This window comes from Luteibacter rhizovicinus, from assembly GCF_004342265.1.
Taxonomy (GTDB): domain Bacteria; phylum Pseudomonadota; class Gammaproteobacteria; order Xanthomonadales; family Rhodanobacteraceae; genus Luteibacter; species Luteibacter rhizovicinus_B.
Genome location: NZ_SMCS01000005.1, coordinates 113,047 through 228,389, shown reverse-complemented (window position 1 = coordinate 228,389; position 115,343 = coordinate 113,047). Strand labels below are relative to the sequence as shown.

General features: G+C 62.9%; 102 protein-coding genes (2 of these 102 only partly in view). 46 read left to right on the top strand and 56 right to left on the bottom strand.

Features of this window, described 5'->3' with window-relative positions; genetic code table 11:
• On the top strand, positions 1-7,852 hold the 3' end of the coding sequence (locus EC912_RS13970) for an Ig-like domain-containing protein (RefSeq protein WP_132145087.1). It extends 28,394 nt beyond the left edge of the window; the window shows 7,852 of its 36,246 coding nt (coding positions 28,395-36,246); the start codon falls outside the window, past its left edge; the stop codon is at positions 7,850-7,852.
• 93 nt (positions 7,853-7,945) lie between these two features.
• Positions 7,946-8,482 carry a hypothetical protein gene (locus EC912_RS13965; protein WP_132145085.1) on the top strand — a complete coding sequence of 179 codons (537 nt, stop codon included), beginning with the start codon at positions 7,946-7,948 and terminating at the stop codon, positions 8,480-8,482.
• 190 nt (positions 8,483-8,672) lie between these two features.
• Here EC912_RS13965 and EC912_RS13960 read toward each other — a convergent pair whose 3' ends face one another.
• Entirely contained in the window at positions 8,673-8,867 is a 195-nt protein-coding gene (locus EC912_RS13960; protein WP_132145084.1) for a hypothetical protein, read from the bottom strand.
• Here EC912_RS13960 and EC912_RS19415 point away from each other — a divergent pair.
• On the top strand, positions 8,866-9,009 hold the full coding sequence (locus tag EC912_RS19415; protein ID WP_165973604.1) for a hypothetical protein: 144 nt from the start codon (positions 8,866-8,868) through the stop codon (positions 9,007-9,009). The two genes, EC912_RS13960 and EC912_RS19415, sit on opposite strands and share 2 nt — an antisense overlap.
• A gap of 6 nt (positions 9,010-9,015) precedes the next feature.
• On the opposite strand, the gene bamE is transcribed toward EC912_RS19415, so the two are convergent.
• Entirely contained in the window at positions 9,016-9,330 is a 315-nt protein-coding gene (gene bamE / locus EC912_RS13955) for an outer membrane protein assembly factor BamE domain-containing protein (RefSeq protein ID WP_165973603.1), read from the bottom strand.
• Positions 9,331-9,563: 233 nt separating this feature from the next.
• On the opposite strand from bamE, the gene EC912_RS13950 reads away from it, so the two are divergent.
• Genes EC912_RS13950 through EC912_RS13935 form a run of 4 tightly spaced genes read left to right on the top strand, consistent with a single transcriptional unit; the run spans position 9,564 to position 16,937 of the window.
• Positions 9,564-10,958: a TolC family protein gene (locus tag EC912_RS13950; protein ID WP_165973602.1), complete on the top strand. Its 1,395-nt coding sequence runs from the start codon at positions 9,564-9,566 to the stop codon at positions 10,956-10,958.
• Positions 10,955-12,805, top strand: coding sequence for an HlyD family efflux transporter periplasmic adaptor subunit (locus tag EC912_RS13945; RefSeq protein ID WP_132145078.1), 1,851 nt, complete (start codon positions 10,955-10,957; stop codon positions 12,803-12,805). The genes EC912_RS13950 and EC912_RS13945 overlap by 4 nt, the downstream gene beginning before the upstream one ends.
• Before the next feature lie 6 nt (positions 12,806-12,811).
• Positions 12,812-14,956 (top strand): peptidase M50, encoded by a 2,145-nt coding sequence (locus EC912_RS13940; protein ID WP_132145076.1) that lies wholly within the window; start codon positions 12,812-12,814, stop codon positions 14,954-14,956.
• Positions 14,949-16,937 (top strand): preprotein translocase subunit SecA, encoded by a 1,989-nt coding sequence (locus EC912_RS13935; RefSeq protein ID WP_132145074.1) that lies wholly within the window; start codon positions 14,949-14,951, stop codon positions 16,935-16,937. The genes EC912_RS13940 and EC912_RS13935 overlap by 8 nt, the downstream gene beginning before the upstream one ends.
• A gap of 17 nt (positions 16,938-16,954) precedes the next feature.
• On the opposite strand, the gene EC912_RS13930 is transcribed toward EC912_RS13935, so the two are convergent.
• Positions 16,955-18,016: an NAD(P)H-dependent flavin oxidoreductase gene (locus tag EC912_RS13930; RefSeq protein ID WP_132145072.1), complete on the bottom strand. Its 1,062-nt coding sequence runs from the start codon at positions 18,014-18,016 to the stop codon at positions 16,955-16,957.
• Positions 18,017-18,447: 431 nt separating this feature from the next.
• Here EC912_RS13930 and EC912_RS13925 point away from each other — a divergent pair, with 431 nt between their 5' ends.
• Complete coding sequence (locus tag EC912_RS13925; RefSeq protein ID WP_243649282.1) at positions 18,448-19,821, top strand: sugar porter family MFS transporter; 1,374 nt, start codon at positions 18,448-18,450, stop codon at positions 19,819-19,821.
• Here the strand turns inward: EC912_RS13925 and EC912_RS13920 are convergent.
• The gene (locus EC912_RS13920) at positions 19,818-21,422 is read right to left on the bottom strand and encodes a glycoside hydrolase family 32 protein (RefSeq protein WP_132145068.1); all 1,605 of its coding nucleotides are present in this window, start codon (positions 21,420-21,422) and stop codon (positions 19,818-19,820) included. The two genes, EC912_RS13925 and EC912_RS13920, sit on opposite strands and share 4 nt — an antisense overlap.
• Before the next feature lie 343 nt (positions 21,423-21,765).
• Between EC912_RS13920 and EC912_RS13915 the strand changes: the two genes are divergently transcribed.
• The 7 genes from EC912_RS13915 (at position 21,766) to yjjX (ending at position 31,085) form a co-directional block, all read left to right on the top strand.
• Positions 21,766-23,418 (top strand): glycoside hydrolase family 68 protein, encoded by a 1,653-nt coding sequence (locus tag EC912_RS13915; protein ID WP_132145066.1) that lies wholly within the window; start codon positions 21,766-21,768, stop codon positions 23,416-23,418.
• A 122-nt stretch (positions 23,419-23,540) separates the two neighbouring features.
• On the top strand, positions 23,541-24,932 hold the full coding sequence (locus tag EC912_RS13910; RefSeq protein WP_132145064.1) for a serine hydrolase domain-containing protein: 1,392 nt from the start codon (positions 23,541-23,543) through the stop codon (positions 24,930-24,932).
• Positions 24,933-25,676: 744 nt separating this feature from the next.
• Entirely contained in the window at positions 25,677-27,560 is a 1,884-nt protein-coding gene (locus EC912_RS13905; RefSeq protein WP_132145062.1) for an LTA synthase family protein, read from the top strand.
• A gap of 37 nt (positions 27,561-27,597) precedes the next feature.
• On the top strand, positions 27,598-28,626 hold the full coding sequence (locus tag EC912_RS13900) for a TraB/GumN family protein (RefSeq protein WP_132145060.1): 1,029 nt from the start codon (positions 27,598-27,600) through the stop codon (positions 28,624-28,626).
• A gap of 89 nt (positions 28,627-28,715) precedes the next feature.
• Positions 28,716-29,540, top strand: a complete 825-nt coding sequence (locus tag EC912_RS13895; protein WP_132145058.1) for a TIGR04325 family methyltransferase — start codon at positions 28,716-28,718, stop codon at positions 29,538-29,540.
• Between the two features lie 74 nt (positions 29,541-29,614).
• Positions 29,615-30,445 (top strand): DODA-type extradiol aromatic ring-opening family dioxygenase, encoded by an 831-nt coding sequence (locus EC912_RS13890; protein ID WP_132145056.1) that lies wholly within the window; start codon positions 29,615-29,617, stop codon positions 30,443-30,445.
• A gap of 61 nt (positions 30,446-30,506) precedes the next feature.
• A complete protein-coding gene (yjjX, locus tag EC912_RS13885) occupies positions 30,507-31,085 on the top strand; it encodes an inosine/xanthosine triphosphatase (protein WP_132145054.1) in 579 nt (192 codons plus the stop codon).
• On the opposite strand, the gene EC912_RS13880 is transcribed toward yjjX, so the two are convergent.
• Positions 31,037-31,705, bottom strand: coding sequence for a response regulator transcription factor (locus tag EC912_RS13880; protein ID WP_132145052.1), 669 nt, complete (start codon positions 31,703-31,705; stop codon positions 31,037-31,039). The two genes, yjjX and EC912_RS13880, sit on opposite strands and share 49 nt — an antisense overlap.
• A 64-nt stretch (positions 31,706-31,769) precedes the next feature.
• On the opposite strand from EC912_RS13880, the gene EC912_RS13875 reads away from it, so the two are divergent.
• Complete coding sequence (locus EC912_RS13875; protein ID WP_165973601.1) at positions 31,770-32,459, top strand: response regulator transcription factor; 690 nt, start codon at positions 31,770-31,772, stop codon at positions 32,457-32,459.
• A 17-nt stretch (positions 32,460-32,476) separates the two neighbouring features.
• On the opposite strand, the gene EC912_RS13870 is transcribed toward EC912_RS13875, so the two are convergent.
• The 7 genes from EC912_RS13870 to pgaA all read right to left on the bottom strand — a co-directional run bounded on the left by EC912_RS13870 (position 32,477) and on the right by pgaA (position 44,237).
• Positions 32,477-35,899 carry a hybrid sensor histidine kinase/response regulator gene (locus EC912_RS13870; RefSeq protein ID WP_132145048.1) on the bottom strand — a complete coding sequence of 1,141 codons (3,423 nt, stop codon included), beginning with the start codon at positions 35,897-35,899 and terminating at the stop codon, positions 32,477-32,479.
• A gap of 532 nt (positions 35,900-36,431) precedes the next feature.
• A complete protein-coding gene (locus EC912_RS13865; RefSeq protein WP_132145046.1) occupies positions 36,432-36,749 on the bottom strand; it encodes an EF-hand domain-containing protein in 318 nt (105 codons plus the stop codon).
• 101 nt (positions 36,750-36,850) lie between these two features.
• On the bottom strand, positions 36,851-38,503 hold the full coding sequence (pgm, locus tag EC912_RS13860; RefSeq protein WP_132145044.1) for a phosphoglucomutase (alpha-D-glucose-1,6-bisphosphate-dependent): 1,653 nt from the start codon (positions 38,501-38,503) through the stop codon (positions 36,851-36,853).
• Between the two features lie 89 nt (positions 38,504-38,592).
• The gene (gene pgaD / locus EC912_RS13855) at positions 38,593-39,042 is read right to left on the bottom strand and encodes a poly-beta-1,6-N-acetyl-D-glucosamine biosynthesis protein PgaD (protein WP_132145042.1); all 450 of its coding nucleotides are present in this window, start codon (positions 39,040-39,042) and stop codon (positions 38,593-38,595) included.
• Positions 39,039-40,289, bottom strand: a complete 1,251-nt coding sequence (pgaC, locus tag EC912_RS13850; protein WP_132145040.1) for a poly-beta-1,6-N-acetyl-D-glucosamine synthase — start codon at positions 40,287-40,289, stop codon at positions 39,039-39,041. Before pgaC ends, pgaD begins: the two co-directional genes overlap by 4 nt.
• A 2-nt stretch (positions 40,290-40,291) precedes the next feature.
• Positions 40,292-42,172: a poly-beta-1,6-N-acetyl-D-glucosamine N-deacetylase PgaB gene (pgaB, locus tag EC912_RS13845; protein WP_132145038.1), complete on the bottom strand. Its 1,881-nt coding sequence runs from the start codon at positions 42,170-42,172 to the stop codon at positions 40,292-40,294.
• A 1-nt stretch (position 42,173) separates the two neighbouring features.
• Entirely contained in the window at positions 42,174-44,237 is a 2,064-nt protein-coding gene (pgaA, locus tag EC912_RS13840; RefSeq protein WP_165973600.1) for a poly-beta-1,6 N-acetyl-D-glucosamine export porin PgaA, read from the bottom strand.
• A gap of 286 nt (positions 44,238-44,523) precedes the next feature.
• On the opposite strand from pgaA, the gene EC912_RS13835 reads away from it, so the two are divergent.
• Positions 44,524-45,348, top strand: coding sequence for an NAD-dependent protein deacetylase (locus tag EC912_RS13835; RefSeq protein ID WP_243649292.1), 825 nt, complete (start codon positions 44,524-44,526; stop codon positions 45,346-45,348).
• Positions 45,349-45,380: 32 nt separating this feature from the next.
• On the opposite strand, the gene tadA is transcribed toward EC912_RS13835, so the two are convergent.
• The 7 genes from tadA to folD form a co-directional block, all read right to left on the bottom strand.
• Entirely contained in the window at positions 45,381-45,878 is a 498-nt protein-coding gene (gene tadA, locus EC912_RS13830) for a tRNA adenosine(34) deaminase TadA (protein ID WP_132145032.1), read from the bottom strand.
• A 3-nt stretch (positions 45,879-45,881) separates the two neighbouring features.
• Complete coding sequence (locus tag EC912_RS13825) at positions 45,882-46,397, bottom strand: DUF1697 domain-containing protein (RefSeq protein ID WP_132145030.1); 516 nt, start codon at positions 46,395-46,397, stop codon at positions 45,882-45,884.
• Positions 46,394-47,359, bottom strand: a complete 966-nt coding sequence (locus EC912_RS13820; protein ID WP_207906848.1) for a LysR family transcriptional regulator — start codon at positions 47,357-47,359, stop codon at positions 46,394-46,396. The genes EC912_RS13825 and EC912_RS13820 overlap by 4 nt, the downstream gene beginning before the upstream one ends.
• Positions 47,360-47,521: 162 nt before the next feature.
• The gene (locus EC912_RS13815) at positions 47,522-47,782 is read right to left on the bottom strand and encodes a GNAT family N-acetyltransferase (protein WP_132145026.1); all 261 of its coding nucleotides are present in this window, start codon (positions 47,780-47,782) and stop codon (positions 47,522-47,524) included.
• Between the two features lie 32 nt (positions 47,783-47,814).
• Entirely contained in the window at positions 47,815-49,371 is a 1,557-nt protein-coding gene (gene guaA / locus EC912_RS13810; RefSeq protein WP_132145024.1) for a glutamine-hydrolyzing GMP synthase, read from the bottom strand.
• 120 nt (positions 49,372-49,491) lie between these two features.
• Entirely contained in the window at positions 49,492-50,946 is a 1,455-nt protein-coding gene (guaB, locus tag EC912_RS13805) for an IMP dehydrogenase (RefSeq protein WP_132145022.1), read from the bottom strand.
• 64 nt (positions 50,947-51,010) lie between these two features.
• Complete coding sequence (gene folD / locus EC912_RS13800) at positions 51,011-51,871, bottom strand: bifunctional methylenetetrahydrofolate dehydrogenase/methenyltetrahydrofolate cyclohydrolase FolD (RefSeq protein WP_132145020.1); 861 nt, start codon at positions 51,869-51,871, stop codon at positions 51,011-51,013.
• A 73-nt stretch (positions 51,872-51,944) separates the two neighbouring features.
• Between folD and EC912_RS13795 the strand changes: the two genes are divergently transcribed.
• Positions 51,945-52,526, top strand: coding sequence for a GNAT family N-acetyltransferase (locus EC912_RS13795; RefSeq protein ID WP_132145018.1), 582 nt, complete (start codon positions 51,945-51,947; stop codon positions 52,524-52,526).
• 6 nt (positions 52,527-52,532) lie between these two features.
• On the opposite strand, the gene moeB is transcribed toward EC912_RS13795, so the two are convergent.
• The 8 genes from moeB to ndk form a co-directional block, all read right to left on the bottom strand.
• On the bottom strand, positions 52,533-53,702 hold the full coding sequence (gene moeB / locus EC912_RS13790) for a molybdopterin-synthase adenylyltransferase MoeB (RefSeq protein WP_132145016.1): 1,170 nt from the start codon (positions 53,700-53,702) through the stop codon (positions 52,533-52,535).
• 27 nt (positions 53,703-53,729) lie between these two features.
• Positions 53,730-55,127 carry a ribosome biogenesis GTPase Der gene (der, locus tag EC912_RS13785; RefSeq protein ID WP_132145014.1) on the bottom strand — a complete coding sequence of 466 codons (1,398 nt, stop codon included), beginning with the start codon at positions 55,125-55,127 and terminating at the stop codon, positions 53,730-53,732.
• A gap of 22 nt (positions 55,128-55,149) precedes the next feature.
• A complete protein-coding gene (bamB, locus tag EC912_RS13780; RefSeq protein ID WP_132145012.1) occupies positions 55,150-56,346 on the bottom strand; it encodes an outer membrane protein assembly factor BamB in 1,197 nt (398 codons plus the stop codon).
• Positions 56,343-56,993 (bottom strand): YfgM family protein, encoded by a 651-nt coding sequence (locus tag EC912_RS13775; protein WP_132145010.1) that lies wholly within the window; start codon positions 56,991-56,993, stop codon positions 56,343-56,345. Before EC912_RS13775 ends, bamB begins: the two co-directional genes overlap by 4 nt.
• A 162-nt stretch (positions 56,994-57,155) precedes the next feature.
• Positions 57,156-58,190, bottom strand: a complete 1,035-nt coding sequence (locus EC912_RS13770) for a helix-turn-helix domain-containing protein (protein ID WP_243649280.1) — start codon at positions 58,188-58,190, stop codon at positions 57,156-57,158.
• Entirely contained in the window at positions 58,191-58,937 is a 747-nt protein-coding gene (pilW, locus tag EC912_RS13765) for a type IV pilus biogenesis/stability protein PilW (RefSeq protein ID WP_243649291.1), read from the bottom strand.
• A gap of 10 nt (positions 58,938-58,947) precedes the next feature.
• Entirely contained in the window at positions 58,948-60,072 is a 1,125-nt protein-coding gene (gene rlmN / locus EC912_RS13760) for a 23S rRNA (adenine(2503)-C(2))-methyltransferase RlmN (protein ID WP_243649279.1), read from the bottom strand.
• 8 nt (positions 60,073-60,080) lie between these two features.
• A complete protein-coding gene (ndk, locus tag EC912_RS13755; protein WP_132145004.1) occupies positions 60,081-60,506 on the bottom strand; it encodes a nucleoside-diphosphate kinase in 426 nt (141 codons plus the stop codon).
• 232 nt (positions 60,507-60,738) lie between these two features.
• On the opposite strand from ndk, the gene EC912_RS13750 reads away from it, so the two are divergent.
• From EC912_RS13750 to EC912_RS13740, 3 genes are read left to right on the top strand one after another with little or no spacing between them, the layout of a single operon-like run.
• Entirely contained in the window at positions 60,739-61,401 is a 663-nt protein-coding gene (locus EC912_RS13750; RefSeq protein WP_132145002.1) for a TetR/AcrR family transcriptional regulator, read from the top strand.
• 45 nt (positions 61,402-61,446) lie between these two features.
• On the top strand, positions 61,447-63,816 hold the full coding sequence (locus EC912_RS13745; protein WP_132145000.1) for a 3-hydroxyacyl-CoA dehydrogenase/enoyl-CoA hydratase family protein: 2,370 nt from the start codon (positions 61,447-61,449) through the stop codon (positions 63,814-63,816).
• Between the two features lie 53 nt (positions 63,817-63,869).
• Positions 63,870-65,078, top strand: coding sequence for an acetyl-CoA C-acyltransferase (locus EC912_RS13740; RefSeq protein WP_132144998.1), 1,209 nt, complete (start codon positions 63,870-63,872; stop codon positions 65,076-65,078).
• 459 nt (positions 65,079-65,537) lie between these two features.
• Here the strand turns inward: EC912_RS13740 and EC912_RS13735 are convergent, their stop codons facing one another.
• Both EC912_RS13735 and EC912_RS13730 read right to left on the bottom strand, forming a co-directional pair.
• Positions 65,538-65,873 (bottom strand): tRNA-binding protein, encoded by a 336-nt coding sequence (locus EC912_RS13735; RefSeq protein WP_132144996.1) that lies wholly within the window; start codon positions 65,871-65,873, stop codon positions 65,538-65,540.
• A 2-nt stretch (positions 65,874-65,875) separates the two neighbouring features.
• Entirely contained in the window at positions 65,876-67,114 is a 1,239-nt protein-coding gene (locus EC912_RS13730) for an NAD(P)/FAD-dependent oxidoreductase (RefSeq protein ID WP_243649278.1), read from the bottom strand.
• Between the two features lie 179 nt (positions 67,115-67,293).
• Between EC912_RS13730 and EC912_RS13725 the strand changes: the two genes are divergently transcribed.
• On the top strand, positions 67,294-67,827 hold the full coding sequence (locus EC912_RS13725) for a 3-hydroxyanthranilate 3,4-dioxygenase (protein WP_132144994.1): 534 nt from the start codon (positions 67,294-67,296) through the stop codon (positions 67,825-67,827).
• Here EC912_RS13725 and EC912_RS13720 read toward each other — a convergent pair.
• Positions 67,824-68,369 carry an NUDIX hydrolase gene (locus EC912_RS13720; RefSeq protein ID WP_132144992.1) on the bottom strand — a complete coding sequence of 182 codons (546 nt, stop codon included), beginning with the start codon at positions 68,367-68,369 and terminating at the stop codon, positions 67,824-67,826. The two genes, EC912_RS13725 and EC912_RS13720, sit on opposite strands and share 4 nt — an antisense overlap.
• 157 nt (positions 68,370-68,526) lie before the next feature.
• Here EC912_RS13720 and EC912_RS13715 point away from each other — a divergent pair, with 157 nt between their 5' ends.
• The 3 genes from EC912_RS13715 to EC912_RS13705 all read left to right on the top strand — a co-directional run bounded on the left by EC912_RS13715 (position 68,527) and on the right by EC912_RS13705 (position 72,749).
• Positions 68,527-69,489: a transporter gene (locus EC912_RS13715; RefSeq protein WP_132144990.1), complete on the top strand. Its 963-nt coding sequence runs from the start codon at positions 68,527-68,529 to the stop codon at positions 69,487-69,489.
• A gap of 217 nt (positions 69,490-69,706) precedes the next feature.
• A complete protein-coding gene (locus EC912_RS13710) occupies positions 69,707-71,200 on the top strand; it encodes an APC family permease (protein ID WP_132144988.1) in 1,494 nt (497 codons plus the stop codon).
• A 100-nt stretch (positions 71,201-71,300) separates the two neighbouring features.
• Positions 71,301-72,749: an amino acid permease gene (locus EC912_RS13705; RefSeq protein ID WP_132144986.1), complete on the top strand. Its 1,449-nt coding sequence runs from the start codon at positions 71,301-71,303 to the stop codon at positions 72,747-72,749.
• 272 nt (positions 72,750-73,021) lie between these two features.
• Here the strand turns inward: EC912_RS13705 and EC912_RS13700 are convergent, their stop codons facing one another.
• Positions 73,022-73,360 carry a high-potential iron-sulfur protein gene (locus EC912_RS13700; protein ID WP_132144984.1) on the bottom strand — a complete coding sequence of 113 codons (339 nt, stop codon included), beginning with the start codon at positions 73,358-73,360 and terminating at the stop codon, positions 73,022-73,024.
• Between the two features lie 171 nt (positions 73,361-73,531).
• On the opposite strand from EC912_RS13700, the gene EC912_RS13695 reads away from it, so the two are divergent.
• The 4 genes from EC912_RS13695 to EC912_RS13680 are packed head-to-tail and all read left to right on the top strand — an operon-like array spanning position 73,532 to position 76,495.
• On the top strand, positions 73,532-74,176 hold the full coding sequence (locus tag EC912_RS13695; RefSeq protein WP_132144982.1) for a methylthioribulose 1-phosphate dehydratase: 645 nt from the start codon (positions 73,532-73,534) through the stop codon (positions 74,174-74,176).
• A complete protein-coding gene (locus tag EC912_RS13690) occupies positions 74,173-74,745 on the top strand; it encodes a 1,2-dihydroxy-3-keto-5-methylthiopentene dioxygenase (RefSeq protein ID WP_132144980.1) in 573 nt (190 codons plus the stop codon). Before EC912_RS13695 ends, EC912_RS13690 begins: the two co-directional genes overlap by 4 nt.
• A gap of 51 nt (positions 74,746-74,796) precedes the next feature.
• Positions 74,797-75,483 (top strand): acireductone synthase, encoded by a 687-nt coding sequence (gene mtnC / locus EC912_RS13685; protein ID WP_132144978.1) that lies wholly within the window; start codon positions 74,797-74,799, stop codon positions 75,481-75,483.
• The gene (locus tag EC912_RS13680; protein ID WP_243649277.1) at positions 75,467-76,495 is read left to right on the top strand and encodes a C13 family peptidase; all 1,029 of its coding nucleotides are present in this window, start codon (positions 75,467-75,469) and stop codon (positions 76,493-76,495) included. The genes mtnC and EC912_RS13680 overlap by 17 nt, the downstream gene beginning before the upstream one ends.
• A 201-nt stretch (positions 76,496-76,696) precedes the next feature.
• Here EC912_RS13680 and EC912_RS13675 read toward each other — a convergent pair whose 3' ends face one another.
• From EC912_RS13675 to EC912_RS13665, 3 genes are all read right to left on the bottom strand, one after another.
• The gene (locus EC912_RS13675) at positions 76,697-77,491 is read right to left on the bottom strand and encodes an amidohydrolase (protein WP_132144976.1); all 795 of its coding nucleotides are present in this window, start codon (positions 77,489-77,491) and stop codon (positions 76,697-76,699) included.
• Positions 77,479-78,624, bottom strand: coding sequence for a pyridoxal phosphate-dependent aminotransferase (locus EC912_RS13670; protein WP_132144974.1), 1,146 nt, complete (start codon positions 78,622-78,624; stop codon positions 77,479-77,481). Before EC912_RS13670 ends, EC912_RS13675 begins: the two co-directional genes overlap by 13 nt.
• Positions 78,625-78,702: 78 nt before the next feature.
• Positions 78,703-79,665, bottom strand: coding sequence for a LysR substrate-binding domain-containing protein (locus EC912_RS13665; protein ID WP_132144972.1), 963 nt, complete (start codon positions 79,663-79,665; stop codon positions 78,703-78,705).
• 124 nt (positions 79,666-79,789) lie between these two features.
• Between EC912_RS13665 and EC912_RS13660 the strand changes: the two genes are divergently transcribed.
• The gene (locus EC912_RS13660; protein ID WP_132144970.1) at positions 79,790-80,374 is read left to right on the top strand and encodes an FMN-dependent NADH-azoreductase; all 585 of its coding nucleotides are present in this window, start codon (positions 79,790-79,792) and stop codon (positions 80,372-80,374) included.
• A 139-nt stretch (positions 80,375-80,513) separates the two neighbouring features.
• Here the strand turns inward: EC912_RS13660 and EC912_RS19410 are convergent, their stop codons facing one another.
• The 11 genes from EC912_RS19410 to EC912_RS13610 all read right to left on the bottom strand — a co-directional run bounded on the left by EC912_RS19410 (position 80,514) and on the right by EC912_RS13610 (position 88,678).
• On the bottom strand, positions 80,514-80,663 hold the full coding sequence (locus EC912_RS19410) for a hypothetical protein (RefSeq protein ID WP_165973599.1): 150 nt from the start codon (positions 80,661-80,663) through the stop codon (positions 80,514-80,516).
• A gap of 240 nt (positions 80,664-80,903) precedes the next feature.
• Entirely contained in the window at positions 80,904-81,737 is an 834-nt protein-coding gene (locus EC912_RS13655; protein ID WP_132144968.1) for a ribonuclease H-like domain-containing protein, read from the bottom strand.
• Complete coding sequence (locus tag EC912_RS13650) at positions 81,734-84,205, bottom strand: DEAD/DEAH box helicase (protein ID WP_132144966.1); 2,472 nt, start codon at positions 84,203-84,205, stop codon at positions 81,734-81,736. Before EC912_RS13650 ends, EC912_RS13655 begins: the two co-directional genes overlap by 4 nt.
• A 683-nt stretch (positions 84,206-84,888) precedes the next feature.
• Positions 84,889-85,155, bottom strand: a complete 267-nt coding sequence (locus EC912_RS13645; RefSeq protein WP_132144964.1) for a DUF2845 domain-containing protein — start codon at positions 85,153-85,155, stop codon at positions 84,889-84,891.
• Between the two features lie 23 nt (positions 85,156-85,178).
• Positions 85,179-85,373, bottom strand: a complete 195-nt coding sequence (locus tag EC912_RS13640) for a hypothetical protein (protein WP_207906847.1) — start codon at positions 85,371-85,373, stop codon at positions 85,179-85,181.
• Between the two features lie 102 nt (positions 85,374-85,475).
• On the bottom strand, positions 85,476-85,886 hold the full coding sequence (locus EC912_RS13635; protein WP_132144960.1) for a hypothetical protein: 411 nt from the start codon (positions 85,884-85,886) through the stop codon (positions 85,476-85,478).
• A 75-nt stretch (positions 85,887-85,961) separates the two neighbouring features.
• Positions 85,962-86,177, bottom strand: a complete 216-nt coding sequence (locus EC912_RS13630) for a hypothetical protein (RefSeq protein WP_132144958.1) — start codon at positions 86,175-86,177, stop codon at positions 85,962-85,964.
• Positions 86,178-86,263: 86 nt separating this feature from the next.
• Positions 86,264-86,587 (bottom strand): hypothetical protein, encoded by a 324-nt coding sequence (locus EC912_RS13625; RefSeq protein ID WP_132144956.1) that lies wholly within the window; start codon positions 86,585-86,587, stop codon positions 86,264-86,266.
• Positions 86,588-86,655: 68 nt separating this feature from the next.
• The gene (locus EC912_RS13620) at positions 86,656-87,486 is read right to left on the bottom strand and encodes a hypothetical protein (RefSeq protein ID WP_132144954.1); all 831 of its coding nucleotides are present in this window, start codon (positions 87,484-87,486) and stop codon (positions 86,656-86,658) included.
• A gap of 83 nt (positions 87,487-87,569) precedes the next feature.
• Positions 87,570-87,911 (bottom strand): hypothetical protein, encoded by a 342-nt coding sequence (locus EC912_RS13615; protein ID WP_132144952.1) that lies wholly within the window; start codon positions 87,909-87,911, stop codon positions 87,570-87,572.
• Positions 87,912-87,952: 41 nt separating this feature from the next.
• A complete protein-coding gene (locus tag EC912_RS13610) occupies positions 87,953-88,678 on the bottom strand; it encodes a murein L,D-transpeptidase catalytic domain family protein (RefSeq protein ID WP_132144950.1) in 726 nt (241 codons plus the stop codon).
• Between the two features lie 134 nt (positions 88,679-88,812).
• On the opposite strand from EC912_RS13610, the gene EC912_RS13605 reads away from it, so the two are divergent.
• From EC912_RS13605 to EC912_RS13595, 3 genes are all read left to right on the top strand, one after another.
• The gene (locus EC912_RS13605; RefSeq protein ID WP_132144948.1) at positions 88,813-90,546 is read left to right on the top strand and encodes a L,D-transpeptidase family protein; all 1,734 of its coding nucleotides are present in this window, start codon (positions 88,813-88,815) and stop codon (positions 90,544-90,546) included.
• A gap of 43 nt (positions 90,547-90,589) precedes the next feature.
• Positions 90,590-91,345 carry a 2OG-Fe dioxygenase family protein gene (locus EC912_RS13600; RefSeq protein WP_132144946.1) on the top strand — a complete coding sequence of 252 codons (756 nt, stop codon included), beginning with the start codon at positions 90,590-90,592 and terminating at the stop codon, positions 91,343-91,345.
• A 189-nt stretch (positions 91,346-91,534) separates the two neighbouring features.
• Positions 91,535-91,771: a hypothetical protein gene (locus EC912_RS13595; RefSeq protein WP_132144944.1), complete on the top strand. Its 237-nt coding sequence runs from the start codon at positions 91,535-91,537 to the stop codon at positions 91,769-91,771.
• Here the strand turns inward: EC912_RS13595 and EC912_RS13590 are convergent.
• From EC912_RS13590 to EC912_RS13575, 4 genes are all read right to left on the bottom strand, one after another.
• On the bottom strand, positions 91,758-92,063 hold the full coding sequence (locus EC912_RS13590) for a hypothetical protein (RefSeq protein ID WP_132144942.1): 306 nt from the start codon (positions 92,061-92,063) through the stop codon (positions 91,758-91,760). The two genes, EC912_RS13595 and EC912_RS13590, sit on opposite strands and share 14 nt — an antisense overlap.
• Before the next feature lie 81 nt (positions 92,064-92,144).
• Positions 92,145-93,974, bottom strand: coding sequence for an FAD-binding oxidoreductase (locus tag EC912_RS13585; protein WP_132144940.1), 1,830 nt, complete (start codon positions 93,972-93,974; stop codon positions 92,145-92,147).
• Between the two features lie 117 nt (positions 93,975-94,091).
• Complete coding sequence (locus EC912_RS13580; RefSeq protein WP_132144938.1) at positions 94,092-94,853, bottom strand: LytR/AlgR family response regulator transcription factor; 762 nt, start codon at positions 94,851-94,853, stop codon at positions 94,092-94,094.
• Positions 94,850-95,977, bottom strand: coding sequence for a sensor histidine kinase (locus tag EC912_RS13575; protein WP_132144936.1), 1,128 nt, complete (start codon positions 95,975-95,977; stop codon positions 94,850-94,852). The genes EC912_RS13580 and EC912_RS13575 overlap by 4 nt, the downstream gene beginning before the upstream one ends.
• Positions 95,978-96,093: 116 nt before the next feature.
• On the opposite strand from EC912_RS13575, the gene EC912_RS13570 reads away from it, so the two are divergent.
• The 9 genes from EC912_RS13570 to EC912_RS13530 all read left to right on the top strand — a co-directional run bounded on the left by EC912_RS13570 (position 96,094) and on the right by EC912_RS13530 (position 103,702).
• On the top strand, positions 96,094-96,816 hold the full coding sequence (locus tag EC912_RS13570; RefSeq protein WP_132144934.1) for an HAD family hydrolase: 723 nt from the start codon (positions 96,094-96,096) through the stop codon (positions 96,814-96,816).
• 50 nt (positions 96,817-96,866) lie between these two features.
• Positions 96,867-98,024 carry a GGDEF domain-containing protein gene (locus tag EC912_RS13565; protein WP_132144932.1) on the top strand — a complete coding sequence of 386 codons (1,158 nt, stop codon included), beginning with the start codon at positions 96,867-96,869 and terminating at the stop codon, positions 98,022-98,024.
• Between the two features lie 73 nt (positions 98,025-98,097).
• Positions 98,098-98,598 (top strand): RidA family protein, encoded by a 501-nt coding sequence (locus tag EC912_RS13560; protein WP_207906846.1) that lies wholly within the window; start codon positions 98,098-98,100, stop codon positions 98,596-98,598.
• 303 nt (positions 98,599-98,901) lie between these two features.
• Positions 98,902-99,681, top strand: a complete 780-nt coding sequence (locus EC912_RS13555) for an alpha/beta fold hydrolase (RefSeq protein WP_132144930.1) — start codon at positions 98,902-98,904, stop codon at positions 99,679-99,681.
• Between the two features lie 35 nt (positions 99,682-99,716).
• Positions 99,717-100,532 (top strand): creatininase family protein, encoded by an 816-nt coding sequence (locus tag EC912_RS13550; protein ID WP_132144928.1) that lies wholly within the window; start codon positions 99,717-99,719, stop codon positions 100,530-100,532.
• 61 nt (positions 100,533-100,593) lie between these two features.
• Entirely contained in the window at positions 100,594-101,802 is a 1,209-nt protein-coding gene (locus tag EC912_RS13545) for a YncE family protein (protein ID WP_132144926.1), read from the top strand.
• A 121-nt stretch (positions 101,803-101,923) separates the two neighbouring features.
• A complete protein-coding gene (locus EC912_RS13540) occupies positions 101,924-102,160 on the top strand; it encodes a hypothetical protein (RefSeq protein ID WP_132144923.1) in 237 nt (78 codons plus the stop codon).
• A 66-nt stretch (positions 102,161-102,226) separates the two neighbouring features.
• Positions 102,227-102,646 (top strand): hypothetical protein, encoded by a 420-nt coding sequence (locus tag EC912_RS13535; RefSeq protein WP_132144921.1) that lies wholly within the window; start codon positions 102,227-102,229, stop codon positions 102,644-102,646.
• Between the two features lie 132 nt (positions 102,647-102,778).
• Entirely contained in the window at positions 102,779-103,702 is a 924-nt protein-coding gene (locus EC912_RS13530; protein WP_132144919.1) for an alpha/beta fold hydrolase, read from the top strand.
• Between the two features lie 60 nt (positions 103,703-103,762).
• On the opposite strand, the gene pssA is transcribed toward EC912_RS13530, so the two are convergent.
• The 3 genes from pssA to EC912_RS13515 all read right to left on the bottom strand — a co-directional run bounded on the left by pssA (position 103,763) and on the right by EC912_RS13515 (position 106,268).
• Positions 103,763-104,380, bottom strand: a complete 618-nt coding sequence (pssA, locus tag EC912_RS13525) for a CDP-diacylglycerol--serine O-phosphatidyltransferase (protein WP_243649275.1) — start codon at positions 104,378-104,380, stop codon at positions 103,763-103,765.
• Between the two features lie 73 nt (positions 104,381-104,453).
• The gene (locus EC912_RS13520; RefSeq protein WP_132144917.1) at positions 104,454-105,014 is read right to left on the bottom strand and encodes a GNAT family N-acetyltransferase; all 561 of its coding nucleotides are present in this window, start codon (positions 105,012-105,014) and stop codon (positions 104,454-104,456) included.
• Positions 105,015-105,080: 66 nt separating this feature from the next.
• Complete coding sequence (locus EC912_RS13515) at positions 105,081-106,268, bottom strand: threonine aldolase family protein (protein ID WP_165973598.1); 1,188 nt, start codon at positions 106,266-106,268, stop codon at positions 105,081-105,083.
• A 246-nt stretch (positions 106,269-106,514) separates the two neighbouring features.
• Here EC912_RS13515 and EC912_RS13510 point away from each other — a divergent pair, with 246 nt between their 5' ends.
• Together EC912_RS13510 and EC912_RS13505 are read left to right on the top strand one after the other, a co-directional pair.
• Positions 106,515-108,479, top strand: coding sequence for a S1 family peptidase (locus tag EC912_RS13510; protein ID WP_243649274.1), 1,965 nt, complete (start codon positions 106,515-106,517; stop codon positions 108,477-108,479).
• 131 nt (positions 108,480-108,610) lie between these two features.
• Positions 108,611-108,979: a peptidase C13 gene (locus tag EC912_RS13505; protein WP_132144911.1), complete on the top strand. Its 369-nt coding sequence runs from the start codon at positions 108,611-108,613 to the stop codon at positions 108,977-108,979.
• Between the two features lie 5 nt (positions 108,980-108,984).
• Here EC912_RS13505 and EC912_RS13500 read toward each other — a convergent pair whose 3' ends face one another.
• Positions 108,985-109,560 (bottom strand): hydrolase, encoded by a 576-nt coding sequence (locus EC912_RS13500; protein WP_132144909.1) that lies wholly within the window; start codon positions 109,558-109,560, stop codon positions 108,985-108,987.
• Positions 109,561-109,628: 68 nt separating this feature from the next.
• Between EC912_RS13500 and EC912_RS13495 the strand changes: the two genes are divergently transcribed.
• Positions 109,629-110,243, top strand: a complete 615-nt coding sequence (locus EC912_RS13495; protein WP_165973597.1) for a TetR/AcrR family transcriptional regulator — start codon at positions 109,629-109,631, stop codon at positions 110,241-110,243.
• 38 nt (positions 110,244-110,281) lie between these two features.
• On the opposite strand, the gene EC912_RS13490 is transcribed toward EC912_RS13495, so the two are convergent.
• The 3 genes from EC912_RS13490 to EC912_RS13480 all read right to left on the bottom strand — a co-directional run bounded on the left by EC912_RS13490 (position 110,282) and on the right by EC912_RS13480 (position 115,125).
• On the bottom strand, positions 110,282-111,112 hold the full coding sequence (locus EC912_RS13490; RefSeq protein ID WP_132144905.1) for an aldo/keto reductase: 831 nt from the start codon (positions 111,110-111,112) through the stop codon (positions 110,282-110,284).
• 731 nt (positions 111,113-111,843) lie between these two features.
• Positions 111,844-113,103 (bottom strand): flavodoxin-dependent (E)-4-hydroxy-3-methylbut-2-enyl-diphosphate synthase, encoded by a 1,260-nt coding sequence (gene ispG / locus EC912_RS13485; RefSeq protein WP_132144903.1) that lies wholly within the window; start codon positions 113,101-113,103, stop codon positions 111,844-111,846.
• Between the two features lie 84 nt (positions 113,104-113,187).
• The gene (locus tag EC912_RS13480; protein ID WP_243649273.1) at positions 113,188-115,125 is read right to left on the bottom strand and encodes an acetyl-CoA hydrolase/transferase C-terminal domain-containing protein; all 1,938 of its coding nucleotides are present in this window, start codon (positions 115,123-115,125) and stop codon (positions 113,188-113,190) included.
• Between the two features lie 72 nt (positions 115,126-115,197).
• On the opposite strand from EC912_RS13480, the gene EC912_RS13475 reads away from it, so the two are divergent.
• Positions 115,198-115,343, top strand: partial view of a phospholipase D-like domain-containing protein gene (locus EC912_RS13475; protein ID WP_132144899.1) — the 5' portion only. It continues 1,315 nt past the right edge of the window; only the first 146 of its 1,461 coding nucleotides appear in the window; it begins with the start codon at positions 115,198-115,200; its stop codon lies off the right edge, out of view.

Here is a 115,343-nt window from a genome sequence, read left to right as displayed (position 1 = left end):
TCTTGCGTCGGCCGGCGACGAAGTGCTGTTCCTGCGCAAAGGACAGGTACCGGGTCCCGATGGAAACATGATCGATACGTGGTGGATCGTGGACAACGGTTTCGTCGGAGCCGACGGTGTCGCCAGGACGGCCAGTCCGCCCTTCGACGGTGTGGACAGTTCTGGCGAGTACTACGTCATGCGCGGCATCCCCGGCGTAATTTCCGGGCAGTACGAACTGGCCATCAATGCGGGAACCTGGCTGACGTTCGCTGGCCTCGGTCTCACCATGGGCGGCGGATTGGCCGGTACGTTGATGTATTCCGGCCTGATCGATTCGCTGGCCCAGGCCGCGACGTCGCTCTTCGCCGGCTCGTATCACTTCGGCATTCCGCAGTCCGCCAACATTCCGCTGCCCCAGGTACCACCGGGCCAGATCGGCAAGATCAACACCGGCGCCGCCCTGCCTGTTGTCCAGACGCCAGACGGCAGCGTCGCGTTGCCGAACATTACGGCGATCGCGCCGGTTGCCGGCACCGACCAGATCACGATCACGATTACCAGCAATAACCCGGGAGCTTTCGCGGGCACGCTGGTCTTGAGAGCGATCCTGGCCGACGGCACGCCCATCGACGTCAAGACGGGCATTCCGGGTACGACGACCGGCAATATCACCGTGCAGGTGCCCCCGGGCATCGCGATCGGTTCCGTACGCTGGCAGCTGGTGCGGCAGATTCCGACGAGCGCGTTCACGGCGTCCGGCACACTTACCTCTGGATCGCCTCGCGAATTCAAGGGCAATCTGTTCGGCGTGTCGCCGCTGCCGAACATCGTCGCCGTCATGACCCGGACCGGTATCGACTTCCTCCGCGAGAACACTGTCCTGGGCCAGGTCAATCTGCTCGAGCGACTCGGTTCGACCGTCCTCGCCGGATACGTTACCGGCACCAAGGTGCAGCCCATTGCATTTTCCGACGACTACACGCGTTGCTACATCGGAGGCAATGGCGTCGTCTACGTGATCGACACGATCACGTTCCGGATTTTCGACACAATAGCGATCGCGGGCGGCAAGAACATCACGAGCCTGCTCGTCGCCGGGAATCGCCTGCTCATCGGCGAAGGCAGCAACTACGGCTCGGGTGCTGGCAACTTCCAGCTGCGCGCCATGGATATCGACCCGGCAAGCAAGACGTATCGCAACGTGGTCTCGATCCAGGGCACCGGCATCGAAACGACGGTCTACGGCGTTTCGTCGATGACGGTCGGCCCGGACGGGCGCACGCTGATCGTCGCGACACCTAAGAACGCGAACTCGACGATGCTCGGCGACAGGACGAAGATCGGCAACGTGCTTATATTCGATCTGTCCACGCTCAAGATGGCGACCGGCCGGATCGATACGCCGATCCCCGCATCGCTTCCCGGCGATGGCTTCAGCGGAAAATCGCCGCAGAGCATCGTTGCAACGACCGACGCCGATCACTATCTCGTCACGAATATCGAGGATTACAACCGAGGCCTGTCGACTCTTGTCCTCACTCGCGACAAGTCCGGGCATGTCATATCCGCCGTCATGAATTCGATCGACCTGTCGCAACCGACGAACGCCATTATTTCCGACCGCCTCGACATACAGCGGGCGCAAAGCGTGGTGCTCGTCGTTCGGGACGGCGTCGAATACGCCATCGTTTCGGACGATAACTACAACTTCAACGATCCGTACTACCGGGCGATGTTCGAGGCCCCGGACTTCATCTACATGCCATTCGGTCCCCCCATCGCGGTAGGTGGCAGTGCCAGTGCGAAGAAAGTCTCGGTGGGCGGCAAGCTGGGTATCATTCGCGACCCGTTCGGCAAGAGCGGTGCGCCCCAGTATCTGGGCGCCACGTTGCCGCTGGACGGTTACGGCATCATCAACCTCAGTCTTTCCGCCGACGGAAAGGTCCTTGTCGGCCAGCTGAAGGGAGGCTTCGGCACGGTCAATCCGAACCAGCAGAATCCGAACCTCGATCATTCGTGGAGTATCGACGCGCTGCTGGATGCGACGCTGGCAATGAGCGACAAGGATCGCCTGTCTCATCACATCAAGATCGGCGAAAACGGAGAGCAGAACATTCCGTCGCCGACAGGTGGACCGATCGGCGTACCCGCCGGTACCGAAACCAGTAGCGGTTCTACCACTACCACCACTACGAAGTTCATCACGGGCACGGGCAGCCAGAACGGAACGACGCAGGACCAGGCGTTCTCCCTGACGATTCCCGGATCGGCACACCAGCCGACTTACGTCACCATCGAAGTGGACAGCGAGATCGGCTCGTTCCTGAAGGCCGGCGCGGGCAGTCTCGGCCTGACCACCCAGAACATAACGATTGCCGCCGGTTCCAGCGCCTTTATCGCGGCCGATGCAATGACCCTTGCCGAGATGTATCCGGCCAACAAGTTCTCATTGCTGACCGGCGACGAACTCTACGGCGGCCAGATCAAGATCACGATCGTCGTCAACGGTGTGAAGACCGTGAAGATCTACCAGATCGTCCGCTGGGTCGATGCAACCGATGCGGTCGCAGCGCTCAAGATGATCGATCCGACCAACCCGGCATTCCAGCCGGGAGGGATGCTGGCGTCCGAAGTCGTCAACACAGCCAGCGCGGTGTTCGAAAACACGCTGGCGGACGGTGCGGGCAATGTCGTCCGGATCAAGGAAGTCACCATGCATCTGTCCAGCTCGATGCATCTGGATATCGGCGATGACGGAATCAACTCGGAGTTCACGTTCGGTGCCGCACAGAACGGTGCGGTGCAATGGAAGTTCGATCCGCTGGCAACCGGAAGTGGGTTCGACGATATGCATGCGTCGTATTCCTACGACACGCTGAAGATCAGGAACGCAGACGGTACCCTCATCGGCGCCCTCGACGTCCGGGGACGGAAAACCAAGCCGGTTGAAGTCAACCTTAATCTGGACGGCCTGCGCGCCGAACTCCTGCGTATTTTCAGTACAGCGGGAGTCATTACCGGCACGCCGGCAACCGGTTATACCTACCACGCCGCCGCTCCGGCTACGGGGTCCAGCACAGGTGTATGGGCAGCAGGCCCCATTCCACTCAGCGCGACGTTCGTCAGCACATTCGGTGCGTTCCTTGGCGGCTATACGCCATATACGGGCACGGGCCCCAAGACCGCCATTCAGATCGCCTTCGAGCAGATGGTCGCGGGGATCGTCGGCGATGTCGCCGCGGCGATGCGTCAGGTGTACGCAGGCGTGCCCGGGATTACTTTTGTCAACAATGGCGGTGCGACCGGTTGGACGAAAGGTCCGACGATGCTCTGGGGCGACGCAGGTAAAAGCGTCTATGGCTACATGGACCCGAACGTCAATCCTTTCTATTCATACGACTCGAAACGGCACTTCCCGCCCGATCCGGGCTGGATCGATACGATACTTATGACCAACCGGCCCGGCACGACCGGAATCCCCGTCGTTGCCAAGGAGTGGGCACTAAGCGACGCACTGAATATGACGGTGCCCGATATCGTGTACGTCGCCGTGGGTCGAAGCATGTCGTGGACAGGGGGTACCACCTTCGGCGCTTTCCTTGTCAACACGATGGCACATGAAATGGCGCATACCTTCGGCGTAGGCGAGGACTATTTCGTTGGGACTCCGGCTTCGCCGGGAGTTCCGGCAGTGTATGGACAGCAGTTCGTCTATCCAGGCGTATCCGGCGGGATACCGAACGTTATGGGTTCCGGTGGCGACGGCGATGGTTTCCTGCAATTCCTGTCCGAACAGAAAACCATCCTGAAGGTAGCTGTCGGATCCCAGTCGAGCACCGTCAATTCGTTGCAGGCAGCGATTGCCTTCTACAAGGCGACGATGAATCTTCTGACATCTCTTAATGGCACTCCACGTGCCAGCGAAGGTGCTATAGCGGTCGGCGGTACCGCGTCGACCACCCTGCCGGCCCAGGTCATTCCGTACGATGCGGTAACGGTGACGCAGGCCCAGACCTCGTCGGCATCCCACGCTAACGTGACCATCAATCGCGATGCATCGACCGCCGATGCGTCGAGCGCGGCGGTTCCCAAGCTGACGAACGGCGAAGTGCTTTCGTTGACCGAGGCCGGAGATCGGCAGACGGCGGTAACCAGGGCACTGGTGGTCGGAGAGAACGATCGGTTCCTTCGTTTCACGATCTCCGATCTCGCGCTGGGTGCAACGGGCGGTTCTCCGCTGGATGCCTTCGAGGCGCTTCTTCTCGATGCGGTCACCGGTCGTTCGCTCGGCGGCGCCATGGCGCTGTCCCGCACGGACGATATGTTGAACGTGCAAGGCAATGGGCAGCAATTCCTTGCCAGCGGGATCGCTTACGTGACCCACCCCGATGGCAGCCGGACCTATGTGGTCGATCTGCGCGGCATCCCCGCCGGCACGGCCCTCTTGCTGTCGTTCGATATTCTCGGGTTCGGGCCGCAGGATAGCCACGTGACCATCCGCGATATCGGATTGATGGGCGACCCGAAGGCTACCGACGACGCCGTGACGCTGAACGAGGATACGTCTGCCCGCATCGATGTCGTTGGCAACGATGTCAATGCGGATGGAACGACGGCGGTTATCGTGAACGGTCCGGCGCACGGCACGCTGACCCTGAATGCGGACGGCAGCTTCGGCTACACGCCCGACGCGCTCTGGTACGGCACCGACACATTCACCTATGTTCTCGACAACGGTAAAATCCAGTCGAACGTAGCCACCGTGAACCTGACGGTGCAGAAGGTGAACCATGCACCGGTGACTGGCGATTTCGCCGTGTCCCTGAAGGAAGACGGCAGCGCGATCGTCGACCTGGTGAGCCATGCGTCCGATATCGACGGCGACATGCTCGTCGCCCGGGTCGTCGATGGCCCGCTGCATGGAACACTGGTGCACAACGCCGATGGCACGTTCTCGTATACGCCAGCGGCCGGCTTCCACGGCGCCGACTCGTTCACCTACGTGGTGAACGACGGCAGCACGGACTCGGCGCCTTCCACGGTTTCGTTGAACGTCGAACACGTGAACCATGCACCGTCGGCGCACGACGCTACGTTGCAATCGCTCGAGGAACAGACGGCCACGGGCAATGTCCTGACCTACGCGACGGATGCGGACGGCGATTCGCTGGTGGCGGAACTTGTCGGCGGTCCTTTGCACGGTACGCTGCTACTCAATGCCGACGGCAGCTTCACCTATCGCCCGAACGACCTATATCGCGGCAACGATACCTTCAGCTACCGCGTCAGCGACGGCTCGATGACCTCGGCGGTAGCTACGGTGACGATCGTAATGGTGCCGGTGAACCACTTGCCGGTAGCGCACGATATCGCCGCCACGGTGGCGGAGGACGGTTCGCTGTCGATCGATCCACGGACGGCGGCCACGGACGCCGATGGCGATACCCTGGCGGCTTCGATCGTCGACGGTCCGCTGCATGGCACGTTGGTTCGTGGGTCCGACGGTCTGTATACCTACCGGCCGGACACCTACTACGCAGGTGAGGATCGCTTTACGTTCTCCGTGAACGATGGCTCCGGAAACTCGAACGTCGCCACCGTCACGCTGACAGTGACGGCGGTGAATCACGCCGCCGTGGCGATCAACGATACGGCTTCGACCGATCAGGACAAGGCTGTCACGATCGACGTTCTCGCCAACGATACGGATATCGACAACAGCACCGGTCTCAACGCCGGCTCGCCGCTTCCGGCCAACGCCGGCCTTACCGCACGCATCGTGGGCCAGCCGGCCAACGGTTCGGTGACGGTGAACGCCAATGGCACGCTGACCTATACGCCGAAGCCCGGCTTCAGCGGCACGGACAGCTTCACCTACGTCGCCAACGACGGCCAGGTGGACTCGGCGGTCGGCTCGGTGACCATTACGGTGCGCCAGACGAATCACGCACCGGTGGCGAACGACGACGAGTTCAGCGGCGTACAGGGCAAGACCATCGTGTTGAACCCGCTCGCCAACGACGTGGATGTCGACGGCGACGCGCTCTCCGTGGTGCTGGTATCGGGTCCGGCGCATGGTGTGTTGACGCGCAATGCGGACGGCTCGCTGAACTACGTTTCCGACGGAACCTGGAGCGGTACGGACACCCTTACCTACCAGGCCAGCGATGGCAAATCGCTGTCCAACGTGGCGACCGTGCGTCTCGTGATCTCGGCTGCAAACCATGCCCCGACCGCCGCGAACGACAGCGTTCGCGTCCATAACAACCAGACGGCAGTGGTGAATGTACTGGCGAACGATCGCGACGCGGATGGCGATGCGCTCAAGGCACGTGTCGTCAGCGGTCCCAAACACGGTACGTTGACGGCCAATGCCGATGGCACCTTCAGCTATTCGGCGGACTGCTGGTATACGGGCACGGATACGTTCACTTATGTAGCCAACGACGGCAAGGCCGATTCGAATGTCGCGACGGTTACCGTCACGGTGCTGGGCCCCAATCTGCCACCTCTGGCCTTCGACGATGTCGCGGGCGTCAACGAGAATGGCTCGGTACGTATCGATCCGACCGCCAACGACTGGGATATCGACGGCGACCCGCTTACGGCGCTGCCCCTGTGCGGTCCCAGCCACGGCACGTTGGCGCTGAATACGGACGGCACGTTCACATACACACCGGACGCCAACTGGTACGGCCTGGATGGATTCACCTATCAGGCATTCGACGGTCAGTACCGATCGAATCCGGCCATGGTGTGGATACATGTGGCCCATGTGAATCAGACGCCGGTAGCGAACGACGACGCATTCACCGCCCGTGCCGGCGTAGCCACCGTACTGAACGTACTTGCCAACGACACGGATGCCGACAACGACAGCCTGACGACGAAGCTCGTGAGCTCGCCGAAGAACGGTGTGCTGACGCGCAATCGCGATGGCAGCTTCAGCTACACGGCAAAGACGGGATTCGTGGGTACGGATACGTTCACGTATACGGCGACCGACGGTTCGCTGACATCGAAGCCGGCGACGGTGACGATTACCGTGCTTGCGCCGAATCACGCACCGGTCGCGCGCGACGACAAGGCAACGACCAACGCGGGTACGCCTGTACGGATCGACGTGCTGGCGAACGACACGGATGCGGATGGCGATCGCCTTGCCACGCTGCTCGTCTGTGCCCCGAGCCACGGCAAGCTGGTTCTGAACGGTGACGGCAGCTACACATACACGCCGGACAAGGGATGGTATGGCACCGATGGCTTCAGCTATCGGGCAACCGATGGCGATGCGCGATCGGACGTGGCCATGGTCAACATCACCGTGCAACCCGTAAACCATGCACCCACGGCACAGAGCGCGACGTTCCAGGTGCAGAAGGATGGCAGCGTACGTATCGACTTCGACTGCCTGGTCAACGATCCGGATGGCGACTGCCTGACGCTCAGCCTGACCAACCCGTCGAAGGGCACGCTCAGCCGCAATCGCGACGGTAGTTACACCTATCGTCCGAAGAGCGGTTTCACCGGCACCGATGTATTCACTTACTCCGTAACCGACGGCAAGCTGTCGGCAAGCGGCACGGTGACGCTGGTCGTGTCGAAGAATCCGCCCTGCGGCAACGCGATGAGCCTTGTCTTCGACGCGACGTCGGGTGACTCTGGCAACAGTTCACAGACCGGTGGCTACATCATCCTCAATCAAGGCTCACGATCGTCGGATGTCCCGGTCATCGACTGGAATGCGCCCGCAGTCGCCTCGGGCACGACGGTATCGGGCATCGACTGGTGGCAGGACGTTTTCGAAGGAGGACGTCCCCGCGTGGACGAACTCGCGAAACAGAGTGGATTGATCGTAAAACGCGTCTGACAAACGCGTGTAGCGGCGGCAAACCTGGCGGCGGACGACCGACGCCAGGTTCCCATAAGATGGGCCAGTGACAGCAACGACCAGGACAGGAATATGACAGCCAGCTCGAACGAAGGCAGCGGCCGCAAACCGGGAAGAAGCGCTACGGTGCTCACCGGCGCCTATCTGCTCGCGGCAAGTTTGCCCTTGTCGGCGGCAGGTGCGCCGCCACCGCCATCCGCCCGCCCGCACATCCCTACGTTTTACTACCAGGGGATCACGCCGAACGAAGTGATCGAAGCCTATGAACAGGCCTTCGTCCATGCGGGATTCATCGTCAAGACACGGACGACACAGCACATCAGTCGGGTAAGCGAGTCGAAAAACCGGACCTTCGCGCTAGCGTCGGTCAAGCCTCCTTATTACGCCGAATTGATGTTTACCTTCTCGTACGATCCCACGGCAGGAAAGTCCGGACGTACCGGAGTTGCACAGCAAAGCAGCGCCTTTTCATTCGGGGGCGCGCTCGACCCACAGCGGGAAATAGAAGTGCAGCATGCTCTTGGCCAGGCGGGCAGCGATGCCCAGCACAAAGCCGAAGAAGCAATCGGTGCCTATCACCTGCACGAATTCGACATAGTGGATCACTGAGCGTTCCCGGTATGAGGAAGGCGGTGAAAGCTCGCAACGACAATCGCGGTATAGACCCCAGGCACTTCGTCGGTGTTGCCTGCTTTCTTCTGACGCTTGGATCCGTCCTTAGCGATACGAGCGTCGCGACAACCCCCGCCGTCCCCATGACGGAGTACTCGGGCATAACGGCGACCAAGCTGCTTTCGACTTACGAAAGCGCATACGCGGCGGCAGGCTTCCACGTCGCCGAACGCTCGACGTATCCGGAAAGGGACGGCAGCACAGTGACTACCGTGAAGTTCGAGTCGGGCCGGGCGATCCCGCCAGGACGACGGAATGGATGGGTGTCGCTGCTCTTCATAACAACCGAGCGATGCGCGCCCTGCCGGGTCCAACGCGACATGTTTGTACCTGGTGACGTGTCGGAGTACACCCCGAAGGAGTGGGTCGAAGCCCAACAGACCTTCGGTGCCGCCGATGCCGTCGCGTTGACTGAAGTAAAACGCAAACCCGGCGCCAGCGTCACACCGGTATTCCCTCCCTGAACGCCGTTACCGCAACGCCGGATCGATAACCACCGAATGCAGCCCGTCGCGCCGTACTTGTCCCGGCCCGAACTGCACCACCTTGCCATCCTTCAGCACCACCGAATAATCGGTATGCGCGACGGACATGCGGGTGCGATGACGGTCCAGGTAACTGAGTACTTCGAAGTCGGTTACCGTGCGGACCGAGTCCGGACGGCCGAGCGTTTCCACGACCTGATCGCGCGAGGAGCCGACGTCGATCTGCGTGATTCTGCCGCCGGTGGTCTGGCAGCCCGTTGCCACGATCGCGAGGGCGACCGTTCCGATGATGCGTTTCATGTTTTCCCCCTTGGAAACCGCCCGGCGATTGTACCCGGACACCGCCTCCACGGGTTTGTGAAGATGGCCCGCTTTGCACTTGGCACCGGACCGGGGCGGGTGCGAAAATGCCCGCGTACAGGGGGAAATCGCAAAACGTCCGATCGCATGCCCGGCCATCAGCCGGGGCGTGCGTCGTGCCGTCTCAGGGCCATGACGGTCCGCCTCTCCCTGCGCGTGCGAAGGGACTTGAGGTGTACGTCGTCAACCGTTACCGCTTACCGATTTTCGCCATCGCCTGCCTATTCGCTTCGTGCACCGCCGTCGCACAGACGGTGACGCTGGGCGAACTGTTCTCGCTTGCCCACGACAGCGAACCGGGCTATCGCGCGGCACAATCCAACGTCGACGCGGCGCGTGCGCGCGAACGGCAGGCGCTGGGCGCCATGCTTCCGCAGATCACCGCCACCGCCAACACCAACGGCAATGGCCGTCGTTACAACACGCTCGACACCCATACGGCGACGCTACGGGACCACTACCACAGCAACGGCAATCAGCTGAGCCTGAACCAGCCCCTGTGGCGGCGGGCGAATACGGTCGCGTTGCAGCAGGCGGGCAAGGCCACCGAACAGGCGGGCTATCAACTGGCCGACACCGAGCAGCAGCTTTATCTGAAGCTGGCGACCAGTTGGTTCGACCTGATGGAGGCAAGGGACGCCGTCGACTTCTCCACCGCCCAGCGGGACGCGCTGCGCGCCCAATGGGATATCGCGCGCCGAGGGGCCGAACTCGGTGCGGAGTCCGAACCCAAGGCCGACGATGCCCGGGCGAAGTACGAGGAAGCCGCGGCCGACGAACTCTCCGCCGAGATGGACCTCGCCGCCAAGGCCGCCGCGATCGAACAGTGGATCGGCTCCAGCGAAGGGCTCGTCCAGCCCTGGCTGCGCGAGGACGCCAGCATTCCGGATCTGCTCGGCGACGACGCGGATGCGTGGCTCGCGCAGATCGACAGCCACTGCCCCGCCCTGCGCGCCGCGGCGACGGCCGTCGCCGCGGCGGAAGACGAAATTTCGAAACAGCGTGCGGGCTACCAACCGACGCTGGACATGGTCGCGACATTCGGCAACACGGATCAGAACGTCGGCAACTTCCCCGGACAACCGGGTTATCGCATCCGTCAGCTGGCCATCGGCCTTCAGCTCAATGTGCCGCTCTACTCCGGTGGCGCGCAGTCGGCCAAGGTCGCGGAGGCCATCGCCATGCGCGAAAAGGCCCGCGACGACCAGGAGTCCGCACGCCGGCAAGCGGTACTCAACGTGAAGACGGCGTTTCTCGGCTGGCGCGCGGGTCGCGCGAAGACCAACGCGGCGCGCACTGCCATCCATTCGGCACAGCGCGCCCTTGCGCTGGCGGAACGCGGCACGCTGCATGGCGTGAAAACCGACGCCGACGTGCTCACCGCGCGACAGCAGCTGGCTGGCGCGCGCCGCGACGTGCGCAAGGGCGCGTATCAGCAGCTCACCTCATTCATCAAGCTCAAGGCGACGCTTGGCGACCTGAGCGGTACCGACATCGACGAACTGGACAGCCTGTTCGTCGCGGTTCGCGCGGATCGCGACCGCATCGCCGCGGAGGCCGGTCCATGAACGTCGTTACCGAACAACCGGATCAGGACGTCGTCGCGGCTCTTCCGGCGATACCCGCGTGGGAGCGCTTCGTTGCCGCGCGCACATCGGACGTTTTCTGCGATGCCTGGCTGACGCTGATCTGCGAAAAGTTTCCCAGCGTGCGCAAAGCCGCCGTACTGATCGAAGCCAGCGACGGCCAGAACTACGTACCCATCGCGGTCTGGCCCGCCGTCGATGCCGATATGGCCCGCATGGGACCTGCCGTCAGCCAGGCATTGAGCGACCGCCGTATCGCCGTCCTCCCCGTCGCCGATGCACCGGGCGTGCTGCATGCCGCGATACCCGTTATGTCGGGCGAACGCATAGCCGGCGCAGCGGTGTTCGAGCTGCCGACCGATCCCATCGTGCTGTCTGCGCTGCTGCGCGAAGTGCATTGGGCCAGTGCGTGGTTGACCAATCTGCTGGGCAAACGCGAACTGGACGACGCGGTGGAAGCAAGCCAGCGCGCTTCGGGCATCGTGCACACGCTGGCTACGGCGCTGCGTCATGTGCGCTTCCAGCAGGCGATGTTCGATCTGGTGAACGAACTGCGCCGCCGTTTCGACTGCACGCGTGTCGCGATCGGACTGGTTCGCGATGCGCAGGTGCGGCTTGCCGCCCTGTCCGAAGCGGCGACATTCGAGAAGTCCTCGCCACTGGTGCAGGCCTATCGCGACGCGATGGCCGAAGCCACGGACCTCGCACAGGCCGTGGAAGCCAGCGATGGGCGCGACGGGCGTCCCGCGTCCGGCTACCGCGCGCATACCGAACTTCTGCAGCGCACGGGCGCGCATGTCGTGCTGTCCGTTCCGATCGTGCAACACGCCAGAACCATCGCCGTCGTGACCTTCGAGCGCGAAGGCCAGCCACTGGACGAAACGGAGCGGCGCTGGATCGATGCATTCGCCGCCCTGGTGGCACCGGTCGTCGAACAGCGCATGCTCGCCGAGCGCACGTCGTTCGGCAGGATGCGCGACGAAGCCGTACGGTTCTGGCGCAACCTTGTCGGACCACGCTTCCTCGTGTGGAAAGCCGTGGGGCTGCTCGTCCTCCTTGTCGCCGTCGCGCTGGTCTGCATACCGGTCGACTATCGCGTATCGGCCAAAACCGTCACCGAAGGCGAAATCCAGCGCGTCGCCGCCGCGCCGTTCGAAGGTTTCCTTGCCGAAGGTTTTGTCCGCGCGGGCGACACCGTTCGCAAGGGGCAGCAGGTGGCGCGCCTGGACGATCACGAATTGCGCGTCGAACGCATCCGCTGGGCCAGCGAGCGCGATCAGTACGACAACAAGCTGCGCGAAGCGATGGCCGGACACGACCTGACCGCCATCGGCGTAACGAGCGCCCAGCTTTCCGAAGCGCAGGCGCAGCTGGACCTGCTGGACGACAAACTCGACCGGGCGACGGTACGCGCGCCCTACGATGGCGTCGTCGTCAGCGGCGACTTGTCCCACGACATCGGCACGCCCGTGGAAGCCGGCAAGAAGCTGTTCGAGATCGCGCCACTGGACAGCTACCGGATCATCCTGGAGGTGGACGAGCGCGACATCGCACCCATCCGCGACGGACAGCACGGCGAGCTGGTCATGAACGGTTTCGCCGGTCATGCGATGACAATCGACGTACTTCGCGTCATGCCTGTGGCAACAGCCGAAGACGGGAAGAATTTCTACCGCGTCGAGGCCCGGCTGACGAAGCCGTCGAACCTGCTGTTGCCGGGCATGGAAGGCGTGGCCAAGGTCGACGTCGGCCGCCGCCAGCTCGGCTGGGTGTTGTTGCACGGGGCGCTGGACTGGCTGCGCCTGCAACTCTGGACGTGGGGTCTCTGACCGGTCATGGCGCGCAGCCCTTTCAGTCCCTCATGGCACAGCGTCGCCTCGCTTCGACCGCGTCTTACGCCTTATGCGCGCATCCAGCGCGTCGTGTTCCGCGGGCGTCCGTGGTACGTCGTGCAGGACCAGACCGGCGGGCGCGTTTACCGGCTTTCCGCCGCCGCGTATGCCTTTCTCGCAGGGATGGACGGCAACGCCACCGTGCAGTCGCTGTGGGAACAGGCGAATACATCCGAGCTGCGCGACGCATGCACGCAGCCGGAAATCGTCGATCTGCTTTCACAGCTGCACGGCGCCGATCTGTTGCAGACCGATGCGGTACCCGACTCGGCCGCATCGCTGGAACGGCACAACAAGAAGCGTTCCGAAATGATCCGTCAGTGGCTCATGAATCCGATGAGCCTGAAGTTTCCGCTCGTCAATCCAGATCGCTTCCTGACGGTGCTGTCGCCGTACTTCGCGTGGTGTTTCGGTCCCATCGGTGCCGTGCTCTGGGCACTGGCGGTGATCCCCGCGCTGTTCCTGGCCGGCGTGCACTGGACCGATCTAACGCATAACCTGTCGGATCGGGTGCTCTCGTCGAGCAACCTGCTCGTCATGGCCTGTGTCTATCCGGTCGTGAAACTGCTGCACGAACTCGGCCATGGCTTCGCGGCAAAGCGCTGGGGCGGCGCGGTGCGCGAACTCGGCCTGATGTTTCTTATTTTCGCGCCGGTTCCCTACGTCGAAGCGTCATCGTCGGCGGCGTTTCCTTCGAAGTACCGGCGAGCCACGGTCGCGGCGGCAGGTATGCTCGTCGAACTGTTTCTCGCGGCCATCGCACTGCATGTCTGGCTGCTCGCCGAGCCGGGCGTCATGCGTGGCGTCGCCTTCAACGTCATGGTGATCTGCGGCGTCTCCACGCTGGTGGTCAACGGCAACCCCCTGCTCCGTTACGACGGTTACTACATCCTTTCGGATCTGATCGAGATCCCCAATCTCGCCCAGCGCGGGCAGGCCTGGTGGACTTATCTGATCGATCGCTACGCCTTCGGCTCCATGGATGCCACGCGCCCGGACGAAACGCCGTCGGAACAACGCTGGCTGACGGTCTATACGCCGCTCGCCTGGTGCTATCGCACGTTCGTCACCGTTTCCGTGATCTTCGTGGTGGCGGGCAAGTTCTTTTTCGTTGGCACGATGATGGCGTTGTGGAGCGCGTATGGCCTGATCGGCGCGCCGATCCGCAAGGGCTGGAAACATCTGTCCACCGCTGGCGCGCTGCATCGGGTAAGGACGCGTGCGATGCGCCGCACGTTCGCATTCATCGGCGGCTTGCTCGTGTTGCTGTTGTTCGTGCCCGTGCCGCTGCATACCCGCGCGCTGGGGGTTGTCTGGCTCCCCGAGCAGGCGATGCTACATGCGGGCGGCAATGGTTTCTTCGTGCGCTGGCTGGCCACCCCGGGCGCGCACGTCAATGCGGGCCAGCCGTTGTACGTGCTGGACAACGCACAGCTTCGCGCCGAGCACGAGGTCGATCGCGCGAAGGTCGCGCAGGCCCAGGCGCGTTATGACGCCGAGCAGTTCATCGATCCGACGAAGGCCGCGATCTCGGGACGTCAGCTCGACGAGGCACGCGAAACGCTCGCACGCATCGAAACCCGGATGGCGAATCTGACCGGCTTCGCCGGCGAGGATGGCCGTCTTGTCGTCGCGACGGCGCAGGATATGCCGGGACGCTACTACAAGAAGGGCGAGCTGCTTGGCTACGTGTTGCAGGATCGCCAGTTGATCGTGCGCGCCGTGGTGCAACAGGACGATATCGATCTGGTCCATGCGCGCCTGTCCGGTGTTGGTCTTCGGCTGGCGGACTCATTGGGCGTCGCATGGACGACCCGGGTCATCCGTGCGTTTCCCGGCGGCGTCGACGAGTTGCCGACGGCGGCCCTGGGTCTCAATGCCGGCGGAACGATCGCGACGCACCCGAACGATTCCAAGGGTGTGAAGACAATCCAGCGGGTCTTTATCGTCGACCTGGCGCTGCCGCGGGATTCGCAGCCGGTGTTCGGCGAGCGCGTGCAGATCCGTTTCGACCACGGCTACGAACCCATGGCGCTGCAGGCGATCCGGCGCCTCCGCCAGGTCTTCCTGAGCCACTTCGGTGTCTGACGTACGCGCACTGCTGGCCGGGCGCGAGGTCGAGCTCGGCGACGGTCCTTACCTCGAACGCGTGGATGCGAAGCGCGCACCGTGGGAAGCACGCCTTCGCACGTGGCTCGCGAAACTGCCCCGCTTCGACGGCCGTCGCGCGCAACGTTTCCTCGATGCGACCAATGCACTCGAAGAAGCCACACGAGTCTTCGACGACGACACCCTGCGCACGAACCTGGCCGCGGAAGCACGGCGCATGCATCGGGAGGGCTTTACGGATGTGTGCCTTGCGGCTTCGTTCGCACTGATCCGCGAGGCGTCGCGGCGTACGCTGGGCATGCGTCATCACGATGTCCAGCTGCTCGCCGGTCGCACGCTGTTGCAGGGTCGTCTTGCCGAAATGTCCACAGGCGAAGGCAAGACGCTGGCGGCCACGCTCGCGGCGTGCTCGGCGGCCATGACCGGTGCCGCGACGCACGTCGTCACGGTCAACGACTATCTCGCCGAGCGCGACGCCGAACACAATACCCCGCTATTCGATTTCCTCGGGCTGAAAATCGGCGTGGTCTTACAGGACATGAGCGTCGCGGACCGTCGCACAGCCTATGCCTGCGACATTACCTACGTATCCAATAAGGAACTGACGTTCGATTACCTGAAGGACGCCATCGCCATGGGCGAATCGTCGCGCACGCAGCAGCGCCTGGCCGAATTCGCCGGCGGCCGTGCGGGCGAACCGCCCATCCTTCGTGGCCTGCACATCGCCATCATCGACGAAGCCGACAGCGTACTGATCGACGAAGCCAGTACGCCATTGATCATCAGCGAAACATTGCCCGACGATCTCGATCCGACGATCTATACGCGCGCGATCGAACTGGCCACGTCGCTCGAACGCGATGTGCATTACGCGGCGAACCACCATCGGGACATCTGGCTCACACCGGGCGGCAAGGTACACGTGCGCGAGGTCACAGCGGAGTTCGGCGGCATGTGGCGTTCGGCCATGTGGCGCGAAGAGTTCGTACAGAAAGCGCTTTCGGCAGTCCACGGCTTTCAGCGCGATCAGCACTACATCCTGGCCGACGACAAGGTTCAGATCGTCGACGAATCGACCGGTCGCGTCATGCCCGATCGTACCTGGGAGCGCGGCCTGCACCAGATGATCGAATGCAAGGAAGGCTGCGAGATCACGGGCCAGCGGCGCACGCTTGCGCAGATAACCTATCAGCGCTTCTTCGGCCGTTATCTTTTGCTGTGCGGCATGACCGGCACGGCGCAGGAAGTCGCCGCCGAAGTGAAAGGCAGCTACGACTTGTCGGTGACCCGCATTCCGACGCATAAGCCGACGCGGCGGCGAAACCTGGGCGATATCGTCTGCGCCAGTTCGGACCTGCGCTGGGAGGCGGTCGCACGACGCGCGGTCGAAGTCGCGAGTACCGGACGCCCGGTGCTTGTCGGGACACGATCGGTCGAAGCATCCGAACGCCTCGCCGCCCTGTTCGGTGCCAATGGGATCGAACACGCGGTGCTCAACGCGCGGCAGGACAAGAGCGAAGCGGAAGCCGTGGCGCAGGCCGGCGGCGCGGGAAGAATCACCGTGGCCACCAACATGGCCGGACGCGGCACGGACATCAAGCTTGCGCCGGAGATCGAGCAGGCCGGTGGCCTGCATGTGATCCTGACCGAATTCCACGAGTCCGCGCGCGTCGACCGTCAGCTGTTCGGCCGCTGCGCACGGCAAGGCGATCCGGGCACGACCGAAGCGGTGGTCAGCATCGACGACGATCTGTTCACGCGTTTCGCACCGGCACCGCTCCGCGCCATCCTCGCATCGCTGGTGCGTGGTGAGCACGCCAGCGAAAAACTGCTGCGCCGCTACGTCACCTGGCTACAGGACCGCGCGGAACGCCACTATCGCCGCCAGCGTACCGACACGCAGCGCAGGGATGCCGAATGGGCGCGCGCACTGGGCTTCGTGGGCAAGAGCCGCCGCTGAACGCGTCGCCGGTGCAGTCAGGACAACGCAGCCTTTATCAGGTCTTCCGTCAGTCGTAATGCGGGAATCTCACGCGCATAAGTCGCGGCCTGCCCCGCCCATAACGGCTGGAAGTCGCCGATGTCTTTCGGTTCGGTGGCGGCACGCAACGGCGCAAGTGGCTGCCCGGCGAGAGGAAAGGATGGCGCGAGATCGCTCATCGGCCCCACCTCGGTCATAAGCCGGTTGTAGACGCCGCGAGCCGGGCGCCCGGTGAATACGTTGGTCACGGCGGTACTGTTATCGCCCGCGCTACGCAGCGCGGCGCGATGCACGGCTACGGTGAGTGCCTCCGGCGTCAGCAGATACACCGTGCCCAACTGCACCGCGGAAGCACCCAGCGCAAGCGCCGCCCGTATGCCTCGGCCATCGCCGATGCCACCCGCGGCGATCACCGGAATACTCACCGCATCCGCGACCTGGGGCACGAGGGCCATCGTGCCAGGCTGTGCACTCATGTCGTCGGTGAGAAAACTGCCGCGATGACCGCCTGCCTCGTAACCTTGCGCGATGACGGCATCGCAACCCTGCCGCTCCAGCCAGCGCGCTTCGGCAACCGTCGTCGCCGACGACAGGATGCACGCACCGGTAGCTTTCACCCGTGCCAGCAGATCCGCGGCTGGCAGGCCAAAGTGAAAACTGACGACTTCCGGGCGGAGCTCCTCCACGAGCGAGCACATGGCATCGTCGAAAGGCGCCCGGCCACCGGGGGCCGCATTTTCGGAGACCTGCACACCAAACTCTTCCATGTACGGGCGCAGACGTTCCCGCCATGTCGCCATACGCACGGGATCGGCAACCGGGGCGGTATGCGCGAAGAAGTTGAGATTGATGGGCGCACTCACCACCGATCTGAATGCGCCGACTTCCTTCCTGACCGCGTCGACGGAGATCGATGCGCACGGAATGGCACCCAGTCCGCCACCCAGTGCAACGGCGGCGGCCAGTGCCGATCCGCCCGAACCCGCCATGGGTGCGAGAAGAATCGGTTGTTCGATTTGCAGGAGATCCAGAATTCTCCGGTCGGTCCACAGGCTCATGTTGTCCCTTCGCGTCGATAGCTATCCGCAACGCTGAATTATGCCGTATCCACACCTTTGGGCGCGGTTAATTGTCGCACCGCAACATGAACATATACGACGTCTCATCGACAAATCTTCATATTAAATATCAATTACTTGAAGGACATATCTCAGCAAGATTACATACACGATCCGGCGGGCGACCGAAACAAACAAGGGTGGACATAAGAACTCAGCCCCGTATGGTTAAGACCATCCAGACGAAGCGGGGGTTAGCGTCGGATCGCTGCTTGTGCGTGTCGATTCCATCGACGTATTTGCCAGTTCCTCGTGGTTGCCCGATGCGATCGTCGCCGATCGTCTGGACATCTTTGTTCCACTCCCACGACGAGATAATGCATAGCACCGATAAACAAACTACCGCCTCCCTACCTTCCCCCAATCGTCAGATGACGATCATCGCCATCGTCGCCGCCATCGCCGGCGGCCTCTATGGCTACGACACCGGCATCATCTCCGGTGCCCTGCTCCAGATATCCAGCGAGTTCTCCCTCGGCCATCGAGCGCAGGAACTGGTCGCCGCTTCGATTCTTGCCGGCGCCGTCGTCGGCGCGATCTACAGTACGCGACTGTCCGCACGGATCGGCCGCCGCGCGACGATCATGGTCGTCGCCGCCATCTATACCATCGGCGTTCTCGCCGCCGCATTGGCACCCAATGCCTGGTACCTCGCTGTTTCCCGGCTTGTCCTCGGCTTCGCCGTGGGCGGTTCGACGCAGATCGTTCCGACCTATATCGCCGAGCTGGCACCGGCCGACAAGCGAGGCAGGCTTGTCACGTATTTCAATGTTTCCATCGGCATCGGCATTCTGCTGGCGGCGATTGTCGGTGTCGTTCTCCAGAACAGCTGGACCTGGCGCTGGATGATCGGCGTGGCGGCCGTGCCGTCGCTCGTGCTGCTGTTTGGCATGACGCGCCTGCCATGCAGTCCACGCTGGCTGGTCGAGCAGAGCCGGCACGAAGAAGCGCGCGAGACCCTGATGCAGGTACGCACCTCGGAAAAACAGGTGCATCGCGAAGTTGCCGAGATCCAGCGCGTGTTCGCGCAGGGTAAGGCTCGCGGCCGCGGCCGCTGGCGCGATCTTGGCGCCCGCTGGGTGAGGCCGGCTGTCGTGGCCGGACTGGGCGTCGCCGCGTTCACGCAGCTGTCGGGCATCGAGATGATGATTTACTACACGCCCACGTTTCTCACCCAGGCCGGATTCGGGCATTCGTCCGCCCTGCTCGCCGCATTGGGTGTCGCGATCACGTATCTGACGATGACCTTTATCGGAAAACTGATTGTCGATCACGTGGGCCGCCGCCGTCTGACGCTATGGATGATGCCGTTCGCCGCCGCATCGCTCGTCGTACTCGGTGCGCTGTTCCACTACGACATCGGCGGCGAGCATCGCGGCGCGCTGGTGGTCGCGTGTCTTATCGCGTTCATGATCTTCAACTCCGGAGGCATCCAGGTGATCGGCTGGCTGATCGGCTCGGAAATCTATCCTTTGCGTATTCGCGATCGCGCAACGGGCGCGCATGCGGCGATGCTCTGGGGTTCCAATCTGTTGCTGACCGGCACGGCGCTGTCGATGACGCACTGGCTGGGCGTGGGCGGAGCAATGTGGGTTTACGCCGCACTGAACGCGCTCGGCTTCGCCTTCGTCTTTCTGTTCCTTCCCGAGACGGCGGGACGCACGCTTGAAGAGGTGGAAACCTCGCTACGCGACGGTACGTTCCTGCCGTTCGCGCGGGAGCCCGGGATACCGGAACACTCCTAACGCACGGGTCGCACGGCGATATCGCTGAATCGTGCTTCGCCATCTTCGGCGAAAAGCGATATCCGGTCATCGCCGGCCTTGGGGAAAACAAGGTCGGTGATGACGGTGCGACCATCGGCTGCGAATACTTCCAGCGAACTCTTGTCGAGTACGACTTTGAGATGGATCTTTCCCTGGTTCAGCGGCAGATACACGATATGCCGACCGCTTAACTTCGGTGAGAAATCCGTATCGCCGGACCGGGTCCGGTCGACCGTTAACGTACCCGCCTTTGTGTCGTAGTAGACGCGGGTCTGCCTGGAACCGTCGGCTGCCGCCGCGACGACGATACCTGCGCGTTTCGCCGTATACGGTTCAACGACGAGATCGATGTCCTGGGGCGCGGTGCGGTTCGCCAGATCCAGCGGTTTCGTCGTGGAACGAACGGTCAAAGCTTTCCAGCGCGATGCCGCTACGCCATTCACCAGCGCCAGATATTCCCTGGCCGGCGTGCTGACAAGCCGAGGTACGCCATCGATCGTTCGTAACGCGAGGTCTCGCGGCAAGGCCATCGCGCCTCGCCACGGAGACGTGGGCACGCGGTCCGCGTAGTCCCAGTTGCTCATCCATGCGATGGTCACCCTTCGTCCATCGGGCGCATCGGCGAATGTGCCGGCGGCGTAATAGTCCGCGCCGTGATCGAGCCAGCGATGCTCCGACAGATCGGCACCTTGCACAGGCAGGTTCTCGGCATTGAACGTCTTGCCATCGAAGGTTCCGACGAAATACTGCACTCCGGAACCTCCGGCGATCGAGCCCGGGTTAATGTTGACCAGCATGACCCACATCGGACGATTCGCATCGCCATCCAGCGGCAACGGAAACAGATCGGGCATCTCCCAAAGTACGCCGTTGCCAGCAACGCCCGCGGGGCCAAAATCGCTCAGGAATTCCCAGTCGATCAGATTGCTGGATTTATAGATCTTTACGACATGGGCATCGGCGACCACCGTGGTCATGAGCCAATACCCGCCCGGGGCGTACCAACTTACTTTCGGGTCCCTGAAATTTTTCGACTCCGGGCGAAGGGTGAGTACGGGATTTTTCGCATACGCCTTCCACGTGCGTCCGTTGTCCGTGCTGTACGCCAGTGACTGGGCCTGGACGCCGCTCTCGTGCCCGGATCCCTCCTTGAACACACTCGTATACACCGCGACGAGAGCTGGCTTGCCGTTGACAGCCAGGCCGGATGTATTGCGTTTGTCGAACACGATCGAGCCGGAGAATATTTCTTCCCTCGTATTGTTCGCCATCGCGACTGGCTGTTCCTTCCAGTGCACGAGATCGGAACTCGTCGCATGTCCCCATGACATGTTTCCCCAATGGGAAGCAGAGGGATTGTATTGATAGAAAAGATGGTAAACGCCGTCGTGCCAGATCAATCCGTTCGGATCGTTCATCCAGTTGCGCGCAGGCGTGTAGTGAATGGCGGGACGCCACTGCTCCGTCGCGGGTCCGTCGTTGTCCGCGCGAACACTGGCGATCGACGCACACAACAATGCGCCAATAAGCGCGGAACGAAGGATGGATGGCCTGAAATCGATACCGTGGATGATGCTCATCGCCAATCTCCGCCGAGCGTATGCGTTCCGCTTCATGAAGCGAAAAATAATGTTTCGTCGATGTGACGAATGCATCCATGACGAATCACCACAACTTCAATAAATCCTGCACCTGCCACGATTGAAATACCTGCGGCACATCGTCGCAGTTGCCTGTGTTTTCGCAATTTCACAGCGATTGCGCGACGTGCATCACATCCGAATTTTCGTCGGTGAACTATTTCTTGTGTCGACTGCGCGCATGCAGTCACCTGCCAGCGGCGCCGCCGCTCAGGGGAAAACGGGCAATAACGCACGAGGCAGGGTTACAGGGGGCGTGCGATCCACCACATGGGAGAGCGACATGAATCGATCGCAATACGTCGTCGCGCGCCGTCGCGCGTCGGTGCTCGCCATAACGGTGTGCGCCTCGACAGTTCTGAGCATCGCTATCGCCCAGACAACGCCAGCGGTAATTTTTCCAAAGCCAACCCCGCACACGCAGCAGGCATATAACCCGGCCGACGCATTCACTTCGCGCTGGACGCGCGCGGATTCCCGTCAGATCGCGGCCATGTCGGATTCCACCGTCCCGGCCGGCCGGAATTCAATGCCGTCCTGGCTCACCATGCCGGACATTCCCGCCGATTTCCCGGACACCGATCCGAATGTGTGGGTGTGGGACACCTGGCCGCTGGCCGATCTCTACGCGGACCAGTTGAGCTACAAGGGGTGGGAGGTAATCTTTGCGCTCACCGCGGATCGCCATGCCGGTTACAGCTTCGACGACCGGCATACGCATGCGCGTCTCGGGTACTTCTATCGCAAGGCGCTGCCACCCGGGAGCCCTCATCTTCCCAACGGGGGATGGATATACGGCGGTCACGTATTTCCCGACGGTGCCAGCGATGTCGTCTTCGGCAATACGCCGCATACGGCGAATGCGGAGTGGTCAGGCTCCACCCGTATGATGAACGACAACGGCAGCGTAAGCGTCTACTACACGGCACTCGCCTTCAATCGCAACGTCAGCGGCCAGGACATCACGCCAGCGACGGCAATCATCACCCGCGCGGACGGCAAGCTTCACGCGAATCGCAACGGCGTCTGGTTTACGGGCTTCAAGAAACATAAGCCCCTGCTGCGGCCGGATGGCGTCATGTATCAGAACGGCGCGCAGAATCCGTTCTATAACTTCCGCGACCCGTATGTCTTCATCGATCCGGCGCATCCGGACCAGACATACATGGTGTTCGAGGGAAATACCGCGGGCGACCGTGGCGCACGCACCTGTACCGATGCGGACCTCGGCTACGCCGCCAACGATCCCGCGAAAGAGGATCTGCAAACGGTGATGAATTCGGGAGCCACCTTCCAGAAGGCCAACATCGGTCTCGCCGTCGCCAGGAACAGGAAGCTCACCAAGTGGGAATTCCTGCCGCCTATCCTGCAGGCCAATTGCGTGACCGACCAGACGGAACGTCCACAGATCTACCTCAAGGATGGAAAATACTATCTGTTCACCATCACGCACCGGTCGACATATGCGGCCGGTATCGACGGTCCGGACGGCGTACTTGGTTTCGTGGGCGATGGCATTCGCAGCGATTTCCTGCCTATGAACGGCGGCAGTGGCCTGGTCCTGGGCAATCCGACCGATCTGAACGAACCGGTAGGCGCTCCCTTCGCGCTCGACCCCAACCAGAATCCCCGGACCTTCCAGTCGTATTCGCATTATGTGATGCCCGGCGGGCTGGTCACCTCGTTCATCGATGCCATAGGCACGCGTCGCGGCGGATCCGAAGCGCCAACGGTCAGGATCAAAATCGCCGACGACACGTCGACACTCGATACGACCTATGGCGTGATGGGGCTGGGTCAGTATGGCGATATTCCGGCGAATCGCCGGACGCTCCCGCCCTACTTCAGGCAGTCGGCTCCCACGGATGACGACGGCGAGCCGGTGGTATCGGGCAAGACACAGGACGATGGGAACGATTCGTCGTCCGACCGGTAGCAAACCGTAGGGAACGACGGGTGGCCGATCATGTCGGCCACCCGTACGTTCGTGTAAGCGGCCCTTGCCGGCCAGGTGAGCCGTCGCTACCCTCCGGACGGGGCAACTTGGGGGAAATCGGCATGGCTCGTCGTACATTCGCAATCGTCGGTGCAACGGCGGTTATCGTCGTGCTTGCGCTCGCTGCCTTCGTGGTATCGAAGAAAGACGCGCTCAGGGTCGCCACGAATTCCGTCAGTCGCTCGCTGTGCACGGCGACCTTCGTCTCGAACGTCGATCCGGACAAAATGTTCCAAGAGGAACAATTGCCCAACATGCGATCCATCGCCTGGGCGATCCACTACCACGTGGATCGCGACGCGCGCCAGGTACGGACGCACATTCTTGGAGGATTCGGGGCGCGAGCCATATTCCGGCCGGGCCTGGGCTGCCTTCTGGTCCATGGCAAGCACGACGTGCCGGATCTCGCGGGCTTCGTGGATACCTCCACGATCGAACACTCTTTCGCCGACACCAGCGTCGTGGAACCGACCGATCCTGCCATTCGCACCGCTCTGGACCATGCCTTCGCCGAACCCGATCCACAGCATCTTCGCCAGACCAAAGCGCTTGTCGTTCTTCACGACGGCAAACTCATAGCCGAGCGATATGCACCCGGCTATGGCCCGGATACGCCGATCTGGGGTCACTCGCTATCGAAGTCGCTAACCAGTGCCCTGATCGGTATCCTGGTGCGACAGGGCAAACTCAAGCTCGACCAGCCCGCTCCGATCGCCGCGTGGGCTTCTCCGGACAACCCGCATCACGCCATCACCATCGAACAGCTCCTGCGAATGGACAGCGGACTGGGTTTCGATGAGACCAACGGTCCCGAAAGTCCGACGACGCGTATGTGGTTCCTCGAACGCGACATGACGGCATTCGCGGCGAAACTGCCCATGGAACATCCTCCCGGGACGGTCTGGGGATATAGCAACGCGAGCTATGTACTGCTATCGCGGATCGCGGTGGATGCAGCTGGCGGCGGTGGCGCGGTGAATGCCGAGCGACTCTTTCGACGCGAATTATTCGCGCCACTGGGCATGAGCACGGCAGTCATCGAAACCGACATCCGTGGCACGCCGATCGGCTCCAGCCATGTTTACGCCTCGGCACGCGACTTCGCGCGGTTCGGACAGCTCTACCTCGACGACGGCATGCTGGGCGAACAGCGGATCCTGCCGGAAGGCTGGGTATCCTTCAGCCGCTCGCAGACCCTGAAGACAGGTTACGGCGCGGGCTTCTGGACCAATCTGGTCAACGAAGGCACCGTGCCGGTCTGGGATGCGCCGTGGGGTATGCCCAAGCTGCCGAAAGACATGTTCTACGCGCGCGGTGCGTTCGGACAGTACGTCGTCATCGTGCCATCCGAACACCTCGTGGTTGCACGGCTTGGTATCAGCGTCGAGGGAGGCACGGGTATAGGCGATGTCATTGCCGAGATTATTGCAGCACTGCATAAGACCTCTGGCTGATTCACTCGTTTTAATTTGGTTCTTCACGGAGGGCTCGGCTTTGCCATCGCTTTCGCGCTGGGACGTTACGGGGAGAGCCGTCGGCCACCACCCTCGACGCTCCGGCTTCACCGTCGCTCGGGAAGGGAGAGCCGCTGCGCGGCTTTTGTTCTATGGCTGCGCCCCGTCGCGCCCGCGCTGCGGGCGGGGGTTTTTGATTCGGCCTCCTTGCCTCAGCAAAAACGGCGGACCGTCCAGGTCCGCCCCCTGCGGGCCTGATCCGCCCGCCGCGCTCGGTTGCGCAAGTCGCGTCGAGGGTGGTGGCCGACGGCTCTTCCGGATGCTGCGGTCACGTGGGGGAAAGCATGGCGTCGATGCATGGACAGAGCTGACCGCATGCTGGTCACTCCCGCCACGTGCTCGGCTCGTGCTCTGCCCACAGCCAACCGCAACCGACGGTGCCGTGGCCGGGTTGGCCCTTGGGGCCGCCTTAGCCGAGGGCCGCGATGACCCGTTGGAGCGAAAGCGGGACTACGGCCCGCTCCCGAAGGGACGGCGCCGAAGGCCCCAAGGGCCAACCCGGTCGCGGCTTCCCCGAGGCACGAGCGTGAGCCGACGAAGCCGAGAGCGGCACGAGCCGCCCAGTGGCTGTCCTAACCCAAAGCGCAACCAAAAGCGCGAGATCGCCCCGTAGTACACGAAGAGCCTTTAATTTGCAGCGGTCATATAGACTTCACGAATACTTCATCTTCCTGAAGGCCTCCCATGCGCCGCCTTACCTTGCGTTTCCTTGCGGCGACGCTGCTGTTGCTTACCCTCTCGCGACTGGGTCTTGCCCTCTGGCAACACTCGCGCGTTTCGGATGCCGGCGGGCTTTGGCCTGTGATCTTCGGCGGATGGCGCATCGACCTGAGCCTGTTGGCCATGATGGTCGCGTTTCCCGCGATCCTCTCCCCGTGGCTGGGACACCGTCCGCTGGCGGTCCGGGTTACCGCATGGTGGTATCGGCTGTGCTGGTTGCTACTGGTACTGCTGGAAGTCGCCACGCCGCAGTTCATCGTCGAATACGACACGCGGCCCAACCGTTTGTTCGTCGAGTACCTTTCCAGCCCGGTCGAAGTCGCTTCCATGCTCTGGCATGGTTACAAACTTCCGATTGCCCTGGGCCTCGTTGCCTGGGCGATTATCGGATGGCTGGGCTGGCGGATGCTGTCGCCGCAACTGCGCGACGCACGAACGGGCTGGATCGCGCGCGTACCGATTTCCGCGGTTATCTTCGTCGCATGTCTGCTGGCGGCGCGCGGCACACTGCAACACCGGCCGATCAACGAAGCCACGGTTGCCTTCAGCAGCGACAGCATGGTTAACACGCTGCCTCTGAACTCGTTTTACAACGTCGCCAATGCCATCGACGACATGCGCAGCGAGCGCTCCTCGGCGGACGTCTATCCGCCCATGGATGCCGACACGATGAATGCCGAGTTGCGGCGTAGTGCGGGCCTTGACGGCCCGGCGTTAGACGCGCGCTATCCGAGCATGCATCGTCAGGAGGCCAGCACGAGCCATCCGCGTCCGCTCAATCTGGTCATCATCGTGCAGGAGAGCCTGGGTGCGCAGTTCGTCGGCAATCTTGGCGGACGGGACCTGACGCCGAACATCGATGCATTGAGCAAGGAAGGCTGGGCATTCAACCGTGCCTATGCCACGGGAACGCGCTCGGCGCGCGGACTGGAAGCGATCACGACGGGGTTCCTGCCGACCACGGCGGAAGCCGTACTAAAGCTCCCCCGCTCGCAACGGGATTTCTTCACCGTCGCCGCGCTGCTTGGCAGGCAGGGATTCCATTCGCGCTTCATCTACGGCGGCGAAGCGCACTTCGACAATATGCGCGGCTTCTTCTTCGGCAACGGTTTCAACGAGGTGGTGGATCGCAGTTCGTTCGTCGATCCGGTTTTCGTCGGTTCATGGGGCGCATCCGACGAAGACATGTTCAACGAACTGCACAAGCGCCTGCTGAGCGATGGCGACAAGCCGAATTTCACGGTGGCCTTCAGCGTGTCCAATCACACGCCATGGCAATATCCCGCCGGGCGTATCTCGCCGATCGGCAATCCGGCCAGTGTGGAGAACACCGTACGTTATGCCGATTACGCCATCGGCAAGTTCTTCAACGAAGCGAAGAAATCGCCTTACTGGCAGAACACCGTATTCCTGCTCATTGCCGACCACGACGCACGCGTGCACGGTGCGAGTCTGGTGCCCGTGGAGCATTTCCATATCCCCGCCCTGATCCTCGGCGGCCAGGTACCGGTACGCAGCGACGACCGTATCGTCAGCCAGATCGACATGGCGCCGACGCTGCTCTCGCTGATAGGCATTTCCAGCACCCATCCCATGCCCGGCGCCGACCTGACGGTGCGCGATCCGCATCGTGCGATCATGCAGTACGGCGATAACTTCGGCTATCTCAAGGACGACCAGCTCGTGGTCTACGAACCGTTTAAACCGGCTTCGCAGTTCACTTACGACGGAAAATCGACGCTGACGCCGGCAACCGTGGATCCGATCCTGGCGAAGGAAGCGCTCGCCAATGCATTGTGGCCAAGTTGGGCGTACAAAGAGCAGCGCTACCGCATGCCCGACCGGTAAGATCACGCCATTCCCCCGAGGCATCCCCGAGCCGACCATGCGAATTCACGTTGCCGCCCTGCTCCTGTTCCTGCTGCCGACGGTCGCTTTGGCGCAGGACGCGCCCGCACCCGCGACCTCGGCGGTCATGCTCGACGCGGTAACCGTCAGCGGCGAACAACCCGGTCCCGGTCTGTGGAAGGTGTCGCGCGGCGAGCATGTGATGTACGTACTGGGCATACTTTCGCCGTTGCCGGCGCGCATGCAATGGCGATCGACCGAGGTCGAGTCAGTCATCGCGAGTTCGCAGGTCGTGTTGCGTGCGCCCTCGTTGACGATCAAACCGAAAACGAACTTCTTTGGCAGGCTATTCCTGCTGCCGTCGCTGATCAGCGTGCGCAACCTGCCCGACGACGGGACATTGCAGAGCACAGTACCGGCTGGCGACTATGCCCTGTGGTCGACGCTGAAGCAGCGCTACATCGGCAAGGATCGCGGCATCGAACGTTACCGGCCGATCTTCGCCGCACTGGAGCTGTATAAAAAGGCGGTCGAAGCGATTGGCCTTAAGCAGTCGACAGGCGTTGCCGGTACCGTCGTCAGTATCGCGAAAACCCGTGGCGTACCCTTGCAGTCCGTGCGGTATACCGTCGAGATCGACGAACCGAGGAAAGCCATCAAGACGTTCAAGGCGGCGGAACTCGACGATGTCCGCTGTTTTCACCAGACGCTGGAAAACATCGACAAACGGCTCGACACTTTGACCGATCGCGCCAACGCGTGGGCGACGGGAGATATCGGCGCGCTTCGCGGCATGCTTGCCCAGGATCGCTGGGATACCTGCCTGAATGCCGTCACGGAAGCGGGGATCGCAAAACGCCTCGGGCTGGACGATGTGGTCGGACACATGGAAGGCCTGTGGCTTACCGCAGCGGAGCAGGCGCTGGCAACCAATTCGCAAAGTTTCGCGGTACTTCCCATGGAACTGATCGTTGCGAAGGATGGCCCTCTTTCGAAGCTGAAGGCACGCGGATACACCGTCGTCGCGCCGGATGACGAGGACGTGCCAGGCCCGGCCCAGAAGTGATCGTCCGGATGGCATAGGCCATCTATCGGACGGACCGGGCAGACCCGAAGTGATAAAAAGCAAGGGTCTTACAACGAGGTAAAGCGGCCATGGCCGTCCATTCCACGCTGCATACGGTTCGCGAACGCGCCGCATCCCTGCCTGCGATCCGACACTGGCTGGAAGCGCGCTACGCGCGCGAATTCTTCGCTCATTCCGCACTGACGCACAATATGTATCGCGGCGTCTTCGAGACGTTCGCGCAGGCGCAGGCAAGCATCGCGCAGACCCGGCCCTCGGGCTACGACAACACACCGTCCGCCGAGCTCTATCGCGAGCGCACGCGGCGGGTCTATATCAACGATTATCCCGCGATGCTCTGGTTCTCGAAGCTGTTCGAGGCCGGCTGCACATCGGTGTTCGATCTCGGCGGGCACATCGGCATCGCCTACTATGCCTACCAGCGCTACGTAACGTTTCCCGAAGAGATTGCCTGGCGGGTGCTGGACGTTCCCGCCGTCAACGTCGCCGGAGCCGCCTGGGCATCGCAACACGATAACCTGGGACGACTGACATTCACGGCACATCGCGACGACGCCGATGGCGTGGATATCTTCTTCGCCGCCGGATCGTTGCAATATCTCGACTACACGCTGGCCGACCTGCTTGGCGGGCTGCAGACGCTTCCGCGCTATCTGCTGCTCAACTCCGTGCCGATCCATCCGTCCGCCTCGTATTTCACTGTCCAGAACATGGGTACGGCCTGCTGTCCGTACCGCATCACGAGCGAGCGCGATTTTCTGCACGGCCTCAAGGCACTTGGATACGTACTTCGCGATCGCTGGGAAAATCCGCACCGGAGTTGCGTCATACCGTTCCACGACGACCGTTCGCTGGATCGCTATTTCGGATTCTGTTTCGAACGCGAGACCTGAACGTCCCTTGCGGGAAACGATCCGTTCCAGCCGGACCTCCTGTAATCGCCGTGTCGAGCCCATACACTGGTGGCATGAACGATCATGTCCCGACTCCCCGCCAGCCCGTGCTCTTCATTTCCCACGGATCTCCCACCTTCGCCGTCGAACCGGGCGAGCTGGGTCCGCGACTGCGTGAGACCGGCGCTTCGCTGGAGAACGTACGGGCCGTGTTGGTGGTATCGCCACACTGGCAAACGGACGGCGTTCGCGTAACGACCAGCGAGCGGCCGCCGACCATCCATGACTTCGGTGGTTTCCCCGAGGCGCTCTATCGCCTGCGCTACGACGTGGCAGGCGCGCCGGATGTCGCCGCCGAAGCAGCGAGCCTGTTGACCGATGCCGGCTTCCGGGTAACGCCCGATGCCGTGCGCGGTCTCGACCATGGCGCGTGGGTACCGATGTCGCACCTGCTACCCGACGCCACGATTCCCGTTATCCAGGTGTCGATGCCGCATGATCTGGACACCGCCAGCGCGCTTGCCTTCGGGCGTGCACTTGCGCCATTGCGGGATCGCGGCGTGCTGATCGTAGGATCGGGCAGTCTTACGCACAATCTGTACGAAGTTCGCCGGACGACCGACGAGGCGCCTTACGCACAGCGGTTCGCCACGTGGAATCGCGATGCGATCGGCGCCCGCGACATCGAAGCGCTGGTCGATTACCGTCGTCGGGCACCCGAGGCTTCGCGCGCGCATCCCACGGAAGAACACTACCTGCCGTTGCTTGTCGCGCTTGGCGCGAGCGATGCATCGGACCCGGCCTTCCTCATCGAAGGCGGCATGACCTACGGTGTCCTTTCGATGGACTCCTATGCCTGGGGATTCGGCGATGCGCAGGCCGGGCATATGACGCGACTGGCCTGACGCATCCGGAACGGCTGTTAGACTTGCTGCCGTCCCAATCACAGCATGTATCGGCCCGCCCATGTCCCATACCAAGCTACGGGTCCTCGTCGGCTCGCATAACCCCGTGAAGATCAACGCCGTCCGCGGCGCGATCGCACCGCTCTATCCCAACCGTATCGTCGAATGCGAAGGCATCCATGCGCCATCGGGCGTGCGCGATCAACCGATGACGCAGGCTGAAACGCGCGAAGGCGCGCTGAACCGTCTGGCATATCTCAGGGATCGCGGCGGCGCGGATCTGTATGTGTCGATGGAAGGCGGCATCGACGTACTCGAGGATGGGCCGGCCACGTTCGCCTATGTCGCCGTAGCGGATGCCATGAGGCTATCGGTCGGACGCACCGCGGCGCTCTCCCTGCCCGCGCACGTATACGCGGCGCTGGAAAGCGGCGACGAGCTCGGTATCGTCATGGACCGGCTGTTCGGCACCGACAACATCAAACAGAAAGGCGGCACGGTGGCGTTGGTCACCAACGGAAACGAGACGCGCGAAAGTGTGTATACGCAGGCGTTGGTACTGGCGATGGCGCCCTTCCTGCACCCCGAGTTCTACGACGCTCGGGGAACGTCGCCGGGCGCCGTCGTTTCTTCCGAATAGCGAATCAGCTCCGCTGTGTTCGTCACGTGGAGTTTCAGAAACGCGTTGGCCTTGTGAGTGCTTGCCGTCGACGTCGAAATGCCAAGCCGCGCGGCAATCTCCTTCATGGACATCCCTTGCCTGATCAGTGCGATAACTTCGTCTTCGCGTGCGCTCAATTTCACGCGCTGCCCGCTCGATCGATCCGGCACATGGGCGTCCAGTGCCGTCTTCATGATGGGAGACAGATACGCTCGTTTGTCGTAAGCGGAACGAATCGCGTAACGAAGGTGTCGAGGCCCGTCGCGCTTGCTGACGATGCAACGCACGCCATATGCTGCGATATCGCGCAGGATCGGCGCTTCTTCGATCGAGGTAAGTACGACGACCGCAAGCGCGGGATACTCCGCGCGCAGGGAACGTAGCAGATTCAGTCCATCGGCGCCTTCGCCTACCGGCATGGCGTAGTCGCACACAAGTACGTCGCCCGTAACACTGGAAAGCATGTGGTGAAGCTCCGCGGGACTGCCCACCATGCCGACCACACTCATGCGCGGGTCTTCCTGGATAGCCATGCGCACCCCGTCCCGCGCGATCGCATGATCGTCCGCGATCACGACGTGGATGCGTTCCATGCTCATCGATTGCGTCCTCCGTTCATTGCGTTACGATTACGATGGACGTCCGGACACAGCGAGCCCTTCCATGACTATCCGAATCGTAGTCGCCGACGACCACCCGCTCGTTCATGCCGCCATTTCGCGACGACTTCGGGCGCTCGAAGGCGTCGAGATCGTGGGTACCGCTCAGAATGCGGGCGATCTGATCGCGTTGCTTGAAACGACACCATGCGATGTCGTGGTAACCGACTACGCCATGCCCAACGAGGATAAACAGGCCGATGGCTTGCCGCTGCTCGGAGAAATAGCAAAACGCTTTCCGCAAGCACGTATCGTGCTGCTCACGGGCATCGACAATGCCGAACTGCTGCGCACTATCGAAGCCAGGGGCATCGTTCGTATCGTTTCCAAAGCCGACGACGCCAGCGACATCGACATGGCCATCAAAGCGGCGCTCGAGGGAGCGCCGTATCGATCCGCGTCCATCGCCCGTCTGATCGCGAGCGGCATGCTTGCCAGCGCCGATCGTCCGTCGGCGCACCTCACTCCCCGCGAAGTGGAAGTCGTCCGGCTGCTTGCCGAAGGGCTTACCGCGACGGAAATCGCGAAACTTACCGGCCGCAGTCACAAAACCACCAGTGCGCAGAAGGTGTCCGCGAAACGCAAACTGGGATTCGAACAGGATGCCGACCTCTTCCTTTATGCCGTAACCAGCGGCATGGTCGCCGCATCCGGCGCGGCCAGAACGCGTAGTCATGACGACGAGAACGAGTGATCGTGGCCGATCGCGATTCATAGGAATGACGGCGGCACGCGGCTGCCGGTGTCGGTACGGTTGAGTCGCGCCCGATACCCATCCAGCCGTTCGTCGATGCGTAGCTGCAGTCCCTGCAGAACGGGCCCTATATCGTCCAGACCGTGCGTTTCGATCCATCGCTCCAACTCGGCGCTGTGTTCCGCGAGCATCTGTTCGTTGGCCATCAGAAAAGCGCCCTTCAGCGAATGCAGGCGGTCGAGGACGCCGCTTTCCTCATTCGCGCTTACCGCCTGCACCAGCCGCTCCCAGTCGTGGATAACCGAGCCCATGAGTATCTCGATCAGCTCGGCCGAACCATCCTGGGTATCCGGATGGAAAGGCCATGCCTCATCGGGCAGGTTTCTGCGCAGGGCGTCCTCGAGCTGGGCCAGTGTCACCGGCTTCAAGAGCAGTTCCGCCACGCCCTGCGCCTCGCAACGACCGCGTTCCTGCACATGTGCATCGGCCGTAACGGCGACCACGGCAATGTCCGAACCCCGCCTGCGAAGCGCGTACGCCAACTCGCAACCATCCATGCCGGGCATCTCGATATCCGTGAGCACTGCCGTGTACGGATAGTTGTCGCACATATCCAACGCCGTCTTGCCGCTATCGGCTTCGTCCGTCGTGTAGCCCAGCGTCGAGAGCTGCTGTCGAAGCAGTTCGCGCCCGAACGGATTGTCGTCGACGACGAGTACCCGTCCCGCCGCCGGTGTATGCGCCACACGCTTCATCGCATCGCGCATCGCTCCCGGCCCGCGTCTGGTCAGGAGAATATCGAGCAATGCGTCGCTCGCGTAGCAGGAGACGAAAACCACGCCGCGGTCATATCGGGGGTGCAGCGGTCCGTCACGCGATGCGCGTACGACGCGGGTACCCTTCGCCACCATGTCGCGCGCCTCTGTCGCGCCAAGCACCCACTGGTCGCCCACGACGACGACATCGCCGGTATCGCTGGATCGCAGGTTCATTCCGGCGACACTGGCGAACGCCTCCACGACAGCGCCCCGGGCGACGAGAAAGGACGTGCAGGCGGAGCGCCAGACGGCATCGGACGAAACGAGGCGGATCGACTTGCCGTCGAGCCGGGGAAAGCCATTGTCTACGGTGGAGACCTTTAGCGGGAGCGTGAACGAAAATGTAGAGCCTTCGCCAGCAACGCTTTCGACGCCGATCTCGCCTCCCATCAGTGTCACGAGTTGCCGGCAGAGCGCGAGCCCCAGTCCGGTACCGCCGTAACGACGCGAGGCAACGCCTTCGGCCTGGGCGAATGGTTCGAACAGGCCCTCGATCTGCGTGCTGGCAAGACCGATCCCCGTATCGTCGATCTCGAAACGCAATGCCGTCATGCCGGCGCCGGGCGAGCGCGGGCCCCGCGAAGGACGGACTCTGACCGTAACGGCGCCCTCGGTCGTGAATCTGATCGCGTTGCCCAGCAAATTGTTCAGTACCTGTCCGATACGTTGGGCATCGCCGACATAGGACATGTCGATCGACACATCGATGTCATGGAAGAGACCCAGACCTTTTCGCCTGGCAAGGGGGGCGAACAGATGCAGGCTGTTTTCTACCAGCGTCCGCAGGACGAACGGCACCGGCTCGATGTCGAACTGCCCGGCTTCGATTTTTGAAAAATCGAGTACGTCGCCGACAATTTTCAGAAGCGAATCGGATGCAACCCGCACGCGCGCGATATGCACGGCCTGTTCGCGGTCCATACCGCCATTGGCGAGCAGTTCCAGGTGCCCGATGATTCCACTGAGCGGCGTTCGTATTTCGTGACTTATCGTTGCGACGAAGGCCGATTTAGCCGCGCTCGCCGACTCGGCCACGATGCGGGCGTTTTCCTCCGCCGTGCGTGCGTCGCGGAGTTTTTCCTCGAGCTCTGCGATGCCAGTCACGTCTCGCGCCACGCATAGCAGCGCGCGATGGCGACGATAGGCCGTCGGCCTGGCGGCGATCAGCAGCGTACGTGTCGTGGCAAGCGTCGGACGATACTCGACGCGGAACTCGCTGCCATGTTTGTCCGCGGGGCGAACATCGCGCTCGCCAAGACGACGATCCATATCGACGATACGCGCATACAGACTCACGCCGGCCACGCTCGCCTCTTTCGCGAATCCATCCATCACCGCGTTGCCGAGCAGTGGATGGAGCGTATCCAGATCGATCAAACACAAGCCGACGGGTGAGGTCGATACGATGGTGCGACTCAGCTCCTCGCTATCGAACACGTGTTCGGCATCGCGCAGCGCAGGCGCAAAAATCCGTCGATCGATATGTCGAAGCCAGAACCACAGCACGACGAGACAGACAAGCGCGGCACCTCCGAGACAAGCCAGCCACACGCCCGTCGCACGCAGGAGAGCCTCCAGCGAGAAGACCTGTACGACAGACCAGTCGATACCGTGCAGATTGTCCGCGGCAGCAAAGCGAGTGCCGGATCGTACGAATACAGGTTCCCCGTCCGTCGCGACGGTGAGCCTCCCTCGCTTTGCGCGCGCGACCTGCTCGCCGATATCTTCGGGGCTCATGCCGAGGCCCGCGACGACGTTACCGGAGTTCGTCACCACCAGCGACGCACCACGGAGATACGGCTCGACGCGTCGCTGTATATCGGAGAAAGCTTCGAAAGCGACGACGCGCCACGCCGGTTCGCCGTTGGCCACCAGCGTCAGCACGCCGACGATCGAGCGCTCGCCACTGAGCGGGTTGATCCCCGAAAAGGAAATCACGGGATCGCGCGCCGATCGCGCCGGCAGATGCTCGTCGTTCAACCGGAGACGAGCGAACAGATCGCGCCGCGTCGCCAGTCCGAGCCGCGCGGAAAGCTGCTGCTCGGAGGCGACACGGGTAAAGGTCATCAGCGAGCCCGACGGGTCGTATCCGTACACGGACAACGAGCCCGGAGACTCGACTTCCGTGACCGTAGCCGCCGCCAGCGAGGACGTTTCGTGGATCAGTCCGAGATACGCCATGATGTCTTCCGGCGGAAGATGTCGCGCGTTCACGCCCAGCACGAGCATGGGCACACCCGAGTCGCCCGCCCGGATGACGGCTTGTTCGCCGTGGTCGAAGAACGGTTCGACGTACGCCGCACCGGCGCGGGTAAGCAGTTCCCGGCGTTCGCGCCAGACCAGCTCCATGCCGTACAGGCTTCGCGCGTAACCCCGCTCGCGCTGGATCAGGTAGGTATCGACCGCAGCCTTATTGTCCTCGAGGATCTGGCGCTGTTGGGCGACGTAACCGTGTATCCGCTGCCACCCGCTTCCAGCCATCATGACCACGATCAGCAACGACAGCAGGAAGCCGCCTCCATAAAGCAGGCGCCGGTGATATGCGCGCAACCCAGCCAGCATCTCATCCGTAGCAACACGACTTCCATCGCCTACACCGTTGCCCTGTTCGACTTCCACCATCCGTTTGCCCCTCGCCTGCCGATTACTTCCGCTGCCGGAAGTCCCTCCCTGTCTTTCGATGCGTCGGGGCCTTAGAACGCGGTCCGCACGAGGCAAGCGCAAAGCCGCCCCGTATTGGAGCAGTGCGCGATCGATACATGAATCGAAAAAGTCTTAAGTCAACAACGCCAGCGGCCCTGCCTTACATGGACGCTGACCACCGCCCGGGTGCGCCAGGGAAGTCGTATGGACGAAATCGCGGGCAAGCCATCCCGGTCGGGCTCGGCGAACTCATCGCAGGGGTTCGGTCGCGTCACACCAGGTTCTGCGGCGTCACCCGATAACCGGCGACGGCGCATACGTTTGAGCAGGAGCAACGCCACAATGCCTCCCACGCGGGGTTCATGACCGAAATCAGCCTGAACAGCGGTCGGTTGCGAGCATCGACCCTTGAGGTGCGCCTGACAATATAACTTTCGTTGTAGGCGCACTCGTTCATACACCGCTGGCGGCGTGAGAGAACGGGTCGGGATTCGCCCCTCGAGGCGAGGAGTCAGTGTGTAGGCGGCTTCTGGGCGTCGCGCCGCTTCTCAGCCTGGGTCTTGAGGTACTGGCCGATATCCTTCTCGGAAACCTTGCCCGTCTTCTGGGTGTCGATTTCGTCGAAATGCTTCGAGACGAACGGCATGGCCTTTGCCTCGTCGCGGGTCAGGAAGCCGTCCTTGTCCTTGTCCGCGGCGGTGAAGTTCTTTTGCATGGCCGCTACTTTGTCAGCGATGTAGCCCGCGCCGTTCTGCGCCGCGGCGGGTACCACGACAGCCGAGACAAGAAAACATCCGACGAGCAGCGATGCAATCCGGATACGCGACATGACAGTCTCACACGTGACGGGAAGGCCTCACGCTGCCACGTGACGACGGTTGGAAGCAAGCGGTGGCGCGTGAAGACATGTCCATCGTCACGCGCGCCGCATCAACTCCCGGCCAGGGCGGCATCCACCATGGCCTGGGCTTCTTCCAGGATACGGTCGAGGTGATCGCGCCCCTTGAACGATTCGCCGTAGACCTTGTAGATATCCTCGGTGCCCGATGGGCGGGCGGCAAACCAGCCATTGGCGGAAATCACTTTGATGCCGCCGATAGGCTGATTGTTCGCCGGCGCACGATTCTGGACCTGGATGACCGGTTCGCCAGCGAGCGTCTTAGACGTTACCTGCTCTGGCGTCAACTTCGACAGTTTTGCTTTCTGGGCGTGCGTCGCCGCGGCATCGATACGCGCACTGGCCGGTTCCCCGAGATCGTGGGTAATGCCTTTGTATATCTCGCCCGGGTCGCGACCGAGCTTTGCCGTCATCTCGCCTGCGAGGAGCGCGGCCACGATGCCGTCCTTGTCGGTGGACCAGGCAGAGCCGTCTTTCGCCAGGAACGAGGCCCCCGCACTCTCTTCGCATCCGAACCCCAGACTGCCGTCGTAGAGCCCCGGGACGAACCATTTGAAGCCGACGGGCACTTCGAGCAATGGCCTTCCGAGCCGTTTCGCGATGCGATCGATCAAGGCGGTGCTGACTACCGTCTTGCCGACCGCGGCATCGCTACGCCAGCCACGGCGATGCCGGAACAGGTACTCCGCGGCGGTCGCGAGATAGTGATTGGCTGGCATCAATCCGGCGCTGCGGGTGACGACGCCATGGCGATCGTGATCGGTATCGCAGGCGAATGCCACGTCGAAACCATCCTTCAGACCGATCAACCGCTGCATCGCATAGGACGACGACGGATCCATGCGGATACGGCCGTCCCAGTCCAGCGACATGAAGGAAAAGGTCGGATCGACGGTATCACTGACCACCGTAAGGTCGAGCCGGTAGCGTTCCACGATCGCCGCCCAGTAGTGCACACCGGCACCGCCGAGGGGGTCTACCGCCATATGGACGGAGGCACCGCGGATGGCGTCGAGATCGAGCGCGTGTTCGAGGTCCGCGACGTACTCCTGCAGGAAATCGTGTTCGCGCGTGGTATCCGCCCTGCGCGCGACATCGATGGTGACGCGCTTCACCTCGCGCAGTCCTCCTTCGATCAGTGCGTTCGCGCGGGCCGCTATCCAGGATGTCGCATCGGTGTCGGCGGGACCGCCATGAGGCGGGTTGTATTTGATGCCGCCGCTTTCCGGCGGATTGTGCGAGGGCGTAATAACGATACCGTCGGCGCGACCATGCTCGCGGCCGCTGTTGTACCGAAGAATCGCATGCGACACAGCCGGCGTCGGCGTGAATTCGCCGCCTTTGGAAATCAAGGTACCGACACCGTTGGCGGCAAGGACTTCCAGCGTGCTCTCGAACGCCGGCTCCGAGAGCGCGTGCGTATCGATACCGACGAAGAGCGGGCCGTCCACGCCGTCGTTTTTCCGGTACTCGCAGATGGCCTGGACGATGGCCCATACGTGGGCTTCGTTGAACGAGCGATCGAACGACGAGCCCCGATGACCCGACGTACCGAAAGCGACGCGCTGCTCCGGAACCGCCGGATCGGGGACCAGGTCGCGATAGGCGGCGAGAAGTCGCGCCACGTCGACGAGCGGCGCCGAAGTCGCCGGTTTACCTGCAAGCGGACTGATGCTGGAACTCAAGTGTTTCTCCTGCTGACCGCCGATGCGGTATCCGGACATTGTAGGTTGCCGCCAGCCCGGCGGTTGTCAAGTTTGCGTGCAGGTCCGGCCTAACGGTCCCGGATCTCTCCGACGTGCAGCGCGCCGTCATCGGCGAACTCGATCGTACTGATGCGGGCATCGCGCATGGCAAGCACGGCCGATTCCGTCGTTCCCATCGCGTGGGCCGTCTCGTCGGGTTGGATCGAACGGAACGCGCGACGCCTTACCCTGCCACCGTAGCGGAAGCGGTTGTACAGCGACCAGGCGATAACGATCAGCGCACACACCGCCGCCAGCAATAGCAGTTCGACCAGGTCCGTACCGCCCTTCCCCCTGGACTGTACGAACATTTCCACATACGTCGTGCGGAAACCGAAGCCCCAGGCCACCAGCGTTATCAGCGGCAGCCAGAGGAAGACCCAGAAGGCCCATGCCACGAGGGTAGCCAGACCGAAAAACACACGCTGCGCCGGACTCTGGTGATCCGGCCGCTGGATAATGATCGCTTCGGCTTTCATCGGATGCCCCTGTCCGGACTGACCCAGACGGCCTTGGTACCCTTGCGCTTCAGCAGCGCCTTGGGAAAGGCGACGATCGAGGTGGCGGTATTGAGTACCCAGTAAATAAGCGGATACCAGATCATCCAGTAATAGTTGCGTCCCACCCGAGTTTCGTAGCGCCGGTCGACGATCAGACTCACCAGAAACTGGATAAGGCAGGTAGCGCCGAGTACGACGCCGTGCCAGTGCGGGAGCAACGTTTCGACGTATAGCGCCGGCGGTAGCTCGATGAATTTACCGACTATCCACAGCGTGAAGATAGCCGCCATGTCGTAAGCCCACAGCAGACTGAGCAGATACTCCAGCGCCACCGGCCACATGCGCCGCTGTCGCCAGCGCATCAGCAAACGGGAGTAGCGAAGAAGCACTTCCGATCCCCCCTGCGCCCAGCGCAACCGCTGTTTCCAGAGGCCACGCACGGTCTCGGGCATCAGGATCCAGCACAGGGCATTCGGTTCGTAGCGGATATCCCAGTGGCGCATCTGCAGCCGCCAGCTGATATCGATGTCCTCGGTCACCATGTCGGTGTTCCAGTAGCCGACATCGTGCAGGGCGCTCTTGCGGAACGCGGCGATCACGCCCGAGACCGTGAAGATGCGGCCATAAACCCGTTGCGCGCGCTTGATCAGGCCGATGATCGACGAGAACTCGCCGACCTGCAGCTTGCCCAGCAAGGTGGAACGATTGCGGATGCGCGGGTTACCGGTCACGGCGGCCACGCGCGATCCGTCGTTCATGTGGTACATGAGCCAGTGCGTGGCGTATTCGTCGAGCAGCGCGTCGCCGTCGATGCAGACGAAGTAGTCGCCACGGGAAGCGAGCGCGGCCATGCGCAGTCCCATCGCCTTGCCCTGGTTGCTGGCCAGGTGGATGACGCGCAGGTTCGATACTTCGCGTGTCAGCTGGTCGAGCTGCGCCCCGGTATCGTCCGTCGAACCGTCGTTGACCGCGATGATCTCGAACGCGGGATAGCGCTGACCGGAAAGATGCGCGATCGTTTCGCGAACGTGCGCGCCCTCGTTATGGCACGGAACGATCAGCGTGACGAAGGGATAATCGGGAAGCTCGGGTGGCGTCACGCGCAAGGGTTCGTTCCGCTCCCAGCGGAAGAAATAAATGAGCCCGCCGCTCATCCATATCAACGACATCGATAGTGGATAGAAAAAAGCGAATTCAAGTAACCAGTGAATGATGGTTCCGCCCATGGCTATCGATCCGGCAAGGGATAGGGATAATCCGCGGCGGAAATCGCGGGCCGGATGGTCTTGAGCTTCGGATGGTCCTTCAGGAAATCGTCGGGGTAATAGCCGAGATGAAGCGCTCCACCCGTTTGCAGCAAGCGCAGTCGATGGGCGATCGTCGCGGAAGGAATGGGCTGCTTACGAGTCCAGTCCTCGGTGGCCACTTCGAACAACGTGCGATCGAGCGCGCCCGGCTGGGCTTTTACCGACGCCAGCAGACGCCGGAACCAGGCATCCGAAGGCGATTCGTTGTCCAGTTGCGGCATCGCCATCACAGCGGTGACGTCATAAGCCGCGACGAACGCCTGAAGACTCTGCGCAAACCACCCTTCGGCTTTTGGGTCGACGATCGGCCGGGCATAGATATTACGCGCGGTCAGTACCAGCGGACGCCAGCGCCGTACACGCTCGGCCAGTTCCTTGGTGAAGTCCACAAGACGCTGGGTACGCTGCGTGGCGCTGTCGCCTGCCCATGGCCCGAGTTTGTCGGTATCGCGCAGGTAGGCATCGTCGGAAAAAAGGATGCCTGCCGAGTCCGCGTGTCGTGCGAGATCTTCGTAGACGTCGCCAATCATCGCGCGCACTTTGGGGTCCCACGGAGCAAGACGGAAGTGGTCTTTGTCCTTCGCATCGCCGGCACCGAGCGCGGGAAGCTTCGCGCCGTCAGGGAAACGGAACGCCATGACCGGCAACCACGCGAATACCTGCACGCCGGCGCGTGTGCGCAATTGCCATTCGACGCGCGAATAGAGATCGGCCCGCATCGGCAGATGGCGATTCGGGAAGTACACCGCATCGGCTACGCCATCGCCGTCCGGATCGGCATAAGCCTGCAGCCATACCTGCGTGGGATGCATGCGTTTGATGCGATCCAGAAGCTTCGACAGGTTCGCATCCTGCTGCACGGGGTCGGGATCGTAGATGTAGTCCAGGTCGACCTGCACCGCGCGAATAGGATCGACGCGCGGCGGATGGCGCATCAGCCACGCCAGATGAATAGCGTCGATGTTGTCGCTGATCAGGAGGCGGGGAATCGTGTGCGAAGGATCGAGAGTCGGCAGCGCGTCGTCGAGACTCATCGATACGCTCATGCCCTCTTCCGCTGCGATTTTCGTCGCCACGAGGTTATACGCGCCGTAAGGCCAGACAATGGCACGCGGCCGATGGCCTGTCTGGGCTTCGATCTCGTCCGCGCTCTTCTTCATGTCGGCGCGGATACGTGCGCCGTAGGCAGCTTCGTCCTCGTAGTTTTTGCTATCGGCGAAGTAACGCGCGGTCACCGCGGCAGGCGGCTGGCTACCCTGAGGATTGCCGTCGATGCCGTGATGCAGGTCGTAACTGTGCGAAGCGAACTCGACCAGACCGCTGGACTGGATTTCCTTGACCTGATCCCAGGTGATAAAGCACGACCGGTCGCATGTGCTTCCGTTGTACGGCATGGTCTTTCCGTCGGGCATGTCGATCCAGGCACCGACGAGCGCGGCTACCGCCGGGTAGCGATAGGCGCGCAGCAAGGGATAGACCCGCGTATAAAAACTACGCAAGCCATCGTCGAAGGTCAGCAATACCGGATGATCCGGCAATGCGGCACCGCCATGACTGGCCGCGACGACCTGTTCGAGACTGACGATGTGATAGCCGTTCGCGCGCAGCCAGTCGAAGTGCGAGACCAGACGGTCCGAACTGATCGCATCGGGATCGCGGTCGGCATCGCCACGCACGTCGTCGCGAACATCGTGATACGCGAGCACGATGAGCGTGTTCTTGCCGGGCGCCGCCGGTTCGGCCGCCGCGCCAGAGGCAAGCACCACCAGGAGAAGGAAAACAACAAACTTGCGTAACGTCATGTCATTCGCCCCAGTGCATCGTCAGGTCCAGCACGACGCGGGACTCGCGTTTGCCGTCGTATGGCTGATTGTGCCAACCCACGCCCCAGCCGAAACTGAGGCCTGCGCGCGGCTCGAAGGTCTGCCCGTAGCGCGCGCTGGCCTGCCAGCCTGTCGCATAACCGCGTTGCGCGTATTGCCCCACGGCAACGTCGATACGTTGCCGCCATGTGCGGTCATAGAACTGGTGGAGCAGGTTTTCCAGCCGACCGGTAACCGCCCATGACGTGTCGTGCCTGGGATTGAAGTAAGGGCGGTCGGGTAGGGTGTTACGCGAGCCGCCCAGTTCCAGGCCACCGTCGAGCGTGAGATACGGTGCCGTGTAAACGCGCTGGACGAGTGCCGCCTGCCACGCATTGCGTTTATTGTTGTCACTGAAGCGACCGCGCGAAGCGGTGAACTTCACTTGGGTAAGTTCGCTGGCGCGCCAGATGACCGAGGTATCCAGCGTTTTGGCCGATATACCGTAATACTGCGCGCGCAATGGCACGTCCGAACCCGCGGAGCTCCAGTCGGCGGCCACGGTCCAGTGATCGCTGATCGCGTACTTCGCGCCGGCTTCGATGGCCGTGCGGCCGACGAAACGATCGGTGGACGGCAGCGCTTGCACATAGGCTTCAAGACCACGCGCGTAGCCGCGCAGGCCCAGACCGACGCGCTCGCGCCGCACATCGCCCTCGGGCAACGCCGCGGAGGCATAACGCGCGATGCCGAGTACGCGCCAATGATCGTCGATGAGCGGACTGGCGATGGTCGCCTCCGTCTCCGCGTCACGGTCGCCGTAGTCGGGACTGCTACCGCTGCCGTTCGCATGTGTGATGTCGAACTGCCAGCCGCGCTCGCGCTCCCAGGATAATCGCTCTTCCTTTACGCGATTGCTGCGTGGCGCCAGGGTTTCGGTATTGCGCAACGACGGCTCGACGCTCGCGTAATCGTTGAGCGTGCGGTTGGCGTTTATGAGACCGAGGTCGACGCCGGTGTCGTTGGTATCCAGCGTTCCCGCGATCGCAAGTGTGTCCGAGGCTTGTCGCGGCCACCCGCGCGAAAGTTCGGACAGGCCCAGTTCGCGCCGGATGGCGGCGTTCGCAGGCGCTTCGTCGCTCATGAGCACGAGACGTCGATGGGCTTCGTCGAGCAGGCCGACATATTCGCGCAGCAGTGCCGCATTCAGATCGGCATCGACCTTGCGTGAATTCTGTATCGGGGTGGGCGTTACGGGGCTGCGTATCCAAAGCGGCTCGCGTTCGGCGAGCGTATCGATCGTCTCGAAGGCCTTCGATGTGCGGTTCGATTCCATGTACGCATACATCAGGGGGATATGCGGATCGGTTTCGACCGGATCGTATGGACCGGGGTCCTGACGGATGCTGTCCTCGAGCAGCGAAACGGCTTCCTGGGGGCGATGCCGCTGGAGTAACGCATCGGCCACCGGTCGCTGCGCATACGCGGGAACCGTGACATGGTTCGCGCGCATCTCGTCGTACACGGACACCGCTTCGTCCGCCCTGCCCGCCTTATCCAGCGCAACGAGGCGGTCGATGCGGGCGCGGGCGGCGATGTCCTGCATATCGGGACGTTTATCGGCAATCAGACGATCCAGGTCGGCGACCGCCGCGTCGGGCTCGGCGTAAGGCACGCGCGGATTGACCGGCTCGGCATCGGCCCAACGGATTTCGTGCGCCACCACGTCGGCACGCAAGCGTTGCATCGTGACGGCTTCGCGAGGCGATCGTTCGTTACGCGCCAGTTCCTCCGCGCGAACGGAGCCGCCCAGTTCGGCGAGCAGGCTAGCCTCGAGCGTGCGCGCATCGCGATCGTCCGGCCAACGGGCCAGCACGTCTTCACAGATCTTCAGGGCATCGAAACGGCGGCCCGCCGCACGCTCGTCCGCGACGCGTCGCAGAAGCTCATCGCGTGACACGGGCTCTCTGACCTGCGTTGCCCGAACCGCACCGGCCGTCGACAACAGGGCAACAGAGATGGCAACAGCCAGTCCTGTGGCATGCATCCCGGAACGTACACTCACCACTATCCCCTTACCATGACATCGCCAGGTGCCCTTCCTGGTGCCATTACAAACCCTAACCAGTTTAACGTGAACGCACACGGAGCGCGTCACGAGGCCGATCGCCTGTTTGCACATTCCTGCGCTACCCATCGATCGAATGCTCCGTGCGAAATGCCACGGAAGACGAGCAAGTTCCAGGCCACGCCCTTTATTCGACCTCGCATTTTGCCAGATATGCGCCATCGTTCCGTGAATAGGCTGCGATATAGTTTCCACTCTCCCGCCTCCCGGCCTTCCCGTGAACCTGCCTGCCGAACGCGACTCCCACCGCACGCCACTCGAAGACTTCGTTTTCGCGCACAAGCGTCTTTTCGTCGTGACGGGCGCGGGTATCAGTACCGATTCGGGCATTCCGGACTATCGCGACGGGGCCGGCGCGTGGAAACGCAGCCCGCCGATGACCCTCCAAGCATTCATGGGGACGGCGCTGGCCCGGGCCCGCTATTGGGCTCGCAGCATGATCGGATGGCAATCCTTCGGCTCCGCGCGACCGAATGTCGCGCATCGCGCACTCGCCGCGATGGAACATGCCGGCCGCATTGAGTTATTACTGACGCAAAACGTCGACGGGCTTCACGAAGCCGCCGGCAGTCTGAATGTGGTCGATCTTCACGGACGACTCGATCGCGTGCGCTGCATGAACTGCGGCGATATTCGCCCGCGCGACGCGCTCCAGCAGCGACTGATCGCAGCGAATCCCGACTGGCTGGAGGTCAGCGCCACCATCGCCCCGGATGGCGACGCGGATCTGGACGGTGTCGATTTTTCGCGGTTCAATGTGCCGCCGTGCCTGGTCTGCGACGGCATTCTGAAACCGGACGTCGTGTTCTTCGGAGAGAACGTCCCGCGTGCACGCGTAGATACTGCCTGGGCGCACCTCGACCGCGCCGACGCCATGCTCGTCGCCGGTTCGTCGTTGATGGTCTATTCGGGATATCGCTTCGTACTGGAAGCATCGCGTCGCGGCCTGCCCATCGCGTCGCTCAACCTGGGCGTGACCCGTGCCGACGATTTGCTGACGATGAAGATCGAACGGCCCGTAGCAGAAGCATTGGCCGCTTTTTTGTAGGAGCCCGCAAGCGGCCTCCTACAAAAAAGCGGTTAGCGGCGGGCGCGGAAGAACTCGCGGAGCATCGTCGACGCCTCGTCCGCGCAAAGGCCGCCCTGCACCGAAACACGGTGGTTGTGGCGGTCCGATACCAACGTATCGAACACACTGCCCGCGGCACCGGTCTTCGGATCGGCGGCCCCGTATACGACACGCCCCACCCGTGCATGCACCATCGCCATCGCACACATCGAGCATGGTTCCAGCGTGACGTACAGCGTCGATCCCGGGTAACGATAATTAGCCAGTGCCTGACCGGCCGCGCGCAGCGCCTGAATCTCCGCGTGCGCGGTCGGATCGTTGAGGGAGATGTTCCGGTTCCAGCCTTCTCCGACGATCGCCCCATCGAGGACCAGCACAGCACCCACCGGCACTTCGCCCTCGGCATCGCGCGCGTGCGCCGCCAGTTCGAGCGCGCGCGTCATGAATACGCGGTCGTCGTCGGAGAACGAGGAAGCGGCGGACGCTTCGAATGGCAAGGTATCGGACATGCCCTATTGTAAGGCAGCCGCCATACCGGCGAGCCTGGCAATCGTATTGAGGTTTCGTGCCGTGCCTTTCGCCGCGGCGGGAATCTTCAGTTTCGACGTTCCCATGCCACTTCCGTAACTGACATAGATCTCCCGGAGACCGAGGCACATGCGCTCGTCGCGCACGCCGGTGGCGCGATCGAGCGCGTCCGCAGGCGGCGCTTTGTCCATGAAAATCGCGACAGTGCTATTGGGCGGATCCTTTGGAAACGGATTCGCGGCGAGTACCGCCGCCATTTCGCCTGCGCTACGGACGACGACGTCTACCGCCTTGCCAGCATAGGCCGCCAGTTGCTCCTCCAGCGCGGCTTTGACGCGCGCCTCGGCCATGCGCGTCTTGAAAACCACATTGCCGCTGGCGATGTACGTGCTTACCGTGCCGAAACCCGCGCGCTCGCACATGGCTTTCAATTCGCTCATCGGCAGCTTTCCGGTCCCGCCGACGTTGACGGCGCGCAACAGGGCGACATAGGCGGTCATGGCGTCTCTCCCGGCGATTTCGAATCCGCTGACGGGCCGAGCAACCGGTCCCAGGGGGCCGGTTCCGTCCATAGTTCGGCCAGGAAATCGATAAAGACGGCAAGACGTGCTGGCACGGGATCGCGGCGTGCACGCACCGCGCTGATGGGTGTCCCGGGCTCTTCCCATTCCGGAAGCACGCGCAGCAACGTCCCCTGGCACAGATCTCCGGCGGCATTCCACGTCTCGCGCAACGCGATGCCCATGCCTGCCGCGGACCACACGCGCAACGCATCGCCGTTGTCGCTGCTGAGATCGCTGTTTACGTCGACCTGCTCCACCAGGTTGCGACCACCGATCTTGCGCAACGACCAGCGATTATCGCGCAGACCCGGATACGCGAAGAGCAAACACCGGTGCTGCCGAAGATCGCGTGGATGTATCGGTTGGCCATGGCGTCGAATGTAGTCGGGCGACGCAACAAGAATGCGCCGGCTGGTTGCCAGTCCGCGCGCCAGAAGTCGCGAATCGGCGAGGCGGCCGAACCGGATCGCCAGATCCAGGTCGCTGGCGTAGAGATCGACCACCCGATCGGTCAGGTGCAGCTCGAAGCCTACCTGGGGGTGACGTTCGCGAAATGCGGCAATGGCCGCTGCCACGTAGCGGCTTCCAAACAAGACGGGCGCCGTGACGCGCAGCATGCCGAAGAGTCCATCGTTGCCCTGACGCGCAACGTCGCCCGCCTCGTCCAGCAAAGCCACCGCCGCACGTACGCGTTGGGCGACGGCCCTTCCTTCGTCGGTGACTTTCAATCGCCGCGTATTGCGTTCGAAGAGGCTGGTTCCCAGCGCCGCTTCAAGCCGGGCCACCTGCTTGCTGACGGTGGCCGGCGCGAGGTCGAGCGCACGCGCGGCCGCGGAAAAGCTCTGACAGTCCAGCACCTTGAGGAAGACCGTCAGGTCGTCGAGGTTGCGCAGAGCCATTTGTGCCATTCCGCCATAGGTGTCATGCGAGTTTACACGCCGTGGCAAATGCGACTGTTGGGCAGGATGCCGTCCATCAAGGAACCCGGCTCCGCCCGGGGCAATGTCTGCCGGGTTATCCGTGCGTCAGCATGGCCGGGGGGATTCGAACAGACCGCTCCGTCAACCGGGAACGATCTTCGTGAGGTTAAGCATCACCGTAAGCGGTTCGATGGGTGATTCCGAGAAACCGCGACGCAGGTAGAACGCCTTTGCTTCCTCGCTCAGCGCGTGACACAGCATGGCCTTCATGCCGATCTCCCAGGAGAGGCGAACGCTTCGAAGAACCGCATCCTTGAGCAGCCCCGAACCGATGCCCTGCCCCGACCAATCCTGGTGAACGGCCAGCCGCCCAAGAACACTTACCGGAATAGGATCGGGCATGCCCGGCGCAGAGATCCGGGCGCTTCGGTAAGTCACTCCCACTCGATCGTCGCGGGCGGCTTGCCGCTGATGTCATAAACAACACGAGATATGCCACGCAACTCATTGATAATTCGCGTGGATACACGATCAAGGAAGTCGTATGGCAGATGCGCCCAGTGCGCCGTCATGAAGTCGATGGTTTCGACGGCGCGCAGCGCAATGACCCACTCGTAAGCGCGGCCGTCACCGACCACACCTACCGAACGGACGGGCAGGAAGACAGCGAACGCCTGGCTGACGCGATCGTAGAGATCGTGCTTGCGCAGCTCTTCGATGAAGATCGCATCGGCGCGCTGAAGCAGGTCGACGAACTCCGGCTTGACCTCGCCAAGGACGCGCACGCCGAGGCCAGGACCCGGGAACGGATGACGATAGACCATGTCGCGCGGCAGGCCGAGTTCGACGCCGATGCGACGGACTTCGTCCTTGAAGAGTTCGCGCAACGGCTCGACGAGCTTGAGCTTCATCGTCTCCGGCAGGCCGCCCACGTTGTGGTGGCTCTTGATGACGTGCGCCTTGCCCGTCTTGCCGGCGGCCGACTCGATGACGTCGGGATAGATCGTGCCCTGCGCGAGCCACTTCACGCCTTCGAGCTTGTGCGACTCCTCGTCGAAGACTTCGACGAACATACGGCCGATGACCTTGCGCTTGGCCTCCGGATCTTCGACGCCCGCGAGCGCGTCGAAGAAACGCTGCTTCGCATCGACGCGAATAACGCGCACGCCCATGTGTTCGGCCATGGTCGCCATGACCTGGTCGCCTTCCTGGAAGCGCAGCAGGCCGGTGTCGACGAAGACACAGGTGAGCTGGTCGCCGATCGCTTTCTCAAGCAGCGCGGCGACGACGGACGAATCGACGCCGCCCGAAAGACCTAGCAACACTTTGTCGCTACCGACCTGTTCGCGCACGCGCGCGACGGCGTCTTCGATGATGTGCTTCGCATCCCACAGCGTGGCCGTCCCGCAGAGGTCGACCACGAAGCGACGCAGCAGCTCCAGACCACGCTGGGAATGGGTGACTTCGGGATGGTATTGCAGGCCGTAGAAACGACGCGCCTCGTCGGCCATGCCGGCAAGCGGCAGGCTGGGCGTAGCGGCGATCGCGGCGAAACCGGGCGGAATCGCCGTCACGCGATCGCCATGCGACATCCACACACCGAGCGTCTCGCCCTCGGCCACCACGCCTTCGAACAGCGCACTACTGCCGAAGCGCAGGTCGGCCGGGCCGAACTCGCGGTGATGACCGGCCTCGACCTTGCCACCGAGCTGCTCGGCCATGGTCTGCATGCCATAACAGATACCCAGCACCGGCACGCCAAGCTCGAACACGCACTGCGGGGCGCGCGGCGAGTTTTCTTCGGTGACCGACTCGGGACTGCCGGAAAGAATGACGCCGCGCGGTGCGAAAGCCGCGATTTCGCCGGAAGCGTGGTCCCACGCCCAGACTTCGCAATAGACGCCGATCTCGCGGATCCGACGGGCGATCAGCTGCGTGTACTGCGAGCCGAAATCGAGAATGAGGATCTTGTCGCTATGGATGTCGGTCATCGTAAATTCCAGCGAATGAAAATCTGCGGGCTCCGCGCGCCACTGCGCAGCGTTGCCCGGAAAGCAAGACGCCCGGCGAGTGTCGGGCGTCCTGTAAGCCTGGAAGACGCGCTAAGCGCGTCAGTCCAGACGGTAGTTAGGTGCTTCCTTCGTGATCTGGATATCGTGCGGATGCGCTTCGTGCACGCCCGCGCCGGTGACCTTCACGAAGGTGCCCTTCTGGTGGATTTCTTCCACCGAAGCCGCGCCCATGTAGCCCATCGAGGCACGCAGGCCACCGATCAGCTGGTGGACGATGTTGCTCAGCGAACCACGATACGGCACGCGACCTTCGATACCTTCGGGCACGAGCTTGTCGGCGTCGGCTTCGTCCTGGAAGTAACGGTCCTTGGAGCCGAGCTGCATCGCACCGATGGAACCCATGCCGCGATAGCTCTTGTACTGACGGCCCTGGAACAGCTCGACCTCACCCGGCGCCTCTTCGGTGCCGGCGAACATGGAGCCCAGCATCACCGACGACGCGCCGGCCGCGAGGGCCTTCGGAATGTCGCCGGAATAGCGGATGCCGCCGTCGGCGATAAGCGGGATTTCACCCTTCAGCGCCGTGGCGACGAGATCGATCGAGGTGATCTGCGGCACGCCCACGCCAGTGACGATGCGCGTGGTGCAGATGGAGCCGGGACCGACGCCGACCTTGACGGCGTCGACACCCGCGTCGAGCAACGCGCGCGCCGCTTCGCCGGTAACGATATTGCCGGCGATGACCTGGACCTGCGGATAGCGCTTCTTTACCCAGCCGGCGCGATCGATGACCGCCTGCGAGTGACCGTGGGCGGTATCGACCACGATAACGTCGACGCCCGCTTCGACCAGCGCTTCGACGCGCTGCTCGGTATCGCCCGCGACACCGACCGCGGCACCGACGACGAGACGCTCGTGGGTGTCCTTGGCGGCGTTGGGATTGTCGCGCGCTTTCTGGATGTCCTTGACCGTGATCAGGCCACGCAACTGGAACGCATCGTTGACGACGAGGACTTTCTCGATGCGGTTACGGTGCAGCAGTTCCAGCACGGCATCGTGATCCGCACCTTCCTTGACCGTGATCAGCCGGTCTTCCCGGGTCATGATGTTGCGGACCGGATCGTCGAGCTTGCGCTCGAAACGCAGGTCGCGGCTGGTGACGATGCCGACGAGCTTTTCGCCGTCGACCACCGGCACGCCGGAAATGTTGTGCGCCCGGGTCAGACGGAGGACTTCGCTGATGGAGGTGTCCGGACGGACCGTGATCGGGCTGCGGATAACGCCCGCTTCGAACTTCTTCACCAGGCGCACTTCGGCGGCCTGCTGATCGAACGTCATGTTCTTGTGGATGATGCCCATGCCGCCGTTCTGCGCCATCGTAATGGCCAGTCGTGCTTCGGTGACCGTGTCCATGGCCGCCGAAACGATGGGGATATTCAGTCGCAGGCCACGGGTGAAGCGCGTGGAGGTATCCACATCGCGCGGCATAACCGTGGAGTGGCCGGGAACCAGAAACACATCGTCGTAAGTGAGTGCCTCGGCAAGGATGCGCATAAGCATTAGTCCCGCGAGTAAATCGCGGCATTATACCTTGCAAGTGCACATTTTTACAGGACGCCTATGACAGGGCGTCGATGGCTTCGGCCGCTTCCAGCGTGTTTTCCATCAGCGTCGCTACCGTCATCGGGCCGACGCCGCCCGGTACTGGCGTAATCCACGAGGCGCGTTCGGCGGCGGGCGCGAATTCGACGTCACCGACGAGACGGCCGTCGTCCAGGCGATTGATACCCACATCGATAACCACCGCGCCCGGCTTCACCCATTCGCCCTTCACCAGACCCGGCTTGCCGGCAGCCACCACGAGGATGTCGGCCTGGGCGACGAAACCTTCCAGATTCTGCGTGAACTTATGACAGCAAGTTGTTGTACATCCAGCAATTAATAGCTCAAGCGCAAGGGGGCGACCCACGTGATTCGATACACCGACAATCACGGCGTGCCGGCCGCGCACCGGACGATCGGTATGACCCAGCAAGGTCATCACACCCTTGGGCGTGCACGGTCGCAGGCCGAAGCGCCGCAGCGCGAGACGGCCGACATTGACGGCCTGGAAGCCATCGACGTCCTTACCCGGGTCGATACGGTCGACCAGGGCGTCTTCGTCGATATGGCGAGGCAACGGCGACTGTACGAGGATGCCGTGAACGGCCGGGTCCGCGTTGAGATTGTCGATAAGCGCGATGAGCTCTTCCTGCGACGTCGACGCAGGAAGGTCATAACCGAACGACGTGAAGCCAATCTGATCGCAGGCCTTGCGCTTGTTCTTCACGTACACCGCCGATGCGGGATCCTCGCCCACCAGCACCACGGCCAGCCCGGGACGACGCTTGCCTTCGGCGACACGCTTGGCCACGCGACGACCGATGCGATCGAGTAATTCCTGCGCGATGCGCTTGCCGTCGAGAATACGTGCGGTCATTGTGTTCGTTTCGGGGGCGGATCGCGCATTATCGCCTCTTGGGCACCGAACCGACAGTAAGAATTAAACACTCATGGATACGACGACCCCACCGGCAGGCGTTCTTCCCTACCCGCGCGACCTTACGGGCGACGGCATATCGCTTCGCCCTTACCGGCAGGCCGACGCGGACGCGCTGGCCGCCGCCGTTCGCGAATCCGTCGATACCGTGGGGTACTGGCAGGACTGGTGCCATGCGGACTATGGCCTCGAGACGGCTCGCGCGTGGATCGAGCATTGCCTCGAGGGGTGGTTTGTCGGCGATCACTACGCATTCCTGATCGTCGACGCGACGACGGACGAATTCCTGGGCGGCATGGGCATAAACCAGATCAATCGCGAACACCGGTTCGCGAACCTCGGTTACTGGGTGCGCCAGAGTCGCCAGGGGCAGCGCATCGCCACGCGCGCCGGACGCCTTGCGACCCGCTTTGCTTTCGACTCGGTGAAAGTCACGCGACTTGAGATCGTCGCCGCTGCCGCGAACGTACCCAGCCGCCGAACCGCGGAATCCATCGGAGCCTGCTTCGAAGGCATCGAGCGCCATCGTCTCGTGTTGCGCGGCGTGGCAATGGACGCGGCGATGTATTCGCTGATTCCGTCCGATCTTGGCTGAAAGCCCTTAACCGGCGGCGGCGCACATCCGCTCAAGGTCGACATAGCCCTCGAAGTGTGCCGATGCGCCACACCCCGGGCAGTCCGGATCGCGCCGCAACCGCAGTTCGCGAAAACGCATGTCGAGCGCGTCATAGGTCAGCAACCGCCCGACCAGCGGTTCGCCTATGGACAACAACAGCTTGAGCGTTTCGGTGGCCTGCAATAGTCCAACGACGCCGGGCAATACGCCGAGAACGCCCGCTTCGCTGCAATTGGGTGCATCGGCGGCGGCCGGCGGCTCGGGAAACAGGCAGCGATAACACGGCGAATCGTCGCGACGCGGATCGAAGACGCTGAGCTGGCCGGTGAAACGCTCCACCGCCGCGTAAACCATGGGAATACCGAGTCGGCGCGTGGCGGCCGCGAGCAGATAACGCGTCGCGAAATTGTCCGCTCCGTCGATGACGACGTCATGGTCGCGAATCAGTGCTTCGACGTTTTCGGCGCGAAGGCGCTCCTCGCGCGTGTCGATCCGGATGCGCGGGTTGAGCCCCTGCAGCGTCATGCGCGCCGATTCCGCCTTCGAAAGCCCCACGCGCGCATCGGCGTGCACGACCTGCCGATGGAGATTGGAACGTTCGACCCGATCGTCGTCGACGAGCGTGATGCGGCCTACTCCGGCAGCGGCGAGATACAGCATCGCCGGCGCCCCGAGACCACCCGCACCGATCAACACCACGCGCGATGCAGCGAGCTTCGCTTGCCCCGCCTCACCGACCTGCGGCAGAAGCATCTGCCGTGCGTAACGCTCGCTGGCATCGGCATCGAGCGCGCCCGTTGCGACAGGCAGACCCGCCGCCTTCCACGCCGCGAATCCACCGGCGACAGAGGCGGCCCGGCCGTAACCCATGCGTTGCAATGCCTCAGCCGCAAGCAGCGAGCGCTGGCCACTGCCGCACAGGAGAAGTATGTCGCGGGAACGATCGGGCACGGCTTGCTCGATGCGCAATTCGAGGAAACCACGCGATAACCCGAGAGCGCCCGCCGGAGACCCAGAGGCACGCTCGCCGTCTTCGCGCACGTCGACGATCAGCGCGCCGGCCTGTTGACGCGCCATGGCTTCCACGACGGGAACCTCGACGATTCGCTCGCGCAATGCCGCGAGCCATTGGTCACGGTCGAACGCGTCGGTCACGAGAGTCTCCCATCAATGGGCGCGCGATTACTTCTCGCGGCGCTTGGCGTTTCGGATCATGCGCTGGCGGCGAGCCGCCTGGCTGTCCGTCAGTACGTTCTTCTTGCCGGCGAACGGATTCTCGCCATCGCGGAAGTCGACGCGGACCGGCGTACCTTCCAGCTTGAAGCGCTTCCGGAAGAAACCTTCCAGATAGCGACGGTAAGCCGGCGCGATATGTTTCGTGCGGCTGCCGTGGATGACGATGGTCGGCGGATTGGAGCCGCCCGGATGCGCATAACGCAGCTTGGGTGCGTGGCCGCGCACCAACGGCGGCTGGTAGGCCTCGTAGGCTTTTTCCAGCGTCCGCGTCAGTTCCGACGAACTCATGACGCGCGTGGCCGCGGAATGCGCACGCACCACGGCCTTCATCAGTTCGCGCAGACCCGAACCATGCAGCGCTGAGATGAAGACGGTTTTTGCCCATTCGACGAACTGCAGGCGACGCTCCAGTGCCCGCTGGCACTGCTCGCGCGCATAGGTGTCCATGCCGTCCCACTTGTTGACGGCGATGACCAGTGCGCGGCCTTCTTCGATGGCATGACCGATCAGCGTGAGGTCCTGATCCGCCAGATTCTCGCGGGCATCGATCAGAACGATCGTAACCTGCGACGCAGCAATAGACTGCAATGTCTTGATAACACTGAACTTCTCTACAGCCTCTTCGACACGGGCACGGCGACGGACGCCAGCGGTATCGATCAGGGTGTACTTCTTGCCGTCGCGCTCCAGCGGCACGCGGATCGGATCGCGCGTGGTACCCGCCACATCGGAAACGATCAGGCGATCTTCGCCGAGCAGACGATTGATCAGGGTGGACTTGCCCGCGTTCGGCCGACCGACGATGGCGACACGGATGCCGCTGTCTTCCAGACCCGGGTCGTCGTCGCGATCGTCCGGCAATTGCGGCAACGCGGTTTCGACGAGAAGATCGATGCCGCGATTGTGCGCGGCCGACATGGGCAACGTGGACGCGATGCCGAACGAGGCGAACTCGCCCAGCGAGGACTGCTCGTCCGTGCCGTCGACCTTGTTGACCACCACGATGACGGGCTTGCCGCTGCGACGCAGCTCACCGAGGATCGCGGCATCGAGCGGCAGGACACCGTCGCGTGCGTCGACGACGAACACCAGCAGGTTGGCTTCGGAAATAGCGAGGCGAACCTGCTGGGCCGTAAGGCCCTCGATGCCTTCCTCTTTACCGGACAGACCGCCGGTATCGACGACGACGAAGGGCCGATGCGCCAGGCGGCAAACGCCATAATGGCGATCGCGCGTGACGCCGGGCATATCCGCGACAAGAGCGTCCCGGCTACGCGTCAGCGCGTTGAAGAGGGTCGATTTACCGACATTGGGACGACCGACCAGAGCGACGACGGGCAACATGGGAACGCATTAATCCTGTTAATCAGGGTGTCGCGATGCGATAGGCGCCAATATGACCCTCGACATCTTCGACATAAACGGTATCGCCAACCACGAGAGGCTGGGCGCGGATGGCTTTCTTCGACAGGCGTTCGCGAGCGGAGATCTTGCCATCGGTGGTGCTGATCCAGTGGACGTACCCTTCGGCATCGCCAACGACAGCATAGTTACCCTGCACGGCCGGACCGGTGACCCAACGGTACTTCAGGGCATCCTGTTTCCAGATGTTCGCGCCGCCGGACTTGTCGAATGCATAAAGGACGGACTGGTCGTCGGCACCGAGCACGGAGTTCTCATGAACGTCGAGCGAGGTGAACGTGGAGAACGCGTGATTCCACAGCGGGCGGCCGCTGGGACCGTCGACCGCGACCATCTGGCCGTGATAGGCGGCACCGTAAAGCGTGCTGCCATCGAGCACGATGGCGCCGTCGGCATCGCTCAGACGATCGATTTCGGTACGGCCTTCGCCGCTGGAGAGCGTCTGCTCCCAGAGCTTCTCACCGTTGTCCAGACGCAGCGCCACCAGCTTGCCGCCGTCGGTACCCAGGAACACGACGCCGTTGGCGACCAGCAGGCGACCGTTGCCGCGCAGGCTGAGCAACGGCACCGAAGACTGATCGTAGGCCCAGCGACGTTCGCCGCTGGCCGCGTCGACACCGTAGATACGGCCGTCGTTGGTGCGGACCACCACGAGGTCGCCGACGATCACCGGAGCGGTGATGACTTCGGAGGACAGTTCAGCGTCCCAACGACGGGAACCGTCTTTCGCGCTCATGCCATAGAGGTGGCCGTCGAGCGTACCGACGACGAGAAGATCGCCGGAGGCCGCGGGACCGCCCGAGAACAGCGCGTCGGGGCGCTTCTTGTCGCCCCAGCCGAACCAGCCGTGGATACGCGTGCTCTTGTCCCACAATTTCTTGCCGCTGGCGGCATCGAACGCGCCGATCTTGCCATCGGTGCTGGCGGCGTAGATCACGCCGTCGGAGAACGCGGGACGCATGCGCACGCCGGTGGCGGCTGCGCCGTCACCCAGGCTGGATTTCCACAAACGGGTGACATTGATCGTTGGCTTGAAGTCTTTCGCCAACGGTGTCGGTGGCTCGACGTTTTCCTTCTTGAAAGAATGGCAGCCGGACAGTACGACCAGCGAGGTCAACGCAATAGCCCAAAAACGTTTCATGCACCCTGCTTCCCGGCCGCAGCCAGATCATCGAGTTTCGTTTGAACGACGCCGCGTTGCGGCGCACTTTCGCCCATTGACGAGAGCGCAGCCTGGTAGGCCTTGCGCGCATCGTCGGAGCGTCCAAGCTTGACCATCGCGTCGCCGCGTAGTTCCTGCTTCAGTGAAGCAAATGCATTACCGGCGATCGAATCGAGGGTGGCGATAGCGTCGTTCGGCTTGTTCTGGGCGACCTGAACCTGTGCGATGCGCAGGTCGACCAGCCCCTTGAGCGTGTCGTCCTTCGCATGCGTCTTCGCCCATTCCAGGTCGCCCCGGGCGGCGTCGGCCTTGCCTGCGATGACGTTGCGCTGGGCCCGTTCGCCGACCGCGAAGACCGCATAGGACGTGTCGCTGAAGTCCTTGGTCAGCATATCGGTGCGCAGTTCGATCTCGTTCGCCTTGTTAAGCGAGACGGCCAGCTGCAATGCCTCGTATTCGGCTGCCGCGGTCTGGTCGTGTTCGGCGCGATGGCTCTTCCACTTCTGCCAGCCGAAGATCAGCACGAGGCCGAGCACGATACCGACGAGGATGGATACACCGTTTTTACGCAGCCATTGCTGGACGCGTTCGCCCTGTTCGTAGTCGTCGTAAACGTCGAATGCCATGCAATCACCCACTGCGCTCCGCGCAGTAAAAATCTATTGAGAGCCGTGAAGCCGGCCAGCGGAACCCGCGGACCGGAATAATAGGCAAGCATAACCGAAAAGCGCCTCCGAACGGCGTCGGAGGCGAGTACCGGGCCGCGTAAAGCGGCCCGGGAACGGGCGTCAGAGCGTAACCGGCGTGGCCTTGCCGTCGCTGATATCGACGCGGAAGCGCGCGACGTTGGCGCGGCGGAACGTTTCCAGCTGAATCGGCTGGCCGTCGATGGCGACCTGGGCGCCGGCGGCGTTTCCGATGCGCACGTCGAGAGCCGACTCGCTGGAATACGATTTCTGCGTACCGGCAGGCAGCAGACCGTATTCCAGGCGGGAACCATCGGCCGCCGTGACTTCCACCCAACTTGCCGAAGGCAGGCTCAGCGTAAGGCTATGACCGGCCCCGACGGGAGCGCTGGCCGCGGGAACGGCTAGCGGACGGTTGGTATGGTCGAGCGACGGGAACATCGCCATGGACGCAAGCAGAGGCTGTTCTTCCGAGTGCATCTCGGGAGCGACGGGAACCGGCTTGGTATCCGTCGCGGCCACCGCGGCCGAAGAGCTCGCCCCGGCCGGAGCATCCTGCTGCGCTACCGGCGCGGCATCCAGCGGCGACAGACGGGCCATATCCCGGTCCAGCGTGCCGCGCACGCCGAGCCAGACCATCGGAACGACGATCACGGCCGTCAGCACCACATAGGTAGCAGCGGTGAGATAGCGCTCGAAAAGGAAGCGCGAATGCGATACGCCACCCGTGACGACGAGATCGGGCTGACGCGGCGTCAGGCGTGCAAGCTCGGCCTGGATGGCATCCTCGTCCAGTCCGACATGACGTCCGTACTTGCCGAGATAACCGGCCAGATAGACCTGGTAGTCGATACCGCCGTACTCGCCGGCTTCCAACTGGCGTAGCAGTCGGCTCGGCAGGCGCAATGCCTGTCCGCATGCCTCGATCGTGAAGCCCCGCGCTTCGCGAGCGGCACGCAGGCGCGCCCCGAATGCCATGGCGTCGGGCAGATCGATCAGTACACGGCCGCTTTCCTGCGGATTCGATTCAGTTTTTTGCTCCACGGCATCCTCCATGGGTGCGTTCACATCGAGACCGGCGAAGAGATCCTGTTCGCGGTCGTCGTGCCCTGGTGTATTCGACTGTACGGATGTCATTTAAGGTGCGCTGGCGTCTAGGGCGCGCGCGGGTTCCGAGTCCGGGAACCTGTCGCGCAGCCGCTTGGCATAGTCCCGGGCAACCTCCCCATTGCCCAGACGGAGCTCGATATCGTGACCGAGCTTCAGCGAATCCGGACTCACCGCCCCAAGCGCCTCGTAGCGCTGCAGGAAAGCACGAGCACGGAATGCATCGTTCTTAAGGTACAACACGTGGGCGACCTGATACAGGGCATCCACGTTGGACGGATTCTTTTCCAGTGCCTTGCGGAACCAGACCTCGGCGCCGTCCAGATCCTGCGTCTTCAGAAGACACGTACCGGCATTGCCCATGGCCAGATCGGGCGTGGCATAGAAGGGATCGGCCAACGCGCGCTGGAAATAGCCCTGCGCCTCGGGAACCTTGCCTTCCTTGCACAGGAACACGGCGAGATTGTTGTTCGCCGCACCCTTCTTCGGCTCCAGCTCCACGGCGCGGCGATAATGCAGTTCCGCGTTCGCGTTATCGTTGATACGCTCGTAAAGCACGGCGATGACGGTATGCGCCGGCGGATAATTCGGGTCGAACTGAAGCGCCTTGTTGAGCTTCTCGAGCGCGCCCTGCAGATCGCCGTTCTGCATATAACGCTGGCCGAGCTCGGTATGCACCTGCGCACCCTCGGAGCGCTTGTCCGCGCTCGTCGGTTCGCGAAGGCCCCCGCCGCCCCCGGCACAGCCGACGCTTGCAAGAGCAACCGCCAGAATCATTCCCCACCGCTCAAGCCGCATTCACCGATCCCTCTTCGAGCTTCTTGCGGAATTCCGCCTGACGGCGGGTACGATCGAGCACTTGCCCCTTCAACTGCCCGCACGCCGCATCGATGTCGTCGCCACGTGTGCGACGGAGCATGGTGAGCACCCCTGCGTTGAGCAATTGCGTCTGGAAGTCGCGGATCACCGTCGGGTCCGAGCGTTCGAAACGCGTACCCGGGAACGGATTGAAGGGAATCAGATTGACCTTGTTCCGGCCGTGCACGCGACGCATGAACTTGATGAGCTGGCGCGCATGCTCGGGCTGATCGTTCACACCCTTCATCAGCGTGTATTCGAAGGTGATGTGCGTACGCGGCCGACGCTCGTTGTAACGATCGCAGGCCGCCATCAACTCGGCCAGCGGATAGCGTTTGTTGAGCGGAACCAGCTCCGTGCGCAGTTCGTCGTTCGCCGCATGCAGCGAAACCGCCAGCGATACGTCGCTTTCAGTCGACAGGCGGTCGATCATGGGTACGAGGCCCGCGGTCGAGAGCGTGACGCGCTTGCTGGCCAGGCCAAAACCGAGGTCGTCGCGCATCAGGCTCATCGCGGCGACCACATTGTCGAAATTGAGCAGCGGCTCGCCCATGCCCATCATCACCACGTTCGTGATGCGACGCTGCTGGTGCGGCACGTTGCCGAGATGCTTGGCCGCCACCCAGACCTGGCCGATGATTTCGGCGGTCGACAGGTTGCGGTTGAACCCTTGTGTCGCGGTGGAACAGAACTGACAGTTCAGCGCGCAACCCACCTGCGACGACACGCAGAGCGTGCCGCGGGTGGGTTCCGGGATATAAACCGTCTCGATGGCGTTACCGCCATCCATGCCCAGCAGCCACTTGTGCGTGCCGTCGATCGCCGCTTTGTCGAACATCGACTTCGGCGGGCCGACATAGCACACGGCCGCGAGCTTTTCGCGCAGGCTCTTGCCGACATCGGTCATGTTCTCGAAATCGTTTTCGAGACGATGGTAGATCCACTTCATCACCTGCTCGGCGCGATAAGGCTTCTCGCCGAGTTGCGCGAAGTAGTCGCGCAACCCCTGGCGATCGAAGTCGAGCAGGTTGACCTTGTCTGCAGCCTGATTCACGTCATTGCTCAGCGCGGAAAGACTTCTGTCTCGGCGAAGAAGTAACCGATCTCGATCTTCGCATTATCGGCCGAGTCCGAGCCGTGAACGGCATTGGCATCGATCGAATCGGCGAAATCGGCGCGGATCGTGCCCGGCGCGGCTTCCTTCGGATTGGTGGCACCCATCAGGTCGCGATGGGCCAGCACGGCGTTCTCGCCCTGCAACGCCTGGATCACAACCGGACCGGAGATCATGAACTCGACCAGCGCATTGAAGAAGGGACGCTCCTTGTGCACGGCATAGAAGCCTTCGGCTTCCTTACGCGACAGGTGCTTCATCTTCGAGGCGACGACCTTCAGGCCGGCCTTTTCGAAGCGCGAGTAGATTTCACCGATGACGTTCTTGGCAACGGCGTCGGGCTTGATGATCGAAAGGGTGCGCTCCAGCGCCATACGGGTCTGCTCCGGGAAAAAATGAAGGGTGCCCCCCATTGGGGCGGTTGCCAGTAGTTTGAGGCCAAACGCGTCGCGAATGACGTACTTAGCTCACGAAATCTTGACAGATTCTAGCTCAATCGCAAGGCAATTGCAGGGCGAACCCTCTCAAGTTTGACCCGGCGCACAGGGCGGGCGTATTCTCAAACGATCGTTTGATACGACCCGTATCCCGCTGGAGGAACCCGACATGAGCACCTCACCGTTCGCCTCCCGGGAACGCACCACCAAGGAACGCATCCTTGGCGCGGCCGAAGCCTTGTTCGCCACCCATGGATTCGCCGGTGCATCGCTGCGTCAGGTGACCGCGGCGGCCAAGGTCAACCTCGCCGCGGTCAACTACCACTTCGGCTCGAAGGACAAGCTGATCGAGGAAGTATTCCGTCGCCGCCTCGACGAGTTGAATACGCGCCGCCTCGCCGCCCTCGCCCGCATCGCCGGCAAGCCGGAAACCCAGCTCGAGGATGTCCTCGACGCCTATATCCGCCCCGCCCTGGATCTGTCCCGCACGGATGGCGGCGGCGCCGCGTTCGTCCGCGTACTGGCCCGTGCCTACGCCGAACACAACGAAACGCTGCGGCGCTTCCTGTCCGAAAACTACGGCCATGTGCTGCGCCAGTTCGCCGGCGAATTCGGCCGGCTGCTACCCGGGCTGGCCAAGGAAGACATCTACTGGCGCCTGGACATCGTCACGGGCGCGCTTACTTACGCCATGGCCGACTTCGGCATCATCCAGCGCAAGACCGACGTCGCCGAGCGCGACCACCGCGAACAGGCCGCCGAGCACCTGATCCGCTTCGCCGCCGCCGGCATGCGCAACCCCTCATTCAAATCATCCACGGCCACTCGCTGACCGCGGACTTCCTCCTCGCAAGTGTCTGCATTACCGGAGATCACCATGACCGCAACACCGTTACGCATTCGCAAGGCCGCGGTACTCGGCGCCGGCGTCATGGGCGCGCAGATTGCCGCTCACCTGACCAATGCCAACGTGGAAACCGTGCTTTTCGACCTTCCCGCGAAAGAAGGCCCGAAGAGCGGCATCGCCCTCAAGGCGATCGAGAACCTCAAGAAGCTCTCGCCTGCTCCGCTGGCGGACAAGACCCGCGCCGCCGCGATCGTCCCGGCGAACTACGAGGACGACCTCGACCAGCTGAAGGACGTCGACCTCATCATCGAGGCCATCGCCGAGCGCATGGACTGGAAGCTGGATCTGTACAAGAAGATCGCTTCGCACGTGTCGCCGACCGCCGTGCTGGCCAGCAACACCTCGGGCCTGTCGATCAACGCGCTGGCCGAAGCGCTGCCCGAAGAGATGCGTCACCGCTTCACCGGCGTCCACTTCTTCAACCCGCCGCGCTACATGCATCTGGTCGAGTTGATCCCGACGCGGCTGACCGAGCGCAGCGTCCTCGACGGCCTTGAAGCCTTTCTGACGACGACGCTCGGCAAGGGCGTGGTCTATGCGAAAGACACGCCGAACTTCATCGGTAACCGCATCGGTGTGTTCTCGATCCTGTCGACGATGTACCACACCGAACAGTTCGGTCTCGGCTTCGACACGGTCGATGCGCTGACCGGTCCGGCCCTGGGTCGTCCGAAGAGCGCGACCTACCGCACCGCGGACGTTGTCGGCCTGGACACCATGGCCCACGTCATCAAGACGATGGCCGACACACTGCCGGACGATCCGTGGCACAAGTACTTCAAGGCGCCCGTCTGGCTGTCCGGCCTGATCGAAAAGGGCGCGCTCGGACAGAAGACCGGTGCGGGCTTCTATCGCAAGGCCGGCAAGGACATCGTCGTCCTCGATCTGGCGAAGCAGGATTACCGCATCTCCGAGCAGAAGGCGTCCGACGAGGTCGCAGCGATCCTTGCGATCAAGGACCCGGCCGAAAAGTTCGGCAAGCTGCGCGCGTCGTCCGATCCGCAAGCACAGTTCCTGTGGGCCGTATTCCGCGATCTGTTCCATTACAGCGCGTTCCATCTGGCCGATATCGCCGAGACCGCGCGTGACGTCGACCTCGCGATCCGCTGGGGTTACGGCTGGAGGCTCGGTCCCTTCGAGACCTGGCAGGCCGCCGGCTGGCAGCAGGTCGCCGGCTGGATCGCCGAAGACATCGCCGCAGGCAAGAGCATGAGCAATGCGCCCCTGCCCGCCTGGGTCACCGATGGCCGCAAGGGCGTGCACGGCAACGATGGCTCGTACTCGGCCAGTGCGTCGGCCGACAAGCCGCGCTCCAGCCATCCTGTTTACAAGCGCCAGCTGTTCCCCGATCCGCTCCTCGGCGAGAAGTTCGACCAGGGCAGCACCGCTTGGGAGAACGAAGGCGTGCGCCTGTGGAGCCACGGCGACGACATCGGCATCATCTCCTTCAAGACGAAGATGAACACCGTCAACGACTTCGTCCTGGACGGCGTGCAGCGCGCCATCGACGAAGCCGAGAAGCAGTTCAAGGGTGTCGTGCTCTGGCAGACCGCCGAGCCGTTCTCGGCCGGTGCGGACCTGAAGGGTGCGCTTGGCCTGCTGCAGTCCGGCAAGCTCGCGCAGTTCGAAGCCATGGTCGCGAACTTCCAGGCGACCAGCATGCGCATCAAGTATTCGCTGGTGCCCGTGGTCGCGGCGATCCGCGGCCTCGCCCTTGGCGGCGGCTGCGAATTTCAGATGCACTCGGCCCGCACGGTCGCGGCGCTGGAAAGTTATATCGGTCTCGTGGAAGCCGGCGTAGGCCTGCTCCCGGCCGGCGGTGGCCTGAAGGAATTCGCCGTGCGCGCGGCGAAGGCCAATCCGGAAGACCCGTTCGAATACCTGAAGAAGATCTTCGAGACCATCGCCATGGCGAAGGTCTCGGCGAGCGCGCTCGAAGCCAAGCAGATGGGACTACTGCGCGATGACGACGTCGTCGTGTTCAATCCTTACGAACTGCTTTACATCGCGAAACAGCAGGCATCCGCGCTGGCCGAATCCGGCTATCGCCCGCCGCTGCCCGCCCGTGCGATTCCGGTGGCCGGCGATGTCGGTACCGCCACGTTCAAGGCCTCGCTCGCGAATCTGGCCGAAGGTTATTTCGCCTCGCCGCACGACATCGACATTGCCAGCCGCATCGCCGACACGCTTTCGGGCGGTCGCATCGAGCGCGGTTCGCTGGTGGACGAGGCGTGGTACCTCGCCCTCGAACGTCGCCATTTCGTGGAGCTGGCCCAGACCGAAAAGACCCAGGCCCGTATCGCGCACACCATGACGACAGGGAAGCCGCTGAGGAACTGACGCGCCACGCGCGCGGACATTCCCATCGACCTCCCTTCTGACAGGACATAACCATGAGCAAGCAAGTTCAAGACGCCTATATCGTCGCCGCCACCCGCACCCCGGTAGGCAAGGCGCCCCGTGGCGTATTCCGCAATACCCGTCCCGACGACATGCTCGCCCACGTCATTCGCGCCGTGATCGAACAGGCGCCGGGCATCGACCCGTCGATCATCGCCGATGCCGTGATCGGCTGCGCGATGCCCGAAGCCGAGCAAGGCATGAACGTGGCGCGCATCGGCGTACTGCTGGCCGGCCTGCCGCAGAGCGTGCCGGGCGTCACGATCAATCGCTTCTGCTCGTCCGGTGTGCAGGCCATCGGCATGGCCGCGGATCGCATCCGTCTCGGCGAAGCCGACCTGATGCTGGCCGGCGGTACCGAAAGCATGAGCATGGTGCCGATGATGGGCCACAAGATCGCCATGAATCCGGCGCTCTTCGAGAACGATGAAAACCGCGCCATCGCCTTTGGCATGGGCATCACGGCCGAGAAAGTCGCGGAGCGCTGGAAAGTCAGCCGCGAAGACCAGGATCAGTTCGCCCTGCAAAGTCATCAGCGTGCGCTGGCCGCCATCGCCAACGGCGAATTCAGGGACGAGATCACACCGTTCCAGTTGGACGACCGCTATCCGGACATCCGCAACCATAGCGTGCACGAAGACCGCCGCATCATCGATACCGATGAAGGTCCGCGCAAGGACACCAGCATCGAGGTTCTCTCGAAGCTGCGTCCGGTATTCCGTAACGGCCAGTTTGGCGGTTCGGTCACGGCGGGTAACTCCTCGCAGATGTCCGACGGTGCCGGCGCGCTGTTGCTGGCAAGCGAGAAAGCCATCAAGGACTACGGCCTGACACCGCTGGCCCGTTTCGTCGGCTTCTCGGTCGCGGGCGTTCCGCCCGAGATCATGGGCATCGGTCCCAAGGAAGCAATTCCCAAGGCACTGAAGCAGACGGGTATCACGCAGGATCAGCTCGACTGGATCGAACTGAACGAAGCATTCGCTGCGCAGGCGCTGGCGGTCATCCGCGACCTCGGCCTCGATCCGTCGAAGGTCAACCCGCTGGGTGGCGCCATCGCGCTAGGCCATCCGCTGGGCGCCACGGGTGCGATCCGCGCCGCAACGCTGATCCACGGCATGCGTCGACGCAAGCAGAAGTACGGCATGGTGACGATGTGTATCGGCACCGGCATGGGCGCCGCGGGTGTGTTCGAGGCGCTGTAAGAAGACAAAGAACCCGCGGTCATCCGCGGGTTCTTTTTTTGGTTCTCCACTCGCTACGGGGACGATTTCGCGGCGTGGACCGGCATGCGGTCGTCTATGACCATGCGTCGACGCGATGCTTTCCTCCACGTGACCGCCGCATCCGGAAGAGCCGTCGGCCACCACCCTCGACGCGACTTGCGCAACCGAGCGCGAAGGGCGGACAAGGCCCGCAGGGGGCGGACCTGGATGGTCCGCCGTTTTTGCTGAGGCAGGGATGCCGAATCAAAAACCCCCGCCCGCAGCGCGGGCGCGACGGGGCGCAGCCATCAGACACAAGCCGCGCAGCGGCTCTCCTTCCCCGAGCGACGGTGAAGCCGGAGCGTCGAGGGTGGTGGCCGACGGCTCTCCCCGAAACGTCACAGCGCGAAAGCGATGGCGAAGCCGAGCCCTCCCCGAAAAGGCGTGAAGAACCCTTTTCTAGGCCAATCGCGTGCCGTTCGGTACGTGCCGCTCCGTCGTAGTGACAACGACACCTTCGTCGGTATGGAACCCAGTCAGCAGGAATTGCGAGCGGAACGGGCCGATCTGCTTCTCGGGAAAGTTGATCACGCCAACGATCTGCCGCCCCACGAGTTCGTCCGGGCTATAAACACCGACGACCTGCGCGCTGCTCTTGCGCTCACCGTACGGTCCGAAGTCCACCCATATCTTGTATGCCGGTTTGCGTGCCTCCGCGAACACTTCAACGCGCAACACCGTACCCGCCACCATCAGGACTTTTTCGAAATCGGCCCAGCTGATTTCCTGCGTCATGCTCAACCTTCCACTCGCCGTTTGAACCAGTCGGCCATCTCCGCATTCCAGTAGCTGGCTTGCGCCGCAAGATAACCGAACGGACGGTAAGTCGACACCAGCCCGAAGTCCGCGAAGGCTTCGCAGCCATCCTCGTCCACGGCAATGGCATCGGCCAGCGCTTCGCCGGCGGCGCATGTGGGCGCGAGGCCGTGACCGCCAAACGCCTGGGCGTACCAGAGTCCTTTGGCACGCGCGCCGACCTGGGGCATTTCATGTCGGGCGTAACTCATCAGGCCCGACCACGCATAGTCCACGCGTGCGTCCGCCAGCGACGGAAACACCCTGCCCATATCGTGGCGAAGCAGCCGTTGCACGGCACGCGCCGAACGATTGCGGATAGAGATGCGGCCGCCCCATAACAGACGCGTATCGGCCAGGGGGCGGTAGTAGTCGAATGCGAAACGTGTGTCGTAGACGGCGGCGCGCGTGCGCAGGCATTCCGCCAGGCGGTCGCCAAGCGGTTCGGTCACCATCACATAGGTGGCGATCGGCAGCACCGAACGATCGACCTTGCGATCGAGGCCCGCGAGGTATCCGCCGCACGCAAGGACCACGTGCCTGGCGGTTACGGCGCCGCGTGCGGTATGCACGGTCCATCCTTCGCCACGTCGCTCCAGCCAGCTCGCGGGACTGCCTTCGTGAATCGACACGCCGGTAGCCGCAGCGACACGCGCGAGGCCACGCGCATAGGCAAGCGGATCGATATGCAGCGCGTTGCGCTCGAAAAGACCGTCGTGGTAACGCGGACTGCGAACGAACTCGCGCATCGCGTCGGCGGGAAGCCACTGCCAGTCCGTACCGAACTGTTCCGCAAGCAATTGCTGCCGTTGCCGCAGCACGCCGGGATCGCGAAACCAGTTGGCCCATATAACGCCCGCGTCGACGGCGTCGCATTCGATGCCGAGCTTGTCGATCCGCTCGCGGATCAGATCCACGGCCGCCACGGTGCGCCCGTAAAGCGCGCGGGCCTTCTCGGCCCCGACCTTCTCCAGAAGCGCGCGCTCGCCCAGCGAATAACCGGCGAACACAAACCCGCCGTTACGCCCCGACGCGCCGAATCCGATGCGCTCGCCTTCCAGAAGGACGATATCGCGCACGCCACGGGCCGCCAGCCCAAGCGCGGTATTGAGTCCGGCGAAACCGCCGCCGACGACCACGGTCGATGCGTCCACGCGACCGTCGAGCGGTGCGTATCGCACGCCCTCGCCGTCTTTGGCTTGGTAGTAGGAATGAATCAACGGCAGAGCCCCCGCTCTCGAGACCGCAGGCAAGACGGATTGTTGTACGTGAGCGCCTGGCAAGGGGCAAGTGGCCTTGCTCCTACACAAAAAAACAAAAGGCGGTATCTTTCGCGCATGTACTTCCTGGCGCTCCGACCATGAGCCTGCTGCCTCCCATCGACCTCACGCGCTGGATCGACGAAAACCGCGCCTTGCTGAAGCCTCCCGTGGGCAACAAGTGCATCGTCGACGGCGACTTCATCATCATGATCGTGGGCGGCCCCAATGCGCGCACCGACTATCACTACGACGAGGGGCCGGAGTTTTTCTACCAGCTCGAAGGCGAAATGGTGCTGAAGGTACAGGACGAGGGACAACCGAAAGATATCCCCATCCGTGCGGGCGAGCTTTTCTATCTGCCGCCACGCGTACCGCACTCACCCCAGCGCATGCCCGACTCGATCGGGCTGGTCATCGAACGCCGCCGTCTGGCGGGCGAACGGGATGGGTTGCTGTGGTTCTGCGAACACTGCAACCATCTGTTATTTGAAGAATATTTCGTGCTCGACAGTATCGAATCGGACTTTCCGCCCGTGTTCGATCGTTTCTATCGCTCTCTCGAAGCCCGCACCTGCAGCCACTGTGGAACGATCCACCCAGCTCCGTCCCGCTTTGCGACGAACGAGGCCTAGTCTCCGTCCCGCTCCAGCCATTTCCGCGCCATGCGCCGAAGCGATGCATCGCTGGCCTCATCGTTGGCGATAGCCGTTATGTCGCACCACTGGAGATCCAGCGACTCTTCGCCAACCGCGAATTGCTCGTCGTCCGCGCGCACGATATAGCGGACGTCGTAATGCCAGTGCTCGGGCTCGTCGCCTCGCGCCGGAATGCGATGGCGATCGACATCGAACATGGCCGGCTCGGAACGCAGGGCGTCGATGCCGGATTCCTCCTGCGCTTCGCGTAACGCCACGCGCTCGAGGTCCAGGTCGCCATCGGCATGACCGCCCAGTTGGAGCCAGCGATTCAGCTTCCGATGATGCGTCAGCAGGACGCGCTGGCTATCGCCGCTTACCAGCCAGGCCGACGCCGTGAAGTGCGCGGCTGTGTGTTCGCGATGGAATGCATCCACGCCGACGTCGAGCAACTGCGCGAAATACAGCGTATCCGTCTCGTCGGGCCAGCGCGCCGCATAGCTCGCCAGTGAAAAACGCAGGTGGGGTAAATCCTTCATAGCCCGACGCAAAGCCCTACTTGTATGTCAGTGCAATTTTGGCATGGAAATTCAGATTAGTCTGATATCGGGACACGACCTCCGCTAACTAGCATCGACTCATGCGCACGATGCGCACCCTTTTCGCAGCATGCGCTGCATACGTAGGGAAACGTCGATGTATCCAAAGAAGTACCTGCCCGCCCTCCTCCTGATTGCCTTGCCCATGAGCGCCACCGCGGAACATTCGCTGGATGGCGTCAATTTCACCGGCCCACTCATTACGCCGAATCCCAATGCCCTGCCCGTGGGTGTGTTCAACGTCGAGCCCTACCTGATCCATACGAAAACCACCGGTCTATATGACTCGCACGGCGACCGGCACCGCACGGATTCGTCAACGCGCCAATGGCAGGTCGCACTGCCCATCAGTTATGGCGTCAGCGAGCGCCTGACCGCGCAGGTCACGCTGAACGCGGTGCATGCATACACCGAGGGTCGCCACAGCAGCGGAACACGCATGGGCGATACCTCGCTGCGCTTCAGCTATCTGTTGCAGGCGCCGAACGCCGACGGCACGCGCCCGGCATTCGCCGTCGCGGTCGCCCATCGCTTTCCGACCGGGGACTACCACCGGCTGGATACCAACCCGCTCAACGGCACGGGCAGCGGCGCGCAGCGCAGCACGCTTTCGTTCCTGGGCCAGCAGGTGGTCTGGATGCCCAACGGGCGTCCGCTGCGCTGGCGCGCCAATGTGAGCTGGAGTCCGGTACCGCCGAAGGTCGACGTCAACGGAACCAGCGTCTACGGCACGGAAACGGATTTCCGTGGCACGGCCCGACCGGGTCACTCGCTTTCCGCATCGGCGGCCGTCGAGTACAGCGTCGATTCGCGCTGGGTACTGGTGATGGAGGCGGCCTGGAGCCATGCCGGCGTAACCAGCGTCACCGGACGGCGCATGCCCGGACTGGCCGCGGAAAGCTTCCACTCCCCGACCCAGTCGGACTGGAGCCTCGCGCCAGCCGTCGAATACCACATCAGCCCGACGATCGGGATCATCGCCGGCGTGCAATTCAACATCGCCGGACGCAACACCGCCAGCTACGTCAGCCCGCAGGCTGCCGTGAACATGGTCTTCTGATGATGGTATCCAGCACTTTTCGCAACCGCCGCAAGTCATGGTCGGCGTCTCCGATTGCAAGCCCGCAGGCCTTGTGTCTGCCCGCATTGCAGCTTGTACCGTCGCGCCTCGCTAGGCTATGGTGCCCCGTCAACGCCTCCGGGCTTGGGCGAGCCGGCCGTGGCGTGCGTTACGGTCTTAATAAGAAAAGGCAACAACACGGCTGTAGGGGAGTAACATGCTGAAAAACTTATTCGCGACGCATCCTATCGAGGCCGCGCCGCACGTCGATGCGGGCGAACACATCGAGACGGGCGCACACAGCGGCAACGGCGAACTTAAACGCGTCCTTACCGCACGTCACCTCGTCTTGCTCGGTATCGGTGCCGTCATCGGTGCGGGTATCTTCGTCATCACCGGTCAGGCTGCCGCCCTGCACGCCGGTCCCGCCCTGGTCATCAGCTTCATCATCGCGGGCTTTGCCTGCGCACTCGCCGGACTCTGCTATGCCGAGTTCGCGGCGATGCTCCCGGTATCGGGCAGTGCGTATTCCTACTCGTACGCCACGCTCGGCGAGTTCGTCGCCTGGTTCGTCGGCTGGAATCTCGTGCTCGAATACCTGTTCGCGGCGGCGACCGTCGCCGCAGGCTGGTCGGGGTACTTCAACGAGATGCTCGGCATGATCGGGCACATGGTGGGAACCGACATCGCCCTGCCCATGGAACTGGCCTCCGCGCCGTTCAAGTTCGTCGAAGGCCACATCCAGGCCACCGGTACGATCATCAACCTGCCGGCCGTCGTGATCATCGCTGCACTCAGCGGTCTGTGCTACGTCGGCATCACGCAGTCGGCCTTCGTGAACTCGATCATCGTCGCGATCAAGGTCACCGTGATCCTGCTGTTCCTCGCCTTCGCGATCCAGGTGATCAATCCCAGCAACTGGCATCCGTTCATCCCGCCCAACGAGGGTGAGGGTACGTTCGGCTGGAGCGGCATCTTCCGTGCGGCGACCATCGTGTTCTTCTCCTACGTCGGTTTCGACGCGGTCTCGACCGCGGCGGGCGAAGCGAAGAATCCACAGCGCGACATGCCGATCGGCATTCTGGGTTCGCTGGCGGTCTGCACCGTGCTGTACATCGCCGTCGCCCTGGTGCTCACGGGCATCGCTCCGTTCCGCATGCTCAATACACCCGAGCCGGTTGCTACGGCACTGGGTCTGTATCCGCAGCTGTCGTGGCTGAAGGCTATCGTGGTGCTCGGTGCGATCACGGGTCTCAGCTCGGTCATCCTCGTGATGCTGATGGGTCTTCCGCGCATCTTCTTCTCGATGGCCAAAGACGGCCTGCTGCCCCCCGCCATGGGCAAGGTGCACCAGAAGTTCCGCACGCCTTACTTCGGCACCATCATCGTCGGCGTTGCCGCCGCGACCATGGCTGGTCTGTTCCCGGTCAGCGTGCTCGGCGAACTGGTCTCGATGGGTACGCTGCTGGCCTTCGCCACCGTGTGCGTCGGCGTGCTGATCCTGCGTTACACCCGTCCGGACCTGAAGCGCAGCTTCCGCGTACCGTTCGTGTGGCCGATCTGCGTCATCGGTGCCCTCGCCTGCGTCTACCTGTTCTGGCAGGCCTTCGAAGAGCACTGGCGCCTGATGCTGGGCTGGATCGTCATAGGCCAGATCATCTACTTCGGTTACGGCTACAGCCACAGCAAGCTACGCAAGCACAACGCGTAAGCGGCAGACAAGGAAGGGCCGGCATACGTGCCGGCCCTTCTCATTCCGGATCCGCGTTTTGCGGCTATCCTCGTCACGTTCATCATTATCCGGGCTATCCATGCTCCAGCAGTTACTCGCCAAGAAAGCTCCCCAGGCCGAACCCGACGACGCGCACGGTCCAGCGCTTCGCCGCACACTAGGTCCCTGGGGCCTCACCGCGCTTGGCATCGGTGCCGTCATCGGCGGTGGCATCTTCGTCATCACCGGCGTTGCCGCCGCGGATCACGCGGGTCCCGCGATCATTCTTTCCTTCATCCTTGCGGCGATCTGCAGCACGTTCACGGCACTGTGCTATGCCGAGTTCGCCTCGATGATCCCCGTTTCGGGCAGTGCCTACTCCTACGCTTATGCCACGCTGGGCGAAGGCGCGGCCTGGTTCATCGGCTGGAACCTCGTACTCGAATACGGCGTATCGGCTTCGGCGGTCGCGGTCAGCTGGACGGGTTACTTCGTCAGTCTGCTCGACCACATCGGCATACATATCCCGCCATTCCTTACCAATGCGCCACTGGATTATGTCGACGGGCACCTCGTCGCCACCGGCGCCTTGTTCAATCTGCCGGCGGTAGGCATCGTTCTTGCGCTGACCTGGCTCTGCTACGTCGGTATCCGCGAGTCCACCGGCATCAATATGGCCATGGTGCTGCTGAAGGTCGCGCTCATCGTCATCGTCATCATCGTCGGCGCGCGTCACATCGATACCAGCAACTGGCACCCGTTCATTCCCGAGAGCCAGGGCGGCGACAAGTACGGCTGGCACGGCGTGCTGCGCGGCGCGGCCATGGTGTTCTTCGCTTATATCGGTTTCGAAGCGACATCCACTGCGGCGCAGGAATCGAAAAACCCGCAGCGCGACATGCCCATCGGCACGCTCGCCTCGCTCGGTATCTGCACGGTGCTCTACATCGCCATGGCGGCGGTGCTTACCGGCCTCACGCCGTACGGCGAACTCGGCACCGCCGAGCCCGTCGTCACCGCCATCCGCAGCCATGCGGAACTCGGCTGGCTTCGCGGTGTGGTTGAAGTCGGTGCGTTGATCGGCCTGTCGTCCGTCGTCCTGGTCATGATCATCGCGCAGCCGCGCATCTTCATGATCATGGGACGCGACGGTCTGCTGCCGAAGGTCTTCACCACCATTCATCCGAAGTACCGCACGCCACACATCAATACCGTCATCACCGGTCTCGGCATCGCATTGCTCGCGGCGGTGTTCCCGCTCAACGTGCTTGGCGACCTGACGTCGATGGGCACGCTCATCGCGTTCTGCGCGGTGTGCGCCGGCGTGCTGATCCTGCGCAAGACGGCACCCGATCTTCCACGCACATTCCGCGTTCCCTGGGCTCCCGCGGTGTGCATTGCGGGCATTCTCAGCTGCATCGCGCTGCTCTTTACGATGAGCTGGTACAACTGGACGCTGATGGCGGTCTGGACCGTCCTCGGCATAGCCCTGTACATGGGCTACGGCTGGAAGCACAGCCGCCTGCGCCGGAGCAACAGCAAACTCTGAATGGCAGCAGGTTAGTGATGTAAGTGCATGAATATAAATGCATTCACATTCATGAACCATAGTCATTTAGCTGCCATTGGCCGGTCACGTCCCGGGAGGAGTATCATCCCGGTTCCGCGGGTTTTACTTGGCAGTGGGCCCCGGATTGCCGCCCAACGCGTCAGGCGGGTCAGCTCCTCGGCCTGACGCGCTTGGGCAGCATTTTCTGCCCGCACTTTCTTACGGGCAAAGAAAAGGCCGGCCTGTGGCCGGCCTTCTGGTTTGAGGCGAACTCAGACTGCCTTTGCGGCGTGCGAGACGCACCAACCCTTGGCGGCAACCGCCTTCCCCGGGAACAGTTGACAGGGACCGAACGCGTCCCCTGCCTTGCCCTGATAGAAATTGCAGTTGGCGCAGGTATCCCCGGCCTTATGCTTCGGATCGGTCGACGTACCGGCGTCCTCTACGTACTTCAGGGCGGCGGCGGTCGGGTCACTGGTAGCGAGGTGAGGCAAATCGGCAGCGAGCGCCATACGCGGGACGACGCCCACCACGGCGGCAGCGGCCACGGTACCTGCGGCCACCTTGAGGAAGCGGCGCCGGCCCTCATTATTCTGATCGTGTTGCGACATAGGTAAACCTCCGTCGATGGTATGCCGGCCTGCTCACGCGGCCGGTCCGTCGCAAATCGTACGCCTGCCACGGGCAGGCCTGCGAGAATGGCTCGCATTCCCGATTCCCCCCAGCCAGACACCCACCAGCCCCATGGTATAGTCGGCCTCGTTTTGGACGTCCAAATAGTCATGTCGAAAGACCATAACCCTATCGATCCGATCCTGTTCGCCGAACGCGCCGACGCCATCGCGGATGCCGCGCGCGATCTGGCCGCCTTCGGATGGACTCCGGCGACGAGCAGCAATTTTTCGATGCGGCTCAACGACGACCTGGCGGCGATCACGATCTCCGGCCGCGACAAGGGCCGACTCGGTCGCGACGACATCATGACCGTCGACATGGAAGGCCTGCCCGTCGGTACGGAGGCGCGACCGTCCGCGGAAACCGCCCTGCACACGCAGATCTACCGCCGCTATCCGAATGCCAACGCCGTGCTGCATACGCATTCGCGCACGCAGAGTGTCGCCTCCAGACTGTTCGCCGAAAATGGCGTCGTTCGCCTGGAAGGCTGGGAACTGCAAAAAGCGATCGCAGGCTATACGACACACGAAAGCGTTCTCGACATCCCCGTCTTCCCGAACACCCAGCACATGCCCGAACTGGTTGCCCAGGTCGACGCATGGATCGACAGCGGCAAACCGCTCTACGCCTACCTGATCAACGGGCATGGCATCTATACCTGGGGCCGCGACATGCCCGAGACCCGCCGCCATCTCGAAGCCCTGGAATTCCTGCTGGGCTGCGAACTCGACCTCCGGAGGCTTTCCCCATGAGCCGTTTGCGCATTTACGACGATACAAAACACGAAGCGCCCGTTGCCATCCATAACAGTCACGCCGATATCTCAGCGGCGCTCGGAAAGGTAGGCGTCCGTTTCGAACAATGGGCAGCCAGACAGCCGATCGAACCCGGCGCGACGCAGGATGAGGTCATCGAAGCCTATCGCGGCGACATCGAGCGCCTGATGAGCAGCGAGGGCTATCAGTCCGTCGACGTCATCAGCCTGAAACCCGATCACCCGGACCGGGCGACGTTGCGCCAGAAGTTCCTGAGCGAGCACACGCACAGCGAGGACGAAGTGCGCTTCTTCGTCGCCGGCGCCGGCCAGTTCACGCTGCACATCGACGGCCGCGTTTACGAGGTATTGTGCGAACAGGGCGACCTGATCGGCGTTCCCGATGGCACGCCGCACTGGTTCGACATGAGCGAATCGCCCTACTTCGTCGCCATTCGCCTTTTCACCAGCAAGGATGGCTGGGTCGCGACGTTCACCGGCAAGGACATCGCCGACCGCTTTCCCCGCATGACGCCGCACGCGTCTGCCGTCGCCGCCGTATCCTAGACGTCGACGCTCGTTTATCCTGCGGGTTCGTCCGATCCGCAGGCCCTCCTCATGTCAGAAATCCGCGTCATTCTTACCGATATCGAGGGCACCACCAGCTCGATCGACTTCGTGCGCGATACGCTGTTCCCTTACGCGCGCAAGCGCCTGCCGGCCTTTGTGGAAACCCACGCAGACACGCCCGAGGTACAGCACTGGCTGCATGAGGCGGCGAAAGAAGCCGGCATCGTCGAAGCGCCACGCCAGGAGATCATCGACCTGCTGCTCCGCTGGATCGACGAAGATCGCAAATCCACGGCGCTGAAAGCGCTACAGGGCATGATCTGGCGGGAAGGCTACGAAAACGGCGAATACCGTTCGCACATGTACCCGGAAGTAGCAAAGCGCATGCGCGAGTGGCGCGCCGATGGGCTGCACCTGTACATCTATTCGTCCGGCTCGGTGGCTGCGCAGAAGCTCCTCTTCGGCTACAGCGAGAGCGGCGATCTGACGCCATTGCTGGCTGGCTATTTCGATACGGAAACCGGGCCGAAGCGCGAGACCGCCTCGTATGCCCGGATCGCCGAATCCATCGGCGAAAATCCCGATCACATCCTGTTCCTGTCGGACATAACCGCCGAACTCGACGCCGCCCGCGAAGCCGGCATGCGTACCACCTGGCTGGTTCGCCCCCCGCAGCCGCTGCCAGACGCTGCCGATCACACGCCCGTGGCGGACTTCGATGCCATCACGTTCTGAACGGGGCGCACGTCGCGCCATTCCGATCCTTCTGGCTTTCGCCGCCGGCGTCCTTGTCATGCTGGCGGTCGCCCGGCTGAGTCCGGCGCCCGAAGAAGCGCCTGTCCCCGAACGGACCGCTGCGGCGGCGCCGGCGACCACGGCACCTGCCCCCGCCTCGACCTCACCCGAGGCCGACGACGACACCGTCCAGACGGACCAATGGCCCAGCGACGGTCCCACGCCCGAGCAGGTGATGACCGGCCAGCCGGCCGAACTGCGTAAGGCGCTGGCGCACCTGGCGCCACGTGAGCCGGGCCACCCGAACGTCTACGCCATCGCGTTCGCGGCCGACGCCTCCGAAGATGTCTTCCGCAACGAAGCGGAATACCTCGACACCCTGATGACGCGTCGCTTCGGAAGCGCCGCGCATACGCTGGTCCTGGAAAACCACCCGGACACGCTGTCCAGCCGGCCGCTGGCAAGCTGGACCAATCTCGAAGGCGCGCTCGACGGATTGGCCTCCGTGATGCATCCGGACGAGGACATCCTGCTGCTCTACCTGACCACGCATGGCGGCGACGATCATTCGCTGCTGGTGGACATGGACCCGTTACCGCTCGACCAGCTCGATCCCGACGGACTCGCCGACATCCTGGCCAAACATCCCTTCCGCTGGAAAGTGATCGTGGTCAACGCCTGCTATTCGGGCGGCTTCGTCCCGAAATTACGCGGTCCCGGAACGCTGGTGCTTACGTCGGCACGCACCGATCGTACGTCGTTCGGTTGCGGAGTCGATTCGGACATCACGTACTTCGGCCGCGCGTGGCTGGCCAACGGACTCAATGCGACGCCGGACTTCATCGAAGCATTCGGGCAGGCACGCACGGAGATCGCAGGCTGGGAAAAACGCGACACGCTCACGCCATCCGAACCGCAGATCGACACAGGCAGCGGCATCGCCGACCACCTTGCCGCCTGGCGCAAGGCAACGCATATCGGTCAGGCTGTACCTTTCGCGGCGGCGAAGTAAAAACCAGTCGCCGCCTCGAACTCCGCCCTCCACTCAACGTCGTCCCTGCACAGGCAGGGACCCAGTGCGATGCATGGGGTTGTCGCGAGAGCGTCCGAACAGCTCTGCGCGGCCACGTGGGCAGGCGACACGTCAGCCATGCCCTGCTTCAACGCTTCGTTGGCTTTCGCGCGCAGGCGCGCTCCCACAGAGAGAGCGGCGTCAGCCGATCGTGAAGCGATCCGCATCCATCCATGCAGGGAAGCGCTCGCGGTGAGCGTGCAGCGGAGCCGGGTCGAGCGTCACCGTCACCACCTGCTCCTGCGGGCCCAGCTCGATCAACGGCTCGCCGACCGGATCGACGATGACGCTATCGCCCGCATACGGAAGCTCGTTGCCGTCCGTTCCGACGCGATTGACGCCGACGACATAGGCCAGATTCTCGATTGCCCGCGCACGCAGCAGCGTGCGCCAGGGCTGGCGACGCGGAGCGGGCCAGTTCGCGACGAAGATTGCAAGGTCGTAGTCCATGCCACCCTCGGCTTCCTCGCGTCGACCGTTGCGCAGCCAGACGGGAAAACGCAGGTCGTAACAGACCTGCGGCAGGATGCGCCAACCCTTCAGCTCGACGACCAACCGATCGTTGCCGCCGCCATAGCGCGTATGTTCGCCGGCCATGCGGAACAGATGACGCTTGTCGTAATACGAAAGCGAACCATCCGGACTGGCCCAGATCAGGCGGTTGTACACCGTCTCGCCTTCGCGAATGACGAGGCTACCCGTCAACGTGGCGCCGACTTCCGCTGCCAGCGAACGCATCCAGACAACGCCCTCGCCGTCCATCGTTTCGGCGTTGGCGAGCGTGTCGTTGGTAAAGCCGGACAGGAAGGTCTCGGGCAGTACGAACAGATCGCTGGATAGGGCACCGCGCACCAGCTGTCCGTAGTACTCGCGATTTGCTCTCGGGTCGTGCCAGCGCGTAGCGCCCTGCACAAGGGAGACGGTCAGAGTTTGCATAGGCGTTCCGCAGCGGCCTCCATGGTCGCATCGTTCTTCGCGAAGCATAGCCGGACCAGCCGGGTGTCGGGCGCCGTCTCGTAGAACGGCGTCAGCGGAATCACCGCCACTCCGCCTTCGCGGACCAGATACTCGCTGAAATTGATATCGTCGATGTCGCGGATAGCCGTGTAGTCGACCAACTGGAAATAGCCGCCGGGCACATCGAGCAGCTTCAGGCGCGACGGTGCGAGCAACTCGCGGAACCGGTCGCGCTTGGCCTGATAGAAGGCCGGAAGCTCAAGATAATGCTCGGGGCTGGATTCCAGGAATTCCGCGAAAGCCCACTGCGCCGGACTGAACGTGCAGAACGTCAGGTACTGGTGCACTTTGCGGAATTCCGCGGTCAGTGCCTTCGGCGCGATGGCATAACCGACCTTCCAGCCCGTGCAATGGTAGGTCTTGCCGAACGACGACACGACAAAGCTGCGCGCGGCCAGTTCCGGATGACGAAGCACGCTCTGGTGTTCGGCACCGTCGAATACGATGTGCTCGTAGACCTCGTCGGAGAGGACGAGGATGCTCGTGTCACACACGATAGCGGCCAGCTCGTCGAGATCGGCGCGCGAAAGCACGGCACCCGACGGATTGTGCGGCGAGTTGATCAGGATCATCCGCGTCTTCGGCGTGACCGCGTCGCGAACGCGCTGCCAGTCGATACCGAATTCCGGCAAGGTCAGCGGAATATGGACCGCCCGCGCTCCCTGCAAATCGATCGCGGGCTCGTAGCTGTCGTAACACGGGTCGAATACGATCACTTCGTCGCCAGCCCGCACCACAGCGGCAATCGCAGCGAACAATGCCTCGGTCGCGCCGGAAGTCACGGTCACTTCGGTATCGGGACTGACTCGATGACCGTAGAGCCGCTCGGTCTTCAGCGCGATCTGTTCACGCAGCTTCGGAATGCCGATACCCGGCGCGTACTGATTCTTACCCTCGGCCATGGCGCGGGTGATCGCATCGCGCAACGCTTCGGGTGGCTCGAAGTCGGGGAATCCCTGGCCCAGGTTCACCGCTTTGTGCTCGAGCGCGAGCTGGCTCATGACGCTGAAAATCGTGGTGCCGACTTTCGGCAGCTTGGTATCGATCTGCATTGTGCCTTCACATTTGGACGGCCAAATGGCGCCCCCGTGCCGCCATGCTAGCACGAGGGCTTTCGCAGGCGAGAGGCCTCAGCGCAAGCCGCGCTTCTTCCTGGCGTTCTCGCATTCCTTGTGCTGATCCATCTGCGCCTGCGGAAGACGGTCGGCGAGGAAATCCACGAAGCTGCGGATGGCCGGCAGCAGGCCGCGGCGGCTGGGGTAGACGAAGTGCAGCGTGCCCTGTGCGGTGCTGTATTCGGGAAGTACCCATTCGAGTTCGCCCGAGCCGATCAGCGGCGCACAGTAATCTTCCGGCATCAGCGCGACGCCGCAGCATTGCAGCGCCGCGCTCATCAGCACCGAGAAATCTCCGCTGATCAGACGCGTACGAACCTCCACGGCGGCCTTCTTGCCCTGGGTGTCCACCAGTTCCCAGACCTGCGCGCCTTCATGCTCGTACATCGAAAGCGCGGGCAGCGCGGCCAGGTCTTCCAGCGTCTTCGGGCGGCCGTGGGTATCGAGGAATTTCGGGCTGGCGACAAGCAGGTTGCGCGCATAACCAAAGCTGCGCAGGACCAGCGTCGCGTCGCTATCGAGCTTTTCACGGACGCGGATCGCCACGTCGAAGCCTTCGCCGATCAGATCGACGCGGCGGTTGGTGGCCGTGAGGCGAACCTGCACCTTGGGGTGTTCGAGCATGAAGGCGGGCAACATCGGCCCCAGCACATGCTGGGCAAGCGACACCGGGCAACTGACCCTGACGACGCCGCGAGGCTCGGTTCGCAATTCGTCGACGGCGTCCTGCGCCGCCCTTGCCTCTTCAAGCACGGCCCGGCAATGCGCGTAGAAGCGCTCGCCGATCTCGGTGACCACGAAACGGCGGGTGGTGCGCTGGAGCAGGCGGACGCCCAGACGGTCTTCCAGCTGGGCGATACGCTTGCTCAGCCGGGATTTCGGAATACCGAGCGCCCTGCCCGCCGCCGAAAAACCGCCGTGTTCCACCACGGCCGCAAAGAAATACAGATCGTTCAGATCCTGCAGTGCCCCTTCCATCGCGATCCCATCGTTTCCCATTCAGAACGATCAGTCTACATCGGACGGGCTAATCGTTGCATTGTCTGCCGAGTATCGTGCGTTGCCATACCGCCACGGCGGCCAGGCAACGAGGATTAACGTCATGAAACTTCTGCATGTCGATTCCAGCGCTCTGGGTGTCCATTCCGTGTCGCGCGGCCTGACGGCGGCCGTTGTCGCGGAATTCAAGAACAACCATGCCGACCTCGAGGTCGTCTACCGCGACCTGGCCGCCGCGCCGCTGGCCCACTGGACGCCGGTCGCCGATGCCGCCGATCCGGCCTCCATCGAGGCCAATCGGGTCATGGACGAGTTCCTGGCCGCCGACGTCGTCGTCCTCGGTGCCCCCATGTACAACTTCGGCATCCCCAGCACGCTGAAAGCATGGATCGACCGCATCGCCGTCGCCGGCAAGACATTCCGCTACACGGCAAACGGCCCTGAAGGCCTCGTCGGCGACAAGCGTCTCATCGTCGCTTCGTCGCGTGGCGGTATCTACAGCCAGGGCACGCCGGCAGCGGGCCTGGATTTCCAGGAAAACTACCTGCGGGCCGTATTCGCCTTCCTCGGCATCAACGAGATCGAGTTCGTCCGTGCCGAAGGCGTGGCGATGAGCGCCGATCACAAAGACGTCGCGGTACAAGGCGCGCTGGCCGGCGTCGGCAGCTTGCTGCGCAAAGCGGCGTAACCTGCAGGGCTGAGCATCATGCATGACGCTCGGCCCATGCTTGATCCACGCTTGTGTAGGAGCGCTCTCAAGCGCTCCTACATTGAAGCGGACCCGGCGAGAGGCTGACGCATCGACACGGCCGCATGGAAGCCAAACATCACGCCGACGATTGTTTCCCCGGCTTTTTCTTCGGCATATTCTGCGGCTCGGTCGCACCGCCCTCGCCCGGGAGCTTCGGCTTGCCGCGCGAGGGTTTCAGTTGCTCTTCCGGATAACCCGAGTTGGGCTGCTTGCCCTGCTCTTTCATTGTGTCGCCTCGTCGAGTCATGACCTGACGCGCTGCTGACAGGCGGCGTGGCCGCATTCGCACTGACCGCTCATGACCTGGCTTTCCACGGCCAACCTGCAGGCCTCGCTGCAATATTCCTGTTCCACCGGCACGCGACAATTGCATGCGTCGTGATCGCAGGGTTTGGTTTCCTCACTCATCGTCGAATGCCTCCATCTGTTCAAAGAGGTCAGTCGTCAAGGTTGCGCGGCAACCCGTCTATTTTTCGTCATCGGCCCAGGCATGCGCCTTCACCAGCAAACCACCGAGACTGCGTACATCCTGAAGATTGTGCGCGGCGACGCGTTTGAGATCGGTCGATGGTCCGCCGCGCAGATAGGTCAGCCATGCACGCGGGGCTTCGGAACCGGGCAGATCGTCTTCGCGAACGACATTCAGCAACTGGCGCTCCGCGGTCGCCATGCGGCAGTTCGGCCATACGTGACGATAACGCCGCCTCATCGGATGCAGCAGGTCCACATGCGGCAGTCCGAACAGCGGATTCGTCATCCGCGCCAGACGATAGCGCGTGGCCAGCAAGGGAGCGTCGTAAGATTTTCCGTTGTAGCTGACCAGCACGGTTTCCTCGTCGAGCCACGCCGCGAATGCACACAGCATCGCCGGTTCGGCACTCATCGCCGTGATGTAGAGCTGACGCACGCGCAGGGTTTCGTCGTGCCAGTCCGCCGCCCCGATCATGAAGGCACGCGTGCCCGTTCCACCGGCAAGACCCGTGGTTTCCGTGTCGAAATGCAGGAAGCGATGGCGCGCGGCGGGCTCGAGTTTCGCGAAGGACAGATCGAGCACGGACGGCGCATCGGGCCACGCGAAGCGCTGCTCCAGATAACGCAGACCCGGCGCGAGTTCGTCGCCGGGAACATCGCGGCTCGCGCTGCGTGTCGTCACGGGCAGGCCGAGTCGTTGCCGTACTCCGGCCATGCGGCGTAACGCGTCAATGTCCGGTCGTGCAGGTGCCGGCGGACGTATCTTCGGAATCACGGGCGCGCCGGCCTCGCGACGCAAGCTCGCCAAACGAAGCGCAAGTTCGCTCATGCCGTGGCACCGAGCAGACGCAGCACGCGTGCCGCAAGCATGCGAGGCGTTTCCTCGCGATGTTCGTCGGCGGCCAGCACCGGCCCGACACACGCGGGACAGCCGGCCTTGCATTCGCAGCCATCGACTGTCGCAAGCGCAAGCCGGATCAACTCAGCGGCCCGATGGAACAACGGTTCGCTAAGGCCGACGCCACCGGGAAAATTGTCGTAGAGATAAACGGTAGGGAGGAAACGCTCCAGCGTATCGATCCTGTCCAGTCCACCGTCCGGTGCCCGAACCTGCCCACGGCCACTGGCATCGACATGCGCCGACCATTCGCCTTCGCCACTACCGACGGCTTTCTGCAGATCGCGCGCTTCGGCCATCACCGCGACGATGGCTGCGGTGTGCAACGCATACCCGGCGCCAAGAAAACCGTCCAGCGCCGCCTGCCGGGATGGAAAAGCCTCGTCGAGCGTCGCTTGCGGCAACTGCCACCATACCGCCGTGGTATGCAACTCCTGATCGGGCAGATTCACCGGACCGTAGCCGATGTTTTCATGCGTGTAGTAGCGGATTTTCTTGTAACCGGACACACGGCGAATCACATGGACCTCGCCGTGCCGCGCACTTCCTTCCCCCGCATTCGTGCCATCGAAACATTCCAGCTCCTTGAGCCGGGTGTAGTCGATGGCATCGGTGTAGTAATCGACATGCGTGCGCGTGCAGTACGCCTTGCGCCCTTCCCAGTCGAGCTTTTCGATCTGGTAAGGCACGGACTGAACCATGTGGATCGCGCCTTCGTACAGCGTCAGGGCAGCTGCCGAATAGTCGACCTCGGCGATGATCGTCTGCCGCCCGCCGGTACGGTCGACGACAACAAAATTGCCGTCGGCCACCGAACGCAGACTGACCGCTATGGCGGGATAGCTATCGGCGATCCATTCCCAGCGATCGCCCTCGCGATGCAGCACCTCACTTTCGGCCAGTACCTGCAGATACGGCTCGGCATCGACCGGCCCGAACGTATCGCCGCCCACGAAAGGCAGCTCGAACGCCGCGCAGCGGATGTGGTCGAGCAGGATCAGAGGCTGATCGGGCTGGATACGCGCGTGCTCGGGACTCGCTTCCGTCAGAAACGCCGGATGGCGCATGAGGTACTGGTCCAGCGGCGCACTGGTCGCCACCAGCACGCCCAGCGACGGCTGCTGGCGGCGTCCCGCGCGACCGAAACGCTGCCAGGTTGCCGCGATCGAACCGGGATAACCGTTGAGCACCACCGCATCCAGGCTGCCGATGTCGACGCCCAGTTCCAGCGCCGAGGTGGATACGATGCCATCCACGTTGCCCGCACGCATCTCGCGCTCCACCTCGCGCCGCTCGGTCGGCAGATACCCGCCGCGATAGGCGCGGATGCGCGCGGGTTTCCGCGGATCGTGATCGAAAACATCTTTCAGATACTTCGTCAGCACCTCCACCATCAGCCGCGACTGGGCGAACACCAGCGTCTTCAGCTTTGCCTTGATAGCGACGCGCGCGATGAGGTTCGTCTGGGAACGCGCCGAGGCACGCAAACCCAGATCGGGATTGATCACGGGTGGGTTCCACAGCAGCACGTGCTTGTCGCCACTCGGCGCTCCGCTCTGTGCAATCGTGGTCACATCGTCTTCGATCAGCGCCTGCGCATGTTCCGTCGCATTGCCGATGGTGGCCGAACACAGCACGAACTGCGGACGCACTCCGTAAAACGCACAGATGCGCCTGAGCCTGCGCAGCACGTTGGCCAGATGCGATCCGAACACGCCGCGATAGGTATGGATTTCGTCGATAACCACATAGCGAAGATTCTCGAAAAACTGCGCCCATTTCGTGTGATGCGGCAGGATCGCCTGGTGCAGCATGTCCGGATTGCTGACCACCACGTCGCCGTGCAGCCGGATCGCCTGCCGGGCATCGCCGGGCGTATCGCCATCGAACGTAAAAGCCTTCACGCCAAGATCGCCGGCACGGTTGATGTCGAGCAGTTCGGCAACCTGGTCCTGCGCGAGCGCCTTGGTGGGAAACAGGTAAAGCGCTTTTCCACCGCTTTCCAGCACGGAGGCGATCACGGGCAACGTGTAGCAGAGCGTCTTGCCCGATGCCGTCGGCGTAGCCACCAGCACGTGCCGGCCGGCGCGCGCGGCGTCCCATGCTTGCCGCTGATGGCTGTACAGACGGTCGATGCCGCGCGAACGCAACGCGGTGGCCAGGCTCTCGGGAAGGTCGTCGGGTAGCGGCACGAACGCCCCTTCCCTGCCGAAGACGGTGAATGCGGATGCCACACGATCGCCGTACTTGGCGGTAAGGCGACTAGCCAGCGCATGACCGTCGAGTGCCGTTCCGACGACAGCGTCGCTCTCGTCGGAACGTAGAGTGGAAAGGTAGGCAGCCACGGGGAGCGCTCGACGACAGACGGGGGCTTCCGTTGTAGAGCCGTGTCGTCTCATATCCTGCGACCCCTTGCGAGAGGCCCGGCATGCGGTCACCTATACCCATGCGTCAACGCGCTGCTTTCCCCCACGTGACCGCCGCGTTCGGCAGAGCCGTCGGCCACCACCCTCGACGCGACTTGCGGAACCGAGCGCGGCGGGCGGACCAGGCCCGCAGGGGGCGGACCTGGACGGTCCGCCGTTTTTGCTGAGGCAGGGAGGCCGAATCAAAAACCCCCGCCCGCAGCGCGGGCGCGACGGGGCGCAGCCATCAGACACAAGCCGCGCAGCGGCTCTCCTTCCCCGAGCGACGGTGAAGCCGGAGCGTCGAGGGTGGTGGCCGACGGCTCTCCCCGAAGCCTCACAGCGCGAAAGCGATGGCAAAGCCGAGCCCTCCCCCAAAAAAAGCGGCGCCGTTTCGGGCGCCGTTAAAGGGGGCAATCGAGGTTAACTGCCCACTGCCCGAGGTCTGCCGACCCCGATCAGGAGCACCTGTAGTGAAGCAGGTACGTGTCGTGCCGTCTGTAGGCGATGACCTACAAATCGGTGATTTAGGCGTGAAAAATGCCGCGATCAGTCGCGAACCCGTGAGTTACACGCACACATAGACCCGCACGGAAGCCCGATGGCGTCCTGTGTAGCGAAGTCCAGAGGGCGGCCCGTCGCGTATGCGTCACGGGCCAGTTGTCGCGGAGGTCACGTCAGGAATCGATTTCCACGATCTTGTCGACGCGGCCGTTCCTGATAAAAATCTGCACCGTCTTATGGTCGACGTCGTAGTCGAGGCGATCACCTTCGTAGCCGCCCGCGGCGGCCTCGATGGGACGTGTGCGCGAGGGCTTGCCCGCCACCTGGTAAACCTTGCCTTCCGAGTCGCCCACGGAAAGTACGCTGGAACCTATCCTGACCGTGCTTCCGGCGAAGGCGACACCGGCAACGCACAAAGCGAGCACAAAGCTCGCGGCCATCCCTGCTTTCATCGCATACATTTTCATCGAGTACGTTCCGATCTGGCGGTGTCCAGCCATTCGGCGTGTTTGATACCACGCCCCATGGCGGCATCTACCGCGCTGCGTTCATTTTCGAAATCGTCGAGGAGGGAGATCATCACGAAGTCCTTCGGACCGATATAGGCCGCAGGTTCGACGATGTAGGCCGACTTGTACACGCCAGCCGACGTTTGCATGCTTCGCACTTCGACGCAGTAATGTCCAACGATCCGCCGATGCATGATTGCCTCCCCGTCCTTTGCGGCATGATCCGAAGCCACGACACGGGTCACAGAATTTCAACCCGGGGCGTGCTTCTCAGCCGTCAGACTACCCCCGTCCGGCGAAATACGGAACACCCGGGTTTCGCCCGTACCCAGCGTCGCGTCGGCGTCTACCCGGGGTGCGTCGCAGGCGCCGTGCGGCAGGAGGCTCAGCTTCCGGCTACCGGAAGGAAGGTGCAGCGTAAGTTGTTGACCGACCTCCATATCCGCGACCACCTTGTCGTCGACATAGATGGCGCTGGAGCACCCGGCTCCCCACAGGTCGTGGTCTCTTATAAGCGTCAGGGTCGCGTCGCCCTCGGTCGGGTCCTGATACTGATAGACCGTACTGGACATCGCGTCGTGAATTTCGGTGTGACGCTGGTTTTGCGTGGCGCAGCCCGCGAGGGCGACTACCGCGAGAACGAGGGTATAGGCGGGACGCATGGCGCGCTCCTTGACGGGAATGCCCCGAAGCATTGGGTGGACTATGTGCAGGATCGGTGAAACCGGCCTGCCGGCTTACTCTTCCATCCCGATCAGACGCTCGATATCCTCGATGGCGAACTGCTTTGCCACGCGCACCCGCTCCCGCTGCCCCATCAGTCGGCAGGCCGGGCCAAGCTGCTTGCTTCGTCGCAGCCGTCCGTCGCGACTGATCTGGTAACCGTCCGGTCCGTATTCCACGAGGTAGGTTGCCTGCTGCCCCTGCGTACGTCGGTATTGCGTCAGTTCCATATCGCCTCCCGATGAGACCGCTCCCGGCCGCCCAAGCATAGTTGCGGCCACAGCAGACCTCTTATCGAGACGCAGATCACAAAAAGCTAGGGTCCGATCGCCTCGAATGTCACGCGCGCCGCGCTGAATTCGATCAGCGTATGCAGCGGAAATGCCTCGGCCACGCCGCTGATGCGACTGATGGCTTCCTGCAGGTCCGGGTCTTCGTCCATGGCCTCGATGCTCCTGACGGACGAGAGCTCGGCGATGACCAGTATGTGGCCAGCCTCGGTACGGGAAATATAAATATCCTTGCGGGTCATCAGCCCCTTTTCGCGGGCGATGTTCAGCGCGTCGCGGATCCGCTCCACGACGTCCTCCTCGCGGCTGCCCGCGAGCAGCCTGACGCCAACTACGAACGTACGCGCCATAGCCCCTTCCCCCAAAGGATCGACAAAGTGTGGTGATTCCCACCCACACTGACAAGTAGCGATCGCGGTTAGCGGGACGGCCCCGCCATTCGCGGCACGTAGCACCCCCACAGCTCGGGGTCGGTATCCCAGGGCGCGGCGACTTCCCTTTTATCCAGATAGAAACGGACGAGTCCTTCCAGCTTCTCGCGCTGACGGAACAGATAGCGCAATTCGGACCCGGTGTAACCCGGCATCGACATATCGACCGGTCCCGAAGGACGGCCGCCTGCATGCGAGCGATCGGTTTTGTCGACAACGCGACGCATGTCCAGGCCGTCGAGGGCGAAGTGCACGGTCGCCGGGCTCGCTCCCCGCCAGTGGATACCTTTGTCCTTGAGCAACTGCTCGAGCGCGAACTTGCTCATGTGCTTCGTGGCAAGCCAGGTACTGTTGGCGACGCTCCATGCGGGCGCGAACCGTTCGTTTCGCTCCGACGTCCGGACGGCCAGGTTCCGTATGAGCGGCGCGACGATCGAATACTTCGGGTGCGCGAACAGGTCCATCAAATAAACGCACGCGTAGAGCAACCTCGGATCCATCGAGGCCGGATCGTCCGCGTCGCTCATGCCCATGCGGCGATGCAATTCGGCAAGCATCGTGGACTCATCGTCCATGGTGATATTGCCAGCCCTGCGCAGACCGTATTCGACGATATAGCGGATACCGCTACGCGGGTCGGCGGCACTTCCCAGCATGCCATTACACCGGCCAACGAAGCTGATATGCGGCAACGGCCCCATCGGAATGCAGCACAGAACGTATCGATAGTGATGCGGAAAGGCGTAGCGGCTAATCGTCGCGCTCAGGCCAAAAATCATGTCCCCGTGTTCGGGACGAAATTGCGTATCGAAGTGCACGATGGCGTTCCTTGCCCGTGGGGACTCGTGTAACAGACGAGAGGCGACCCAAAGGTCGCCTCTTCAGTCGGAAGCTCTGGGCTTCAGAGGCAGGAAATCGCTTCCTCGCGATAACGACCGTCGTAGTCGCCCTTGCCCTTCTGGATTTCGTACATTACGACCTGTGCGCCGGCACCGCTGGCCTTGACGTCGATGCGCTCATGGGCGCTGGACTTGCTGTCGTCGGCGGTGATGCGGCCTTCGTCGTCCTTGCTGTTGCCCTTGGCATTCGGCGTGATCGCCTGCCACTTCGGCTCGACGCACTGCACATACGCCTGGACACTCTTCGACGTATGGCTGCTGAGCTTGGGAAGGGTATCCGTCATGCCGCGCGTAGCGCAGCCGGCAAGGGCGACACAGGCGGCGATCGCAAGAACGTGTTTCATGCTCGATTCCACGGTTAGGTTCCGCCGATTCTAGCGCGAGATCAGATGCCGGTATCGCCTGCGCGCGTGGCTTCGGCTTTCGCCAGCTGGCCGACCGGGCACTTATTGAGGAACGCGGACGACGAAAGCCAGCGCTTGTCGGGGTAATAGGAGAACACCATCTGCCCGTCCTTCAACGCGTCGATCAGCTTGTGCGCGACAGCGACGCGAACCGCCGGGCAACCCCAGCTGCGACCGATGCGGCCCGCCGCCCTGGCCATGGATTCGCTGACGTAAACCGCCCCGTGAATAACGAGAGCGCGATCGAACGCGTGATCGTTTACACCGCGCTCCAACCCATCCATCCGCAACGAATAGCCGTTCTTGCCTTCGTACGCCGACGACGTGCGGAACAGGCCGATGCTGGAAGCGAGGCTTTCCGGCGCATTGGAAAAGCGCGTCGAAAGCGCGTCGCCGCTATTGCGGCCATGGGCCACCAGCTCCTGGAACAGAAGCTTTCGTTTGACGGTATCGAACACCCACAGCCGTGGTTCCGACGAAGGCTTCGAATAATCGATCACCGCGAGCTTCTCCGACGGTGCCATGCCCTGTCCCTGCGCGCACGCCGATGCCCGGACAGCGAGTCCGATCACCTTGGGATCAGCGGAGGGAGCGAGGCGGGCCAACGCAGCGCCAAGGGAATCGGCGCGTGCGGAAGTGGCGAGGGCGAAGCAGGCGACCAAAGCAAGGGGCGCCAGAACGGCGAGCGAACGTTGGAATTCAATCATGCAACCGACCGGGGCAAACTCAGGGGGCATCCTAACGTGCCGATCATTTGTCGACCACATTATCGTCACGCCGCAGTCATTCATATATGTGAAGAACTGAGACAATGCACACGAATCACAGGAATTGATTGATCATGTCTATGGAAAAGTTCGTGTCGCGCCGCATTGCCATCGCCATTCTCACAGCGGGTCTTGCCTTCACCGCCAACGCGCAGGTTCCCTCCTCCGCCAGTTCGGCGGCGGCGCCACCGCCGATCATCGCACCCGCGGCCAGTTCGTCGGTTGCCGCGGCACCCGCCCCGCCGGCAGCCGACGACCCCGTCGCACAGGCCATCTACGCGCGCATGCAGCAGATGACGCCGATCGGTGGCGGCCCGTTGCCGCGATCCGAGGTCACGCTGGGGAAAGCCGTGGGCGATTTCTATGCGCAGAGGCATTACACCGCCGCGTGGACGGACAAAACGAATGTCGACCAGTTGCTGGCGGGACTCCGGTCCATGGACACCGACGGTCTCAACCCCGAGGACTATTCGCTGTCGCAGCTGACGTCGCTGCGTGACGGACTCGATCCCGCCAATGCCTCGCCGACGCAGAAAGCGGAGTTCGATGTGCTGGCCACCACGACTTACATCACGTCGCTGGTACAGCTCGCGCGCGGCAAGGTCGATCCGGTCAGCCTCGATGCCACGTGGAATTTCGATCCCGTCGCCATCGATCCCCAGCAGGGGATGAGCATGATCCAGACGGCTATCGAAGAGCGCAGCATCGACCAGGTCTACGCCATGGCCCGGCCGCAGAACACGCTGTATACAAGCCTTCGCGATGGCCTTGCCCGGATGCGCGATATCGCCGCCAAAGGCGGCTGGCCCACCCTCACCGACGGTCCGGTGCTCAAATCCGGCATGACCGATGCGCGGGTCGGCGCGCTGCGTACGCGTCTGGTAGCGGGTGGCTATCTCGATCCCACGCTCGCCTCCGGCAACACCTTCGACAGCCCGCTGACCGATGCCGTCAAACGCTTTCAGGCCGATCAGTACCTGGATGCGGACGGTAGCGTGGGCGCGAGTACCGTTGCCGCAATGAACGTACCCGTCCAGCAGCGCATCGAGCAGATCCGCGTGAATCTCGAGCGCGCGCGCTGGCTGCTGCACGAGCTTCAGGGAACCTTCGTCGTGGTCGACATCGCGGGCTACAAGATCAGCTTCTATCGCGACGGCAAGCCGGTATGGCGTTCGCGCGTGCAGGTAGGCAAACCCTATCGAAGCACGCCGATCTTCCGTTCGCAGATCACCTACATCACGTTCAACCCGACTTGGACCGTACCGCCGACGATTCTGAAGAACGACATACTGCCCAAGGTCCGTCAGAACCCCGCCTATCTCGCAAACAACCGCATCCGCGCGCTCAACGGCAGCGGTCAGGTCGTGCCCGTTTCCAGCGTCGACTGGAACAATCCGCGCGGGATCACCCTTCGTCAGGATGCCGGGCCCGGCAACTCGCTGGGACGCGTCGTCATCCGGTTTCCGAACTCGTTCTCCGTCTACCTGCACGACACGCCGCACCAGGAAATGTTCGCACTGCAGAAACGCGACACCAGTTCCGGCTGCATCCGCGTGGAGAAACCTCTCGAACTGGTCCAGTTACTGTTCAACGACGACACGAAGTGGAACCGCGCCGCCATCGACGACCGCATCGCCGCCGGCAAGACACAGAACGTGACCCTGCCGGCCTCCGTCCCCGTATTGCTGGCGTACTGGACGGTCGACATCGCCGACGACGGGCATATCGCGTTCAAGCCGGACGTCTACAGCCGGGATCAGCCATTGCTGCAGGCGCTCGACCGTCCGCCACCGGTCAAGCTGCCCTGAGCTCAGGCAGCTCGCGAACGAAGCAACGCTCTATAATCTGCGAATGACCACGCTCTCCGCCCCGGCTGTCCCGGCGCTGCTCGACCTGCTACGTAATGACGGTTATGCCTTCGTTACCCACGACGCGATGCGTCCGCTGCTCGACAGGGCAAGCGGACTCGACGACTGGAACGAATTCGCGGCAAGCTGGAACGACCTGGCACCCGATGCCTACCTCGCCGCGCATGGGCGCTATCGTCGCCGGCGGCACGCCACGTTTTCGGCCGTACCGGGTAGTCCCGTCACGCCGGAACCGCATCAGCCGCATTACCAGGCGCTGAAATACAACACGCTTCAAGGCGATATCGAGCGCTGGTTCGAACCCGTACTACCCACCATCGCGGCAAGCGCGAGCATGCGGTCGATTCTTCGGTTCTGTCACGATTTCTTCGGCGCCCTCGCGCCCGGCGTACCGCGCTGGCACGTCGAGGTACACCAGTTCCGCATCGAGGCCAACGCACAGACCGCCGGCGAGCCGACACCCGAAGGCAGTCATCGCGACGGCGTCGACTACGTCCTGGTACTGCTGGTCGACCGGCACAACATCGCCAGCGGCACCACGACGATCCACGCACCCGATGGCCGGCTGCTCGGCGATTTCACCCTGACGCGACCGCTGGACTGCGCATTGATCGACGATCCCCGCGTATTCCACGGCGTCACGCCCGTCACCCCGCTCGATGCCTCCGAGCCAGCCCACCGCGACGTCCTGGTCGTCACATTCAGAGCAGCGCCCCCGGCCATCGCGGATCTTGTGTAGAAGCGCGCTTGAACGCGATCCCTGCGAAGACGTAGCAGTGGGTTATCGCGATAACGGTGATTCGGCACTTCCTGGGGCCCTGAGGACATCGCGCTCAAGCAAACTCCTACACAAGACCTGCCGTGACCTGCGTGCGAACCGCTGCTATCCCCTCACCGTCACCCCGGCATACACCGGGGTCCTTCGCAGATGACGGTCGACACATCCAGCCTGGAACGCCCCGACTTCTCGTCGACGACGGACCTGTACGGCATCGTCGGCAATGTCTACGACATGCGCCTCATGCTGTTCGACTATCAGGGACTGGCCGCGCTGGCCATTAGCGGACTGCTGCCGTTCGTTCCGGTCTGGTTGAGCGCCATACCCATGTCGACGATCGTCGACCACCTGGTGGACGCGCTCTTCCGACCGCTTATTGCTCGATGACGAGCGTGGTCTTGCTATCGCGCTTGATCAGGCCGGGGCCGAACTGCGTCACGAGACCGTCCTTCAGGATCACGGTGTAGTCGGACGAGGAAAACGAGAAGCGGCTGCGATGGCGGTTGAGGTAGCTCATCACTTCGAACCCGATCACCGTGCGGACGGAGTCGGGACGCCCCAGCCTGTCGACGACCTCTTCGCGAGGGGTACCGACGTCGAGCTTCGCGATTTTGGTGCCCATACCCTGGCAGCCGGCAAGCGCGACGGTCAACGCAAGCGTTCCCAAGAACCGTTTCATCGTAACCCCTCAAGACGTCCGGACTGGCCATGGAACCTCATGGCGTCCGATGGTACCGCAAGATTTCGCTTGCGCTACCGGCTACGTCGTACGGGTGAACCCATCGGCGCTCCAGCCCTCGCTTCCGACACCATGGTGGACAAAGAAAAGACCCTCGGGATCGTACTTGCGCTTCGCCGCTGCCAGCCTCGAATAGTTCGTACCCCAGAAAGCCGACTGCCAGGACGCCTGGAAATAGTCGCTTTCCGATACGTACGCTCCCGCATCCGGCACGATTTTCCGCAATGCCTCCGCTGCCGCACTTACGTGCTTCGCATCGTCCCGTGCCTTGGCGATATCGACCGTGGCACCGGGCATGCCCGGATACGCCGGCGAGCCGCTGCTGCCGATGATGGCCAGCGCGAAAGCTTCTAGCACGGCGGGATTCGTGGCCGTATCGCGCGACCTGGCAATCGCATCGTCGCCTCCGCCGGCCAACCCCTTATTGAAATGCAGTTCGACATCCCATTTCCCCGCCGCGGCAAACAACGCATCGACGAGGTCGGATTGCCGGTCCTTACGCAACAGGCTCGCCGGCATCCAGATCGACTGATAGGCATGAATGAACCAGCCGACCTGTCCCTGGTCTCCTTTCCAGAGCACGCGATTGCGCGGCGCCTCCGGCCTGTCGTCGGCGACCATCAGGCCCGGTGCGTGCTCGCGGAAAAATTCGGCGTCCCAGAAATGGCGGGCGGGCAGCGCCCGCGCCTTCAACGGCTCGACGAAGGCGTATTCCTTACGCTCATTCACCCAGTCGATGAGGGGTTGCCATGTTTTCTCCGCCTGTGCCTTATCCAGCCCCTGGAAAACCATCGAAACACGCAGGACACGCTCCCCGCGCAAGGACATCTGCTCTCCCCAGTGCGGATTGAACAGACTGGCCTGATAGAACTCGATCGCTTTGGCGATCAGTGCCCGGTAAGCCGTATCCGACGATGCCTGGATCGCCCCGAATACCCCTCCGAAAAATTCGGGCAATGCGTGCGTACGCAACGTGAGCCGCGTGACCACACCCAGACTGCCGCCGCCTCCACCCTTGATAGCCCAGAACAGTTCCGGGTTCGTGCACGCATTGGCCGTGCGAACGACGCCGTCGGCAGTGACGACTTCGGCCTCGATCAACCCGGCCGCCGCCGTGCCGAACTGCTTGGAAAAACTGCCGAAGCCGCCGCTCTGCACAAGCCCCGCGACGCCGACCGTCGTGCATCCGCCTCCCTGCACATAACGATTCCCCTGGGTCGTCACCGCATCGTACGCGTCGATCCACATCGCTCCCGCGCCGACAGTCACCGCCGGTTGCGGTGCGGTGCCCACGCAGCCCTGCGCGACGAAAGCATCGTGCGACGTCACGGTATTCATCGCCCGCGTCCACACCAGCAGCGAATCGGGCGCGTCGGACGTTCCCTGATAACTATGGCCACCGCCCTTCACGACCAGACGCAGATGGTGTTCGCGGGCGAAATTCACCGCGGCAGCGACATCGGATGCGTTCCTTGCCGCAACGGCATAGGCGCTCGGCTGCGAAAGCCACGCATCCGCCCAGCCGCTGGTCTGGGTGAGCGCTGGCTGATCGCCGATATAAAACGGATTCTTGATGTGCTGGAGCGCCTCTTTGCACGCGGCATCCGATCCATCGATACCGCAATGCGCGAAGGGCGACTCCGGTTTCAGCAGATGGCCGCCCGTGGCCCGGTTCAGTCGGTCCCATTGCGCCACCGACGGCCAGCCGGCATCTCCCGGACGGACGCGCGAACGAAGCATGCCTGCCGCGCCCCGCGCCGCCGCCGCGCATACGGAAACCAGTCCACCGGGTAAAGCCGCGAGCAGCAACGGTGACGCCATCGCGGCTTTGAGAAGATCACGTCGTTTCATAGGGAGCCCGTTGCCTCTGGAAAGATGCCAGCGCGATCATGCGCCCACGCGCCTTGCGGCGGCGCATTCACAGGGACGAACCATCCCGGGATGGGGACGAAACTCGCGCGACGGCAGTCAGACCCGCATCAGCAGGCTCGGCGGGACCTGATCCACGTAACGCCGCGTCCAGGTCAGCCTGCTGCCATCGTCGAGGACCAACCGGTACTCGCCCCCGGGCCACGGCGCGACTTCTTTTATCGTCGCAAGGCGAACCAGCGTGGAACGATTCACCCGGACGAACTTCGCGGGGTCCAGTCTCGCCTGCATACGTTCCACGGTGCCGCGCAAACGGTAACGCCCGCGCTCGGCATGGACCACCAGATAATTGCGATCCGCCTCGATATGGCCGATGCCATCGACCGGCAGCAGCCCGGCACGACCCTCCGCTTCGACGAGCAGATGTTCGGCGAAGTGAGCGGGCGCGGGCAGCGCATCCAGCAGCCGGTCGATCCGGCCGCCCATATCGGCGCGCGGCGTCAGGCGTTCCTTAAGCCGATGCACCAGACGGTCGAAACGTTCGGGGCTCACCGGCTTCAAAAGATAATCGAAGGCATGCACCTCGAAAGCCTGCAGCGCATAGTCGCCGTGCGCCGTGACGAAAACGATTTCCGCCGGCAGCGGATCGCCGAGTGCCTGAAGCAGCTCGAAGCCATCCATGTCCGGCATGCCTATGTCGAGGAAGACCACGTCCGGCCGATGCGTCGCGATCGCAGCGAGTGCTTCGCTGCCGCTGCCCGCTTCGCCCACGACGACGACCTCGTCCACGGCATCGAGGTAACGCCGCAGCTTTGCCCGCGCGGGCGCCTCGTCGTCCACAAGTACAACCCGCAGCGTCACAACGCGCCTCCCATGGACAACGGCAACCAGACCCGCACCTGCATCCCTCCCCCCTCGGCAGGCGCCAGTTCCACGCCCGTCGCCTCGCCATACAGATGATTCAACCTGGCCCGGACGTTGCCCAGACCGATACCGTGCCCCCGATGGCGCGGCGTACCGTCGCCGTTGTCCCGCACCAGAAACTCGATGTACTCCTCCCGCCCGACGATATGAATGTCGATGCGACGCTCGGCGCTACCGCCGTGTTCCACCGCATTTTCCACCAGCGGCTGCAATAACAGGAACGGAACGTTCGACGCGGCAAGACCCGGTGCGACGTGCATACGTACATCCAGACGATCGCCGAATCGCGCGCGCTGGATATCGAGATAAAGCTCCAGAAGACGAAGCTCATCGCCAAGGGCATGCTGCTGCGCGGACGTTTGCAGCGTTGCCCGAAGCAGTTCGCCGATGCGGGCAAGCATCTCGTCCGCGACGCGGGGTTGCTCGTACATGGACGCCGAAACGGCGTTCAACGCATTGAACAGGAAATGCGGGTTCAACTGGAGTCGCAACGCTTCCAGACGCGCATCGGCAAGCGCGGTTTCAAGCTGAGCCGCACGCAGTTCGCGAGCGCGGCTGGCGCGATAGTGGTCGAGAAGCCAGCTGATGGAGACGATCAGGATATAGACGACCACATCGCTGCCGAACTCCATGGCATAGCGCCAGGGCATCGAACCGTAGTCGTACGAACCCAGTCCGATCAGCGGAAAGATCAGGCTGCGCGATCCCCAGATCAGGCTGGTGTGCAGCGCGGAAAAGACGAGCAGCGACGCAAAATACCACGCGTATCGTCGCGGCCACGGACTGCTGTCACGGATCCGGCGAGCCGCGACTACCACGGGAAGAACCAGCAGGCCCGCGCTGAAAGTCCCCGTCAATTCCTCGGCCAGCCGTTGCCAGAAGCGTCCAGGCAAGCGGTTGGCTATCTCGTTGAGATAGAAATGGCATGCGTGAAGCGTGCCGATAGCCGTCAGGATCGCCAGCCATACGAGCGGCCGACGCCAGGCGTAGAAGCGTGACGGGCGATCGGACGAAGAGGCTTCCGTGGCAAGCGTATCGAGCGAGTTAACAGGCAGGTCCATTCACGCATCCTGCAGTCGAATGCTCCGGTCGACAATCCCCGGACAGCCCGGTCCACGAAGAAACCGGCGTAGCGCGCTATCCTTTGCCCTCCCCAGCAGGCCGCAGATGGATCGCCATGTCCGGATTGTCTTTCGATGCCGTGCTTTTCGATTGTGACGGCGTACTCGTCGATTCGGAGGCCATCACGGCTCGCGTGCTTGCCGACATGCTCGGCGAACTCGGCTGGCAGGTCAGCCTCGAAGAAACGATGCGCATTTTCATCGGCAAGGCGGTAAAGGACGAGGCGGCGACCATCCAGGCCCATACGGGCTTTTCGATCACACCGGAATGGCTGGCGCAGTTCTGGGCGCGCCGCAACGTGGCGTTGGAACGCGATCTCGAAGCCATTCCCGGGGCGGTGTCGACCGTACGCACCTTGCACCGGCAGCTTGCCGGTCGCATCGCCGTCGCCTCCGGTGCCGACAGGCACAAGGTCGAGCTGCAACTGGCCAAGGTCGGCATCCTCGACTGCTTCGAGGGCCGGATTTTCAGCGGGCATGAAACACCTCGCAGCAAACCGCACCCCGACGTCTATCTGGCCGCCGCCAGTGCGCTGGGCGTGGACCCGAAGCGCTGCGCGATCGTCGAGGACACCGTGACGGGCGCCACCGCTGGCGTCGCGACCGGCGCCACCGTATTCGGCTACAGCCCGGGAGGCCCCGGACACAGCGGGGCCGACGCTTTGCGTGAGGTCGGCGTCGCCTGTGTGTTCGACAGTATGGAGCACCTGCCCACCCTGCTTGCCGGCTGGGCCTCCTCCCGCGAGACGGATTCGCGTCAGCGCAAAGATCCGGCGTGAAGACGCCTTTTACGCCGTAATATGGTCCCCGGGGGAACACAGGGGGCGCAATGGGAACGGCCGGTCATCTCGACGTCTATACGCTGGGCATCATCGGCCTGGCGGTAGGCGTCACTATCTCGCTTAGTTTCACCCTGCTCAGCATGGTGCTGCGAGGCATGCTCGCGCTGCACATATGGGCCGTGTCGTTCTGGTTGCTCACGCTTGCCGGACTGGCGCAGGGCTATGACGAGAACACGACGTTCCTGTCGACGATTATCGGCAGCGTGCTTATCGCCGTGGCCAACGGCCTCATGCTCATGGGCATTGCCTATCACATCGGATATCCGCTGAAGACGCGGTGGCCGGCTGCCGTGATTGCACTCTTCCTTGCCATACAGGTCGCGTTTCTCATCGATCCGCCGCCGCAACAAGTGGAAGCCACGGTGTTCGGCATCAAGAGCATCGTCTGGGATGCATGGATGGTCTGGCTGCTTCTCCGGCGTGCGCCACCGGAGATGCGAATCAGTTGTGCGTTCACCGCGCTTATTTTCATCGTGGACACTTTCTTCTACATCGCCCGGGCAGGCGCGTCGATCTATCCGGATATCGAATCGCATGCGGTACTCGCCACCCTGCTCACGACGTCCAATTATCTGTTCGGCATCCTTTGTACGTTCCTGCTGAGCACGGGCTTCACGCTGATGCTCGCGCAGCGGCTCACCCACGACCTGCGACGCGCCGCCGATACCGACGGACTGACCGGCCTGCTGAATCGCGCCGCCGTGGTCAGCGAAGGGTCGCGACTGATTGCCGACTGTCGCAACCGTGGACGCGCAAGCGCCGTACTGATGTTCGACCTGGACAATTTCAAAGCGGTGAACGATCAGTGGGGGCACGCGGCGGGCGATGAAGTGCTGAAGCATTTCGTCCATGTCATTCGTGCCGCGGGAGTACCCGGCAATGCCTTGTTCTCACGCTACGGCGGCGAGGAATTCCTGCTCGTCGTGCCGGAGATCGGCAGCGAACACGCGATCGAGCTGGCCGAACTCATGCGTTCGCGCGTCGCCGGCGAGCCTGCCTTGTTCTCGCGGCAGGCTATTCCCTTTACCACCAGCGTAGGCGTATCCGCATCGCCGAGTCCGGAGCTGAATTCGCTGATCGAATCCGCTGACGCGGCGCTCTATCGCGCCAAGCATGCGGGGCGCAATCGGGTGACGGCGGCATAAGCCGGTCCCGGAGCGACGCAATATCCCGGGAATAAAGGTACCCTTCCCCGACCTGCCATCCCGGGAGCGTGCCATGTCTCGCCGTTCGATCGTGTCGTTCTTCTGCGCCTTTACGATGCTCACGTTCGCCACGACCGCCTTCGCGAAAGATGCCGCACCGGCGCCATCCGTGAATGGTGTCCGCTTCATCAATCCTTCCACCCTGTCCGCACCGACCGGATACACACACGTCGTCGAAGTGCCAGCTGCGGGTAAGACGCTTTATATCTCTGGCCAGGTCGCATTCAACGCGAAGGGCGAGCTTGTCGGTCCCAACGATTTCGCGGCGCAGGCGGAACAGGTTTTCGCGAATCTCGACGCCGCCCTCAAGTCGGCCAACGCCACCTTCGCCAACGTCGTCCGCCTGACCATTTACGTTACCGACGTGAGCCAGCTGAAGGCTCTGCGTGCGGCGCGCGACAAGTACGTCGACCTCAAGCATCCACCGGCAAGCACGCTTGTCGAGGTCAGCAAGCTGTCGCGGGACGGACTCCTTCTGGAGATCGAGGCGATCGCCGTCGTGCCCGCGCCCTAGCGCAGCTGGCTCCGCCACATACTCATGGATCGTCCACCCGTTCTCCGGAAGATATCGGAGAAAGCGTTATCGGCTGGCGCGGTGCACTGAAGACAGGGGCAATGGCCGTAATATGCTCGGAACAGAACCGATGAAGCCCTGGGGTAAAACGTGAAAAACCATTCGGCACATGTCCTCTTGGCGACCTGTTTTTCCGGTTGTCTCGCGTTGACCTCAAGCGGCGCGCTCGGGCAAGCCGCAGCTCACGCTCCCACGGCCAGGACCGCTCTGGTATCCGCTCCTCAGGGCGGCGACCGTGCCTCCATGGAAACCATGCAGATTCCCAGCCACGGGGCCCTCCTGAATGCGCTGGTCTATGTCGCGGCGGGCGCCGGGCCGCATCCGACCGTGATCCTGTTGCACGGATTCCCGGGCAACGAGCGCAATCTGGACCTTGCGCAGGATATGCGCCGGGCGGGCTGGAACGTTCTTTACTTCAATTACCGTGGGTCGTGGGGCACCCCGGGAGATTTTTCGTTCTCCCACGGCATAGAAGATACGGCAGCGGCACTGGCCTACCTGCGGCAACCGGCCGTGGCACGTCAGCTGCGGGTGGACCCTGCGCGCATTGTCCTGATCGGGCACAGCATGGGCGGCTTCATGACCGTGCAGGCCGCGGCGGCGGACCCCGCCATCAAAGCCTTCGCGACGATCTCGGCCGCCGACCTGGGAGAAGCCTTTCAGCAATTGCTGAGCAAGGACAAGGAACAGACCGCCGTTCAGAAAATGAGCGAGGGGCTTGCCCATGAAGGCATGGCACCTCTGAGCGGGTGTACGCCGGACGGGCTGGCCCGCGAGCTTGCCGATCACGCCGCCACCTGGACCTTCCACTCGAAGGTCGAGACGTTGAAACAACGAACGGCACTGATCGTCACTTCCGACGATGGCCTGGCAAAGCCAAGCGAGGCCTTCGCGGCGGATCTTGGCAAAGCCGGAGATACCCGGGTAACGACCGTGCACCTGCCCACCGATCACGCCTATTCCGACCAGCGCACCGAACTGTCGCGCGTCGTGCTGAAGTGGCTTGCGGCGCTTCCCAGGTAGTTCCTTAGTATTATTGCCTTCGATAAGGAGCCTTCATGCGCATTCCACTGCGACGAGCTTTCGTTTCCGTCATTTTTCTCATCGCCACGCAGACCGTCTTCGCGCAAACGCCGAAAACCGTGTTCCTTGAAGACCTGACCTGGACCGAGCTGCGCGACCAGATTCAGGCGGGCAAGACCACCATCATCATTCCCATCGGCGCAACGGAGCAAAGCGGCCCGGATGTCGCGCTTGGCAAGCACAACGCGCGAGTGAAGGTACTTTCGCAACGAATTGCGGAAGGACTGGGCAATGCGCTCGTCGCGCCGGTCATAGCCTATGTGCCCGAGGGAAGCTACGCACCGCCGACATCCCACATGCGATTTCCCGGCACCATCACCGTGCCGGACGACGTGTTCGAAAAAACGCTGGAATCGGCTGCAAACAGCTTTAAAGTCCACGGATTCAGGAACATCGTCTTTCTGGGCGATCACGGCGGTTACCAGAACGATATCAAGCAAGCGGTCGCCCGGCTCAACAAGACATGGTCCGGCTCGACCGCGCGGGCATTCGTCCCGCCGGAGTATTACGCTACCAGCTCGGACGGGTACTCGGAGATCCTGCGTAAGCACGGCTACCGCGATACCGAGATCGGCACACATGCGGGGCTCGCGGACACCTCGTTGCAGCTTGCGGTGGCACCGCAGATGGTTCGGCAGGATCGACTGCGAAGCGGTCCGAAGCTCGGGTCTGCCGACGGGATCTACGGCGGCGACCCGCGTCGCTCGACGGCCGAACTCGGTCTGTCGGGCGTCGAGGCGATCGTGTCGCGAACCATCGATGCCATCAAGAAGGAAACGGCGGGCCGCTAATGAATTCGCCGGCGTTTGATTCTTCCCACAGTTACCACTCCCCCTCGATTAGGGAAATGCCATGTATTTGTGTTCTCGTCGTTTGTCGCGCCTCGCATTGTCTGCCGGTGTCGCGTTGGCTGGCTTGTCCGGTGCCGGCGTTGCTTCCGCCGCGTCGGCTGTCGCCACAGTGCCCGGCATGCCGCCCGTGGTGAATGCCAAAAACCTGTACAGCGAAGCGGGTGCAGGCCATTTCAGTCCAGCGGTGGCAGGGGCGTTGTCACGGGTTTATGTACCGAATCTGCGCTCGAACGACGTCTATGTAATCGATCCGGCAACGCTCAAGGTGGTCGACCGCTTCAAGGTCGGCTTTAGCCCGCAACACGTCGTCCCTTCATGGGATCTGCAGACGCTGTGGGTGGCCAACAACGCCGAAGGCCGGCCCAACGGAAGCCTGACGCCGATCGATCCGAAGACCGGGAAGCCCGGCCAGGAAGTCATGGTCGACGATCCCTACAACATGTACTTCACGCCGGACGGCAAGGAAGCGATCGTGGTAGCGGAAGCGCATGCGCGGCTGGACTTTCGCGATTCGCATACGATGGCGCTGAAATCGAGCCTTCCCGTCCCGGAGTGCAAGGGCATCAATCACGCCGATTTCTCGATCGATGGCAAGTACGCGCTCTTCACGTGCGAATTCGACGGAAGCCTGGCGAAGGTCGATCTCGTCAACCGCACCGTCGTGGGCTACCTTCTGCTCAATAAGAAGGGTATGCCGCAGGACGTCCGTGTCTCCCCGGACGGCAAGGTGTTTTACGTCGCCGACATGATGGCCAATGGTGTTTTCGTGGTCGACGGCGACAGCTTCACGAAGATCGGATTCATCCCGACCGGCATCGGTACACATGGGCTGTATCCGAGCCGGGACGGTACTCGACTGTATGTTGCCAACCGCGGTTCCAATCGCATACATGGACCGAGCCAAAGCCGTACCCATAGCCACGGCCATGGTAAGAGCCATGCCAAGGGCAGTGTGTCGGTGATCGACTTCGCCACCCGCAAGGTCCTTGTAACCTGGCCCATTCCGGGCGGCGGCAGCCCCGACATGGGCAATGTCAGTGCGGACGGCAAAATGTTGTGGCTGTCCGGCCGCATGGACGACGTCGTCTATGCGATCGATACCACGACCGGTGCCGTCAAATCCATCCCTGTCGGCATGGAACCGCACGGCCTTACCGTCTGGCCGCAACCGGGCCGTTATTCGCTGGGCCACACGGGAAATATGCGCTGATCCCATCGCATCCACGCGCCCGGCAGGCCCGTCCTGCCGGGCGCTACCAACGTATTGGGCTGCCGTGCGCGGGACTGAATCCGAAGCAATGCGGATTGTCCGAAAATCGAGTGGAGGCATCGTGCAGTTCGAGAAACCAACCGATCCTGGTCAGGCCTTCCTCAATCGTGAAGCGATACCTGGCGTGACGTTCATGCACAACGACTATGTCCGGGTGCTATCCGGCGAGTTGGCTGGCTCCTTTGGCTCGTTAGTGACAGTTCTGGAGCTGGAGCCTGAGCCAACGTTTCTCCTGGAGCTGGAAACGGGATTCGATGCCCACGTTCGTCAGTCCGACATCGTGCTTGTGAACAGATAGAACGATCGGCCTTCCGCTTTGCGATCCGAAGCGGATGTCTCGTTTCGTCGACTTCAGGGGGAAAACATGCGCATTCTCAGTGGAAGCTTGGCGAGAGCCATCGCTCTCATATGCTTCGTCTCACCCGTATGTGCGCAGGACTGCGTCCTTCCCACCGCCTCTACCGTGTCGTTGCCTCCGCTCCCTGAACCCGTCGAACTAGTACCGGTCGAGAGGGATCGCGCAGACTGCACGGCGCATTGGTGTCATCTCACACATGCCGAACTCATTGCAATTACCCATGCCATCTCGCTCTACAAGAAGGACATGCCGAAGGTAAAAGTCTTTGAATCCGACGTAACCATCGAGCATCGAAAGGTCAAAGTCAGGCTGAGCGCACCGCGCGATGCCATGTACTACCTCTGTCATTTTGGCGACCCGACGCTGACCATATATATATTCGACGAATCGGGTACCAGATTCGAAGGGCGGGCATACGAGCGATAGGTCGTCACGAACCGTCTACGAGCCGTGTGCCGACTCTCTTTACTGACGCCGCTTTCCAAAGAGGAGTATCAACACATACGTGCCCCCTTTTTCCTCTTTGGAAAATCGGGCTGGCAATTCGAGAGAACAACCATGATCGCCACGTTTATAGATAGCTTGTTGGCGCGCATGTCGGCGAAGCGGCACACGAGCCCTCCTGCCGATTCCAACATCCGATACATCGACACGCCGGTTGGCACCGTGCGCGTTTACGACTCCGGCTCGACCATGCCATGCGTGGTGATGGTTCCCGATGGCCCCAATGTCATCGAGCACTACGAAGCACTAATCCATCTGCTTTCGAAAACGCTGCGCGTGGTGTGTTTCGACATGCCCGGCTTTGGCCATTCCCCACCGCGGCATACCTACAGGCACTCGCTGGATCAAGGTGCGCAAGCGGTCCTTGGTGTGCTCGATGGCCTTGGCATCGATAAAGCCACCCTCGCATTCAGCTGTGCCAACGGCTTCTACGCCCTGCGTACCGCGAGGATGGCACCAGAGCGCATCGTCAACCTGGTCCTTTCGCAGACGCCATCGCTTACGGCCATGCACGCCTGGACAGCCCGTGTCATACCGGGACTGTTGCGTGTTCCCGTCGTGGGACAAATAGCCGCATGGATCTTCCGAAAGAAAGCCGCCGCCAGCTGGTACGGGGTCGCGTTACCCAAAACGACGGACCCGCAGCCCTTTCGAAAAAAGTCGCTCGACGCGCTTTCCGACGGCGCCTGCTTTTGTCTGGCTGGCGTCGTTCAAGGGCTGGCGAAAGAGGAGATGGCGTCATTATGTGGAATCACCGTGCCGTGCACGATGATATGGGGTGAGAAAGATCGCTCTCACCAGCACACCGATCCCGGCTCCCTGCACGAGTGTGTCCCGCACGCCGATATCGTGCGCTTTCGGGATTGCGGGCACTTTCCGGACATCGAGCAGCCCGGACGTTTTGCCGAAATCCTCATGGATCGAATCGCAATTACCGGATATCCGGCATTTGCGGAACGTCGCGATCGGCCCGCATAGGCTTCAGGACGTCGAACATGATGTATCGCAACCGGAATGCGGAGCGCGGTACGAGCTTCGCTAGAGCTTCGGAATCCTGATGCGACTGACCATGAGCGCACCCGATACGGCAAACGTCAGCACGAGGGGATGCAGTTCCAGCACGCCGACCTGCCACTTGCCCAGCCACAGTTGCTCGCCAAGCGCGCCGTACCATGCCGCGACAGCCAGCATGGCGACGAGTATCAGGGTCGTCGGTATCGGCGTGCCCTCGAAGTACTTCACCTTGTCGCCGCCAGCCGATAGTTCTTCGGCGGTAACGTTGTACCGGGCCAGACGCGATACACCGCAGGCAACGAAGATGACCAGCACCACCCGGTCCAGCGAGCCCTGCATGCCGCAACCGTACGCGATCGCCGCGGGAAGGACACCGAACGAGACGACGTCCGCGAGCGAGTCTAGCTCGCGCCCCATCGCCGAACTCTTCTGCCGCCAACGGGCAATGCGACCATCGAGTACGTCGAACGTCAGCGCGACGACGACAAGACCGCAGGCAAGATAGATATGCCAGATATCCCCGTATTGCAGATACGACATCATGGAGAAAAGCGCGCTCACGCCGGCCACGGCGTTCCCCAGCGTAAACCAGTCGGCCAGATGGAACTCGCGAATCATCGAGAATGGCCGGGGCTTATGCATGGGTTGGGAACTTATGTGGCTGAAATACCGGCGCATTCTGCCATAGGTCACCCGGCAACGCCTTACGACTGTTCTACCCGCGTACCGCCATCCACTCGCGGGCCAGCAGCGCGAAGATCATGTCGTCGACCCACTCGCCGCGAAAAAAGTAGCTTTCGACATGGTGTGCTTCCTGACGGAAGCCCAGCGACCGACACAGCGCAACGCTGGCGGTGTTGCGAGGATCGACGGAACCGACCACGCGCCGATAACCCCACTGCCGGAACGCGAGATCGATACCCGCGTGCATGACTTCGCGCGCATAGCCCCTGCCCTGTTCCGCAGGCTTCAGCGAAAGACCGAACTCGATCGGGTCGTCCTTGCCTGCCGGGAAATGCACGCCGAAATCGCCGATCAGTTCGCCGGTCTGCCGGCTGCGGATCGCAAGCTGGCACCAGCTATCGGGTTCGCCGAAGGGACGTCGCGCCTGCTCCGCGATAAAAGCGGCGGCCTCGCTTTCGTTGGCCGGCTTCCAGCCTTGATATCGAGCTACCTCGGGATCGCCACGATACGCGAACAGGTTCGCTGCATCGTCCGGACGAAGCGGGTCGAGGATCAGTCGTTCCGTTTCCATCGCCGCACGCTTGTTTTCCATTCCCGCTCCCCGTGACCCGATCGGCTGTGCGACCGGGAGCGCAGTATAGAACCGATGGCGGCAACGTCAGCTCGCGAATGCCTTCGCAATGGTGTCCGTATCGCGCCGGAGCAGCGTTTCGTTGAAACCCAAAGCCAGACGTCCGTTCTCGATCTGGTCGATCCGGATGCCCAGCTTGTCCAGCCGCTCTTCGAGACCTTTCTGCCGTTCGGCCGACACCTCGACGAAATGGATATTGGTGCCGTGTTCGACGCGACGGACCGTGAAGCCTTCCGTCGCGCCCAGTCGATCCAGCAGGCGATCGCCCGCCTGCCGCACGCGCGCAAAGCGTTGCTCGAATCCATCCAGCGCATCGAGCGCCAGGAGCGCGGACTGCCAGCCGTGATAGATCGTGCCGCCGAAGATGTGGCGGGTCGCCCGGGCCTGTTCGATCTGCGCCTTCGTACCGGCGAGAATGGCTCCGAATGGCGCGCCGAGATATTTGTACAGCGACACATAAACCGTGTCGAACAAAGCGCAGTAACGATCGACCGCGAAACCTTCCGCACCGCTGTTGAGCAATAACCGGGCACCGTCCAGATGCATGCCGATGCCCTTCGGGCGGGCGAACGTGGAGATCTCTTTCGCAACCTCGTAAGGCACCATGGCACCGTCGGCACGACGCACCGGGCTTTCCAGGGAAATGGCACCGACGGAAAGCGGATACGCACCCTTCTCGGTCAACGTAACGGCCGCCACGACCTCCTCGAATGTGGGCGATGCCTTGGTCCCGCCCACCGTAAGCAGGTTGATATTGCTGAGCGTCGTGACCGCATCGCTTTCGTCGCGGTAGACGTGGCTCTCCTGCTGGACGATCGCGCGCCGGTGTTCGCCGCATAGCAGACGCAGGGCAACCTGGTTGGCCAGTGTGCCCGTCGGCATGAAGGCGGCATCTTCCTTGCCGAGCAAGGTCGCGAAACGCCGCTCCAGTTCGCCAACGGTACCGTTGACCAGGTACGCATCGCTGGTCTTCTTGCGCTGGGGATCGGAGCCCGCGCGCCGCTGTTCGAGCAACTCGGCCATACGGGCAACGGCGTCGCGGTTATAGCGCGGCACGTTGTCGCCGAAAAGGAAGATCGAGTTATTGATGCGATCCGGATCGTCGGGAAGCTTCGGCGAGGCGGCAAGAGCATAGGCAGGCAACACCGCCCCCGAGATCAGGCTCGCCGTTACGCCGGTGGCGAGGGACGAACGGAGAAAATCGCGACGCTTCATACCGTAGATCCTTAGCCTGGAGAAAGCCCGCCACCGGGGCCATCGAACGTTATCAGCGGCCCGGGCTCGGGAATACATGACGAAAGTCATCGTCGATCGGCCTGGCCGACGAGGTAATGGGGCTATCGGAACGTCATGGCGTTGACGTATCTTGGCGTCCTGACTGCGAGTGCCCGGGGGAGCGTGCGTGGATCCCGGTTATTTTCTTCAAGGCCGAGGAACTGCATGCTTATCCGTCACCGCGTCATGACCCGACTCCTTTTTCTCGTCGCGCTACTTCCCGGCGCCCCCGTCCTGGCCGTCAGCCTGGACCCGGCCGTGCTGCCGAAAGTGCAGGCCGCGACCTTCGAAGTCGTGCTGCCGAAAGCCGACGAATCCACGGTCACCTACGAGAAACCGTTGCCGCTGGATCTGTTGCCGTTCCAGTTCCGCAACGACAAATACGTCTCGATCGGCACGGCATTCGCGGTAAGCGACGGCCATTTCGTCACGGCCTTCCACGTATTCGCCGCCGGCATCGATAGCGTGTCCGGCGCACCCGCGTTGCGCGACTCCGGCGGCCACGTCTACGCCATCGACCAGATCACGCGATTCTCTCCGCAGGAAGACTTCGTCGAATTCACCGTACGCGACGCGCCGAAGGTCAAGCCGCTGGCGATCAATCGCAACGCGCCGCTCAACGACGTCGTCTTCGCTGTCGGCAATGCATTGGGAACCGGCGTGGTGATCCGCGACGGTCTGTACACGTCCGATACGCCGGAAGAACAGGACGGCCGCTGGAAATGGATGCGTTTCTCCGCTGCCGCATCGCCGGGCAACAGCGGCGGCCCGTTACTGGACAAGTCGGGCAAGCTCGTCGGTGTCGTGCTGGCGAAGTCGCCCGGCGAAAACCTCAACTACGCACTGCCCATCAATCGCGTACTGGATGCCTCGACGACAAAGGCGGATATCGACCGCCGCGAAAACTACGTCCTCGACATCATGGACGATGCCCAGACCGGCAATTTCCGGGGAAGCATTCCGCTACCCATCGCGTACCCGGACTTCATGGCGACGTACCTGAAGCAGTACAACGCATTCATCGAAGGGCAGCTCAAAGCGCTTCTGGCCAAGAGTGCGGATACCTTGTATCCGCGCGGCTCAGGCTCGCATCGCCTGCTGGTGGACAGCCAGGACATGGACACCTTCCCGTCGATCATCCGCCGCAGTGCGGGCGGTACGTGGAACCGGGTGGGAGCGGAACATGGCACCGACCGGCTGGCCGACAACGGCTATCTGGAACTCGGCGCTTCCGGCAAGAACATGCTCTTCCACCTGCGCAAACCGGACAGCGTTTCGTCGGTCAGCCTGTACGGCGATCCGAAACTGATGATGGATTTGCTCCTGAAAGGCACGCCGCTCAACCGCGACGTCGGCAACCAGAAGATCAAAATCCTGTCGCTGGGCAAACCCGTCAGCGACGAACTCCATGTCGACCGCTACGGGCGCCGCTGGTATATGCGCGTGTTCGCGCTGCCCTATATGAATGGCATCATCGTGATCGCCGCCCTGCCCGTTCCCGACGGTTATATCGCCATCGCACGGATGGCTTCGGCCAGCGACCGGCACGCCCATTCGATCGATCTGGAAGCCATGACCGACTTCGTCAGCGTGGGATACGGCGGCAGGTTCTCGCAGTGGAAGGAATTCCTGTCGAGCAAAGCACCACTGCCCGATGCGCTGCGCGATACGACTTTGTCCGTCGACTACGACAAGCGCTTCGACTTCACCTCGAAACCGATCCAGATCCAGTTCGGCCCGAACCTGCAGAAAATCCAGCCGGACAGCAAACTCGTTGTAGCCTTCGCCGTGGTTCCCGATGGCGACAACTACGCCATGCGTGTCGGCGGCGTCGTGGCCGCGGCGGAAGCGGCGAAACGCGACATGGTTCTGGTCAGCCGCTACGCGAAACCGTTCGACGATTCCGAGGAATCCGACAAGACCGCCTGGCAGCGCATACTCAAACGCGAACATCCGCTGGATCGCGTCCCTTACACCGATAGCGACGTGAGCTTCGTGGGCGCGGTTGTCGGCGCTCCGTCGCCTTCACCCGCCGCATCGCCCGACCATCTGTATTCCGTCACCATCGCCGTCGAGGGCACGCATCCTCCCACAGCCCTGAAAGACAAGCTCAATACGGCGATGAAGGGACTGACGACCGACAATCAGTGATGGCGTGGCGACGGCTTACCGCTGACTCCCGGGAACCACCGGATCGACGCCCAGCGGATCGAGGCATCGGGCGTCTGACGAATGGGGCGAAGTCCTGCTAACGTGCGCCGACACGACACGGAGCTTCCCCCATGCTTTCGACCCTGCTCGCGCTTGCCACGCTCGCCACGCCCGACTTCGCCGACCGCATGCTCGCGGCCAAGAAGCTGGAAGCGACCGCCGATGGCACCGCGTATCAGAAACGCCTGTGGGACAGCATCACCGATCAGATGACCGTGGCACTGGAGAGCTGCATCGCAAGCAACGCGCCGGCGGACCGTTCGCCGTTCACCGTCGTCGCGAACGTCGGTGCGGATGGGCGGGTATCCGGTGTGGCGATAAAGCCGGCAACACCCGTCGCCGGCTGTTTCTCCGGACAATTCGCTACGTGGCTGCTACCGGTACCGCCGAAGCTGCCCGCGCCTTATCCGATCGAGATCGACGTCAGCCTGACGCGCTGAATTTCTCAGCGCAGCATGTCGAGTACGGCATCCGTGCTGCGCACGCGTCCGATGCGCGTGAAAATATTGGCGACCGCGAACTGGTGATGCTCGCCATTGCCCGAACTCATCGCGTCTTCCGCGAACACGATGCCGTAGCCGTGCTCCCAGCCCGAGCGGGCCGTGGATTCCACGCCGATATTGGTAGAGATACCGGCCAGCACGAAGTTCGCGATACCGCGACGGCGCAGCTGCAAATCCAGTTCCGTGCCGTAGAACGCACCCCACTGACGCTTGACGATATCGATGTCCGATGCCGAAGGCTTCAGTGCATCGATGTCGTCCCACCAGTTCGCAGGCAGGCTCGCGGCGGGGTTCGGCTGATCGACCGGCAGCTTCAGCGCGTCGGCGAAATCCGGCGAAAAACCGACGCGCACACGCACGATGGGAGCGCCCAGTTCACGAAAACGGTCGGCAAGGCGTACCGCCCTGGCCACGACCTGATCCCCTGTATACGGCCCCTGCGCGTAGGGCAATATGCCCTGCTGAAGGTCGATGAGCACCAGGGCTGTCGTGCGAGAATCGAGGGTATCTGCGGTCATGGGGTAACTCCGCGTGGCTGTACCGATGGAAGATATGTGAGGATGTCCTCACCCTGGAGTTTATGAGCATGTCCTCACAAAAGGCAAGTCCGCAGGCAAAAGCGCCTCGTCGCGAGCGCGGTCATGCGCGTGTCGAATCCCTGCTCGAAGCGGCAGGCGAGACCTTCGCGGAAAAAGGCTACGAGGCGGCGACGATGACCGCCATCGCAAAGCGGGCAGGCGCTTCGATCGGTTCGCTTTACCAGTTCTTTCCGACCAAGGAACTGGTCGCGAAAGCGCTGCTCGATGTGCACATCGATGCGCTGAAGCAGCGCATGCTCGCGCTACGCAACAAAGCGGCCGGCATGGAACACGCGGCGCTCGCGCGCGCATTACTGCGGTTGCTGAAGGATTTCCGCCGGGACTATCCCGGCTTCGTCATGCTGGCGGAAGCGCCGGGCATTCCGATGGACTACCTGCTGGCCGTGCGCGGCAACAACCGCGCGGCGGTGGCTACGATCCTCGAAGCCCATCTACCCGATCTGACCGAAGCGCGCGCCCGCGTGGCGGCTTACGTCGTGCTGCAGCTGATGAAAACCTATGTCGCGCTCGCGGCGGAGCCGGCCATGACCGGACGCACGGCGGTTCTGGCAGAGCTGGAAACCGTGCTGACCGAACAGCTGACGCGACTGGCGTCGGAATAAACGTCGGGGCGGGGCATGCGAATGCCCCGCCCCGGCAATCAGTCGAGATGATCCGGGTGCGGACCGATGCGGTTGCCCGCGTCCAGACCGTCGATCGAGCGCATCTGTTCGGCACTGAGCTCGAAGTCGAAAACCTGGAAGTTCTCGGCGATGCGCTCGGGATTCTGCGACTTCGGAATAACCATGTAACCGCGCTGGATATGCCAGCGAAGCACCACCTGGGCCACGGATTTACCGTGCTGCTTCGCCAGGCCGGCCAGGACCGGGTTCTTCAGCATGTCGCCGCCCTGCCCCAGCGGACTCCACGATTCGGTCACGATATGATGATCAGCATTGAACGCGGCCACTTCGCGCTGACCGAAGTCCGGGTGCAGTTCGATCTGGTTGACGACGGGGACGACACCGGTCTCGCCGATGATCCGCTCGAGATGCGTCGGCTGGAAATTCGACACGCCCACGGAACGCAGGCGACCCTCTTCGCGCAAACGGATAAAGGCCTTCCACGTCTCGACGTAAAGATCCTTCGACGGGACCGGCCAGTGAATCAGGTACAGGTCGGCGTAGTCGGTACCCAGCCGTTTCAGGCTCGCATCGAAGGCTTTCAGCGTTTTGTCGTAACCCTGATCGGCATTCCAGAGCTTGGTCGTGAGGTAAATATCCTCGCGCGCCACGCCGGACCGGACGATGCCCTCGCCCACGCCACTTTCGTTGCCGTAGATCGCAGCGGTATCGATCGAGCGGTAACCCGCCTTCAGCGCCGAAGCGACGGCATCGGCCGCCAGCGCATCGTCGATCTGCCACACGCCGAAGCCCAGCTGCGGTGCGCGGCGTCCATCGTTGAGATCCATCATCGGAACGTGTTGGGTCATGCGACGTCTCCTGGTCAAAGGTTAGGATGATGGCGACACCTGCCGCTCAATCAACCCCGACGGCACATAAAAGGTTCTTCACGCACCACGGGGCCGATCTCGCGCGTCTGGGCGATCGTGTCATTAGCGGCTTCGTCGCCTCACGCTCGTGCCTTGTGGAAGCCGCGACCGGGTTGGCCCTTGGGGCCTTCGGCGCCGTCCCTGCGGGAGCGGGCCGTAGCGCCGCTTCGCTCCGTCACTAGGCATCGCGGCCCTCGGCTAAGGCGGCCCCAAGGGCCAACCCGGCCACGGCACCGTCGACTGCGGTTTGTTGTGGGTAGAGCGTGAGCCGAGCACGTGATGGGACGGGACGGGACCGGCATGCGGTCAGCTATACCCATGCGTCGACGCGATGCTCTCCTCCACGTGACCGCAGCATCCGGCAGAGCCGTCGGCCACCACCCTCGACGCGACTTGCGCAACCGAGCGCGGCGGGCGGACAAGGCCCGCAGGGGGCGGACCTGGACGGTCCGCCGTTTTTGCTGAGGCAGGGAGGCCGAATCAAAAACCCCCGCCCGCAGCGCGGGCGCGACGGGGCGCAGCCATCAGACACAAGCCGCGCAGCGGCTCTCCCTTCCCGAGCGACGGTGAAGCCGGAGCGTCGAGGGTGGTGGCCGACGGCTCTCCCCGAAGCGTCCGAGCGCGAACGCGATGGCGAAGCCGAGCCTTCCCCCGAAAAGGCGGAAAGAACCTCAATCGCCGCGCGACTGATAATGCGTAGACACGTAGTTATCGAGGATAGAGACGAATTCGCTGGCGATATTGTCGCCACGCAGCGTCATGGCCTTCTGCCCATCGATGAACACCGGCGCGGACGGCGCCTCACCATTGCCCGGCAACGAAATGCCGATGTTCGCGTGCTTCGATTCGCCCGGACCATTCACGACACAGCCCATGACAGCCAGCGTGAGGTTTTCGACGCCGTCGTACTTCACGCGCCATACGGGCATCTGCTCGCGGACGTGGGACTGCACGGTCTTCGCCAGCACCTGGAAGAACTCGCTGGTGGTACGACCGCAACCCGGGCACGCGGTGACCAGCGGCGTGAACGAACGCAGACCCATGGTCTGCAGCAGTTCCTGCGCGACGATGACTTCACCCGTACGCGACTGGCCCGGTTCGGGAGTCAGCGAAATGCGGATGGTGTCGCCAAGGCCTTCCTGCAGCAGCACACCGAGCGCGGCGCTCGATGCCGTGATGCCCTTCGAGCCCATGCCCGCTTCGGTAAGGCCCAGATGCAGCGCGTAATCCGCGCGCAAGGCCAGGTCGCGATAGACCGCGATCAGTTCCTGCACGCCGGAAACCTTGCAGGAAAGAATGATGCGATCGCGCGCCAGGCCGAGGTCTTCGGCGCGGGCGGCGGAGTCGAGTGCCGAACGGATCAGTGCCTCGCGGACGACATGGCTCGCATCCCATGGGTCGGAACGCAGCGCGTTCTCGTCCATCAGCGTGGCGACCATGCTCTGGTCCAGCGAACCCCAGTTCGCGCCGATGCGCACCGGCTTGCCGTAGCGGATCGCCATCTCGATGATCGAGGCGAACTGCGTGTCCTTCTTCTTGCCGAAACCGACGTTGCCCGGATTGATCCGGTACTTGGCCAGCGCTTCGGCGCAGGCGGGTTCGCCTTCCAGCAACTGGTGACCGTTGTAGTGGAAGTCGCCGATGATCGGCACCGACACGCCCATCATGTCCAGGCGCTCGCGGATGCGCGGCACGGCGGCCGCGGCCGCTGGCGTATTGACCGTGATGCGGACCAGTTCCGACCCCGCGCGCGCGAGTTCGGCAATCTGCTTTGCGGTGGATGCCGGGTCTTCGGTGTCCGTATTGGTCATCGATTGCACGACGATCGGTGCGCCGCCGCCGACGAGGACGTTATCGATCAGCACGCCGACGCTGGGTCGACGGGCACCGGCTTCCGCGGGACGTGGCCGGGGGGACTGGGACTGGGTCATGGCGTTGGGGTTTCGAGGTCGGGTCGACGGCCGATGCCGCGATTAATGGACCCAAGGATAGCGCATCGACATGACCGGCCGCGTTCAGACACGTCGCAACGCGGCCCGCAACAGGCGTGCCTGAAGGCGATCCGCCACGGTTTTCGCTGTGTCCAGCCCCATCCGGGCGACCGCTTCGTCCTCGCCCTGAACCGGCTTGCCAGGCACCACGAGGGCGCCCGCCAGCGCGAGACGTCCCTGAAGAGATGTCGCACGCGCGCCGAGCCACCCCAGCGCTGGCAGCAAGCGACGCTCGACCTCGGTGAAGTCGCTGCCGAAGGGGAACGGGTCCAGGAGGCCGTTCTCCCGCAGCGGTCGCAGCGCGTTGCGCAGACCGTCGGGCGTGTGGGCACGCCACGGATCGGGAATGCGGAAGTCGTGCGCCAGCTTGCCGGCGGCCCTGGCTTCCTCCGCCAGGTCGTCGATGAAGCGCGCATCCGCGATGCCCAGCATCGCGATCACGCATTCCTCGTCGCTACGGCCGCGCAGATCGGCCATGCCGTATTCGGTGACGAAGACATCGCGCAGGTGCCGCGGGATCGTTTCGTGCCCGTAGTTCCAGCGGATGTTGGAAACGGTTTTGCCGTTCTTCGAGCGGGTGGATCGCAGCAGCAGGATGGAGCGGCCACCGGGCAGTTCGTGCGCCATCGCCACGAAGTTGTACTGACCGCCGACGCCACTGACGACCGCACCGTCCTCCAGCCCGTCGGATACGGCCGCACCGGTCAGCGTCGCCATCATGCAGGTGTTGAAGAAGCGCGCGTCGCGTCGTTGCAGGGCGGCCAGTACCTGATGATCGCCGTAGAGATGATTGACGTTGGACACCTGGCACATGTCGATGGCATCGGGGTCTTCCGCTTCGCTGCGATGCATCCACGCATACAGGTCGCGGGACCCGAGCAGGAAGGCACCGCGCAGATAGTGGCCACCGGCGGCACCGACGTCGATGCCAGCCGCCGCGTCGCGCTCCTTCGCCAGGTCGTCGTAGGCACGGCGGCGCAGCACGCCGGCACGTTGCAGATACATGAAACCGTCCATCACCATTTCGCTCGCACCGTACAGGCCGGTAACGAAGCGTTCGCTGCCGCCCCAGCTGCGCATGGCGGCGCGCGTGAATCCTTCGCCGTCCAGCGATTGCAGCGCGGCCCGCCAGGTTTTGTTCTGCTCGTGCCGCAACAGCAAGGCGCGCACGATCGCGTCGGACAGCGCGCCGATGCCGATCTGCAACGTGCCGCCGTCGCGGACCAATGCGCTGGCGTGCATGCCCAGCGCGTATTCCGCGGGCTCCACGGGCGGTCGCGGTACGGCGAACAACGGTGGCGACACCGCCGGTTCCAGCAACATGTCGAAGTAATCGGGCGACACTTCCGCGTTGCCGCTGACGAAGGGCATGTCCGGATGCGCGACGGCGATGCACAGCGGCCGGGGTTTGCCCGATGCCGCAAGGCGATCGAGGAAGTCGAGCGTCAGGTCCGGGTTGGACGAAAGACTGACCCGCATACCCGCACCGTCGTCCCGCACCGCGACCAGTTGCACGAGTACGTTGATGTCCCGCTCGACCAGATCGCGAGCCACGTGCGTGTAGTTCTGGCTGATGTAATCGCGTTGCGCGCGTCCGGACTGCAACAGCGCGCCGGACTGCATGTAGAACTCGTGCACGCGAACGTTGGCCGGCAAGGCATTCCGGGCCTGTGCAAGTGCGTAATCGAGGTCCTCGAAACCGGCGCCGAAGTGACGTTCGAGGAAAGGTCCGAGGAATCGCGCCTGCAAGCCTTTGCCCGCCGATGGGCGGGTGAGCGACAACGCCGTGAACAGGGTCATCGACCGGCCGGGCGTGCCATTCACCGCGCGATAGAGCGCATTGAGCAATCCGTGCGGTTTTCCCAGCCCGAGCGGGGCCGCGATCCGCAGATGACCGCCAGCATGGTCGAGGATGGCCGCGACACAGACCCCGGTATCGGATACACGCGATAGTGATGGCATGTGACGAATCATGCCAGAACACGCCAGCATCCCGGATACACTGTTTTCCATGACCCGCCATCGATTCACTTCATGAATGCACGGCACCCGTCGTCCGGCCTTACGGGCCGGCTCTTCGCCGAGCAAGCCTTAAGCCGTAGTGCCGGCGCTCCTCTGGTCGGGGGCAATGCCGTCGAACTCCTGATCGACGCGCGGGCGCATTTCGATGCCTGGCTGGC

What these genes read in the sequence shown, in the direction of transcription:
- yjjX (WP_132145054.1), top strand. Translation starts at nt 30,507, where the DNA reads ATGTCCCATACCAAGCTACGGGTCCTCGTCGGCTCGCATAACCCCGTG.
- folD (WP_132145020.1), bottom strand. Translation starts at nt 51,871, where the DNA reads ATGACCGCACGTATTCTCGACGGCAAGCGCATCGCGCAGGAATTACTC.
- EC912_RS13910 (WP_132145064.1), top strand. Translation starts at nt 23,541, where the DNA reads ATGGCTCGTCGTACATTCGCAATCGTCGGTGCAACGGCGGTTATCGTC.
- EC912_RS13705 (WP_132144986.1), top strand. Translation starts at nt 71,301, where the DNA reads ATGCTCCAGCAGTTACTCGCCAAGAAAGCTCCCCAGGCCGAACCCGAC.
- mtnC (WP_132144978.1), top strand. Translation starts at nt 74,797, where the DNA reads ATGTCAGAAATCCGCGTCATTCTTACCGATATCGAGGGCACCACCAGC.
- EC912_RS13665 (WP_132144972.1), bottom strand. Translation starts at nt 79,665, where the DNA reads ATGGAAGGGGCACTGCAGGATCTGAACGATCTGTATTTCTTTGCGGCC.
- EC912_RS13585 (WP_132144940.1), bottom strand. Translation starts at nt 93,974, where the DNA reads ATGAAACGACGTGATCTTCTCAAAGCCGCGATGGCGTCACCGTTGCTG.
- EC912_RS13960 (WP_132145084.1), bottom strand. Translation starts at nt 8,867, where the DNA reads ATGTCGCGTTGGACCCGGCAGGGCGCGCATCGCTCGGTTGTTATGAAG.
- tadA (WP_132145032.1), bottom strand. Translation starts at nt 45,878, where the DNA reads ATGTCCGATACCTTGCCATTCGAAGCGTCCGCCGCTTCCTCGTTCTCC.
- EC912_RS13600 (WP_132144946.1), top strand. Translation starts at nt 90,590, where the DNA reads ATGACCACGCTCTCCGCCCCGGCTGTCCCGGCGCTGCTCGACCTGCTA.
- EC912_RS13480 (WP_243649273.1), bottom strand. Translation starts at nt 115,125, where the DNA reads ATGCCATCACTATCGCGTGTATCCGATACCGGGGTCTGTGTCGCGGCC.
- EC912_RS13820 (WP_207906848.1), bottom strand. Translation starts at nt 47,359, where the DNA reads ATGGCTCTGCGCAACCTCGACGACCTGACGGTCTTCCTCAAGGTGCTG.
- EC912_RS13670 (WP_132144974.1), bottom strand. Translation starts at nt 78,624, where the DNA reads ATGCAGATCGATACCAAGCTGCCGAAAGTCGGCACCACGATTTTCAGC.
- EC912_RS13940 (WP_132145076.1), top strand. Translation starts at nt 12,812, where the DNA reads ATGGCGCGCAGCCCTTTCAGTCCCTCATGGCACAGCGTCGCCTCGCTT.
- EC912_RS13725 (WP_132144994.1), top strand. Translation starts at nt 67,294, where the DNA reads ATGAGCCTGCTGCCTCCCATCGACCTCACGCGCTGGATCGACGAAAAC.
- pgaC (WP_132145040.1), bottom strand. Translation starts at nt 40,289, where the DNA reads ATGGGCGGAACCATCATTCACTGGTTACTTGAATTCGCTTTTTTCTAT.
- EC912_RS13720 (WP_132144992.1), bottom strand. Translation starts at nt 68,369, where the DNA reads ATGAAGGATTTACCCCACCTGCGTTTTTCACTGGCGAGCTATGCGGCG.
- EC912_RS13900 (WP_132145060.1), top strand. Translation starts at nt 27,598, where the DNA reads ATGCGAATTCACGTTGCCGCCCTGCTCCTGTTCCTGCTGCCGACGGTC.
- EC912_RS13535 (WP_132144921.1), top strand. Translation starts at nt 102,227, where the DNA reads ATGCGCATTCTCAGTGGAAGCTTGGCGAGAGCCATCGCTCTCATATGC.
- EC912_RS13570 (WP_132144934.1), top strand. Translation starts at nt 96,094, where the DNA reads ATGTCCGGATTGTCTTTCGATGCCGTGCTTTTCGATTGTGACGGCGTA.
- EC912_RS13700 (WP_132144984.1), bottom strand. Translation starts at nt 73,360, where the DNA reads ATGTCGCAACACGATCAGAATAATGAGGGCCGGCGCCGCTTCCTCAAG.
- EC912_RS19415 (WP_165973604.1), top strand. Translation starts at nt 8,866, where the DNA reads ATGTTTGTACCTGGTGACGTGTCGGAGTACACCCCGAAGGAGTGGGTC.
- EC912_RS13505 (WP_132144911.1), top strand. Translation starts at nt 108,611, where the DNA reads ATGCTTTCGACCCTGCTCGCGCTTGCCACGCTCGCCACGCCCGACTTC.
- EC912_RS13825 (WP_132145030.1), bottom strand. Translation starts at nt 46,397, where the DNA reads ATGACCGCCTATGTCGCCCTGTTGCGCGCCGTCAACGTCGGCGGGACC.
- EC912_RS13770 (WP_243649280.1), bottom strand. Translation starts at nt 58,190, where the DNA reads ATGACATCCGTACAGTCGAATACACCAGGGCACGACGACCGCGAACAG.
- EC912_RS13605 (WP_132144948.1), top strand. Translation starts at nt 88,813, where the DNA reads ATGTCTATGGAAAAGTTCGTGTCGCGCCGCATTGCCATCGCCATTCTC.
- ispG (WP_132144903.1), bottom strand. Translation starts at nt 113,103, where the DNA reads ATGACCCAGTCCCAGTCCCCCCGGCCACGTCCCGCGGAAGCCGGTGCC.
- EC912_RS13815 (WP_132145026.1), bottom strand. Translation starts at nt 47,782, where the DNA reads ATGCCCGATCCTATTCCGGTAAGTGTTCTTGGGCGGCTGGCCGTTCAC.
- EC912_RS13640 (WP_207906847.1), bottom strand. Translation starts at nt 85,373, where the DNA reads ATGCAAACGTCGGCTGGCGTGTACAAGTCGGCCTACATCGTCGAACCT.
- EC912_RS13555 (WP_132144930.1), top strand. Translation starts at nt 98,902, where the DNA reads ATGGAAACCATGCAGATTCCCAGCCACGGGGCCCTCCTGAATGCGCTG.
- EC912_RS13635 (WP_132144960.1), bottom strand. Translation starts at nt 85,886, where the DNA reads ATGCGTCCCGCCTATACCCTCGTTCTCGCGGTAGTCGCCCTCGCGGGC.
- EC912_RS13750 (WP_132145002.1), top strand. Translation starts at nt 60,739, where the DNA reads ATGAGCACCTCACCGTTCGCCTCCCGGGAACGCACCACCAAGGAACGC.
- guaA (WP_132145024.1), bottom strand. Translation starts at nt 49,371, where the DNA reads ATGACCGACATCCATAGCGACAAGATCCTCATTCTCGATTTCGGCTCG.
- EC912_RS13945 (WP_132145078.1), top strand. Translation starts at nt 10,955, where the DNA reads ATGAACGTCGTTACCGAACAACCGGATCAGGACGTCGTCGCGGCTCTT.
- bamE (WP_165973603.1), bottom strand. Translation starts at nt 9,330, where the DNA reads ATGAAACGCATCATCGGAACGGTCGCCCTCGCGATCGTGGCAACGGGC.
- EC912_RS13795 (WP_132145018.1), top strand. Translation starts at nt 51,945, where the DNA reads ATGGATACGACGACCCCACCGGCAGGCGTTCTTCCCTACCCGCGCGAC.
- pgaD (WP_132145042.1), bottom strand. Translation starts at nt 39,042, where the DNA reads ATGAAAGCCGAAGCGATCATTATCCAGCGGCCGGATCACCAGAGTCCG.
- EC912_RS13775 (WP_132145010.1), bottom strand. Translation starts at nt 56,993, where the DNA reads ATGGCATTCGACGTTTACGACGACTACGAACAGGGCGAACGCGTCCAG.
- EC912_RS13710 (WP_132144988.1), top strand. Translation starts at nt 69,707, where the DNA reads ATGCTGAAAAACTTATTCGCGACGCATCCTATCGAGGCCGCGCCGCAC.
- pssA (WP_243649275.1), bottom strand. Translation starts at nt 104,380, where the DNA reads ATGCATAAGCCCCGGCCATTCTCGATGATTCGCGAGTTCCATCTGGCC.
- EC912_RS13495 (WP_165973597.1), top strand. Translation starts at nt 109,629, where the DNA reads ATGTCCTCACAAAAGGCAAGTCCGCAGGCAAAAGCGCCTCGTCGCGAG.
- EC912_RS13925 (WP_243649282.1), top strand. Translation starts at nt 18,448, where the DNA reads ATGACGATCATCGCCATCGTCGCCGCCATCGCCGGCGGCCTCTATGGC.
- EC912_RS13545 (WP_132144926.1), top strand. Translation starts at nt 100,594, where the DNA reads ATGTATTTGTGTTCTCGTCGTTTGTCGCGCCTCGCATTGTCTGCCGGT.
- EC912_RS13905 (WP_132145062.1), top strand. Translation starts at nt 25,677, where the DNA reads ATGCGCCGCCTTACCTTGCGTTTCCTTGCGGCGACGCTGCTGTTGCTT.
- EC912_RS13965 (WP_132145085.1), top strand. Translation starts at nt 7,946, where the DNA reads ATGACAGCCAGCTCGAACGAAGGCAGCGGCCGCAAACCGGGAAGAAGC.
- pgaB (WP_132145038.1), bottom strand. Translation starts at nt 42,172, where the DNA reads ATGACGTTACGCAAGTTTGTTGTTTTCCTTCTCCTGGTGGTGCTTGCC.
- guaB (WP_132145022.1), bottom strand. Translation starts at nt 50,946, where the DNA reads ATGCGCATCCTTGCCGAGGCACTCACTTACGACGATGTGTTTCTGGTT.
- EC912_RS13890 (WP_132145056.1), top strand. Translation starts at nt 29,615, where the DNA reads ATGAACGATCATGTCCCGACTCCCCGCCAGCCCGTGCTCTTCATTTCC.
- EC912_RS13610 (WP_132144950.1), bottom strand. Translation starts at nt 88,678, where the DNA reads ATGATTGAATTCCAACGTTCGCTCGCCGTTCTGGCGCCCCTTGCTTTG.
- EC912_RS13675 (WP_132144976.1), bottom strand. Translation starts at nt 77,491, where the DNA reads ATGCAAACTCTGACCGTCTCCCTTGTGCAGGGCGCTACGCGCTGGCAC.
- EC912_RS13490 (WP_132144905.1), bottom strand. Translation starts at nt 111,112, where the DNA reads ATGACCCAACACGTTCCGATGATGGATCTCAACGATGGACGCCGCGCA.
- EC912_RS13510 (WP_243649274.1), top strand. Translation starts at nt 106,515, where the DNA reads ATGACCCGACTCCTTTTTCTCGTCGCGCTACTTCCCGGCGCCCCCGTC.
- EC912_RS13615 (WP_132144952.1), bottom strand. Translation starts at nt 87,911, where the DNA reads ATGAAACACGTTCTTGCGATCGCCGCCTGTGTCGCCCTTGCCGGCTGC.
- bamB (WP_132145012.1), bottom strand. Translation starts at nt 56,346, where the DNA reads ATGAAACGTTTTTGGGCTATTGCGTTGACCTCGCTGGTCGTACTGTCC.
- der (WP_132145014.1), bottom strand. Translation starts at nt 55,127, where the DNA reads ATGTTGCCCGTCGTCGCTCTGGTCGGTCGTCCCAATGTCGGTAAATCG.
- EC912_RS13590 (WP_132144942.1), bottom strand. Translation starts at nt 92,063, where the DNA reads ATGAAACGGTTCTTGGGAACGCTTGCGTTGACCGTCGCGCTTGCCGGC.
- EC912_RS13745 (WP_132145000.1), top strand. Translation starts at nt 61,447, where the DNA reads ATGACCGCAACACCGTTACGCATTCGCAAGGCCGCGGTACTCGGCGCC.
- EC912_RS13575 (WP_132144936.1), bottom strand. Translation starts at nt 95,977, where the DNA reads ATGGACCTGCCTGTTAACTCGCTCGATACGCTTGCCACGGAAGCCTCT.
- EC912_RS13920 (WP_132145068.1), bottom strand. Translation starts at nt 21,422, where the DNA reads ATGAGCATCATCCACGGTATCGATTTCAGGCCATCCATCCTTCGTTCC.
- EC912_RS13740 (WP_132144998.1), top strand. Translation starts at nt 63,870, where the DNA reads ATGAGCAAGCAAGTTCAAGACGCCTATATCGTCGCCGCCACCCGCACC.
- EC912_RS13595 (WP_132144944.1), top strand. Translation starts at nt 91,535, where the DNA reads ATGACGGTCGACACATCCAGCCTGGAACGCCCCGACTTCTCGTCGACG.
- EC912_RS13630 (WP_132144958.1), bottom strand. Translation starts at nt 86,177, where the DNA reads ATGGAACTGACGCAATACCGACGTACGCAGGGGCAGCAGGCAACCTAC.
- EC912_RS13880 (WP_132145052.1), bottom strand. Translation starts at nt 31,705, where the DNA reads ATGAGCATGGAACGCATCCACGTCGTGATCGCGGACGATCATGCGATC.
- EC912_RS13680 (WP_243649277.1), top strand. Translation starts at nt 75,467, where the DNA reads ATGCCATCACGTTCTGAACGGGGCGCACGTCGCGCCATTCCGATCCTT.
- EC912_RS13930 (WP_132145072.1), bottom strand. Translation starts at nt 18,016, where the DNA reads ATGAGCCTGTGGACCGACCGGAGAATTCTGGATCTCCTGCAAATCGAA.
- ndk (WP_132145004.1), bottom strand. Translation starts at nt 60,506, where the DNA reads ATGGCGCTGGAGCGCACCCTTTCGATCATCAAGCCCGACGCCGTTGCC.
- EC912_RS13715 (WP_132144990.1), top strand. Translation starts at nt 68,527, where the DNA reads ATGTATCCAAAGAAGTACCTGCCCGCCCTCCTCCTGATTGCCTTGCCC.
- EC912_RS13915 (WP_132145066.1), top strand. Translation starts at nt 21,766, where the DNA reads ATGAATCGATCGCAATACGTCGTCGCGCGCCGTCGCGCGTCGGTGCTC.
- EC912_RS13875 (WP_165973601.1), top strand. Translation starts at nt 31,770, where the DNA reads ATGACTATCCGAATCGTAGTCGCCGACGACCACCCGCTCGTTCATGCC.
- EC912_RS13870 (WP_132145048.1), bottom strand. Translation starts at nt 35,899, where the DNA reads ATGGTGGAAGTCGAACAGGGCAACGGTGTAGGCGATGGAAGTCGTGTT.
- EC912_RS13520 (WP_132144917.1), bottom strand. Translation starts at nt 105,014, where the DNA reads ATGGAAAACAAGCGTGCGGCGATGGAAACGGAACGACTGATCCTCGAC.
- EC912_RS13625 (WP_132144956.1), bottom strand. Translation starts at nt 86,587, where the DNA reads ATGGCGCGTACGTTCGTAGTTGGCGTCAGGCTGCTCGCGGGCAGCCGC.
- EC912_RS13560 (WP_207906846.1), top strand. Translation starts at nt 98,098, where the DNA reads ATGTCTCGCCGTTCGATCGTGTCGTTCTTCTGCGCCTTTACGATGCTC.
- EC912_RS13735 (WP_132144996.1), bottom strand. Translation starts at nt 65,873, where the DNA reads ATGACGCAGGAAATCAGCTGGGCCGATTTCGAAAAAGTCCTGATGGTG.
- EC912_RS13645 (WP_132144964.1), bottom strand. Translation starts at nt 85,155, where the DNA reads ATGGCCGCGAGCTTTGTGCTCGCTTTGTGCGTTGCCGGTGTCGCCTTC.
- EC912_RS13690 (WP_132144980.1), top strand. Translation starts at nt 74,173, where the DNA reads ATGAGCCGTTTGCGCATTTACGACGATACAAAACACGAAGCGCCCGTT.
- EC912_RS13895 (WP_132145058.1), top strand. Translation starts at nt 28,716, where the DNA reads ATGGCCGTCCATTCCACGCTGCATACGGTTCGCGAACGCGCCGCATCC.
- EC912_RS13530 (WP_132144919.1), top strand. Translation starts at nt 102,779, where the DNA reads ATGATCGCCACGTTTATAGATAGCTTGTTGGCGCGCATGTCGGCGAAG.
- EC912_RS13660 (WP_132144970.1), top strand. Translation starts at nt 79,790, where the DNA reads ATGAAACTTCTGCATGTCGATTCCAGCGCTCTGGGTGTCCATTCCGTG.
- EC912_RS13650 (WP_132144966.1), bottom strand. Translation starts at nt 84,205, where the DNA reads ATGAGACGACACGGCTCTACAACGGAAGCCCCCGTCTGTCGTCGAGCG.
- EC912_RS19410 (WP_165973599.1), bottom strand. Translation starts at nt 80,663, where the DNA reads ATGAAAGAGCAGGGCAAGCAGCCCAACTCGGGTTATCCGGAAGAGCAA.
- EC912_RS13515 (WP_165973598.1), bottom strand. Translation starts at nt 106,268, where the DNA reads ATGAAGCGTCGCGATTTTCTCCGTTCGTCCCTCGCCACCGGCGTAACG.
- EC912_RS13695 (WP_132144982.1), top strand. Translation starts at nt 73,532, where the DNA reads ATGTCGAAAGACCATAACCCTATCGATCCGATCCTGTTCGCCGAACGC.
- EC912_RS13565 (WP_132144932.1), top strand. Translation starts at nt 96,867, where the DNA reads ATGGGAACGGCCGGTCATCTCGACGTCTATACGCTGGGCATCATCGGC.
- EC912_RS13550 (WP_132144928.1), top strand. Translation starts at nt 99,717, where the DNA reads ATGCGCATTCCACTGCGACGAGCTTTCGTTTCCGTCATTTTTCTCATC.
- EC912_RS13865 (WP_132145046.1), bottom strand. Translation starts at nt 36,749, where the DNA reads ATGTCGCGTATCCGGATTGCATCGCTGCTCGTCGGATGTTTTCTTGTC.
- EC912_RS13500 (WP_132144909.1), bottom strand. Translation starts at nt 109,560, where the DNA reads ATGACCGCAGATACCCTCGATTCTCGCACGACAGCCCTGGTGCTCATC.
- EC912_RS13655 (WP_132144968.1), bottom strand. Translation starts at nt 81,737, where the DNA reads ATGAGCGAACTTGCGCTTCGTTTGGCGAGCTTGCGTCGCGAGGCCGGC.
- pilW (WP_243649291.1), bottom strand. Translation starts at nt 58,937, where the DNA reads ATGATTCTGGCGGTTGCTCTTGCAAGCGTCGGCTGTGCCGGGGGCGGC.